The organism is Amycolatopsis sp. NPDC001319, from assembly GCF_042896185.1.
Classification (GTDB): Bacteria; Actinomycetota; Actinomycetes; order Mycobacteriales; family Pseudonocardiaceae; genus Amycolatopsis.
Map to the genome: position 1 here is coordinate 55,096 of NZ_JBIAWY010000011.1, position 111,788 is coordinate 166,883.

Annotated in this window: 112 protein-coding genes, 1 tRNA gene and 3 pseudogenes (2 of these 116 only partly in view); 57 read left to right on the plus strand and 59 right to left on the minus strand. The window is 69.9% G+C overall.

Annotated elements, in window-relative coordinates:
• On the minus strand, window positions 1-904 hold the 5' portion of the coding sequence (gene efeO / locus ACFY1H_RS35670; protein ID WP_386953865.1) for an iron uptake system protein EfeO. It extends 242 nt beyond the left edge of the window; 904 of the gene's 1,146 nt are visible here — the first part of the coding sequence; its start codon is at window positions 902-904; its stop codon lies off the left edge, out of view.
• A gap of 2 nt (window positions 905-906) precedes the next feature.
• Window positions 907-1,755: an iron uptake transporter permease EfeU gene (gene efeU, locus ACFY1H_RS35675; RefSeq protein ID WP_366585623.1), complete on the minus strand. Its 849-nt coding sequence runs from the start codon at window positions 1,753-1,755 to the stop codon at window positions 907-909.
• 409 nt (window positions 1,756-2,164) lie between these two features.
• On the opposite strand from efeU, the gene ACFY1H_RS35680 reads away from it, so the two are divergent.
• Window positions 2,165-2,878, plus strand: coding sequence for a murein transglycosylase (locus ACFY1H_RS35680; RefSeq protein WP_386954286.1), 714 nt, complete (start codon window positions 2,165-2,167; stop codon window positions 2,876-2,878).
• Between the two features lie 740 nt (window positions 2,879-3,618).
• On the opposite strand, the gene ACFY1H_RS35685 is transcribed toward ACFY1H_RS35680, so the two are convergent.
• On the minus strand, window positions 3,619-3,825 hold the full coding sequence (locus ACFY1H_RS35685) for a hypothetical protein (protein ID WP_366585625.1): 207 nt from the start codon (window positions 3,823-3,825) through the stop codon (window positions 3,619-3,621).
• A gap of 139 nt (window positions 3,826-3,964) precedes the next feature.
• A complete protein-coding gene (locus ACFY1H_RS35690) occupies window positions 3,965-4,366 on the minus strand; it encodes a tetratricopeptide repeat protein (RefSeq protein ID WP_366585627.1) in 402 nt (133 codons plus the stop codon).
• A gap of 72 nt (window positions 4,367-4,438) precedes the next feature.
• Here ACFY1H_RS35690 and ACFY1H_RS35695 point away from each other — a divergent pair, with 72 nt between their 5' ends.
• The 5 genes from ACFY1H_RS35695 to ACFY1H_RS35715 all read left to right on the plus strand — a co-directional run bounded on the left by ACFY1H_RS35695 (window position 4,439) and on the right by ACFY1H_RS35715 (window position 7,738).
• Window positions 4,439-4,909 carry a VOC family protein gene (locus ACFY1H_RS35695; protein WP_366585629.1) on the plus strand — a complete coding sequence of 157 codons (471 nt, stop codon included), beginning with the start codon at window positions 4,439-4,441 and terminating at the stop codon, window positions 4,907-4,909.
• A 99-nt stretch (window positions 4,910-5,008) separates the two neighbouring features.
• The gene (gene eno, locus ACFY1H_RS35700) at window positions 5,009-6,295 is read left to right on the plus strand and encodes a phosphopyruvate hydratase (RefSeq protein ID WP_220244276.1); all 1,287 of its coding nucleotides are present in this window, start codon (window positions 5,009-5,011) and stop codon (window positions 6,293-6,295) included.
• A 232-nt stretch (window positions 6,296-6,527) separates the two neighbouring features.
• Window positions 6,528-6,890, plus strand: a complete 363-nt coding sequence (locus tag ACFY1H_RS35705; RefSeq protein ID WP_220244275.1) for a septum formation initiator family protein — start codon at window positions 6,528-6,530, stop codon at window positions 6,888-6,890.
• Window positions 6,891-7,001: 111 nt separating this feature from the next.
• Entirely contained in the window at window positions 7,002-7,493 is a 492-nt protein-coding gene (locus ACFY1H_RS35710) for a DUF2975 domain-containing protein (protein ID WP_386953871.1), read from the plus strand.
• Window positions 7,493-7,738: a helix-turn-helix transcriptional regulator gene (locus tag ACFY1H_RS35715; protein WP_366585633.1), complete on the plus strand. Its 246-nt coding sequence runs from the start codon at window positions 7,493-7,495 to the stop codon at window positions 7,736-7,738. Before ACFY1H_RS35710 ends, ACFY1H_RS35715 begins: the two co-directional genes overlap by 1 nt.
• Here ACFY1H_RS35715 and ACFY1H_RS35720 read toward each other — a convergent pair.
• Window positions 7,735-7,965, minus strand: a complete 231-nt coding sequence (locus ACFY1H_RS35720; protein WP_386953874.1) for a hypothetical protein — start codon at window positions 7,963-7,965, stop codon at window positions 7,735-7,737. The genes ACFY1H_RS35715 and ACFY1H_RS35720 overlap by 4 nt on opposite strands.
• Window positions 7,966-8,632: 667 nt before the next feature.
• Here ACFY1H_RS35720 and ACFY1H_RS35725 point away from each other — a divergent pair.
• Entirely contained in the window at window positions 8,633-9,178 is a 546-nt protein-coding gene (locus ACFY1H_RS35725) for a DUF501 domain-containing protein (protein ID WP_386953877.1), read from the plus strand.
• A 99-nt stretch (window positions 9,179-9,277) separates the two neighbouring features.
• On the opposite strand, the gene ACFY1H_RS35730 is transcribed toward ACFY1H_RS35725, so the two are convergent.
• Together ACFY1H_RS35730 and ACFY1H_RS35735 are read right to left on the minus strand one after the other, a co-directional pair.
• Window positions 9,278-9,559 carry a hypothetical protein gene (locus ACFY1H_RS35730; RefSeq protein ID WP_386953880.1) on the minus strand — a complete coding sequence of 94 codons (282 nt, stop codon included), beginning with the start codon at window positions 9,557-9,559 and terminating at the stop codon, window positions 9,278-9,280.
• Between the two features lie 132 nt (window positions 9,560-9,691).
• The gene (locus ACFY1H_RS35735) at window positions 9,692-10,507 is read right to left on the minus strand and encodes a hypothetical protein (protein ID WP_386953883.1); all 816 of its coding nucleotides are present in this window, start codon (window positions 10,505-10,507) and stop codon (window positions 9,692-9,694) included.
• Between the two features lie 87 nt (window positions 10,508-10,594).
• Between ACFY1H_RS35735 and ACFY1H_RS35740 the strand changes: the two genes are divergently transcribed.
• The 11 genes from ACFY1H_RS35740 (at window position 10,595) to ACFY1H_RS35790 (ending at window position 22,685) form a co-directional block, all read left to right on the plus strand.
• On the plus strand, window positions 10,595-11,692 hold the full coding sequence (locus tag ACFY1H_RS35740) for a lytic transglycosylase domain-containing protein (protein ID WP_386953885.1): 1,098 nt from the start codon (window positions 10,595-10,597) through the stop codon (window positions 11,690-11,692).
• A gap of 24 nt (window positions 11,693-11,716) precedes the next feature.
• Window positions 11,717-12,670, plus strand: a complete 954-nt coding sequence (locus tag ACFY1H_RS35745; RefSeq protein WP_366585645.1) for a Ppx/GppA phosphatase family protein — start codon at window positions 11,717-11,719, stop codon at window positions 12,668-12,670.
• 166 nt (window positions 12,671-12,836) lie between these two features.
• Complete coding sequence (locus tag ACFY1H_RS35750; RefSeq protein ID WP_366585647.1) at window positions 12,837-14,459, plus strand: ABC transporter substrate-binding protein; 1,623 nt, start codon at window positions 12,837-12,839, stop codon at window positions 14,457-14,459.
• A 96-nt stretch (window positions 14,460-14,555) separates the two neighbouring features.
• Window positions 14,556-15,482, plus strand: a complete 927-nt coding sequence (locus tag ACFY1H_RS35755; RefSeq protein ID WP_366585649.1) for an ABC transporter permease — start codon at window positions 14,556-14,558, stop codon at window positions 15,480-15,482.
• A complete protein-coding gene (locus tag ACFY1H_RS35760; protein ID WP_366585651.1) occupies window positions 15,475-16,428 on the plus strand; it encodes an ABC transporter permease in 954 nt (317 codons plus the stop codon). Before ACFY1H_RS35755 ends, ACFY1H_RS35760 begins: the two co-directional genes overlap by 8 nt.
• A 7-nt stretch (window positions 16,429-16,435) precedes the next feature.
• Complete coding sequence (locus ACFY1H_RS35765) at window positions 16,436-17,437, plus strand: ABC transporter ATP-binding protein (RefSeq protein WP_386953889.1); 1,002 nt, start codon at window positions 16,436-16,438, stop codon at window positions 17,435-17,437.
• Complete coding sequence (locus ACFY1H_RS35770) at window positions 17,430-18,428, plus strand: dipeptide ABC transporter ATP-binding protein (protein WP_366585655.1); 999 nt, start codon at window positions 17,430-17,432, stop codon at window positions 18,426-18,428. Before ACFY1H_RS35765 ends, ACFY1H_RS35770 begins: the two co-directional genes overlap by 8 nt.
• Before the next feature lie 89 nt (window positions 18,429-18,517).
• On the plus strand, window positions 18,518-20,227 hold the full coding sequence (locus ACFY1H_RS35775) for a S8 family serine peptidase (RefSeq protein ID WP_386953892.1): 1,710 nt from the start codon (window positions 18,518-18,520) through the stop codon (window positions 20,225-20,227).
• A gap of 95 nt (window positions 20,228-20,322) precedes the next feature.
• Entirely contained in the window at window positions 20,323-20,697 is a 375-nt protein-coding gene (locus ACFY1H_RS35780; protein ID WP_386953895.1) for a hypothetical protein, read from the plus strand.
• A 148-nt stretch (window positions 20,698-20,845) separates the two neighbouring features.
• On the plus strand, window positions 20,846-21,778 hold the full coding sequence (locus ACFY1H_RS35785) for a hypothetical protein (protein ID WP_386953898.1): 933 nt from the start codon (window positions 20,846-20,848) through the stop codon (window positions 21,776-21,778).
• A 43-nt stretch (window positions 21,779-21,821) separates the two neighbouring features.
• Window positions 21,822-22,685, plus strand: a complete 864-nt coding sequence (locus tag ACFY1H_RS35790; RefSeq protein ID WP_386953901.1) for an LLM class flavin-dependent oxidoreductase — start codon at window positions 21,822-21,824, stop codon at window positions 22,683-22,685.
• Window positions 22,686-22,704: 19 nt separating this feature from the next.
• Here the strand turns inward: ACFY1H_RS35790 and ACFY1H_RS35795 are convergent, their stop codons facing one another.
• The gene (locus tag ACFY1H_RS35795) at window positions 22,705-24,189 is read right to left on the minus strand and encodes a S10 family peptidase (RefSeq protein WP_386953903.1); all 1,485 of its coding nucleotides are present in this window, start codon (window positions 24,187-24,189) and stop codon (window positions 22,705-22,707) included.
• A gap of 40 nt (window positions 24,190-24,229) precedes the next feature.
• Here ACFY1H_RS35795 and ACFY1H_RS35800 point away from each other — a divergent pair, with 40 nt between their 5' ends.
• The 3 genes and pseudogenes from ACFY1H_RS35800 to ACFY1H_RS35810 all read left to right on the plus strand — a co-directional run bounded on the left by ACFY1H_RS35800 (window position 24,230) and on the right by ACFY1H_RS35810 (window position 26,767).
• Window positions 24,230-24,886 (plus strand): endonuclease V, encoded by a 657-nt coding sequence (locus tag ACFY1H_RS35800; protein ID WP_386953906.1) that lies wholly within the window; start codon window positions 24,230-24,232, stop codon window positions 24,884-24,886.
• Window positions 24,886-25,357, plus strand: a pseudogene (locus ACFY1H_RS35805) (hypothetical protein). The gene ACFY1H_RS35800 and the pseudogene ACFY1H_RS35805 overlap by 1 nt, the downstream one beginning before the upstream one ends.
• Before the next feature lie 84 nt (window positions 25,358-25,441).
• On the plus strand, window positions 25,442-26,767 hold the full coding sequence (locus tag ACFY1H_RS35810; protein ID WP_366585671.1) for an NAD(P)/FAD-dependent oxidoreductase: 1,326 nt from the start codon (window positions 25,442-25,444) through the stop codon (window positions 26,765-26,767).
• A gap of 54 nt (window positions 26,768-26,821) precedes the next feature.
• On the opposite strand, the gene ACFY1H_RS35815 is transcribed toward ACFY1H_RS35810, so the two are convergent.
• Window positions 26,822-28,546 carry a multicopper oxidase family protein gene (locus tag ACFY1H_RS35815; RefSeq protein ID WP_386953910.1) on the minus strand — a complete coding sequence of 575 codons (1,725 nt, stop codon included), beginning with the start codon at window positions 28,544-28,546 and terminating at the stop codon, window positions 26,822-26,824.
• Window positions 28,547-28,596: 50 nt separating this feature from the next.
• Between ACFY1H_RS35815 and ACFY1H_RS35820 the strand changes: the two genes are divergently transcribed.
• Together ACFY1H_RS35820 and ACFY1H_RS35825 are read left to right on the plus strand one after the other, a co-directional pair.
• Complete coding sequence (locus tag ACFY1H_RS35820; protein WP_366585675.1) at window positions 28,597-29,208, plus strand: TetR family transcriptional regulator; 612 nt, start codon at window positions 28,597-28,599, stop codon at window positions 29,206-29,208.
• Window positions 29,209-29,239: 31 nt separating this feature from the next.
• Window positions 29,240-29,313, plus strand: a tRNA-Leu gene (locus ACFY1H_RS35825).
• 630 nt (window positions 29,314-29,943) lie between these two features.
• Here ACFY1H_RS35825 and ACFY1H_RS35830 read toward each other — a convergent pair.
• The 5 genes from ACFY1H_RS35830 to ACFY1H_RS35850 form a co-directional block, all read right to left on the minus strand.
• Window positions 29,944-30,402: a hypothetical protein gene (locus tag ACFY1H_RS35830; protein ID WP_386953913.1), complete on the minus strand. Its 459-nt coding sequence runs from the start codon at window positions 30,400-30,402 to the stop codon at window positions 29,944-29,946.
• A gap of 244 nt (window positions 30,403-30,646) precedes the next feature.
• Window positions 30,647-30,913, minus strand: coding sequence for a hypothetical protein (locus ACFY1H_RS35835; protein WP_386953916.1), 267 nt, complete (start codon window positions 30,911-30,913; stop codon window positions 30,647-30,649).
• A gap of 127 nt (window positions 30,914-31,040) precedes the next feature.
• Window positions 31,041-32,090 (minus strand): ABC transporter ATP-binding protein, encoded by a 1,050-nt coding sequence (locus tag ACFY1H_RS35840; RefSeq protein WP_386953919.1) that lies wholly within the window; start codon window positions 32,088-32,090, stop codon window positions 31,041-31,043.
• A gap of 3 nt (window positions 32,091-32,093) precedes the next feature.
• Entirely contained in the window at window positions 32,094-32,924 is an 831-nt protein-coding gene (locus ACFY1H_RS35845; RefSeq protein ID WP_366585683.1) for an ABC transporter permease, read from the minus strand.
• On the minus strand, window positions 32,925-33,932 hold the full coding sequence (locus tag ACFY1H_RS35850; RefSeq protein WP_386953924.1) for an extracellular solute-binding protein: 1,008 nt from the start codon (window positions 33,930-33,932) through the stop codon (window positions 32,925-32,927). It lies immediately after the preceding gene.
• 119 nt (window positions 33,933-34,051) lie between these two features.
• On the opposite strand from ACFY1H_RS35850, the gene ACFY1H_RS35855 reads away from it, so the two are divergent.
• Window positions 34,052-34,837 carry a sulfite exporter TauE/SafE family protein gene (locus ACFY1H_RS35855; protein ID WP_366585687.1) on the plus strand — a complete coding sequence of 262 codons (786 nt, stop codon included), beginning with the start codon at window positions 34,052-34,054 and terminating at the stop codon, window positions 34,835-34,837.
• A 38-nt stretch (window positions 34,838-34,875) separates the two neighbouring features.
• On the opposite strand, the gene ACFY1H_RS35860 is transcribed toward ACFY1H_RS35855, so the two are convergent.
• The 7 genes from ACFY1H_RS35860 to ACFY1H_RS35890 all read right to left on the minus strand — a co-directional run bounded on the left by ACFY1H_RS35860 (window position 34,876) and on the right by ACFY1H_RS35890 (window position 38,661).
• Window positions 34,876-35,274 carry a TOBE domain-containing protein gene (locus tag ACFY1H_RS35860; protein ID WP_366585689.1) on the minus strand — a complete coding sequence of 133 codons (399 nt, stop codon included), beginning with the start codon at window positions 35,272-35,274 and terminating at the stop codon, window positions 34,876-34,878.
• 144 nt (window positions 35,275-35,418) lie between these two features.
• Entirely contained in the window at window positions 35,419-35,859 is a 441-nt protein-coding gene (locus ACFY1H_RS35865) for a hypothetical protein (protein WP_386953928.1), read from the minus strand.
• Window positions 35,841-36,569 (minus strand): flotillin family protein, encoded by a 729-nt coding sequence (locus ACFY1H_RS35870; protein ID WP_386953931.1) that lies wholly within the window; start codon window positions 36,567-36,569, stop codon window positions 35,841-35,843. The genes ACFY1H_RS35865 and ACFY1H_RS35870 overlap by 19 nt, the downstream gene beginning before the upstream one ends.
• 10 nt (window positions 36,570-36,579) lie before the next feature.
• Window positions 36,580-36,807, minus strand: a complete 228-nt coding sequence (locus ACFY1H_RS35875) for a hypothetical protein (protein WP_366585693.1) — start codon at window positions 36,805-36,807, stop codon at window positions 36,580-36,582.
• A gap of 466 nt (window positions 36,808-37,273) precedes the next feature.
• Window positions 37,274-37,684, minus strand: a complete 411-nt coding sequence (locus tag ACFY1H_RS35880) for an Lsr2 family protein (RefSeq protein WP_360594053.1) — start codon at window positions 37,682-37,684, stop codon at window positions 37,274-37,276.
• A 150-nt stretch (window positions 37,685-37,834) separates the two neighbouring features.
• Window positions 37,835-38,227: a hypothetical protein gene (locus tag ACFY1H_RS35885; RefSeq protein ID WP_386953935.1), complete on the minus strand. Its 393-nt coding sequence runs from the start codon at window positions 38,225-38,227 to the stop codon at window positions 37,835-37,837.
• 50 nt (window positions 38,228-38,277) lie between these two features.
• Window positions 38,278-38,661: a DUF5134 domain-containing protein gene (locus ACFY1H_RS35890; RefSeq protein WP_386953937.1), complete on the minus strand. Its 384-nt coding sequence runs from the start codon at window positions 38,659-38,661 to the stop codon at window positions 38,278-38,280.
• 733 nt (window positions 38,662-39,394) lie between these two features.
• Between ACFY1H_RS35890 and ACFY1H_RS35895 the strand changes: the two genes are divergently transcribed.
• On the plus strand, window positions 39,395-41,317 hold the full coding sequence (locus tag ACFY1H_RS35895) for a LamG-like jellyroll fold domain-containing protein (RefSeq protein WP_386953940.1): 1,923 nt from the start codon (window positions 39,395-39,397) through the stop codon (window positions 41,315-41,317).
• Window positions 41,318-41,365: 48 nt separating this feature from the next.
• Here ACFY1H_RS35895 and ACFY1H_RS35900 read toward each other — a convergent pair whose 3' ends face one another.
• Window positions 41,366-41,959, minus strand: coding sequence for a phosphoribosylanthranilate isomerase (locus ACFY1H_RS35900; protein ID WP_366585701.1), 594 nt, complete (start codon window positions 41,957-41,959; stop codon window positions 41,366-41,368).
• 130 nt (window positions 41,960-42,089) lie between these two features.
• Between ACFY1H_RS35900 and ACFY1H_RS35905 the strand changes: the two genes are divergently transcribed.
• From ACFY1H_RS35905 to ACFY1H_RS35945, 9 genes are all read left to right on the plus strand, one after another.
• Entirely contained in the window at window positions 42,090-43,163 is a 1,074-nt protein-coding gene (locus ACFY1H_RS35905; RefSeq protein WP_386953942.1) for an SGNH/GDSL hydrolase family protein, read from the plus strand.
• Between the two features lie 145 nt (window positions 43,164-43,308).
• Window positions 43,309-44,286, plus strand: a complete 978-nt coding sequence (locus ACFY1H_RS35910; RefSeq protein ID WP_386953945.1) for a helix-turn-helix domain-containing protein — start codon at window positions 43,309-43,311, stop codon at window positions 44,284-44,286.
• A gap of 106 nt (window positions 44,287-44,392) precedes the next feature.
• Window positions 44,393-45,115 (plus strand): alpha/beta fold hydrolase, encoded by a 723-nt coding sequence (locus ACFY1H_RS35915; RefSeq protein WP_386953947.1) that lies wholly within the window; start codon window positions 44,393-44,395, stop codon window positions 45,113-45,115.
• Between the two features lie 19 nt (window positions 45,116-45,134).
• Complete coding sequence (locus ACFY1H_RS35920; protein WP_386953950.1) at window positions 45,135-45,800, plus strand: DUF2848 family protein; 666 nt, start codon at window positions 45,135-45,137, stop codon at window positions 45,798-45,800.
• Entirely contained in the window at window positions 45,800-47,236 is a 1,437-nt protein-coding gene (locus tag ACFY1H_RS35925) for a 4-hydroxyphenylacetate 3-hydroxylase N-terminal domain-containing protein (protein ID WP_366585711.1), read from the plus strand. Before ACFY1H_RS35920 ends, ACFY1H_RS35925 begins: the two co-directional genes overlap by 1 nt.
• A complete protein-coding gene (locus tag ACFY1H_RS35930; protein ID WP_386953953.1) occupies window positions 47,233-47,577 on the plus strand; it encodes a cupin domain-containing protein in 345 nt (114 codons plus the stop codon). The genes ACFY1H_RS35925 and ACFY1H_RS35930 overlap by 4 nt, the downstream gene beginning before the upstream one ends.
• 65 nt (window positions 47,578-47,642) lie before the next feature.
• The gene (locus tag ACFY1H_RS35935; RefSeq protein ID WP_386954289.1) at window positions 47,643-48,113 is read left to right on the plus strand and encodes a flavin reductase family protein; all 471 of its coding nucleotides are present in this window, start codon (window positions 47,643-47,645) and stop codon (window positions 48,111-48,113) included.
• A 202-nt stretch (window positions 48,114-48,315) separates the two neighbouring features.
• Window positions 48,316-49,521: an MFS transporter gene (locus tag ACFY1H_RS35940; protein ID WP_386953956.1), complete on the plus strand. Its 1,206-nt coding sequence runs from the start codon at window positions 48,316-48,318 to the stop codon at window positions 49,519-49,521.
• 372 nt (window positions 49,522-49,893) lie between these two features.
• On the plus strand, window positions 49,894-50,436 hold the full coding sequence (locus tag ACFY1H_RS35945; protein ID WP_366585719.1) for a flavin reductase family protein: 543 nt from the start codon (window positions 49,894-49,896) through the stop codon (window positions 50,434-50,436).
• Here ACFY1H_RS35945 and ACFY1H_RS35950 read toward each other — a convergent pair.
• Window positions 50,420-51,370: a LysR substrate-binding domain-containing protein gene (locus ACFY1H_RS35950; RefSeq protein ID WP_366585721.1), complete on the minus strand. Its 951-nt coding sequence runs from the start codon at window positions 51,368-51,370 to the stop codon at window positions 50,420-50,422. The two genes, ACFY1H_RS35945 and ACFY1H_RS35950, sit on opposite strands and share 17 nt — an antisense overlap.
• 111 nt (window positions 51,371-51,481) lie before the next feature.
• Between ACFY1H_RS35950 and ACFY1H_RS35955 the strand changes: the two genes are divergently transcribed.
• Genes ACFY1H_RS35955 through ACFY1H_RS36005 form a run of 11 tightly spaced genes read left to right on the plus strand, consistent with a single transcriptional unit; the run spans window position 51,482 to window position 61,176 of the window.
• Entirely contained in the window at window positions 51,482-52,936 is a 1,455-nt protein-coding gene (locus ACFY1H_RS35955; RefSeq protein WP_386953960.1) for a 2-hydroxymuconic semialdehyde dehydrogenase, read from the plus strand.
• Entirely contained in the window at window positions 52,933-53,748 is an 816-nt protein-coding gene (locus ACFY1H_RS35960) for a 2-keto-4-pentenoate hydratase (protein ID WP_386953962.1), read from the plus strand. Before ACFY1H_RS35955 ends, ACFY1H_RS35960 begins: the two co-directional genes overlap by 4 nt.
• Entirely contained in the window at window positions 53,745-54,680 is a 936-nt protein-coding gene (locus tag ACFY1H_RS35965) for an acetaldehyde dehydrogenase (acetylating) (RefSeq protein WP_386953965.1), read from the plus strand. The genes ACFY1H_RS35960 and ACFY1H_RS35965 overlap by 4 nt, the downstream gene beginning before the upstream one ends.
• A complete protein-coding gene (gene dmpG, locus ACFY1H_RS35970) occupies window positions 54,677-55,696 on the plus strand; it encodes a 4-hydroxy-2-oxovalerate aldolase (RefSeq protein WP_386953967.1) in 1,020 nt (339 codons plus the stop codon). The genes ACFY1H_RS35965 and dmpG overlap by 4 nt, the downstream gene beginning before the upstream one ends.
• On the plus strand, window positions 55,693-56,463 hold the full coding sequence (locus ACFY1H_RS35975; RefSeq protein WP_386953970.1) for a 2-keto-4-pentenoate hydratase: 771 nt from the start codon (window positions 55,693-55,695) through the stop codon (window positions 56,461-56,463). The genes dmpG and ACFY1H_RS35975 overlap by 4 nt, the downstream gene beginning before the upstream one ends.
• Window positions 56,460-56,891: a RidA family protein gene (locus tag ACFY1H_RS35980; protein WP_366588449.1), complete on the plus strand. Its 432-nt coding sequence runs from the start codon at window positions 56,460-56,462 to the stop codon at window positions 56,889-56,891. The genes ACFY1H_RS35975 and ACFY1H_RS35980 overlap by 4 nt, the downstream gene beginning before the upstream one ends.
• A 1-nt stretch (window position 56,892) precedes the next feature.
• A complete protein-coding gene (locus ACFY1H_RS35985; RefSeq protein ID WP_386953973.1) occupies window positions 56,893-57,423 on the plus strand; it encodes a 3-hydroxyanthranilate 3,4-dioxygenase in 531 nt (176 codons plus the stop codon).
• A complete protein-coding gene (locus tag ACFY1H_RS35990; RefSeq protein ID WP_386953976.1) occupies window positions 57,423-58,439 on the plus strand; it encodes an amidohydrolase family protein in 1,017 nt (338 codons plus the stop codon). The genes ACFY1H_RS35985 and ACFY1H_RS35990 overlap by 1 nt, the downstream gene beginning before the upstream one ends.
• The gene (locus ACFY1H_RS35995) at window positions 58,436-59,236 is read left to right on the plus strand and encodes a tryptophan 2,3-dioxygenase family protein (protein WP_386953979.1); all 801 of its coding nucleotides are present in this window, start codon (window positions 58,436-58,438) and stop codon (window positions 59,234-59,236) included. Before ACFY1H_RS35990 ends, ACFY1H_RS35995 begins: the two co-directional genes overlap by 4 nt.
• A gap of 13 nt (window positions 59,237-59,249) precedes the next feature.
• Window positions 59,250-59,828, plus strand: coding sequence for an NADPH-dependent FMN reductase (locus ACFY1H_RS36000; protein ID WP_386953981.1), 579 nt, complete (start codon window positions 59,250-59,252; stop codon window positions 59,826-59,828).
• 37 nt (window positions 59,829-59,865) lie between these two features.
• Window positions 59,866-61,176, plus strand: a complete 1,311-nt coding sequence (locus ACFY1H_RS36005) for an MFS transporter (protein ID WP_386953984.1) — start codon at window positions 59,866-59,868, stop codon at window positions 61,174-61,176.
• Between the two features lie 46 nt (window positions 61,177-61,222).
• On the opposite strand, the gene ACFY1H_RS36010 is transcribed toward ACFY1H_RS36005, so the two are convergent.
• From ACFY1H_RS36010 to ACFY1H_RS36055, 10 genes are read right to left on the minus strand one after another with little or no spacing between them, the layout of a single operon-like run.
• Window positions 61,223-62,347: a MaoC family dehydratase N-terminal domain-containing protein gene (locus ACFY1H_RS36010; protein WP_366588437.1), complete on the minus strand. Its 1,125-nt coding sequence runs from the start codon at window positions 62,345-62,347 to the stop codon at window positions 61,223-61,225.
• Window positions 62,328-62,729 carry a carboxymuconolactone decarboxylase family protein gene (locus ACFY1H_RS36015; RefSeq protein ID WP_386953987.1) on the minus strand — a complete coding sequence of 134 codons (402 nt, stop codon included), beginning with the start codon at window positions 62,727-62,729 and terminating at the stop codon, window positions 62,328-62,330. The genes ACFY1H_RS36010 and ACFY1H_RS36015 overlap by 20 nt, the downstream gene beginning before the upstream one ends.
• A 17-nt stretch (window positions 62,730-62,746) precedes the next feature.
• Window positions 62,747-64,825 (minus strand): acetate--CoA ligase family protein, encoded by a 2,079-nt coding sequence (locus ACFY1H_RS36020; RefSeq protein WP_386953990.1) that lies wholly within the window; start codon window positions 64,823-64,825, stop codon window positions 62,747-62,749.
• A complete protein-coding gene (locus ACFY1H_RS36025) occupies window positions 64,795-65,976 on the minus strand; it encodes an iron-containing alcohol dehydrogenase family protein (protein ID WP_386953993.1) in 1,182 nt (393 codons plus the stop codon). Before ACFY1H_RS36025 ends, ACFY1H_RS36020 begins: the two co-directional genes overlap by 31 nt.
• Window positions 65,977-65,981: 5 nt before the next feature.
• Window positions 65,982-67,103 carry a mandelate racemase/muconate lactonizing enzyme family protein gene (locus ACFY1H_RS36030; protein ID WP_386953996.1) on the minus strand — a complete coding sequence of 374 codons (1,122 nt, stop codon included), beginning with the start codon at window positions 67,101-67,103 and terminating at the stop codon, window positions 65,982-65,984.
• Between the two features lie 25 nt (window positions 67,104-67,128).
• Window positions 67,129-67,833, minus strand: a complete 705-nt coding sequence (locus tag ACFY1H_RS36035) for an ABC transporter ATP-binding protein (RefSeq protein ID WP_366588428.1) — start codon at window positions 67,831-67,833, stop codon at window positions 67,129-67,131.
• Complete coding sequence (locus tag ACFY1H_RS36040; protein ID WP_386953999.1) at window positions 67,830-68,633, minus strand: ABC transporter ATP-binding protein; 804 nt, start codon at window positions 68,631-68,633, stop codon at window positions 67,830-67,832. Before ACFY1H_RS36040 ends, ACFY1H_RS36035 begins: the two co-directional genes overlap by 4 nt.
• The gene (locus ACFY1H_RS36045) at window positions 68,626-69,663 is read right to left on the minus strand and encodes a branched-chain amino acid ABC transporter permease (protein WP_386954002.1); all 1,038 of its coding nucleotides are present in this window, start codon (window positions 69,661-69,663) and stop codon (window positions 68,626-68,628) included. The genes ACFY1H_RS36040 and ACFY1H_RS36045 overlap by 8 nt, the downstream gene beginning before the upstream one ends.
• Window positions 69,660-70,514 (minus strand): branched-chain amino acid ABC transporter permease, encoded by an 855-nt coding sequence (locus tag ACFY1H_RS36050; RefSeq protein WP_386954005.1) that lies wholly within the window; start codon window positions 70,512-70,514, stop codon window positions 69,660-69,662. The genes ACFY1H_RS36045 and ACFY1H_RS36050 overlap by 4 nt, the downstream gene beginning before the upstream one ends.
• Window positions 70,515-70,538: 24 nt before the next feature.
• On the minus strand, window positions 70,539-71,684 hold the full coding sequence (locus tag ACFY1H_RS36055) for an ABC transporter substrate-binding protein (RefSeq protein ID WP_386954008.1): 1,146 nt from the start codon (window positions 71,682-71,684) through the stop codon (window positions 70,539-70,541).
• 375 nt (window positions 71,685-72,059) lie between these two features.
• Here ACFY1H_RS36055 and ACFY1H_RS36060 point away from each other — a divergent pair, with 375 nt between their 5' ends.
• Window positions 72,060-72,665, plus strand: coding sequence for an XRE family transcriptional regulator (locus ACFY1H_RS36060; protein WP_366588418.1), 606 nt, complete (start codon window positions 72,060-72,062; stop codon window positions 72,663-72,665).
• A gap of 508 nt (window positions 72,666-73,173) precedes the next feature.
• Here the strand turns inward: ACFY1H_RS36060 and ACFY1H_RS36065 are convergent.
• Complete coding sequence (locus tag ACFY1H_RS36065; RefSeq protein ID WP_386954012.1) at window positions 73,174-73,563, minus strand: aldehyde dehydrogenase family protein; 390 nt, start codon at window positions 73,561-73,563, stop codon at window positions 73,174-73,176.
• A 501-nt stretch (window positions 73,564-74,064) separates the two neighbouring features.
• Between ACFY1H_RS36065 and ACFY1H_RS36070 the strand changes: the two genes are divergently transcribed.
• Window positions 74,065-74,886, plus strand: coding sequence for a helix-turn-helix transcriptional regulator (locus ACFY1H_RS36070; protein ID WP_386954015.1), 822 nt, complete (start codon window positions 74,065-74,067; stop codon window positions 74,884-74,886).
• Window positions 74,887-75,004: 118 nt separating this feature from the next.
• On the opposite strand, the gene argG is transcribed toward ACFY1H_RS36070, so the two are convergent.
• From argG to ACFY1H_RS36095, 5 genes are all read right to left on the minus strand, one after another.
• The gene (argG, locus tag ACFY1H_RS36075; RefSeq protein ID WP_366588410.1) at window positions 75,005-76,453 is read right to left on the minus strand and encodes an argininosuccinate synthase; all 1,449 of its coding nucleotides are present in this window, start codon (window positions 76,451-76,453) and stop codon (window positions 75,005-75,007) included.
• Window positions 76,454-76,966: 513 nt separating this feature from the next.
• Window positions 76,967-77,734 (minus strand): NPP1 family protein, encoded by a 768-nt coding sequence (locus ACFY1H_RS36080; protein WP_366588408.1) that lies wholly within the window; start codon window positions 77,732-77,734, stop codon window positions 76,967-76,969.
• Window positions 77,735-77,862: 128 nt separating this feature from the next.
• Window positions 77,863-80,133 (minus strand): FtsX-like permease family protein, encoded by a 2,271-nt coding sequence (locus tag ACFY1H_RS36085; RefSeq protein ID WP_386954018.1) that lies wholly within the window; start codon window positions 80,131-80,133, stop codon window positions 77,863-77,865.
• Complete coding sequence (locus ACFY1H_RS36090; protein ID WP_366588404.1) at window positions 80,130-80,810, minus strand: ABC transporter ATP-binding protein; 681 nt, start codon at window positions 80,808-80,810, stop codon at window positions 80,130-80,132. Before ACFY1H_RS36090 ends, ACFY1H_RS36085 begins: the two co-directional genes overlap by 4 nt.
• Window positions 80,807-81,331 (minus strand): PadR family transcriptional regulator, encoded by a 525-nt coding sequence (locus tag ACFY1H_RS36095; protein WP_366588402.1) that lies wholly within the window; start codon window positions 81,329-81,331, stop codon window positions 80,807-80,809. Before ACFY1H_RS36095 ends, ACFY1H_RS36090 begins: the two co-directional genes overlap by 4 nt.
• A 290-nt stretch (window positions 81,332-81,621) precedes the next feature.
• Here ACFY1H_RS36095 and ACFY1H_RS36100 point away from each other — a divergent pair, with 290 nt between their 5' ends.
• Entirely contained in the window at window positions 81,622-82,809 is a 1,188-nt protein-coding gene (locus ACFY1H_RS36100; protein WP_386954022.1) for a Cys-Gln thioester bond-forming surface protein, read from the plus strand.
• Between the two features lie 68 nt (window positions 82,810-82,877).
• Here the strand turns inward: ACFY1H_RS36100 and ACFY1H_RS36105 are convergent, their stop codons facing one another.
• The 12 genes and pseudogenes from ACFY1H_RS36105 to ACFY1H_RS36160 all read right to left on the minus strand — a co-directional run bounded on the left by ACFY1H_RS36105 (window position 82,878) and on the right by ACFY1H_RS36160 (window position 98,825).
• Complete coding sequence (locus ACFY1H_RS36105; RefSeq protein ID WP_366588454.1) at window positions 82,878-83,099, minus strand: hypothetical protein; 222 nt, start codon at window positions 83,097-83,099, stop codon at window positions 82,878-82,880.
• Between the two features lie 66 nt (window positions 83,100-83,165).
• A pseudogene (locus ACFY1H_RS36110) lies at window positions 83,166-83,654 on the minus strand (alpha/beta fold hydrolase); the annotation flags it as partial.
• 78 nt (window positions 83,655-83,732) lie between these two features.
• Window positions 83,733-86,381: an ATP-binding protein gene (locus ACFY1H_RS36115; protein WP_386954025.1), complete on the minus strand. Its 2,649-nt coding sequence runs from the start codon at window positions 86,379-86,381 to the stop codon at window positions 83,733-83,735.
• A gap of 1 nt (window position 86,382) precedes the next feature.
• On the minus strand, window positions 86,383-87,324 hold the full coding sequence (locus ACFY1H_RS36120) for an aldo/keto reductase (protein WP_366588396.1): 942 nt from the start codon (window positions 87,322-87,324) through the stop codon (window positions 86,383-86,385).
• Window positions 87,325-87,338: 14 nt separating this feature from the next.
• Complete coding sequence (locus ACFY1H_RS36125; protein WP_386954028.1) at window positions 87,339-87,656, minus strand: hypothetical protein; 318 nt, start codon at window positions 87,654-87,656, stop codon at window positions 87,339-87,341.
• 39 nt (window positions 87,657-87,695) lie between these two features.
• The gene (locus tag ACFY1H_RS36130; RefSeq protein ID WP_386954031.1) at window positions 87,696-88,634 is read right to left on the minus strand and encodes an epoxide hydrolase family protein; all 939 of its coding nucleotides are present in this window, start codon (window positions 88,632-88,634) and stop codon (window positions 87,696-87,698) included.
• A gap of 198 nt (window positions 88,635-88,832) precedes the next feature.
• A complete protein-coding gene (gene car, locus ACFY1H_RS36135; protein WP_386954034.1) occupies window positions 88,833-92,327 on the minus strand; it encodes a carboxylic acid reductase in 3,495 nt (1,164 codons plus the stop codon).
• A gap of 236 nt (window positions 92,328-92,563) precedes the next feature.
• The gene (locus ACFY1H_RS36140; protein ID WP_366588390.1) at window positions 92,564-93,418 is read right to left on the minus strand and encodes a class I SAM-dependent methyltransferase; all 855 of its coding nucleotides are present in this window, start codon (window positions 93,416-93,418) and stop codon (window positions 92,564-92,566) included.
• Between the two features lie 133 nt (window positions 93,419-93,551).
• Entirely contained in the window at window positions 93,552-95,033 is a 1,482-nt protein-coding gene (locus ACFY1H_RS36145; protein WP_366588388.1) for an LCP family protein, read from the minus strand.
• A gap of 257 nt (window positions 95,034-95,290) precedes the next feature.
• Entirely contained in the window at window positions 95,291-96,820 is a 1,530-nt protein-coding gene (locus tag ACFY1H_RS36150; RefSeq protein WP_386954037.1) for a long-chain fatty acid--CoA ligase, read from the minus strand.
• A gap of 16 nt (window positions 96,821-96,836) precedes the next feature.
• Window positions 96,837-97,958: a DUF5938 domain-containing protein gene (locus ACFY1H_RS36155; RefSeq protein WP_386954040.1), complete on the minus strand. Its 1,122-nt coding sequence runs from the start codon at window positions 97,956-97,958 to the stop codon at window positions 96,837-96,839.
• Window positions 97,959-98,015: 57 nt separating this feature from the next.
• A pseudogene (locus ACFY1H_RS36160) lies at window positions 98,016-98,825 on the minus strand (SDR family NAD(P)-dependent oxidoreductase).
• A 122-nt stretch (window positions 98,826-98,947) separates the two neighbouring features.
• On the opposite strand from ACFY1H_RS36160, the gene ACFY1H_RS36165 reads away from it, so the two are divergent.
• The 3 genes from ACFY1H_RS36165 (at window position 98,948) to ACFY1H_RS36175 (ending at window position 101,532) form a co-directional block, all read left to right on the plus strand.
• On the plus strand, window positions 98,948-99,571 hold the full coding sequence (locus tag ACFY1H_RS36165) for a TetR/AcrR family transcriptional regulator (RefSeq protein ID WP_386954043.1): 624 nt from the start codon (window positions 98,948-98,950) through the stop codon (window positions 99,569-99,571).
• 126 nt (window positions 99,572-99,697) lie between these two features.
• Window positions 99,698-100,738 (plus strand): Dyp-type peroxidase, encoded by a 1,041-nt coding sequence (locus ACFY1H_RS36170; protein ID WP_386954046.1) that lies wholly within the window; start codon window positions 99,698-99,700, stop codon window positions 100,736-100,738.
• On the plus strand, window positions 100,735-101,532 hold the full coding sequence (locus ACFY1H_RS36175; RefSeq protein WP_366588378.1) for a family 1 encapsulin nanocompartment shell protein: 798 nt from the start codon (window positions 100,735-100,737) through the stop codon (window positions 101,530-101,532). The genes ACFY1H_RS36170 and ACFY1H_RS36175 overlap by 4 nt, the downstream gene beginning before the upstream one ends.
• A gap of 58 nt (window positions 101,533-101,590) precedes the next feature.
• Here the strand turns inward: ACFY1H_RS36175 and ACFY1H_RS36180 are convergent, their stop codons facing one another.
• The 3 genes from ACFY1H_RS36180 to ACFY1H_RS36190 all read right to left on the minus strand — a co-directional run bounded on the left by ACFY1H_RS36180 (window position 101,591) and on the right by ACFY1H_RS36190 (window position 104,222).
• Window positions 101,591-102,508 (minus strand): trypsin-like serine peptidase, encoded by a 918-nt coding sequence (locus ACFY1H_RS36180; RefSeq protein WP_386954050.1) that lies wholly within the window; start codon window positions 102,506-102,508, stop codon window positions 101,591-101,593.
• A 65-nt stretch (window positions 102,509-102,573) separates the two neighbouring features.
• A complete protein-coding gene (locus tag ACFY1H_RS36185; protein ID WP_386954053.1) occupies window positions 102,574-103,035 on the minus strand; it encodes a MarR family winged helix-turn-helix transcriptional regulator in 462 nt (153 codons plus the stop codon).
• The gene (locus ACFY1H_RS36190) at window positions 103,032-104,222 is read right to left on the minus strand and encodes an MFS transporter (RefSeq protein WP_386954056.1); all 1,191 of its coding nucleotides are present in this window, start codon (window positions 104,220-104,222) and stop codon (window positions 103,032-103,034) included. The genes ACFY1H_RS36185 and ACFY1H_RS36190 overlap by 4 nt, the downstream gene beginning before the upstream one ends.
• A gap of 68 nt (window positions 104,223-104,290) precedes the next feature.
• Here ACFY1H_RS36190 and ACFY1H_RS36195 point away from each other — a divergent pair, with 68 nt between their 5' ends.
• Together ACFY1H_RS36195 and ACFY1H_RS36200 are read left to right on the plus strand one after the other, a co-directional pair.
• On the plus strand, window positions 104,291-105,280 hold the full coding sequence (locus ACFY1H_RS36195) for an ArsR family transcriptional regulator (RefSeq protein ID WP_386954059.1): 990 nt from the start codon (window positions 104,291-104,293) through the stop codon (window positions 105,278-105,280).
• Window positions 105,281-105,384: 104 nt separating this feature from the next.
• Window positions 105,385-105,945, plus strand: coding sequence for a M15 family metallopeptidase (locus ACFY1H_RS36200; protein WP_366588367.1), 561 nt, complete (start codon window positions 105,385-105,387; stop codon window positions 105,943-105,945).
• Here the strand turns inward: ACFY1H_RS36200 and ACFY1H_RS36205 are convergent.
• The gene (locus ACFY1H_RS36205; protein ID WP_366588365.1) at window positions 105,942-106,196 is read right to left on the minus strand and encodes a hypothetical protein; all 255 of its coding nucleotides are present in this window, start codon (window positions 106,194-106,196) and stop codon (window positions 105,942-105,944) included. The genes ACFY1H_RS36200 and ACFY1H_RS36205 overlap by 4 nt on opposite strands.
• Before the next feature lie 305 nt (window positions 106,197-106,501).
• Here ACFY1H_RS36205 and ACFY1H_RS36210 point away from each other — a divergent pair, with 305 nt between their 5' ends.
• The 3 genes from ACFY1H_RS36210 (at window position 106,502) to ACFY1H_RS36220 (ending at window position 108,371) form a co-directional block, all read left to right on the plus strand.
• Window positions 106,502-107,032, plus strand: a complete 531-nt coding sequence (locus tag ACFY1H_RS36210; protein ID WP_366588362.1) for a DUF4232 domain-containing protein — start codon at window positions 106,502-106,504, stop codon at window positions 107,030-107,032.
• A 78-nt stretch (window positions 107,033-107,110) separates the two neighbouring features.
• Complete coding sequence (locus ACFY1H_RS36215; protein ID WP_386954062.1) at window positions 107,111-107,980, plus strand: ion transporter; 870 nt, start codon at window positions 107,111-107,113, stop codon at window positions 107,978-107,980.
• Between the two features lie 163 nt (window positions 107,981-108,143).
• Window positions 108,144-108,371, plus strand: coding sequence for a hypothetical protein (locus ACFY1H_RS36220; protein ID WP_285972495.1), 228 nt, complete (start codon window positions 108,144-108,146; stop codon window positions 108,369-108,371).
• A gap of 160 nt (window positions 108,372-108,531) precedes the next feature.
• On the opposite strand, the gene ACFY1H_RS36225 is transcribed toward ACFY1H_RS36220, so the two are convergent.
• Both ACFY1H_RS36225 and ACFY1H_RS36230 read right to left on the minus strand, forming a co-directional pair.
• Window positions 108,532-108,960: a cupin domain-containing protein gene (locus ACFY1H_RS36225; RefSeq protein ID WP_366588357.1), complete on the minus strand. Its 429-nt coding sequence runs from the start codon at window positions 108,958-108,960 to the stop codon at window positions 108,532-108,534.
• Window positions 108,957-109,484 carry a molybdenum cofactor biosysynthesis protein gene (locus tag ACFY1H_RS36230; protein ID WP_386954066.1) on the minus strand — a complete coding sequence of 176 codons (528 nt, stop codon included), beginning with the start codon at window positions 109,482-109,484 and terminating at the stop codon, window positions 108,957-108,959. Before ACFY1H_RS36230 ends, ACFY1H_RS36225 begins: the two co-directional genes overlap by 4 nt.
• Before the next feature lie 113 nt (window positions 109,485-109,597).
• Here ACFY1H_RS36230 and ACFY1H_RS36235 point away from each other — a divergent pair, with 113 nt between their 5' ends.
• Complete coding sequence (locus tag ACFY1H_RS36235) at window positions 109,598-110,377, plus strand: hypothetical protein (RefSeq protein WP_386954069.1); 780 nt, start codon at window positions 109,598-109,600, stop codon at window positions 110,375-110,377.
• On the opposite strand, the gene ACFY1H_RS36240 is transcribed toward ACFY1H_RS36235, so the two are convergent.
• Complete coding sequence (locus ACFY1H_RS36240; protein ID WP_364172339.1) at window positions 110,343-110,570, minus strand: hypothetical protein; 228 nt, start codon at window positions 110,568-110,570, stop codon at window positions 110,343-110,345. The two genes, ACFY1H_RS36235 and ACFY1H_RS36240, sit on opposite strands and share 35 nt — an antisense overlap.
• Window positions 110,571-110,737: 167 nt before the next feature.
• Window positions 110,738-111,788, minus strand: the 3' portion of a protein-coding gene (locus ACFY1H_RS36245; protein WP_366588350.1) for a ricin-type beta-trefoil lectin domain protein. 299 nt of this gene lie beyond the right edge of the window; only the last 1,051 of its 1,350 coding nucleotides appear in the window; its start codon lies off the right edge, out of view; it ends in the stop codon at window positions 110,738-110,740.

The window sequence follows — 111,788 nt, forward strand, 5'->3', positions numbered from 1 at the left end:
CGTTGGACTGGAAGTCCCACAGGTCCGTGTGCGAGAACGTCTCTTCCTCGCCGGTGATCTTGCCGGTGGCGACCTCGTCGAGCAGGCCCTTGGCGCCGTTGGCGAGGTCGAGCGCGCTCAGCTGCAGCGTCTTGGTCTTGGCGACCAGGTCCTTGACGTCGGTGAGCAGCTTGTCGGCGATCTGCGGGCTGTCGGGCTGCAGGCCGGTGACCCACAGGTCCTTCTCGAGCCGGTGGAACCCGGTGAACTTCTGGCCCGACTCGAGGTCGGCCTCGCGCACGTCGATGGCCGGGTCGAGGTCGCCGAACTTCTCCGCGACGGGCTCGATGCGCTCGTAATACACGCGCGTGGTGGCGTATTCGGCCTTCGCCTCGTCGACCTTGCCGGCCTTCACGGCGTCGACGAACTTCTGCGTCTCCGTCTCGAGCGCGGCGGTGTTGTTGGCGACGTAGGTGGCGTAGCTCTTGGTGGCTTCGGCCTTCTGCGAGTCGGTGTCGGTCTGCTTCTGCGCGCCGCCGGTGACGGTGAAGTCGCCGCGGATGCCGTTGCCGACCATGCCGGGCTTGCACGCCGTCTGGTACTTGCCGGCCTCGGGGACCTCGACGATGAGCCGGCGGTTGAGGCCGGGGGCGATGTTCTCGACCTCGCCCATGATCCGGTCGCCCTCGGCGTAGAGGTAGAACTCGGTGACCTTGGTGCCCTTGTTGGTGATCTCGAACGTCACGTTGCCCGCGTTGGCGGTGTTCGCGGCGACGGCGCAGGTGCTGTCGGAAGCCTCGACCTTGATCGGGCCCGCGGCGCCGGAGCCGCTCGTCGCGGAGTCGGTGCTGTCACACGCGGACAGGGCCACGAGGGCGCCGACCCCGGCGAGCACGGCCAGTGGGGTTCTGGGAGAAAGGGGCACGGTCACTCCTTGACAGCGGCCGCAGCGGCTTCAGCCGTGACGGTTTTCTTCTTGGTGGGCTTGAGGAAGAGCGGGAGCACGATCACCACGTAGGCGACCCACGCGATCGCCTGCAACACGGTGGTCTGCTGCGAGTAGTTGAAGACCCCCTTGAGCAGCGCGCCGTACCAGGAGGTTTCCGGCAGCGTGCTCGACGCGTCGAACGCGAGGGTGGTCAGGCCGGGGATGAAGCCGGCTTCCTGCAGGTCGTGCAGGCCGTAGCCGAGCACGCCGGCGGCGACGAACACGAGCAGCACACCGGTGACGGTGAAGAACTTCGCGAGGTTGAACCGCACGGCACCGCGGTAGAGCAGGTACGCGATCACGATCGCGGCGGCGATGCCGACCACGAACCCGATGAGCGGCTGGATCGTGTCCGACTGCGCGGTCTGCACGGCGGAGTAGAAGAACACGGCCGTCTCGAGGCCTTCACGGCCGACGGCGAGGAACGACAGCAGCAGCACGGCGGCGGGGCCGACGTTGAGCGCGTCCTCCATCTTGCCGCGCAGCTCCGCGGCCATCTGCTTGGAGGCCTTGCGCATCCAGAAGATCATCGCCGTGACGAACGCGACCGCGACGATCGAGAGGCTGCCGCCCAGCAGCTCCTGGTGCTCGAAGCTCAGCTGCGCGGTGCTGTAGGTCAGGATCGCGCCGACGGCGACCGACAGCAGCACCGCCGCGCCCACACCCGGCCAGACGAACTTCAGCGCGTGGCGCCGGTCGGTCTTGACCAGGAACGCCACCAGGATGCTGACCACCAGGGCGGCCTCGAGCCCTTCGCGCAACCCGATGAGCGCGCTCGAAAACACCACTGCTCAGCCCTCCTCCGCATACCTGACCTGATGTTTTTAGGTAAGGCTTGCCTGTAAGTCCAGAGGAGCGTACGCCCGAGGCCCGGCGGGTGACCGGACAAATCGGACTACCCGGTCGGGTTAGGTTAGGGTAACCGCAGGTCAGCGACGTGGGCGGCGGATCCATAACGAATTGTGTGACGTGAGCTGCTGGGGCTGGGAGTTAACCGTCCGCTTGCCTTTGGTGGGGTGGGGCTATCTCGGGGAGTGGTCGATCGGCCTCTGACTGTGTCCGGTCGGGCGTTTCGTGATCACCCGATATGGCGTCACGCGAAGGTGGGAGAAGTAACCTGTCCGGGTGGCCGATACCACTCAGACGACGTCTCCGCCCCGTCGCTACGTCAGCCGGATCGCGTTGTCTCTGGGGCTGGTGCTCACGGGGATCGTGCTGGTGGTGACGATCGGGGTGCGCGACCCGGCTCCTTCGGCCGCTCCGGCTGTGGCTCCGGCTACGTCGTCGTTCTCGGTGCCACCGCAGCGTCCCCCATCGGGTGGTTCGGCTCCGCGTGCCGGCTTGGCCGCCCCGCCCGACCGCCCGACCGAATCGGACCAGGCCGAACTCGACGCGTGGGCCACGCGCGTGGCGGGCAAGACGCAGCTGTCCGCCCGGGTCCTCGCCGCCTACGGCCGCGCGGAAATGTGGATGCGCCGCCAGAAACCGGCTTGCCACCTGTCCTGGGCGACCCTCGCGGGTGTCGGCCACCTGGCCACGCCTTCCCTCGCGGTGTCTTCCTCCGGGGACGTGACCCCCTCCTTCGTCGGCGCTGCCGCGGGCGCGGACACCGACTCCGGCGCCCTGGACGGCGACCGCAAAGCCGACCACGAACTCGGCCCCCTGCACTTCACCCCGGCCACGTGGAAGAAATACGCCGAACGCGCCAACGGCGACGGCAAACCCGCCAACCCCCAGAACATCGACGACGCCGCCTTCACGGCCGCCCGCTACCTCTGCTCCGGCGGCGACGACCTCGCCACCCCCTCGGGCTGGTGGCGCGCGATGCTGTTCTACAACGCCTCGGTGGACTACGTGCAGTCCGTCTTCTCCGCCGCCGACTCCTACGCAGCGGCGAGTGTTGCTCCTTGACCACCGGCCGGCAAGACAGGCCGCCATCGTCGCGGGTATCGGGATCGGGCGTCGCCGCCGCGGATTCAGGACTCGTTCAGCGTGGCGTGTGTCTTGTTGCTGAGTGGTGCCTGCCGGGACTGGGGAAGTGGGATCAGCTGATCAGGCGGCGAAACGCTGGTGGGCCGAGGCCGCCGCGCGGGATGGCGAGCCGGTTGTGGTGGCGGCGATGTCGGTCCGGTTCCTGAGCCGGGCGGAGCAAATCGTTCTCGCAGGTCGGGTTCGTCTGTCCGGGGGCGCCGTCACGGGCGATCGCGTTGGAGCCGAGCCAGGCGGCGTTGACGGTCGCTCGCGAGCTGCGCTGCAACCAGCATCCGTGGTGAAGATCTCGACCTTGCCCGCGCAGCTGCAACGCTCGCGGGACTGGAATCAGGAATGCCGTCTACTTCTCTGATCCGCACGCGCCGCGGAAACGCGGCGAAATCAGTGGCACTGCTCCCCGGGGCACCGGCTTACCGGCCCACACCGCCCTCGACACCGCCGCCGACTCCTACGCGGCTGCGAGTGTTGCTCCCTGACCACCGGCCGGCAAGACAGGCCCCCGCCCTCCCGAGGGGGGCGTCCCCGAACCCAGTCTACCGAGGTCAGCGGCCTGGAAACCGGCTTCGCGGAATCTGTGGACAACCCCGCGCGCAGCGGACCGCGGTGTGGATAAGTCGCTCAGTTAGCCGGGCGGCGAGTCGGCCGTGTGCTAAGGCGCCTCAGGCGTGGGCGGTGATCCGCGTGCCCTTGAGGGCCTTGGCCGGACGCGGCGCGGCAGGCACGGCAGGCGAAGCAGAAGCGGCGGTGGCGCGCGAGCGGCGGCCCACCGGGAACCGGGCGTCCAACTCGACGATCACCGGCGACAGGGCCGCCAGCAGCAAAACGGCGAGGCCGGCGTAGACGGCGATGAAGGTGAAGACGTTCATCTCGAGCTCCTCGGGTCGTTCTCCGTGATGACTCAAGGTTCGCTCGCGAGGGGGGTCCGCCGGATCAGCCGACCGGCCGAGCCAATGCGCCGAAAGGTCACACCCGAAGAACCGCTGACCGACCGAAAGGCCGAGCCCGTCAGCGGTCCTGCAGCGTGATCCGCGCCGTCACTTCGGCGATCGCCTCCAGGTACTCCGGCACGGGGTTCATCGCCGAGGCCATCCGCAGTTGTGCCAGCGCCTCGGCCAACCGGCCGAGGCGCTGGAGGGTCCGCCCGAGGACGAAGCGGGCGTAGTGATCCGTCGGATCCAGCTCGAGGACCCGCGTGAACGCGCGCTCCGCCCGGCGCAGCTGCGCGGAATGGAAGTAGGCGCGGCCCGCGAGGAGCTGGACACTGGGTTTGTCCGTCTCGTCGAGCAGGGGTTCGAGCGCCTTGAGCGCGTCGAGCGGGCGGTGGCGATCGACCAGATCCTCGGCCTGGCGGAAGGCACGGAAACGGTCTTCGCCGGTGGGCTCTGGTGCTGCTGCGGCGTCCGTCATGGTCACTCCGACGATACCGCTCCGGAGGGCCTCGCACGAGGCGGCGGACGGGTCGTGGTGGACTGTCCTGCCATGAGCAGCGGACAGGAACCCGGCTACCTGGGCCTGGCGCCCTACCTCTACTACACCGACGCGACGGCGGCGCTGGAGTGGCTGACCAGGGTCTTCGGCTTCCGGGAGGAAGTGCGGTTCGAGGACGCGTCCGGGGAGGTCTTCCAGGCGACGCTCTGCGCGGGTACCGGAACGGTCCAGCTCGCGGGCGTGGGTCCCGAATACTGGGCGGCCAAGGGCGTCGAGGGACCGGTCGGGCAGCTCAACATCATCTACGTGACCGACGTCGACGCGCAGTACGAGCGCGTGCGGTCCGCGCTGGGCGAGGACGCCGAGCCGGGACCGCCGCAGGATCAGCCGTACGGCGCGCGCGTGTTCACGGTGGCCGACCCCGGGGGCAACAGCTGGACGTTCTGGCAGCAGACGTCGGAGACCGTCGAGCTGCCGTCCGGGTGGCGCGAAGTGCGCCCGGAGGGCTCGGAAGGACACTGACGGGCACTGAGCGGAATGGCCGTGCCTCCAACGGGTGAAAGCCGCGGACGGCTACTCTGGGCGGCGTCACCGCAGGCACGACCCACTGAGGAGCATGGCGTGGCTCTCATCGAGCAGGTAGGCGCGCGCGAGATTCTGGACTCGCGTGGCAACCCGACCGTCGAGGTGGAGGTGGCGCTCGACGACGGCACGCTGGCGCGGGCCGCTGTCCCGTCGGGTGCGTCCACTGGTGAGCACGAAGCAGTCGAGCTGCGTGACGGGGACACCGGCCGCTACAACGGCAAGGGCGTGGAGCGCGCGGTCGCCGCGGTGCTCGACGAGATCGGTCCGGACCTGGTGGGCGTCGACGCCGTGGACCAGCGGATCGTCGACCAGAAGCTCGTGGACCTCGACGGCACGCCCGCGAAGTCGCGCCTGGGCGCCAACGCGATCCTCGGCGTTTCGCTGGCCGTCGCGAAGGCCGCCGCCGAGTCGGCCGAGCTGGAGCTCTTCCGCTACCTGGGCGGGCCGAACGCGCACGTGCTGCCCGTGCCGATGCTCAACATCCTCAACGGTGGCGCCCACGCCGACACCGACGTGGACATCCAGGAGTTCATGATCGCGCCGATCGGCGCCGAGTCGTTCCGCGAGGCGCTGCGCTGGGGCACCGAGGTCTACCACGCGCTCAAGGGCGTGCTGAAGGGCCGCGGCCTGTCCACCGGCCTCGGCGACGAGGGCGGCTTCGCCCCGAGCCTTGGAAACAACCGCGAGGCGCTCGACCTGATCCTGCAGGCGATCGAGAAGGCCGGCTACGCGCCGGGCCGCGACGTCGCGCTCGCGCTCGACGTGGCCGCCACCGAGTTCTTCGCCGACGGGGCCTACACGTTCGAGGGCACCAAGCGCAGCGCCGAGCAGATGTCGGCCTACTACGCCGAACTCCTGCGCGACTACCCGCTCGTGTCCATCGAGGACCCGCTGAGCGAGGACGACTGGGACGGCTGGGTCCAGCTGACCGCCGAGGTCGGCGACAAGGTCCAGCTCGTGGGCGACGACCTGTTCGTCACCAACCCGGACCGTCTCGAGGAGGGCATCACCCGCCGCGCCGCCAACGCGCTGCTGGTGAAGGTCAACCAGATCGGCACCCTGTCGGAGACGCTGGACGCGGTGTCGCTGGCCACGTCGTACGGCTACAAGTCGATGATGAGCCACCGCTCCGGCGAGACCGAGGACACGTTCATCGCGGACCTCGCCGTCGCCACCGGCGTCGGCCAGATCAAGACGGGCGCCCCGGCGCGCGGCGAGCGGATCGCGAAGTACAACCAGCTCCTGCGCATCGAGGAGACGCTGGCGGACGCCGCGCGCTACGCCGGCGACCTCGCCTTCCCGCGGTTCACCGCGGAGGCCTGAGGGTTTCATGGCCGACCGGGGGAGGGCGCGCAGCCGTCGCGGCGCTACCGGCGCCGGGTCCTCGCGGACCCGGCGCGCCGAGGGAGGCGGGTCCACGCGGGCCCGTCGCCCCGCGTCGGCGCGGCGTCGCCCTGTTTCTTCGGGTGCTTCCGGCGCTTCGGAGACGACCAGGGCTCGGCTGCGCCGTGGCCTCGCGGCCAAACGCGCATCCGGCGCGGCCAAGGTGCTCGGTATGTCGACCACCCGGCGCGCGGCCGTGGTGGCGATCGTCGTGTGTGCGCTGGCGTTCACCGTCGCCGTGCCGCTGCGGACGTACCTGAGCCAGCGCTCGGAAGTGCGTGACCAGGAGGCGCAGCAAGCCCAGCTGCAGAAGGAAGTCGACGTCCTGCGCGACCGCAAGGCCCAGCTCAGCGACCCGGCGCAGATCGAGGCGGAGGCCCGCCGGCGGCTGCGGTACGTGAAGCCGGGGGAGACGCCGTACATCGTGCAGCTGCCGGAGGACCAGCCGTCCGCACCGCCGCCCGCGGCCAACCCCGCGGCGGTTCCGCAGGGGTCTTGGTACGAGAAGCTGTGGGACTCCGTGTCGGGCGGGTGAGTTCTCGGTGTTTGAGCGGCGGGGTGCCTTCGGGTGCCCCGCCGTTTTCTTATTGCTTCACCTATCGAATTTCGATAGATTCCCATCGTAACTCGATGGGAGGATGGCCCTGTGGGAAAGCTGGCAGTGAACGCACTGCGCACGGTGCTCGCGGTGGTGCTCACCGGAACCGTGCTGATCCAGGTGCTGATGGTGTGGGTGCTGATCACCGGGAGCGATCCGGAGGACGGAACGCTGCCGTTGACCGCGCTGCGCCTCGTCACGATCGTCGGCCTGGTCACGGTGCAGGTCGCCGTGGTCTGCGTGTGGCGGCTGGTGACGATGGTGCGCCGCGGCACGGTGTTCTCGCCCGCCGCCTTCCGCTACGTCGACATCGTCATCGGCGCGATCGTGGCGGCGGCCCTCGTGTGGTTCACGGTCACGGCCATCAACGCCCCCGGCCAGCGCGACCACCCCGGCGTCACCCTCATCATGGGCGGCATCGGCGTGGCCATCCTGGGCGTCGCGCTCATCGTGCTGGTGCTCCGCATGCTCCTGGCCCAGGCCGTCGCCCGCGACGTCGAGGCCACGCAGCTGCAGGCCGAGCTCGACGAGGTGATCTGATGCCCATCGCCGTCGACATCGACGTGATGCTGGCCCGGCGCAAGATGTCGGTCGGCGAGCTCGCGGAGCGCGTGGGAATCACGCCGGCGAACCTGGCGGTGCTGAAGAACGGCCGCGCCAAGGCCGTGCGCTTTGCGACGCTGGCGGCGCTTTGTGAGGTGCTGGAGTGTCAGCCGGGTGATCTGCTGCGGTGGGAGGCCGAGGTGGCTCAGGCGGGCGTGAAAACGCCTGGTGGCACGGGTTAGCGGTGCTGGCGTGCCCGGCCGGCGAAGTGGGCCGCGGCGGCGCCGATGCCCAGAAGCAGGCCCAGGGCGACGAGATAGGGCCCGAACGTCAGCGCGACGTCGGCGCCGATGTTCGCTCCGGTTCCGGAGTCGGCCTGGCAGCTGATGGATCCGGCGGACAGCACCACTGCTCCGGCCGTGATCACGACGATTGCGCCCAGGCCAAGGCCCTTCGTCGTGCCTGTCATGGAGTGTCCTCTGCCTGGGATCGCGGTTGTGCGCCCGACAGCCGAGGGCGAGCCACAACGGCGTCATGATCCTCCGCTGCGCCCGGCCTCGCTTGAGCACAAATCGCGCGCCGACGCCGGGACCGCAGGCCCCGCCCTCTGGCGGTTTCCAGGAGTGGTTGCAACACCGGAGTGGTCACGGGTTGTTCATGGCTTGAGGGTGTCGGGATCGAGCCGTGCTGGTGAGGGTTCGGGTTTCGTCTGAGTGCGGCAGGTGTCTGGCGGTGGAGTGGCCGCTTGCTTTGCGCTGGTGGATACAGGTGGGGTCGGGAAGCGGTTCGGTGGGTGGGGATCATTGATCGGACGGTGAAGCGGTGGTGGGCCAAGGCCGTGACAGCCGCCATAGTTGCTGATGGTGTCTGCCCGGTTTCTGAGCTTGGCCGAGCGGATCCTGATCGCTGGTCGGGTCCGCCGGCCGGGGGGTCGCTTGGGTTTGGGGAAAGCGACTTGGTCCTGGGTGCGTTCAACCGCTGCGCCCCGGTTCCATTCTATCGGCGGGGGCCGGCGAAAACGGTGGTCGAGGCCGTGAGGGGCCGAGTTGTCCACAGGGGAGCCGAGTTGTGGATAAGTCGGGGGTTCGGGCGGAGGCGGCGGAGGGGCCGGGCGTCGGCGGCACTAACCTGGGGACGTGAACAGCAGCAACAGCAGCACGGAAACCCCCCGCTTCGAGCCGGTCACCGATGCCGACCGGGAGATCATCAGGGAGCAGCTCGGGCGTCCGCCGCGTGCGTTGCGGGCCGTGGCGGCGCGGTGTCCGAGCGGGCACCCGTCGGTGGTGCAGACGAGCCCGCGGCTCGAGAACGGCACCCCGTTCCCCACGCTGTACTACTTGACGTGCCCGCGGCTGACGTCGCTCGTCGGCACGCTGGAGGCGTCCGGCGTGATGAAGGAGATGACCGCGCGGCTCGAGACCGACCCGGAGCTCGCCGCGGCGTACCTGCGCACCCACGAGACCTACCTCGCCGAGCGCGACGCCATCGAGTCCCTCGGCACGCAGGTCACCGCCGGCGGCATGCCGGGGCGCGTGAAGTGCCTCCACGTCCACCTCGCCCACACCCTCGCCGCCGGCCCGGGCGTCAACCCCTTCGGCGACGAGACCCTCGCCTGGCTCCACACCCAGGGCTGGCCGTCGGGCGAGTGCGCCGCTGCCGAATCCGCCGCCGACGAGGGGTAACGCTCCCGTCTCGTGTGCAGATAGTCCGGACAGGCGGGCAGTTACTGCATCTGTGGGTTCCCGTACGGGTGACCCGCCGCCAAGCTGAGTACGGAATCTTCACACGACGTAGGCAACCATCGGGCTCACCACCGGGTGACCCCGAGGAGGGTTCGAACCATGCGGGCGCCACGCGGACTCGGGCACATTGCCCGCAAGCTCCGCACTGGACCCCACGCCGACGCCACCCGCGCCCCGGCTCCGGCCGAAGCCGAGGCGAACGATGTGGACGGTCGCGGCCACGACCTCGGTGTGGACGCCGCGGATCTCCGTGAGCCCGAAGCGGACGTTGCCGAGGTCGAAGCAGACGGAGAACCCGAAGCCCAAGCTGAAGTAGTTCACCGTGGAGTGCCTGAAGACGCTGAAGAGACTGCAGCTGAATCATCCGAAGCATCGCGCGCTCAGGACTGCGAAGGCGCTCGTCGCGAGTCGGCTGAAGGCACCGCGGCTCGAGACGAACCGCTCGACGAAGCTTCAGCCGCGGCCGCAGGGATTGGAGCCGCGCGCGCCGAAGCGAGCGAAGCCGACGCGGCCCAGGCTGAGACGGGCGAAGCTGAGCATGCTCAGGGCGAAGTCGCCGAAGCCGAAGAAGACGGCGGAGCAGTCCAGACCCGAGCGGACAAGATCGGCAACGCTAGCGCCGAAGTAGCCGGCGAAACTGAGCCCGCGGCATCTGACAACGAGCCGGGCGCACACGGCGGCGAGGCTCAGGCTGAACCGGGCGAAGTCGGCGAAGTCGGTCCGGTCGGCGAAGCTCGTGCCGGGGTGGCCAGCGGAAACGATGTGGCTCCTGACGTTGAGCCCGAAGCGCAGGGTGGCGAGGCTCCGGCTGCGGCGGGCGGAGTCGCCGAAGGCGTCGAAGCCGCTGAAGTAGCTGGCGAAGCCGAGGTCGCGGCGGCTGGCGACGGGCCGCAAGCGCAGGCCGGTGGGGTTCGGCCTGAGGCGGGCGGAGTTGCAGAAGTGGGTGTGGTCGGCGAAGGTCGTGCCGAGGTGGTCGGCGAAACCGACCTGGCACGCGACGCCGGGACGGAAGCGCAGGGCCGTGAGGCACATGCCGAGGTGCGCGAAGTCGCCGAAGCGGGTGTGGTCGGCGGAACTGATGTGGCAGGCGACGCCGGGCCTGAAGCGCAGAGTCGCGAGGGCCGAGCCGAAGCGGGCGAAGGCGTCGAAGCCGGTGAAGACGGAGCTGCTGCCGAAGTAGGCGAAGCAGAAGCGGCTGAAGCGGGCGAAGCAGAAGCAGCGGAGGCAGAAACCCCAGACAGACCCCGCCGCTGGGCGAGGCCGAACCAAGCGCCGCGGGGGCCGAGAAGTCTCCGTATCGCCACGAGGAAAGCCCGGTATCGCGGCCGCAAGGTCACCGCTGAGCATCGGAACGTCGTGTCCGTCGCCGTGGGGGTGTTGGCGGTCGTGCCGGCGATTGCGTTGACGGTGGCCGTCGGTGCGTGGACGGCCGGGTTGCCGACGACCCACACCAAAAACGTGGCGCTCGAACAGGGTTACGACCCCCAGAACCCCCAGGTGGAAAAGGTCGCGGTCGACGGGAGCTTGCCCGATTCGCCCGTTCCGCTGCCGTTGCCGGCGTACGAGTTGCCCAACGGGCCCCTTGGGATTCCGACCACGGCGTTGGCCGCGTATCACAACGCGGCCGACATCCTGGCGCACGAGCAGCCGAACTGTCACATCGACTGGGCGCTGGTGGCCAGCATCGGGCGGATCGAGTCCAACCACGCGCGGGGTGGTTATGTCGACGCGGCGGGTACGGCGCTCGAACCGATCCTCGGGCCGGAGCTCAACGGGAGCGGGCCGTTCGCGGCGATTCCCGACACCGACGGGGGCGTGCTGGACCACGACACCGTCTGGGATCGCGCCGTCGGCCCGGCGCAGTTCATCCCCGCGACGTGGCGCGAGTACGCGTCCGACGGGAACGGCGACGGCGCGGCCGACCCGGAGAACCTGTTCGACGCCTCGCTGGCCACGGCGCGCTACCTGTGCTCCGGTGGGCTGGACGTCGCGAACCCGGACCAGCTGCGCACGGCGATCTACCGCTACAACAACTCCGACGTCTACGTGAACACCGTCATCCTCTGGGCCGAGGCCTACCGCAACGGCGTCGCGCCGTTGCCGGACAGCCAGATTCCCGTCGGGGCACCCAATGCGGGTGTGAATCCGCCGCCGCCCGCCGTGCCGCCGCCTCCGGTGTCGGGTGCGCCGTCGAGTGGGCCGCCGCCGGTGTCGTTGCCGCCGAGTGGGAGCCCGAGCAGCAGCACCACCACGTCGACAGAGACGACCACCAGCACCTCGCCGACCTGCGTCAGCAGCACCACAGCCGACAGCACGCCGGCGACCACACCCGAAAGCCCGAGCACGAGCCCGACGACTACCCCGAGCCTTCCGCCGTGTGGCCAGGAAAGCTCCGCTCCGCCGGACGGCAGCAGCGACTCACCGACCCCGACGAGCAACGCCCCAGAGTCCTGACCTCGACCCAGTAAAGTCGACGCCATGCCTCGTGTAGCCGCGATCGACTGTGGGACCAACTCCATCCGCCTGCTCGTCGCCGAGCTGACGCCGCGCCACGACGGCACGGTCGACTTGCGCGACCTGCACCGCGAGATGCGCATCGTGCGCCTCGGCCAAGGCGTCGACGCCACCGGCCGCCTCGCGCCGGAAGCGCTGGAGCGGACGCGGAAAGCCCTCGCCGACTACACGATCGCGGCGCGGCGCAAGGGCGTCGAAAAGGTCCGGATGGTCGCCACCTCCGCCACCCGGGACGCCAGCAACCGCGACGAGTTCTTCGCCATGACACGCGAGACGCTTGGCGTCGAGGCCGAAGTGATCAGCGGCGACGAGGAAGCGCGCCTGTCCTTCACCGGTGCCGTCGGGGAGCAGGACCCGGACGACGGGCCCTTCGTGGTCGTCGACGTCGGCGGCGGCTCGACCGAACTGGTCCTCGGCACCTGGGACGGCCGGCGCGCCGAGGTGCTCGCGGCCAAGTCCGTCGACATCGGCTGCGTCCGCATCACCGAGCGTGACCTCAAGGGCGACCCGCCCACCCCGGAAGAGATCACCCGGGCGAAAACCACCGCCGAGACCATCCTCCAAGAGGCCTTCGACGTCGTCGACGTGGCCAAGGCCCAGACGTGGATCGGGGTCGCCGGCACGGTGACCACGTTGTCAGCGGTCGCCCAGGAGCTGCCCGAGTACGACTCCGAGCGCACCCACCTGTCGAAGCTCTCCCACGCCCAGATCGACAGCCTCGCGACGAGCCTGCTGGCGGCCGACCGGGCCACCCGCGCGGCCAACCCCGTGATCCATCCGGGCCGGGTGGACGTGATCGGCGGGGGTGCGGTGATCGTGCAGGTACTGGCCGAGCAGCTCGCGAAACGCGGTGGTCCGGACCAGCTGGTTGTCAGCGAACACGACATCCTCGACGGAATCGCGCTGTCTCTCGCCTGAGCGGAGCAGCGCGGGCACACTCGGTGATCAACACGACGTTGGTCGTACTCTGGCCGGGTGAGCGACAAGGTTGTCACTCATTTGCAACCGAGCGATCTGGTTACAAACCGCCAATAGCCCGATAACCTCCATCTCACTTTTCGGGAACACGAGATGGAGGGGAAACATGCGGCGTTCACGCAGGCTCTGGGGAGCCGCCGCGGTGGTGACAACCTTGTCATTGGTCCTGGCCGCGTGCGGTGGTGGCTCCAGCAGTAGCGGGTCGTCCGGTGAGGTGGATCCCAACGGGACCTTCACCGTCTACGGCACCGAGCCGCAGAACACCCTGATCCCCACGAACACCAATGAGCTGGGTGGCTCGAAGGCCGTCGACGCGATGTTCGCCGAGCTGGTCGCGTTCAAGGGTGACAACGCACAGCCCTACAACCAGATGGCCGAGTCGATCACCACGACCGACTCCAAGGTCTTCGACATCAAGATCAAGCAGGGCTGGAAGTTCCACGACGGCACCGAGGTCAAGGCGAAGAACTTCGTCGACGCCTGGAACTACGGCGCCTACTCGCCCAACGGGCAGATCAACAGCACGTTCTTCGAGAACATCCAGGGCTACGACGACGTCCACCCGGCCGACGACAACGCCAAGCCGACCACGGACAAGATGTCCGGCCTGGTCGTGAAGGGCGACTACGAGTTCCAGGTGACGCTGAAGGCGCCGTTCTCGGTCTTCGCCACCAAGATCGGCTACACGGCCTTCGCGCCGCTGCCCGACGTGTTCTTCAAGGACCCCAAGGCCTTCGCGCAGCACCCGATCGGCAACGGCCCGATGAAGTTCGTCAGCCGCACGCCGAACGTCGACATCAAGCTGACGCGCAACGACGACTACAAGGGCCAGGACAAGGTCAAGTTCAAGGACCTGGACATCAAGATCTACGCGAGCCAGGAAACCGCGTACCAGGACCTGCTGAGCAACAAGCTCGACTTCATCGAGACGCTCCCGCCCAGTGCCCTGGCCGGCAGCAAGTACAAGACCGACCTCAAGGACAACCTGGTCACCGGCCACCTGCTCGGCATCAGCACCATCGCCGTGCCGTACTACGTGCCCGGCTACGACAACCTCGACCTGCGCAAGGCCATCTCCATGGCGATCGACCGCGCGCAGATCACCAAGACCGTCATGAACGACACGTACGTGCCGGCCGACGGTTACGTCTCGCAGGGCATCGAGGGCTACCGCCCGGCGGTGTGCGAGTTCTGCAAGTTCGACCCGACGGCGGCCAAGGCGGCGTTCGCGAAGTCCGGCTTCAAGGGCAAGCTCACCATCGCCTCCAACGCCGACGGTGGCCGCAAGGAGCCGCTGGTGGCCGCGTGCAACAGCATCAAGAACGTGCTCGGCGTCGAGTGCGACTTCGTGCCGGCCACGGACTTCGGCCAGTGGCGCAGCATCGTGACGGGCCACAAGCTGACCGGCATGGGCCGTTCGGACTGGTCGGCCGACTACCCGTCGATCGAGGACTTCCTGAACCCGATCTACCGCACGGGCGCCTCGTCGAACGACTCGGTCTACTCCAACCCGGCCGTGGACCAGCTCCTGGAGCAGGCCGACTCCACGCCGGACAAGGACGCCGCGATCAAGATCTACCAGCAGGCCGAGGACGCCATCGCCAAGGACCTGCCGTCGATCCCGGTCTGGGACGAGAAGGGTGTGGCCGCGAAGTCCAAGCACACCAAGACCGTGACGCTCGACTTCCGCCGCCGCGCCGACTACTCGTCGGTCGAGGTCACCAAGTGACGCGCTGAGAAAGACGTCCCACCACCAAGGCAGCCGCGGACCGTCTCACCAGGACGGTCCGCGGCTCGCCCGGCGCGCACTCCTAGGAACTGACGCATGATTCGCTACGTCCTGCGACGCCTGCTCCAGCTGATCCCGGTGTTCTTCGGAACGACCTTCCTGATCTACGTGCTGGTGTGGGCCGTCCCGGGTGATCCCTTCTCCGGCAAGTGCGGTCAGACGGCCTGCCCCCAGGCCTACGTCGACCTGATGACCGAGAAGTTCCACCTGAACGACAACCTGATCCTCCAGTACCTCAAGTACCTCGGCAGCCTGTTCACGGGCGACTGGGGCGAGACCTTCAACGGCACCTCCGTCGGCGAGCTGATCGCCACCTCCTACCCGATCACGCTGCGCCTGGCGCTCATCGCGGTGCTCATCGAGGCCGTGATCGGCCTGACCGCGGGTGTCCTGACCGGCCTGCGCGGCAAGGGTTTCCTCGACAACCTGGTGCTGGTCTCGACCACCTTCCTGATCTCGCTCCCGGTGTTCGTCACGGCGATCGTGCTGCAGCTGGTGCTCGGCACCGAGCTCGGCATCATCGACACGAGCGTGTCGGACAACCCCGGCTTCGGCGAGCTGATCGTGCCCGGCATCGCGCTGGGCAGCCTCTCGATGGCCTACGTCGCGCGGCTCACGAGAACGTCGATCGCGGAGAACCGCCACGCCGACTACATCCGCACGGCCATCGCGAAGGGCCAGCCCAACAGCCGCGTCGTCGGCGTGCACCTGCTGCGCAACTCGGTGATCCCGGTGCTGACGTTCCTCGGCACCGACCTGGGTGCGCTGATGGGCGGCGCGATCGTGACCGAGGGCGTGTTCAACATCAACGGCCTGGGCGGGCTCATCTTCCGCGGCATCCAGAACCGCGAGAGCGCCACCGTCGTGGGCGTCGTGGTGCTGCTCGTGCTCGTGTACCTGCTGATGAGCCTGATCGTGGACCTGCTCTACGCCGTTCTCGACCCGAGGATCCGCTATGACTGACCCCAACCTCGTCGGAGGCACGGCTGTCGACGCAGCGGAGCTGTCGCGCATCGACGACTCCGCGACCGAGACGAAGAAGCCCCGCAGCCTGTGGGGTGACGCCTGGCGCCAGCTGCGCCGCAAGCCGGCGTTCGTGATCTCCGCGGTGATCATCCTGTTCATCGTGCTCATCGCGATCGCGCCGGGCCTGTTCGCGCACGGTGACCCCGGGCTGGGCGACCTGACGAAGGCCAACCAGGGCCCGTCGTCCGAGGCGTGGTTCGGCTATGACAACCAGGGTTACAACGTCTACACCCGCACGATCTACGGCGCCCGCGCGTCGCTGCTGGTCGGCGTGTTCGCGACGATCCTGACGGTGGTGTTCGGCTCGCTGGTCGGCATCCTCGCCGGCTACTACGGCCGCCTGATCGACAGCCTGCTCTCGCGGCTGGGCGACATCTTCGCCGGCCTGCCGTTCGTGCTCGGCGCGATCGTCATCCTCACGACGTTCAACGCGCCCGGCTCCAACCCCGGCGCGGTGACGATCATCGTGCAGGTGGTCTGCTCCATCGCCGTGCTGACCTGGCCGGTCGCCATGCGCATCATGCGTTCGGCGACGCTGGTCGCGAAGCAGCTCGACTACGTGAAGGCCGCCCGGGCGCTGGGCGCCAGCACGCCGCGCATCGTGTTCCGGCACCTGCTGCCCAACACGCTCGCGCCGGTGCTGGTCTACGCCACCATCGCGCTCGGCGCGGCCATCGGTGCCGAGGCGACGCTCGCGTACCTCGGCATCGGCGTGCGGCCGCCGGTGATCTCGTGGGGCGTGATGATCAGCGACTCGCGCGACTACTTCCGGGCCGACCCGCACATGCTCTTGTTCCCCGGTGCGTTCGTCACCATCACCGTGCTCGCGTTCGTGATGCTCGGTGACGGGATCCGCGACGCGCTCGACCCGAAGTCGAGGTAACCCGCCGATGTCCGAACCAACGAACGAGCTGCTGCTCGAGGTCGAAGACCTCCAGGTGGAGTTCCGCACGGCCGACGGCGTCGCCAACGTGCTCAACGGCGTGAGCTACTCCGTGCACGCCGGCGAAACCCTTGCCGTGCTGGGTGAATCCGGCTCCGGCAAGAGCGTGACCGCGCAGACCATCATGGGCATCCTCGACATGCCGCCGGGGGTGATCACCGGAGGTTCGATCCGCTACCGCGGCGAGGACCTGCTCACGGCCACGCCCGAGCGGCGGCGCGAGCTGCGCGGCACCGAGATCGCGATGATCTTCCAGGACGCGCTCTCGGCCCTGAACCCCGTGTTCACCGTCGGGTTCCAGATCGAGGAACAGCTGCGCGTGCGCCAGGGGATGTCCAAACAGGACGCCCGCAAACGCGCGATCGAGCTGCTGGACCTGGTGCGCATCCCGGCCGCCGCGCGGCGGGTGAAGGACTACCCGCACCAGTTCTCGGGCGGCATGCGCCAGCGCGCGATGATCGCGATGTCGCTGGCGCTCGACCCCGTGCTGCTGATCGCGGACGAGCCGACCACGGCACTCGACGTGACCGTGCAGGCCCAGATCATGGACCTGCTCGGCGAGATCCAGCGCGAACGGCAGATGGGGCTCGTCCTCATCACCCACGACCTGGGTGTGGTCGCGGAGGTCGCCGACCGGATCGCCGTGATGTACGCGGGCCGGATCGTGGAGCAGGCCGACGTGCACGAGCTGTTCAAGTCGCCGGGCCACCCGTACACGGGGGCGCTGATGGACTCGCTGCCGCGGCTGGACCTCAAGGGGCAGACACTGGAGACCATCAAGGGCCTGCCGCCGAGCCTGCTCGACATCCCTTCGGGTTGTCCGTTCCACCCGCGGTGCAAACGGGCGGAGCAACGCTGTTCGGAGGAACGACCGTCGTTGCACAGCCTCGGTTTCGGCCGGGTCAGTGCGTGTCACTTCGCCGAAGAGGTGGTGGGAAGCCGTGGCTGAGCCGATTCTCAGGGTGCAGGAGCTGGTGAAGCACTTCCCGGTGCGCCAGGGCGTGCTGTTCAAGCGCACCATCGGGCACGTCAAGGCCGTCGACGGCGTCTCGTTCGACCTGGCGCCGGGCGAGACGCTCGGCGTGGTGGGCGAGTCGGGCTGCGGCAAGTCGACGCTCGCGCAGGTGCTGATGCGCCTGGAGGAGCCGACCGCGGGCGGGGCGACGTTCGAGGGCCGCGACATCTTCAAGCTGCGCGGCGGCGAGCTGCGCCGGCTGCGGCGCGAGATCCAGATCGTGCTGCAGGACCCGTACACGTCGCTGAACCCGCGGATGACCGTCGGCGACATCGTCGGCGAGCCGTTCGAGATCCACACCGAGGTGGCGCCGAAGGGTTCGCGCGCGCAGAAGGTGCGTGAGCTGCTGGAGGTGGTGGGGCTCAACCCCGAGCACCTCAACCGCTACCCGCACCAGTTCTCGGGCGGGCAGCGCCAGCGCATCGGCATCGCGCGGGCGCTCGCGCTGCGGCCGAAGGTGATCATCTGCGACGAGCCGGTGTCCGCTTTGGACGTCTCCATCCAGGCGCAGGTGATGAACCTGCTCGGCGACCTGCAGACGGAGTTCGGGCTGTCGTACGTGTTCATCGCGCACGACCTGTCCGTGGTGCGCCACCTCGCCACGCGCGTGGCCGTGATGTACCTGGGCAAGATCGTGGAGATCGGCACCGAGGACGAGATCTACGAGCGGCCCTCGCACCCGTACACGCAGGCGCTGCTCTCGGCTGTGCCCGTGGCCGACCCGGAGGTGCGCGGGCAGCGGCAGATCATCCGGCTCGAAGGTGACCCGCCGAGCCCGCTCGACCCGCCGTCGGGCTGTCGGTTCCGCACGCGGTGCTGGAAGGCGCAGGACATCTGCGCCACCGAGGACCCCGAGCTGTCGCCGCGCACCGACGGTCACCTCTCGGCGTGCCACTTCGCGGAAGCCCGGTCCGTGGTGCCCTGACTTTAGTCGGGTTCCTCCGCTTGGCGATTGCTGCAACGTGTGTCCGGTATGTACGTTGCATTGTCGGTTTTCGCGTTGGAGGAGGACCCGTGAAGAGACCCAGACTGCTTCTCGCCGTGTTGGCGGTACCCCTGCTCGGTGCGACTGCTTTCGTGCCGGTCGCGTCGGCAGGGGTGTCCGGCCCGGTCACGGAGTTCACGGTGCTGGCGCGTTCGGACGTCGGCGCCGCCGTGGCCGCGGTCGAGGCCGCCGGCGGGACGGTGGTGGCCCGCAACGACGCCGTCGGCCTGATCACGGCTTCGGCGCCGGCTTCGGGCTTCGTGGCGCGGGTGTCGTCCAGCAGCGCGGTGTTCGGCGCGGCCCGGTCGAAGGCGATCGGGTCGGCGCCGCGCGACGGCAAGAAGGTGAAGCACGACGCGGTCGAGAAGGAGGGCCGGGCTTCGGGTTCTTCGGGTTCTTCGGGTGCCAAGCGCGGCGCTTCCGGTACAGACCCGCTCGACGACCAGCTCTGGGGCCTGAAGTCCACCCGGTCGGACCTCGCACGCACCAAGCAGCCCGGCGACAAGCGCGTGAAGGTCGGCATCATCGACACCGGCGTCGACGCGAGTCACCCGGACATCGCGCCGAACTTCGACCGCGCCGACTCGCGGAACTTCACGCGCGACATCGTGGCGGACGTCAACGGCGCCGTGGTGGACGGCCCGTGTGAGTACCGCGGCTGCGTCGACCCCGCGGACCACGACGACAACGGCCACGGCACCCACGTCGCCGGCACGATCGGCGCGGCGGTGAACGGCTTCGGCGTCTCGGGCGTCGCCCCGGGCGTCTCGCTGGTGAACATCCGCGCCGGCCAGGACTCGGGCTTCTTCTTCCTGCAGCCGACCGTCGACGCGCTGACCTACGCCGGCGACGCGGGCATCGACGTGGTCAACATGAGCTTCTACACCGACCCGTGGCTCTACAATTGCCGCGCCAACCCGGCCGACTCCGCCGAGGAACAGGCCGAGCAGCGCACCGTCATCGAGGCCACCACGCGCGCGCTGAACTACGCGCACCGCAAGGGCGTTTCGATGGTCGTCGCGCTGGGCAACGAGCACACGGACCTCGGCGCGCCCCTGCCGGACGCCACGAGCCCGGACTACCCGAGCACGGCCGCGCACCCGCGGCAGATCGACAACGCGTCCTGCCTGTCGATGCCCACGGAAGGCCCGCACACGATCGGTGTCGCCGCTTTCGGTCCGTCGCAGGCGAAGGCGGACTACTCCAATTACGGGACCGAGCAGATCTCGGTTTCCGCGCCGGGCGGGTATTACCGGGACGGCTTCGGGACGCCTTGGTTCCAGAAGGTGGAGAACGAGATCCTGTCAGCCTATCCGCGCAACGTGGCCGTGGCCGAGGGGAACGTCGACGCGGCCGGGAACGTGACTCCGGCCGGGGTTGCCGCGGGCGTGCAGAAGGCCGTCGCCCGTGACGGCCGGGTCGGGTACTACCAGTGGCTGCAGGGGACTTCGATGGCCACGCCGCACGCCGCGGGCGTGGCGGCGCTGATCGTTTCGGAGTACGGGAAGAAGTCGGGTTCCGGTTTCGGGATGGACCCGGACGCCGTTCAGCGGGTGTTGGAGGGAACGGCTTCGCCGATCGCCTGCCCGGTGCCACGGACGGTGGACTACCTGGACGAGGGCCGGGACGAGTCGTTCACGGCTACTTGCAACGGGAATGCTGCGTTCAACGGGTTTTACGGTCATGGCGCGGTGGATGCTTACGCGGCTGTGACGCGCGGGGCGAAGTACGTGAAGTAGTCGGTCTTGGTGGGTTGACGGCCCCGTGTCGAGGTTTTCTCTGCCTTGGCGCGGGGCCGTTCTGTTTGCCGGGATATTGCGGTGAGAATGGGCTGGTGAAAGTCGAGATCGTCCGAGTCGTGGACGCGGCGCGAGGCTTGGTGCGGTTCAGGTCGGCGGCCGGTAGTGCTTCGGGTTTCTGGAAAGGATCAGGGCCGGCGGTGCTCGGGGAGGTGCACGTCGAGCTCGACTTGCCGGCTGAGGTATCGGAGTGGGAAGTCGTTCCCGGGCTCGGGTTCGCGCTCGAGGGCGGTCTTCGCGAGGATGCCCAGGCATCGCTGACCGGAGAGGTGCTGGCTGTCGATGACGTCGTCACCCTGCGGGTCGGCGGCGACGTGGTGCTGGTGGAGTTTTCCGGGCCGGTGCCTCGGGTCGGGCAGAGGGTTCGGGTTGCGGCCGCGGAGGTGCACCTCTACCCGTACCGCCTCTGAACTGCAGCCGGAGTGATTCGAGCGTCCCCACCGGTGAATCGGCAGTCGGGGCATTGACACCACAAACCGGCGCACCCAACGATGGAGCCGGCGCGTCGAGTGCCGCGCCTGGGGGGTGGGGGCTGTGCGTTGTGGTGGGTGGGCCAAGGTGGCCGTGGTCGGGATGGTCGTGGCGGGGCTGATGGCCGGGGCCGGGGCGGCGAGCGCCGCGACCACCGTGCCGATCTCGGCGCCCGGGGGCTACGCGAGTGATCCGTCCGGTACGCCGGCCGCGGGGAAGCACACGCGGGCGCTCGGGGCGGCGGTCACGGTACCGGCCGGGGAGACGCGGTACGTCAGCAGCAAGCTGAACGTCACCGGCGCCGCGCAGGTCACGGAGGTGTCGCACCTCGTGTACTGCCGGCGGCCGGGGCAGACGGTGAACGCGGCGCAGCTGGTGAGCGGGCAGAACGTGCTCGCGAACACCGCGACGACGTTGCTCACCCGCGGGTTCGTGACGGCGCCGGTGGACAGTGCGCTGACGTGCGCGGTGTATGCGCAGTTCGTGAACCACGCGGCGAACGTGAGTGGCCACATCTCGGTGCTGGCGTCGTCGTACCTGCAGGACGTCGACGGGCCCATTGCCGCGGTGAAGCAGACGTTCAACGGCAAGGTGCTGGTGAACTCCTCAGCGACTGCGAACTCCGTCTCATTCACCGCGCCCGCCGGGGCGACGGCGGTGCAGGCGATCGGGGACGTGAACATCACCGTCTGCTACAACGCGGACAACGGGCTCTGCCAACGTTCGGCCGGCGCGCGCATGGACGGCGCGAACTCGCTGGTCGGCACGCAGCTCGTGGTGAACCAGCTCGACGCGAACGGCAACGTCTGCAACACCACCACCAACGGTCCCCTCGCCGGGGTGACCGTGACGAACACCGTCCACCACTTCAAGATCAACACCTGGGTGACGAATGCCCCGATCGTCGCGGCGTGTTCGCGCGATTTCGTGGTGTACACCAGGGTTACGGCCAACGCGGCGCACAACTCGTTCCTGATCGAGGCCAACAACCAGAGCGTCGGCGCGGCTTTCGTGCCCTGAGCCGAGTGCTGCGGTGGGCGGCCGGGGGTTGCACACTGGCGGCATGCGGATCGGTATCGGAATTCCCAACACGGTGCCCGGCACGAGTGGGCCGGTGGTGCTCGAGTGGGCGCGCCGGGCGGAGCGGCGTGGGTTTGTGTTCGTGTCGACGATCGGGCGGGTGGCGTATCCGTCGCTGGACTCGTTGACGGCGCTGGCGGGTGTGGCGGGGGCGACGAGCACCATCGGGCTGGTCACCAACGCGGTGCTGGGGCCGACGTATCCGGACGCGGTGCTGGCGAAGGTGGCCGGGACCGTGGCTTCGTTGGCGGAAGGGCGGCTGACGCTCGGGCTCGGTGTGGGGGCGCGGGAGTCGGATTACCTGCCGGTGGACCGGGATTTCGCCGGGCGGGGCGCGGCGTTCGATCGCCAGTTGAGCTACCTGAAGCGGGCGTGGCGCGGTGAAGCGGTGGCCGAAGGGGATTTCCCGGGCGAGAGCAGGGCCGTGGTGCCGGAGCCGCCGGGGATACCGATCCTGATCGGTGGGCACAGCAAGCGGGCGGTGCGGCGGACGGTCGAGCACGCGGCCGGCTGGACGGGCGCCGGTGGTGGGCCGGCGCGAGCGGAGCCGACGGTGAAGGAGATCCGGCAAGCGTGGGCGGAAGCCGGCCGCGGAGGCGAACCGCGGTTGCTGGGGTTGGCGTATTTCTCGACGTCGCGGCCCGAGAGCGGCGACGAGTACCTGCGCTCCTACTACGCGTACGCCGGAGATCACGCCGACACGATCGCCGACGGAGCGGTGCGGACGCCGGAGAAGATCAGGGCCATCGTGCGGGACTTCGAAGCGGCGGGGCTGAACGAGCTCACGTTCACGCCGACCGTGGCGGATCCGGACGAGGTCGACCGGCTGGCCGACCTCGTCCTCTAGACCGAAACGCCCGAAACGATCACCGGTTCGAAGCCGACTTCACGAACTTCCCCAGATCCTTCGACTGCTGGATCCGCGTCGGTTCGTGCACGTACATCATGTGCCCGGCCGGGTAGTACGCCGTCTCGATGTTCTCGCGCAGTTCGTCCGGGATCTGCAGGTGGGCGAGCACGTGCTCGGACGCGAAGTACGCCGTGGCGCCGTCGTAGTGACCGAACGCGACGTGGACCTTCAGGTGCGGGTTCGCGCGCATGGCGGCGCTCACGGAGTCCACAACGGACACGAACCGGCCCTCGAAGTCCTTGTACGACCACGCCTTGAAGACATCGCCGGACAGGATCTCGTACGGCAGGTCGTTCTGGTAGCCGAGCTCGGCGCGGATGTAGTGGTTGAAGCCCGCCGAGTAGGCGCCGATGATGCGCGAGATGGACGCGTCGTCGCTCATGTGCTCGCGGCCGCCGTCGACCTCCCACGTGGTGAAGCGGCCATCCATGCGGCCGACGAGCAGGCCGCGGTCGCGCAGCAGCTCCGTGAAGAAGCGGACGTGCTCGATCCGCAGGTTCACCCGGTCCACATAGGACTCCGAAAGCCCCGTCAGTGAAGCGAGCGTAGCCACGGCCTCCGCCCGGTCCTGAGTGGACAGCCGTGCACCACGAGCCAGGGCCCACGGCAGTTCCTTCGACGCGAAGTCCTCGGCGTCGGCGAGCACGTCGTCGAGGGGCCGCTCGCCGTGGAAGCCGTGGTAGTGCGCGATGGCCGCGTAGGTGGGCACGTAGAGCGAGTACGGCAGGTCGTTGCCGTCTTGGAAGCGCAGCGTGCCCATGTCGAGCACGGACGAGATGAGCAGCAGCCCGTTGAGGTACAGGCCGTAGCGGTCCTGCAGGTGCCCGGCCAGCGCGGCCGCGCGCAGCGTGCCGTATGACTCGCCGGCCAGGAACTTCGGCGACAGCCAGCGCTCGTCGCGCGAGACCCACAGCCGGATGATCTCGGCGACCGACTCGATGTCGCCCTGGAACCCGGTGTAGTCCTTCGACTCGCCGCCCTCGGTCACGCGCGAGTAGCCCGTGGAGACCGGGTCGATGAACACCAGGTCGCTGTGCTGGAGGAGCGTCTCGGTGTTGTCCTCGAGCCCGTATGGCGGCGGCACCAGGTCGTCGACGTCACCCGAGAGCACCCGCCGCGGGCCCAGCAGGCCCATGTGCAGCCAGATGCTGGACGAGCCGGGGCCGCCGTTGAACGCGAACGTGACCGGGCGCGTGCCCGGGTCGGCGTCGTCGAGCGTGTACGCGGTGAGGAAGACCTCGGCCTTGGGCTTGTGGCCCTCCGACTTCCCGTCCTTCTGCACCTCCTGGCGCAGCACCACGCGACCGGCCTGCGCGGTGTAGGCCAGTTTGCGGCGTTTGACCGTGAGCGTGTGGTGCGTGGTCACGAGGTCGTCGACGGGCTCCGGCGGCTTCTCCGCGGTGGCCGGCTTTTCAGGGGTCTCTTCGGTGGTGTCCGACATGGACCCAACTTAGCCAACCTCGCTGTGGAAAGCTGACGGAATGCGCTGGCCCGCCACGATTCCCGAAGCCCGTGAGGCCCAGGACGCGCTCCGCCGCCGCGTGGACCTCACCGACGCCCGCCCGGCGCCGGCGACGGTGACCGGCCTCGACGTCGCGTACGACCCCGCCGGCACGCGCATCGCCGCCGCCGCGGTCACGCTCGCCCTCGACGACCTGCGCGTGGTCGAGGAACGCGTGGTCACGGGCGAGGTCACCTTCCCGTACGAGCCGGGCCTGTTCGCCTTCCGCGAGCTGCCGCCGCTGCTCGACGCCGTCGCCGCGCTCACCCACCCGCCCGAGGTGTTCGCCTGCGACGGCCACGGCCTCGCCCACCCGCGGCGCTTCGGGCTCGCGTGCCACCTCGGGGTGCTCACGGGAACCCCGGCGTTCGGCGTCGGCAAGACCCGGCTCGTCGGCACCCACGCGGAGCCCGGCCCGCAACCCGGCGACACCGCCCCGCTGCTGGACGGCGACGAGCAGGTCGACGCCGTCGTGCGCACGCGGCCCGGCGTGAAGCCGGTGTACGTCTCCGCGGGCCACCTGATCAACCTCGACCACGCCGTCCGGCTCACGCTCGCGTTGAGCCCGCGCTACCGCCTTCCCGAGACGACGCGCGCCGCCGACCACCTCTGCCGCGCGGCCCTGGCCGGCCGCTGATGGACACCCTCGCGGACCTCGACGCCGCGGTCATCGAGTGCCGCGCGTGCCCGCGGCTGGTGGCGTGGCGCGAGAACGTGGCGGCCACGAAGCGCGCCGCCTACCTCGAAGACGAGTAGTGGGCCACGCTCGTGCGCGGCTTCGGCCCGGCGAACGCCGCGCTGGCCGTGCGGACTCATCCTCCGCGCCACCCGTCTCGTCTCGCCCGTCCGCTGCGCGCCACCCGAGAACAAGCCGACGCCGGCCGAGCGCGACACCTGCCGCCACTGGCTCGCCGACGTGGGGTGGCCGGTCCCGTCGCCGAGGCTGTCGGTCACCAAGCCCGGCCACGGGACCGTCGTCGGGCTTGGTGACCGACAGCTGCACGGCTGCTACCACGTGTCACCCCGTAATGTCCAGACGGGCCGTGTGACTCACGCGATGGTGTGTGACGTGTTCGCCTCCGCGGCCAGGGCCGCAGGCCTCTTCTGAATCGTTACCGCCTGCATGGCGATGCTGGTCACAGCGGGGCGGGGTACCCGAGCGATACGGCTCGGCAAGTGCGACTATGGAGTCATGGCTGTTAAGTCGGAACCGACTCGGATCCTGATCCTCGGTGGTGGATACGTCGGCCTGTACACCGCGTACGGGCTCCAGAAGATGCTGCGCGCCAACGAGGCCTCCGTGACCGTCGTTGACCCTCAGCCGCACATGACCTACGCGCCGTTCCTGCCCGAGGCGGCGGCCGGCGCGATCGAACCCCGTCACGTGGTGGTGCCGCTGCGCCGCGTGCTCAAGCGCTGCCACGTGCTCACCGCGCGCGTGACGAAGATCGAGAACGAGCGCAAGGCCGTCACGGTCGAGGCCGCCGACGGCCACATCGAGACGCTGAACTACGACGTGCTCGTGGTCGCGCTCGGCGCCGTCGCCCGCATCCTCCCGATCCCGGGCCTGGCGGAGCAGGGCATCGCCTTCAAGACCATCGGCGAGGCCATCTACCTGCGCAACCACATCATGACCAAGCTCGACGAGGCGGCCAGCACCCTCGACCCCGAGCTGCGCAAGCGCCTGCTGACCTTCACGGTCGTCGGCGGCGGCTTCGCCGGCATCGAGGCGCTGGCCGAGCTCGAGGACATGACCCGGTTCGCGGTGGAGAACTACTACCCGAACATCAAGCCCGCCGACATCCGCTGGGTGCTCGTCGAGGCCGCCGGGCGGATCCTGCCCGAGGTGCGCGAGACGCTCGGCGTGTACACGGTGCAGCAGCTGGAGAAGCGCGGCATCGAGGTCTACCTGTCGACGGCGGCGAAGTCGTTCGAAAACGGTCACGTCGTGCTGTCGGACGGAACCGAGTTCGACACCGACACGCTCATCTGGACGGCCGGTGTGAAGGCCAACCCGGTGCTCGCCGACTCCGACCTGCCGCTCGACAAGCGCGGCCGCGTCGAGGCCACCGCCGCGATGCAGGTCGTCGGCCACCCCGAGGTGTGGACGGCGGGCGACAACGCCGCCATCCCCGACCTCTCGCGCACCGAGCAGGACCCGACGGCGACGTGCCCGCCCAACGCGCAGCACGCCGTGCGCCAGGCCACGCTGCTGGCCAAGAACATCATCAAGGTCCTGCGCGGCGGCCAGCCGAAGGACTACTTCCACAAGAACCTCGGTGCGGTCGCCAGCCTCGGCCTGCACAAGGGTGTCGCCGACGCGCTGAACCTGAAGATCAAGGGCTTCCCGGCCTGGCTCTTCCACCGCGCGTACCACCTCAAGGCGATGCCGACGTGGAACCGCAAGACCCGCATCCTGTTCGACTGGATGCTCGGCGGCCTGTTCCGCCGTGAGGTGATCTCGCTCGGGCAGATCAACAATCCGAAGGAAGAGTTCGCCCGGGTTTCGAAGGGCTGAGTGTTCCCACGCCGAAGCCGGACCTCCTCGACGGGAGGTCCGGCTTCGGTCGTTTTACGGCTCGACCAGGCGGTAGCGGGCCATCATGCAGTCGTCCTCGTGGTCGAGGATGTGGCAGTGCCAGACGTAGCCCTGCAGGTCCATGTTCATGCCGGGCATCGCTGTGGCGGCCGGGGTGAACGTCGCGTCCGGGTCGAAGCCGAGCTCGTCGGCCGTCGGGAAGTGCACGAGGAAGCGCGTGACGGTGTTCTGCGGACAGTTCACGGTGTCCTTCGGCCCCGCTTCCCACGGCGCGGGCGGCTGCGGCGGGCCGATGAGGAAGTCGTCCGGCGGCGGCGCCCATTCCGTGTGCAGGGGCGGGCGCGGGTTCGCCAGTGAGTAGGCGACCGGGTCGAACATCTGGCGGTTGAGCAGGTGCAGGTTCACCAGGTGCAGGTGCACGGGGTGGTCCTCGATGGTGAGGTTCACGACCTCCCACAGCTCCGTGGTGCCCTGGCGCGGCATCGCGATCGGGTCGTCCTCGAAGCACAGGTTGTTGAGCGACATGCCGATCGGCGGCCAGCGCGTGAGCTTGAGGTCCTGGGTGAGCGTGACGACGCGGCGGCGATCGGGCGCCGACGGCTTTTTCGTGACACGCAAGCGAGTCGGCAGTGCTTGCTGGTGACCTTTCGCGCCCGTGCTGGTGAACCGCACGACTTCGGGCAGTGGCTGCGCGCCGGTGACGAGGGCGATGAGCGCGGCTTCGGTCTGGTCGTTGATCAGGTCGACGTGCTCGCCCTTTTCGAGGTCCGAGAAGTCGACCACGAGGTCGGCGCGCTCGCCGGGCGTGAGGCGGATGTCGGTGGTGACGACGGGGGCGTCGAGCAGGCCGGCGTCGTTGCCGATCACGTGGAACGGGCGCCGGTCGCGCAAGAACAGGTGGTACGCGCGGAAGTTCGACGCGTTGAGCACCCGGAACCGGTACTGGCCGCGGGCGACCGCCGCGTACGGCGAGACCTTGCCGTTGACGGTCATGCGATCGCCGATCTGGCCGCCGTCCCAGTGGCCCTGCGGCACGAGGGTGAGGGTGCGGTAGTTGAGCGAGCCGTCGGCGTGGAAGCGGCGGTCGGCCAGGATCAGCGGGAGCTCGAACTCGCCGCTGGGCAGCCGCCACGCGTTGGTGCGGTCGCCGGTGTCGCCTTCGTCGCGCAGGAGGTACATGCCGGCGAGTCCCGCGTGGACGTTCAGGCGCGTGAGGCCCATGCCGTGGTCGTGGTACCAGAGACCGGCGGCGGGCTGGCGGTTTTCGTGGCGGTAGGTGCGGCTTTCGCCGGGGTGGAAGACGTCCATGGGGTGGCCGTCCATCTCGGGCGGCGTGACGGCGCCGTGCAGGTGGACCGAACTGTGGGGCCTGGTGCGGCTTTCTTCGGACGCGCCGTCGAGCGTGGGGTCGACGTCTGCGGCGAAGAGGTGCTTGCCCAGGTTGTTGTCGAAGGTCAGCTCGAGGCGCTGGTTCGCGCGGGCCTCGATGGTGGGACCGAGGTACTCGGCGCCGCCGTAGGACCAGGTGGGCGCGGGGGCGAGGTCGCGGTGGAAACGGTGGGTGGACTCGGCCATGGCGAGGCGCTGGTCGCCGCGGATCGTCTGCGGGATCGGGAGCTCGTCGACGTAGGGCGCGAGGTCGGGCGAGGGGAAGGTGCGGAGGTCCACGTCGGTTCGCGGTCTGGCCGGGATCGCGGCGGTGGCCGCGGTGGCCGCGGTGGCTTTGAACAGCCGTCGACGGGAAATGCCTTCTGCCATGGGAGGTTCCTGTCCAAGTGATAGTGAGCTATCAGTTGGTAGTGTAGGGCATGCCCCCGCAGCCGCTGCGTGCTGACGCCGCCCGCAACGCCCGCCGCATCGTCGACGCCGCCTACTCGGTCTTCACCGCCGGCGGCGTCACCGTGCCGATGGAGGAGATCGCCGCGGCGGCCGGCGTCGGCGTCGCGACGCTGTACCGGCGATTCCCCCACAAGCAGGACCTGGTGCGCGCGGTGCTGGAGGCGCGGTTCGACGAGGCGATCGCGCCCGTGCTGTCCCGAGCCGCCTCCCTCGACGATCCGCGGGAGGGCGTTTACGTCGCACTGGAGGCGGCCGTCGGTCTGGCGGCCGCCGAGCAACCCCTGTTCGCCGCGGCCAACAACGTGGGCGCGCTGACGATGGACCTGGCCTGGCGCTTCTTCTCGCCGGTGGCCGCCCTGGTGACCGCCGGGCAGGCCTCGGGGGCGTTCCGCCCGGACCTCGTGCCCGACGACGTCCCGCGCCTGGTGCTGATGCTGCTGGGCACGTTGCCGTCATTCCCCGCGGGCGCCTCGGAGGGCTGGCGGCGGTACCTGGACCTGCTGATGGACGCGCTCGGCCCGGTCGGCGCCTCGGAGCTCGCGCCGGCATCCGCTGTGGCGGATCACACGCCGCACATCTGACGTCCCGCGGCGGCCCCGCTAAGGTGTCGGTGCCCCCGTAGCCCAACTGGCAGAGGCAGTCGACTTAAAATCGACCCAGTGCGGGTTCGAACCCCGTCGGGGGCACTGCCGGCGCAGGTCAGGGCGTTTCCCCTGGCTCTTCGCCAAGATCAACCCCCGGTTTATCCCCGGAATTGGCTGAGCCCCGTCGATCCACATGCTTTCCATCGCGATCGCGTTGTCACGAGAGACGACCGTGCGGCCCATGTAGACGTCCTGGGTGATCGATGGCCGGGCGTGCCCGAGCTGGTCGGCGATCTGGCGTGAGCTGAGCTTCGCGTCGTCAAGGCGGCCCCTCCGGGGCGGCTGAGCACCGTGTTTAACCCGCGGGCAAGCGACCATCCACCGGCGGGGCCGTCAACAGGTCTATTGATCAAGAGATGTCCTCGCCGGACGGGCAGGTCTCCAGGATGGTCGAGCCGAGCACGCCAGTTGCGTCCGTGTGTGCCTGTCGTCCATCCCGACCTCCCGCGGGCTATCAAGCCTGTCAAGGGCGCAGTCCCGAGGTATGCCGGCGGCAGGCAAGCCGGTGCGCCGTTGACAGGCTCGATCGGGCTGGCGCCAGTCGGCGGCATGGACGAAGAGGCCCTGCTTGTAGTTAATCTCGGAACTGGGTGCGTGCTGGCATGATCAGTACAACTAGCCCCGGCAGTGATGGACCAGCCGATGAGGACTTGGCTGTGCTGTCGTGTCGGATCAGAGCTGGTCGTTGTCCGAGTCGCGTGCCCATTGGTTTTTCGGCCGCAGACGCGAGAGGATCCTGGGGGCCTCGTCGCGGACCCCGTCGTCGTCATCGGCAGCGAGCTCGTGCAGTTGCTGGATCAGCCGATCCGCGCCTGCGGTCGTCATCCGCTCCGGGTTGCAGTCCAGACCGGCCACGAGCTCATCTCTGGTCGAGAACTCGACGGCTCGGCTGCTCCCCAGCAGCACGCAGCGCAGGCCAGCCGTGTCCTTGCGTGTGAGCAGGGCCTCCGCGGTCTCCTGGGTGACCGCGGAGTCTCGGAGATCCAAGAGGAGACGGTGGAGGACGTCCGTGATTCCGTCGATCTTGTCCGATGCCGCGAGCCGCCGACCGGCCGATGCGCGGACGGACCAGTCTGGGGAGTCGGCGTCCTGAGCGGCGGCGGTCAGTTCTTGATCGTCGGGAGACGCCATGCCCCCAGCCTTCCAGGGACGTCGTTGATCTTCACTCGATTTCCTAGGCCCTCACTGAGTAGGTGACCGGTGAGTCGCTGGATTGCCAGTCAACTGCCAGAAATCAATGCCAGAAGTCGACAACGGTTGGCGCACAGCGGCAGAGGTAGGAACCAGACCAGAACGTCAGGGGTTCGAATCTCTAGGCCCGTACCGACACAGTCCTGCCTCACAGTGCCGCACTGCTGCCCGCGAAAGCCGCAAGTCACCGGGCACGTCGACTCCTTAGCTCGACAAGCCAGTCCCGCACCTGGCTGTCGTCATGCAGGTAATCCTCGCCAGGCCCATGACGCAGATCGATTCCGAAGAGAAGTTGCAAGGCCCACAGGCTCAGCTCATCCCACGAGAGACCGTCATCAGTCAGCCACCGACCAGCCCACCGGTCGGCAGCGTCACGGCTCATTCGCCCGTCAAGAAGCGCGACGAAATGCGCCTCGATCTCGTCCAAGTCCGGCTGCTCACCAGCGATCACGCATCGACCGTACCCGCCGTCGTGGCTGGTGAGCGCCAACAACGCTCGACGACACTTGGCAGTCGCCGATGTGGACCGAAAATCGACCCGGCGCAGGTCAGAGCCGCGACAAGGGGCGCAAGCAAGATCAAGTCCCCCTCGGGGGCGAAGGTGTTGCGGGTCCGATGATGCGCAGCGCGTGGCGGGGCACGGTGACTTCCACTTCGCCGTTGAGCTCGTCGAGGTCGCGGTGCAGCACGAGCGCGGTGAGCGGCGGGGTGGTGGCTAGCAGGACCCGGGCGAGCGGAATGGTCCGGACCACCTCGAGGACGCGGGCCCGTGCTCGCAGCGCCGGGGACGGGCGCGGGCCTGGGCTGCCGAGGACGACTTCTTCCGGCCGGTAGTACACCGTTCCCCGCGTCGCGCCGTTGCCGGGGGCCGTGGGGTTGATCGGCAGGTCGCCGACGTGCAGGCCGTTGGTGTCGTGGCGTGCGGGGCCGAGGGCGGTCCAGCCGAGCAGGCGTGCGGTGACCGCGTCGGTGGGGTGGCGGGTCAGTTCGGCTGTGGGGCCGGTCTGGCGGAGGGTGCCGGCGTCGAGGATGGCCAGGTCGTCGGCGAGGCGGAGTGCTTCGTCGCGGTCGTGCGTAACGTGGATGGCGGGCACGGCCAGGTCGCGCAGCGTCGCGCGCAGTACCTCGCGCAGCTCCTCCCGGACGGGCTGGTCGAGTGCCGAGAGCGGTTCGTCCAGCAGGAGGGCGGCCGGTCGGGCGGCGAGGGCGCGGGCCAGCGCGACCCGTTGCCGTTCCCCGCCGCTGAGTGAGCGAGGCGCGCGGCGGGCGAGGTGGGCGATGCCGAACCGCGCGAGCAGTTCCCCCACTTCCGGGGTGCCCCGGTGGCCGCGCAACGCGGGGGCGAAGCCGACGTTGTCGCGAACGGACAGATGGGGAAACAGGGCGGCGTCCTGGAACACCACGCCGATGCGGCGAAGGTCGGCGGGCAGGCCGGTGATGTCCTCGCCGTCGAGGCGCACCCGCCCGCGCCGCGGCGTGCGGAAGCCGGCGATGGTGTCGAGCAACATGCTCTTGCCCGCGCCCGAGGGGCCGAGCACGACCAGGACGCGGCCGGCGGGCACGGTGAGGTCCAGCGGCCCGAGCCGGAAAGAGCCCGCTCGGGTGAGCAGGTCGGTGACGGTGAGCACGCGTCACCGCCGGGGCCGGGTGCTGCCGACGAGCCACCCGGAGGCGAGCGTGCGCAGCACGAGGAACGTGGCCAGGGCGACGAGCAGGAGCAGCACCGCCGCCGACGCGGACTCGGCGAGCCCCGAGGACAGGAACAGGTTGTAGATCGCCACCGGGGCGGTGGCCGGGTAGTAGGCGAGGATGACGACTGCGCCGAACTCGCTGATCGAGCGGGCGTACACGAGCACCGCGCCGGTCAGGACTCCGCGCCAGGCCAGCGGGAGGCTGACCCGCCGGAACGTCTGGCCCGGCGAGGCGCCGAGGCTTCGGGCGGCACGTTCCACGTTCGGGTCAAGGGCTTCGAACGCGACCCGCGCGCTGTTGACGGCGAACGGCGCGCTGACGAACAGCATCGCCACGATGATCCCGGCTTGCGTGCCGTAGAACGACAATCCGATGGCCTGCGACGGGGCGCCGAGCCAGCCCGTGCGGCCGAACACGAACAGCAGGGCGATCCCGGCGACCGTGTGCGGAACCGCCAGCGGCAGGTCCACGATCGCCTGCACCAGCGCGTGTCCAGGGAACCGCCGCCGGGCCAGCAGGTAGGCGAGCGGGACACCCAGCACCGTCGCGACCACGGCGGTGATCGCGGCGTCCTGAACGCTCAGCACCAGCGCGTCGAGGATCTCGTCGTCGGCCGCGGCGTCCCGGAGACTTCCGGGCGAGGTGGCAGTGACGAGGCCGAGTACGGGCAGCAGGATGAACCCCAGCAGCAGCCCGCTCGCGACCCACAGCCCTGCCGAGAACAACCCGTGCACCCGCCGCGGCGCCGCGCGGCCGACCGTCTCGTTCATTCAGCCCCCGGGCAGCGTGGCCGGCACCGTCTGCGGCCGCACCGACGCGGGCACTTGCGCGCCGTCGGCGACCCCGGCGACCGCCGGGTTGACCACGGTGAACCCGTTGTCGGACATGATCTTCTGACCCGCCGGCGAGAGGACGAACTCGACGAACCTCAGGCCCGCCGTCGCGTTGGGCGCGTTGGTCGGCACGGTCAGCGCGTACACGATCGGCTTGCCCGTCCGTGGCCCTGAGGACGTCGGCACGCTGACCGTCGCGTACGCCGCGGCTTGCGCCGGGTCGGACAGGTCGATCTGGCTGGGCAAGTCCAGGAACCGCAAGTGGTGCTGCAACGCGTCGGACCGGTAGATCCCGAGGTAGTCGATCTGCCCGGTGGAAACCGCCGGTAGCAGCTGCGTTTCGGTGCCGACCATCGTCTCGGGCGGGGAGTTCGCCAGCACCGCGGCCGACAGATTCGGCTGGTGGTAATGGTTCTGTGCCAGCGCGAGCATCTGCAACGTCTGATACCCCGACGGATCGGTGTCCGGATTGGACCGTCCAATCCGGACTCCCGGCTGCGCCAGCACCTGGAACCAGTTGTCCGCCGTCAGGCCGGCGGCACCTTTGCTCTGGTCGGTGTAGGCGAAGGTGATGCGGTTCGAGGCGAACCCGACGTACCAGTTCGCGAACTGCGTGCCGTACATCTTCGACGGGATCAGCGAGTAGTCCGCCACACCCAGCACGTCGACCGGGTTGTGCAGCTCGGTGATGCCCCGCACCACCTCGACGCTCCCGGCGAAGCGCGACTGCACCGTCACACCGGGGTTCTCTGCCTTGAACGCCGCGATCATGGCCGTGAACGGCTTGGCCAACGTGCCCGCCCCGTTCACGATCAACGTGCCGGTGACCGGCACGGCGGAACCACCCGCCGGAGCCGACGGTGCCGGCGGCGGCGACCCACACGCCGCCACCACAGCGGCCACCGCACCGATTGCCAGGAACCTGAGCCCGAAGCCACGTCGCATCGTGCGCCCTCCTGCCGCGTCGCAGAGTGAGCAAGGCTACCGACCGTGAGGTCCGGACGACAGCGCCGAACAGTCCACACTTCACAGTCAGGACACACGCAAGGACGGGAAGGACGGCAGTGAGCTGGTCGACGGAGGTGCTCGCGTTCGTCGCGGGCTTGATCATCTCGACGGTGACCGCTCCCGTCGGCGTGTCCGGCGCCGTCTTCCTCCTGCCCGTGCAGGTCAGCGTCCTGGGCGTCCCGAGCCCGGCGGTCACCCCGACGAACCTGCTGTTCAACGTCGTCGCCGGCCCGGGCGCGCTCATCCGGCACCGCCGCAACGTCCACCTCCGCGGCCCGCTGACCCGGCTGCTGCTGGCCGGTACCGTTCCCGGCGTCGTGATCGGAGCCGTCATCCGCGTGTTCGCGGTGCCCGGCCCCGGCGTGTTCCGGCTCCTGGTCGCGGCCTTCCTGGTTCCCCTCGGCCTGTCGCTTTGCGTTCGCGCGCTGCGTCCGGCCGAGCACCACGCCGATACGCCGCCGTCGCCGCGCGCGACCGTCGCGCTGGCCCTGGTGGTCGGCATCGTGGGCGGGATCTACGGGATCGGTGGCGGCTCGCTCCTCAGCCCGATCCTCGTCAGCCGCGGAGTGCCCGTCGCCACCGCCGCCCCGGCCGCACTCGCCTCCACCTTCGTCACATCACTCGTCGGCGCCACGTCGTTCGCGCTGCTCGCGATGACCTCGACCGGCGACATCGCTCCCGACTGGTTTGTCGGCCTCGCCTGCGGCCTCGGCGGCTTGTTCGGTGGCTACCTCGGCACCCGCTTGCAGCCCCGGCTCCCCGAAACCGGCCTCCGCCTCCTGCTCGGCATCCTCGCCCTGGGCATCGGCGCGCTCTACGTCGTCCAAGCCACGCTCGGCTGAATCCTGGCGCGACCGGAATCCGTCCGGTGCCTGGCCGATCAGGTGTTCGGAGTTTCGACGACCACGGTGGTCGCCTTGATCACCGCGACAGCCACCGAACCCGGCTCGAGGCGAAGTTCCCGCACCGCCTCGGTGCTCATCAAGGAAACCACGCGGTCCCGGCCGCACTGGATCTCGACTTGCGCCATGACGTTGTCGGCGACGATCGAGGTGACCAGCCCGACCAGCCGGTTGCGCGCCGAACTCCCCACGGCAGTCGGGTCGGGAGCGGAGTCGCCCTGGCTGCGAGCGAACTTCGCCAGCTCCCCACCGTCGATCACGGACCGCTTGCCCCGATCCTTGGTCGCGGTGAGCGCCCCGGCGTCGATGTGGCGCCGGATCGTGTCGTCACTCACGCCCAGCAGCCTCGCTGCCTCGGAAATCCGGTACTGCGGCATCCGGGAAGCATAGACGCGAGGCGGCCGGTGGGCATTCGGCACGGAGCCGGGTGACGCGGACTTGGGCGTGAGGGGCGTTTCGCGGCCTGGCTCTTCGAGAATCGGGACCAGGCTACGAAAATTGTCAGAACGCGTGCTCGTGCGTCAGCTCGTGACAGCGTGGTTGTTGTCGCGTTCCGCGGGGCCGTTGTCCGGTGCCGGCTGGGGCGTGCCGGAGTCGGTGACGGTCTTCTTCACGGAATCGAGGATGGCCAGGCCCTGGCCGACGAGGCCGGCCGCGACCTGGCCGAGGCCGTCGGCTCCATTGAGGACGGTGACGTTCGCGCCGCTGAGGCCCGCGGCGGCTTCCTTCACGATCTGGGGCAGCTGCTCGATGAGGAGCCGGTCGAGGGCGACGCGGTTGTGGGACGCGGCGGCCGCGGCCGTGACCTCCGTGGCCTCGGCGTCGGCGCGGGCCATGATGCGGACCTGTTCGGCGCGGGCCTCGGCGGGTTTGACGACCTCGGCAACCAGTTGTTGCTGGCGCAGCAGGGCTTCCCGTTGTGCCAGCTCGGTCCTGGCGTCGATCACCTCGCGTTGGGCCATGGCCTGGGCCAGCGGACCGGCCTGCGCGGCTTCGGCCTGAGCTTTATCGACTTCGGCCTTGTACTGTGCCTGCACGACGGAGGTCTGCCGCGCGTACTCCGCCTGCCGCCGTTGCGATTCCTGCTCCGCCTCGGCCGCGGCCTGGTCCGCGCGGGCCTGGGCGATCTGGGCCTCGCGCTGGATGGCCGCGTTGTGCGGTGCGGCATGGCGGCGATGTAGCCGAGTTTCATGTCGTCGATCGACTGGATCTGCAGGGAATCGATGGTCAGGCCGATTTTCGCCATTTCCGCGGCCGATCCGTCGAGGACCTCGGTCGCGAGTTTCTGGCGCTCGGTGACGATCTCCTCCACGGTCATCGAGCCGACGATCGAACGCAGGTGACCGGCGAAGATACGGCCGGTCAGGACCGACATCTGCTGCTGGTCGGACAGGAACCGCTGGCCGGCGTTGACGATGCTCTCGGTGTCGTTGCCGACCTTGAACGCGATGACCGCGCGGACGTTGAGCGCGATGGCCTGCTTGGTCACGCAGGTTTCGGACACCTCGGCTTCGGACATGCTGAGCGTCAGGAACCGCACTTTCCGGAAGAACGGCATGACGAACGCGCCGTGCCCGGTGACCACCCGGAACGGCGTCTCTCCCGTGCCGCTGCTCTTGCCACCGGAAATGAGCATCGCCTCGTCGGGTGCAGGCACGCGATAACCGAACATCGTCGTTCTCCTAGCTGCTGGTGAAGGGATCCGTCCAGGCGATGACCTCGACGGCACGATGGGGGAGGGATTCGACGACGAGCACGGTCGTGCCCTTCGCGAGCGGCACCTCGGAGTAGGCTCGGTAGGTCTCGGTGCCGCCGCGGATCCGGACCAGGACCTCACCGGGGCCTTCCGGCCCGCGGGTGCCGATGAGCAGCACGCCGGTCCGCCCCTGCGGCGACCGATCGGCGTGCATTACCCGACACCTCCGGACAACTCGGGCGTGGTGTCCCACCTGCTTGGGTCCAGAGCCGGCGGCACCGGTGCGGCACCATGGGAACGATCGGTGAAGTGTCCCACGGCGGCACACCCGCCACCAGGGCACAACTGCGCCACGTCGGCGTCGGAGTTGTTGCGATTCGCGGGGCGCGGGGGGATCGGGGGCTGTGCAAACGTCGGCGGAAGGGGCACGCCGGACACGTTCGGCCAGCTGGCGATGGCGTGGCGCGGGGCTGGTTCCGGTGGGTGGAACGTCGTCGCGCTTGATCGACGGGCTGAGGTGGAACTGTGCGAGTTCGGATCTTGTTTACGCGATCGGTACCGGTTCGGCGGAAACCGTCGCGGGGGTGGCGATCCACTGTGGACCGACTGGCGCCGGCTCGTTGACGAACGGGGGGGTCCGTTGTCAACGAGCCGGTACCTCGGTCAGCGGGCTCGCCGTACTACTTCTTGGCGGCGGCGACCTTCTTGCGCGCCGGGCGCTTGCGGGCCGGCGCCGAGGGCTTGGCGGCTTCGAGCTCGGCCTGCTCGTAGGCACTCACGACGTCGGACGGGATGCGGCCGCGCTCGGAGATCTGGTAGCCGTTTTCGTTGGCCCACGCGCGGATCGTGCGCGAGCGCTCGCGGTCGGCCGGGGTGGCCGCCGTCGGCTGCCCCGCGGCGACGCGCACCTTGCGGCCACCGGTCTTGCGGGCCGCACCGATGTAGCGCGCGAGCTCATCGCGCAGCGCGGCGGCGTTGTCGTCGGACAGGTCGATCTCGTAGCTGACACCGTCGAGTCCGAAGGGGACTGTCTGGGTGGCCGGGCTGCCGTCGATGTCGTCCAGCATTTCGACGAGAACCTTCTGGGCCATGAGTGCTCCTTTGAAATTGGCGTGCATGCTGACCGTGACCAGGCGCACGAATGTGGCGATCGTTTGTGATCGTAGCATCGAATGGTCGGGGAAATGCAGGCACCGAAACTGTCGGGGAAACTCCCGGTGCGGTTGAGGCGGTGTCGCGGGTCAGGAAACGTCGACGGAAGGTGACCAAAAGGTCTCGAACTGCTCCGTCACGCCGTGGTACTGGCCGGCCCGGCGTTGCGCTTCGAGGTCCGCGGAGCTGTCCATTGTGTGATCGGGTTCCGCGTAGCGGGCCGGGTCGAGCTTCTTCCGGTTCTTGCGCGCGAGGTGGCGCGGGGTGCCTTCATGGACGAAAACCGCAGCGATCGCGAGGGCTTTGGCGGCCATCATGCCTCCGCCGGACGGAGTGGGCGGTCCGAGGTAGATCAGCCAGTCGGCCACGTCGCAGACGCGGATGAATTCTTCCTCGGTGCAGTGTGCGGCCCAGTCTGCTGCGGCGTCCTCGCCGTACTGGGCGGTCCACTGCGCGGTCAGCCGTCGAGTTGTGGAGAGCACGAGTGCTCACATTACGGGCACAGGAACAGGTTTACGCCGAGATCGCCGTCTCAGCCGGACGCGACGAGCGCGCAAGCCATTCCGAGGCTCATGCCCGCGCGGGACAACGCGTGGGTTGGGTTCGTGCGCCACGCGGGGACCGTGTGGGCGGCTTCGAGGAGGAACCACGCGGCCGCGGCGAAGGTGATGGGGGTCCACCAGCCGTGGCCCATGGTGGGCATGGTGAGCCACGGGCCGTGGTCGTGTGCGGGATGTGGCATGGCGGTGAGCATGAACAGCATCGCCGTGATGGGGGCGAGGTGGTGGAGGCGGCGGGTCGTGAGGGACCAGCCCAGAGTGAGCAGAAGCACGGCCTGCCAGCCGGCGGCGGGGATGGGGGCGCCGACGGGACAGGTCATGGCGATCATCGCGGAGCAGAGGACGAGTTCGGCCACAGAGTCGGAGCGGGTCGGCCGCCGGAGCGACGACGAGGCGTTGGCGGGCAACGGCGGGTCCGCGGCCGTGGCGGGCGACGGCGGCCCCCGGCGTTGGCGGGCAACGGCGAGCCGCCGGCGTTGGCGGGCAGCGGCGAGCCGCCGGCGTTGGCGGGCAACGGCGGGTCCGCGGCGATGGCGGGCGACGGCGAGCCGCTGGCGTTGGCAGGCAAAGACGAGCCCTCAGCGTCGGCGGGCAACGACGGCCCCACAGTGTTGGCGGGCAACGATGAACCCACGCCACACGACAACGCCTGACCACCGTGGACATCCACTGGAGACTCGCGCCGCCCAGTGACCTCCGCCGGAGCAGCAGGAACCCCACGCCAGAGCTCCGCCAGTGGCACCCACGCCAGCGCGGCGAACGTGGCCGTCAGCAGCCAGGACAGGGACGCCGGCACGAGAGGGACCCCCTTCCACCGGAGGTGATCGAAACGAGTACCCGGTAGACCACGCACAGTCGCGATTCGTGACAACCGGCGGGAAATGCCCCCGGACGAGACAGGAATTGTCGAAAACGAAAGGGCAGACCCGTTGCCCGCCAGGCCCACCGGCCGTGACCTGCGTCTCAAGGGCGCGCGACGTAAGGGAGCCGACGTGAACAGGCCACCTGGTGTTCGTGTTGGCTCAAACAGCCGTGAATAGCGTCCGGGGCGCTGAAGAATTCTCCCTGGAAACCTGAATGGGGTAGACCATGCGCGAAAACCAGGTGGGCCCGAACCGACGGTCCTTCCTGCGCAACGCGGGACTCGCCGGCGTCGGCGCCACGGCGCTGGGTGCGCTCGGCGTCGCACCGGCCCAGGCCGACACCGCGAACACCGCCAACAGAGGCACCGGCAGATGGAACCCGGACGGCGACAGCCTCCAGTTCACCGTCGCCGTGATGCCGGACACCCAGTACCTCTACTGGGGCAGCCAGAACAGCATCAACCCGGAGCCGCAGGAAGCCTCGTTCCGGTACGTGATCGAGAACAGCGGCACGCCGAACAACAACATCGTGTTCATGGCGCACCTCGGTGACGTCACGCAGGACGCCGACGTCACGTCTTTCCAGGCCGTGGACAAGACGTTCAAGATCCTCGACAAGGCGAACGTCGCCTACAGCGTGCTCGCCGGCAACCACGACGTTTCCGGGGACGACACCCGCGGCAACACGCCGTACCTGCAGGCGATGGGCCCGCAGCGCTTCAAGGGCCAGAAGTCGTTCGTCGGCTCGGACGCCAGCGGCTACAACACCGCGCACACGTTCCACGCGGCCGGGCGTGACTGGCTGCTGCTGGCCATGGACTGGCGGACGTCGGCCGCCGGGTTCGCGTGGGCGAACCAGGTCATCAAGGCGCACCCGAAGATGCCGGTGATCCTGACCTGCCACGAGATCGTCGCGCCGACCTACGGCGACGAGGTGTACCCGTACGAGTCGGGCGACCCCGAGAACAACGCCGAGATCACCGACTACGGCCAGACGGTGTGGAACTCGCTGATCAAGGACAACGACCAGATCTTCCTCACGCTCAACGGCCACTACTGGCCCTCGGGCCGCATCACGAAGAAGAACACGGCCGGCAACGACGTGCACCTGCACATCACGAACTACCAGAACCGCTACATGAGCGGTGGCGGCATGCTGCGCCTGTACCACTTCGACCTCGAGCGCAACACCATCGACGTCGAGACGATCTCGCCGTGGATCCTGGAGAAGGACCCGGCCAAGCGCAACCGCCTCGAGGTCATGGAGTCGCGGCTGACCACCGCCGTCGACCGGTTCTCGATGCCGTTCGACTTCGAGCAGCGCTTCTCCGGCTTCATCCCGGTGAAGACGCGCGCGGCTCGCGGGGCCAACAAGGTCCTGCTGCCCGGCACGCTCGCGTATTGGCGCTTCGACGGCAACCACGCCGCCGCCGGCAGCCCGGTCACCACGACCCAGAAGGTCAAGGACCTGTCCGGCAACGGCAACGACCTCACGCTGGCCTCGGTGCCCGGCACCGTTCCCGGCGCGCTGACCTGGTCCGACGACCACCACCCCGACCAGCCGGGCCACGCCAGCCTGCGCTTCGTCGGCGGCAAGAACCCGCTGCACGGCGCGTACCTCACCACCGCGGCGAAGGCGGCGCTGAACACCGAGACGTTCAAGCAGGGCTACACGATCGAGACGTTCGTGAAGATCCCGCGCGACTGGGACGGCGGTAACAACGGCAACATGCCGGTGCTGGTCCGCCGCGGCGCGGCCGGCGACGCGGGCAAGCACGGCAAGAACACCGACCCCAAGGAGCCGGTGGCCCAGCTCATGACCACGAACAACGGTCGTGAACTGCAGTTCAACTGCTACCCGCTCAGCCAGACCTACCCGACCACCAACTGGAGCCACGGCATGCCCGAGGATCAGTGGTGGCACCTCGCGGTGGTCAACGACGGTCACCACACCAAGGCGTACATCGAAAGCTCGCTGGTGGCCGACAACCCGTTCACCGACTCGGTCGGCATCGCCTCGCTCGGCCTCACCTGGCTGCTCGGCGGCCACGAGTACGGCGGCGCGATCGACAACGTGTTCCACGGCTGGATCGGTGACGTCCGCATCGTCAACCGGGCGCTGCGCCTGGACGAGTTCATGACCCACTGATCCGCCGGCAGCGGGTGGTCATCGGCGCCCACCCGCTGTCGTCCGCGGTCAGGAACTCCTTGCGGCGCTGAGGAAAGCTCGAATCAGCGCCTGGTCCTTGACGCCGCGGGAGGACTCGACGCCGCTGGAGACGTCCACTCCCCACGGGCGGACGGTGGCGACGGCGTCGGCCACGTTGTCCGGGGTGAGGCCGCCGGCCAGCAGCCAGTCGCCGTCGGGCGTCTTGGCCGACCAGTCCCACGTCTCGCCGGAGCCGGCGTTGGGGGAGTCGAGCAGGAGCAGGTCTTCGCCGTATTCGCCGACGGCCGGGATCTCTCCGGAGCGCAGTGCCGCGGCCCGGATCAGCCGCACGGGCAGATCGCGCAACGCCGCGAAGTCGGCCGGTGAGTACCCGGAGCCGTGCAGCTGGACGGCCCGGATCCCGGTCTCGGCCACGGCGTCGCGGATCTCCCGCACGGCCACACCCTTGAACACCCCGACCGTGAGCACCTCGCCGGGCACACCGGCCGCGAGCTGCGCCGCCTCGGCGCGGGTGACCTGCCGCGGGCTCTCGCACAGCAGGAACCCCACGGCGTCGGCTCCCGCTTCGACCGCGCACGTCACGTCGGCCGCCGTCTTCAGGCCGCAGATCTTCACGAACACGCCCCGACCCTAACGGTGACGGGCGGGCATCACGCGCGCACTCGCATCACCAACGTGACGGATCGGACACCCGCGTGGCGGCGCGGATGTGATTATGGGTCGACTTCCGCCCGACGAAGGAGCTCGCACGATGGTCACGGCGCACCCCGGTGGATCCGACGACGGCCGGCAGCTGTCCGGGATGACTGCGGCCTCGATCCGGCGCTGGCGCTGGAAGCGGGCGGCCGCCGTCGCCGGAACCGGTTCGGCCAGGTACGCGAAGATCGGCGACTCCATCAGCGCCGGTCAGGGACTCCAGCCCGCCACGCAGTCGCCGCCGGTGGTGATGGGCGGCATGCTGGCGGCCCGGGGCTTCCCGGTGCGGGGCGCCTCGGTGATCCTGAACCCGCGCACCATGACGGCCGATTCCCGGCTGACGTTCACCGGGTCCTGGTCCGAGTTCGCGCCCGGCGCGCTGACCACGTTCGCCTCGTCCGCGACGAGCGGCGGCGCCGTCTCGCTCACCGCTTTCGTCGCGGAGGCCGGCGACTACCTCGCCCGCGTCATCACCACGCTGGACTCGCGCGAGTGCACGATCGCGCTCGACGATGGCGAGCCCGGCCCGATCCGGGTCAGCGGTGCGGCCGGCCTGGCGACGCACCTCGTCGCGCTTCCCAAGCTGGCCGCCGGACGCCACACCGTCACGGTCACCGTGGCCGGCGAGGCCGGTGAGCTGCGCGTCGGCAGCATCGGGCTCGAAGCAGCCGACGGCATCACGATCAGCGACTTCGGCATCTCGATGTCGACCACCGAGGACTGGGTTGCCGGTGGCGCGGCGTATTCGGCGCTGAACCACGTGGTGGCGTGGGCGCCGGACCTCGCCCTGATCGCGTTGATGACGAACGACGCCAACGAGCAGACGTTCATCGCGCCGGACCGGTACGCGGCCAACCTCGACACGATGGTGTCCGCATTGGAGAACATCTGCGACGTCGTCCTCGAGGCCCAGATCCCCGGCGACCCGGACTGGGTCGACCTGTCGCCGTACCGCGACGCCGTGTACGCCGTGGCCAATGCCCACGGCGTCCCGGTGCTCGATCTCTTCGACCGCTGGGGCAGCTACGCCGCCGCCGCGGACGCGGGCCTGATGAACGACGCGTTCCACCCCAACGCGGCCGGTGCGGCCGACATCGCCGCGGCGGAGCTCGAGGTCGTTTCGGCTTGAGTGACGCGGGTGCGCCGGTGCCGTCCGGCCACTCGGTCCGGCCGCACTGATTCGTGACGGTGGCATCGCCGCGCCCGCTTCTCGGGTCCGCTGGACAACGGCGAGCCGGGATGTTGTCCTGAGGGACAACGCACCGGGAGGCGGCATGACAGCAGCGCAGCTCGCGGCCGGCCTGGCCGACGTGTCGCAGCAGGTGCTCGCGTCCAGCGGTGATCCCGACGAGGTCACGCAGGCCTGTACACAGGCGTTGCGGCCGCATCGGCTCGTGGTGCATTCGCGCCGGGCGCGGCTGGCGACCCGGTTGGAGCACCTCTCGGCGGGCCCGATCTCGCTCAACCGCCTGCGCTACGGGGCCGACGTGACGGTCGCGCCCGCCGTGCCCGAAGAGGACAACTTCCTGCTGACGCTGCCCGTCGCCGGGTCCGCGAAGTTCACCTACGGGCGCGACACCGCGGAGCTCGCGCCGGGGCGGCCCGCGATCGTGGGGCCGTACCGGGAGTTCAAGCTGGACATCGACAGCGCGTTCGACCAGCTGATCGTGCGGATGGACCGGCGCTGGGTCGAGAGCACGGCCCGCCGGATCCGCGGGGTCGCGACGGTCGGGCCGGTGGATCTCTCGCTGTCGCTGCCGGAGCAGCCCGCGTTCCTGTACCGGCTGCTGGAGAGCGTGGTCAGCCTGCCGACGCTGGGGCCCAGCGTCGCGCGGCCGGAGGTCGGGCAGCAGCTGGGCGAGCTGGTGATCGAGTCGTTCCTGCTCACGCAGCTGCGCGAGGAGGAAGCCGAACCCGCGCGGGTGCCGTCGGCGCAGGTGCGGCGGGCGATGGAGTACCTGCTCGACCACCTCGCCGAGCCGATCAGCCTGTCGGAGGTCGCGCGGCAGAGCGGGACGAGCCTGCGCAGCCTGCAGGCCGGGTTCCGCCGGGACCTCGACACGACGCCCGGCCAGTGGCTGCGGGGGCAGCGGCTCGACCGGGCCCGCCGGCTGCTGGCGGCGGGTGAGCCGGGGACCACGACCGTGACGGGCGTCGCGGCGGAATGCGGCTACTTCCACCTGGGCGAGTTCGCCACGCAGTTCAAGGCGCGCTTCGGGGTCACGCCGTCGGCCGTGCTGGGCCGCCGCTGACGGTTTGCGCGAATCCGATGCTCGCGCGTCGCTTCGCCGATAGTCCTTCCCGCTCGCCGACAGCAGCATGTGCCGTACGCACTCATCGGCGAGAACGGAGCGGCGGATGCGATTCGTACTGGTGCACGGGGCGTGGCACTTCGGGGAACTGTGGGACCCCGTCCGCAAGCACTTGGAGGACGCGGGCCACGAGGTCCACACCCCGACGGCCGGCGGCCTCGGCGAGAACGACGACAAGCACGTCGACCTGCGCGGCGCCGCGCAGCCGATCGTCGACTACATCCGGGAGCACGACCTGACCGACGTCGTGCTGGTCGGGCACAGCTGGGGCGGGTACGTGATCTCCCGCGTGGCGATCGAGCTGCCCAAACGGATGCGGCGGCTGGTCTACTTCGCCGCCTTCGTGCCGGCGCACGGCCGGGCGCTCGTCGACGAGATCCCGCCGCACCTCGTCGCCGCGCTGCAGGCGAGCTACGACGAACGCACCGACGGTGGCGTGGTGCTGCCGTTCCCCGTGTGGCGCGACGCGTTCTACGGCGATGCCTCGGCGGAGGAGGCGAAGCGCGTGTACGACGTGTTACGCCCGCAGCCGTGGAGCGCCTTCACCGACCCAGCGGACATGACGGGCTGGGACAAGGTGCCGCAGGCGTTCAGCTACTTGGCGCCGTCCGAGGACAACGACATCACGCAGGGCGAATGGGGGCGGCACCCGCGGCTGTCCAACCGGCTCGTGATGTTCCGGCTCGTCGGCATGGAGGGCAGCCACGAGGTGCTGCTGGCGAACCCCGAGCTGACAGCGCGCAAGTTCATCGAGGCGGGGCGGGACTGACCGTCCTTTGAGGAGTGAAGTGACGATCGAATTGACGGTGGTCGGCTCCGGCGCGACGTTCGTGATCGCGCCGGAGCGGATCGTGGTGGCGGGCTACACCGCGAAGGACGAGGCCGCGGTGGAGCACCACATCGCCGAGCTCGCGGCGATCGGCGTGCCGCGGCCGGCGAGTGTGCCGGCGTATTACGTGCTCTCGCCCGGACTGTTGACCACTTCACCGTTGGTAGAGGTGGGTTCGGCGACGACGTCGGGGGAGGTCGAGCCCGTGGTGATCCGTCACGACGGGCGGTACTACCTCGGCGTCGGCTCCGATCACACCGACCGGGAGCTCGAACGTGTCGACATCGCGCAGAGCAAGGCCGCATGCCCGAAGCCGCTGGGCTCGCGGGTGGTGGAGATCGGGCCCGACCTGTCCGTTGTGGACTGGGATGGCCTGGTCGTGGAGTCCGGTGTGGACTCTGCGGCTTATCAGAGCGGCAGTGTCGCGACGCTGCGCCACCCCTCGGACACGCTCGGCCGGATGCCGGCCGGGCTGGACGACGGCGGTGACCTCGTGCTGTTCTGCGGCACGCTTTCCTTGCTCGGCGGGAAGTTCGTCTTTGGTTCGCGCTGGCGCGTCGACCTGCGGCTGCCCGGCGGCGAAACCCTGACCCATGTGTACGAAACCCAGCGAAGGAAGGCTTGATGCGCACCGGATCGCAGTACCTGAGCGCCCTCGACGACGGACGGCGCGTCTACCTCGACGGCAAGCGCGTGGACGGTGTGGCGCGGCACCCGGCGTTCGCGCCGATCGCGAAGACCGTGTCGGAGCTGTTCGACCTCGCCGCCGACCCCGCGTCCGGCATGACGCGGCCGGGCCCGGACGGCGACGTGGTGAACCGGCTGTTCACCGCGCCGCGCAGCCGCGAGGACCTCACGGCGTTCCGCGAGGCCGCCACCACCTGGGCGCGCCACACCCACGGCTGGGTGGGCCGCAGTCCTGACCACGTCGGCGCGTTCCTCGCCGCGTTCGCGTCGCACCCGGACGTGTTCGGCGACTACGCGGCGAACGTGACGGCGTTCCAGAAGCGTGTCGTCGAGGAGGATCTGTACCTGTCGTACGCGATCATCCCGCCGCAGGTTTCGCGCGCCACCACGGCGAGCGCGTGGGACGGCGATCTGGTGCAGGTCGGCGTCGCCGAGGAGCGCGCCGACGGCATCGTGGTGCGGGGTGCGCAGATGCTGGCCACGGGCGGTCCGGTCGCCGACGAGATCCTCGTGTCGTGCATCAAGCCGCTGACGCCGGAGGACACGGATTTCGCGCTCAGCTTCGTGCTGCCCGTGGACACCGAGGGCCTCAAGCTCTACTGCCGCCGCCCGTACGCGCCCGCCGCGACGAGCCACTACGACTACCCGCTCACGACGCGCTTCGACGAGACCGACGCGTTGCTGATCTTCGACGACGTGTTCGTGCCGTGGGACCGCGTGTTCGTCTACCGCGACGTCGCCGGCGTCCGCAACCAGTTCTTCGCGACGGGCGCGCACGTGCTGGGCAACTGGCAGGCGCAGATCCGGTTCTCGGTGAAGCTGCAGTTCCTGGCCGGCCTGGCGCGCAAGGTCGCGGCGGTCAACGGTGTCGACAAGTTCCCCGGTGTCGTGGAGAAACTCGGCGAGCTGGCCAGCCTGGTGTCCCTTGTGGAGTCTGCCGTGCTGGCCGCCGAGTACACGGCATCGCCGGACTCGGCCGGCCTCTGGCGCCCGGGCAGCCGCGCGCTGTACGGTGCCATGGGCCTGCAGTCGGAGCTGTACCCCCGCGTGCTGGCCATCCTCCGCGACCTCGTCGGCGGCGGCGTGCTGCAGGTCCCCTCCAGCGTCGCCGACATGACCACCCCGGAAACCCGCGCGGACATCGACCGCTACATCTACAGCCCCGGCACCCCGGCCGCCGACCGCGTCAAGCTCTTCAAACTCGCGTGGGACGCCGTCGGCAGCGAATTCGCCGGCCGCCACCACCAGTACGAACTCTTCTACGCCGGCGCGCCCTTCGTGGTGAAGGGCTACTCCTTCCGCAACTACGGCTTCGACGGCCCGCTGTCCGAAGTGGACCGTTTCCTGGCCGGCTACTCCGAGGACAGCCAATGAGCAAACCCGAACGCGAGTTCTTCCCCGTGACCGACGTGGACTTCACCATCTGCAAGGGCGACGACCCGCGCATCACCGAACGCGTGCTGTCCACGGACCCGGCCTCCGGTGTCGCCACCCGCATCCTCCGCTACGCCCCGGGCGCCGACTCCTCCCCGATGGGCGTCCAGTCCCACGACTTCTGGGAGGAGGTCTACATCCTCGAGGGCTCGTTCACCGACCTCACCCTCGGGCAGACCTTCACCGCCGGCATGTACGCCTGCCGCCCCCCGGGCATGCCCCACGGCCCCTGGCACACCGAGGAGGGTGTGCTCACGTTCGAGGTCCGTTACCGCGCATGACCACCATGCCTCCCGACTGCACTCCCGGATCCGGCCCCGTTGACGCGTTGGCCATGCGGACGACGATGGGCCGGTTTGCCACTGGAGTCGCGGTGGTGACCACCGTATTCGACGGGGTTCCCCATGGAATGACGGTGAATTCGCTTACTTCGGTGTCCCTGTCTCCGCCTTTGGTGCTGGTGTGCTTGACGACTGGTGCTCGCACTACCGAGGCGGTGGTCTCGGCGGGCCGTTTCGCGCTGAATGTGCTGTCGACTCGGCAGGAGCAACTCGCCCTTCGCTTCGCTCGTCGCGGCGAGGACCATTTCTCGGGCCTGCCGGTGAAGACGGGGGCACATGCGGTGCCGGTGATTCCGGATGCCCTGGTGCACTTGGAGTGCTCGGTCCACCGGTTGTTGACGGCTGGGGATCACGAGGTGGTGATCGGCGAGGTGCTGAAGGTGTGCTCACGGGACGGAGAGCCGCTGGGGTTCCTCGGCGGGCGGTTCAGTGACGTGGTAGATCGGGGTCATGAGCCGGTGCCGTGGTTCTTCTGAGGCCGGACGACCCTGGCTGGTGGTGCGGACGGAACTGATCTACCGTCGCTGGGTGGAGCCGTTTCCGTATCGCACGTTCACGACCTGTGGGCTGAGTGAACCGCACCGGTTTGCGTTGTGGGAGCAGCACAACGCGCCGGAGTCCTGAGGTTTTTCGCGGGGGTTTTCGGTCGCCAGGGGGGCCTGGTCGTTCGGAGGCATTGTGCGGTTCAGAGCTCTGGTCCTGTCCTTCTTCGCGGTTCTCGTCGACGGTTTCGACACGGCCGCGCTGTCGTTTTCCATCCCTTCACTGGCACACGAGTGGCACTCGACGGCCGCGGCGTTCACCCTGGCGATCGTGGCCACGAACGTCGGCACGGTCGTCGGTTACCTCGCCGCGGGGCGGCTGTGCGCGCGCTTCGGCCGCCGGCCGGTGCTGTTGACGGGCGTCGGGGTGTTCGCCGTCGGCACGGTGCTAACGGCGATGGTGTTGCCGGCGCACTCCATGGCGTTGCTGGCCGTGATGCGCCTGGTGTCGGGCCTCGGTCTCGGCGCGGTGTTGCCTGCTGCGGTGTCGTTTGCGGTCGAACATTTCGCTCCGGTGTACCGCTCGCGGGTGTCTGTGTCGGTCACGCTGGGTCTTGCGGCTGGCGCGACCCTCGGCGGCTTCTTCGGTGGCAAGCTGATCACCGGACTGGGGCCGACGGGTGTCTTCTGGCTCGCCGGCGGCGCGACGGTTCTGGTGTTCGCGGCGATGCTCGTGGGGTTGCCGCCTGCGGTCGCGGTCGCTGTTTCTCCGCGTGGGGCTTCGGTTTTGCGGCTGTTCGGAACGGAGTTGCGGGCGAATACCGGGCTGTTGTGGGCGTACTCGTTTCTGGTGTTCGCCTCGTCGTACACGCTGATCTCATGGGCGCCGACTCTGCTGACGAGCTATGGGTTCACCCGCACGCAAGCGCCGCTGGGGCTCGCGTTCGTCAGCTTGGGAGGGATCATCGGCGGGCTGGTGCTGATTCCGGTGGCTGCTCGGATCGGGATCATGCGTGCACTGGTGGTGCTTCCAGCGCTGGGCGTGGTTTTCATGATCGTTGCCGGGCTGGCGCGATTGTCTGGTGTGGCGCTGTTGCTTGTGCTTACGGTTGCCGGGGTTGGGATCATCGCGGGGCACATCGGGCAGACGGCGCTTGCTGTTGCGTTGTATGACGTTGATGCTCGTACCACCGGTGTCGGCTGGTCTGCTGCGCTGGGTCGGCTCGGGTCTGTCGTGGGTCCGGCGGGGGCTGGGTTGCTGCTGGCGCTGGCTTTGTCGGCCGGGTCGATTTTGCTGCTGGCCGCGGTTCCGGCTGTCGTGGCGATCGGGTGTGCTGTTGTGCTGTGGAGGAGGAATCGGGATTCTCGGGTGGTGGGGGTGGTGGTGGAATCTGGGGTTTGACTCTTGGTCCGGAGTGAACTCGACAGCCTGAGGAAGAGTCGCGTGCCGACGGACAATCTCCGGGAACGGCACGGCAAAGAAACAAACCGACACCAGCCCACCGTGGTCCGAGACCAAATCCCGCAGCATCTCCCCGAAGCGCGCGAACGGGGAAGATCCCCTCCAAGACCACGGCGTAACCGGTGCCGAGCATCCGACAGGCCGCGCAGGATCAGCAAACGCGCCACAGCCACCGACGCTGACTCAAAGCGAGTATGACCGTTCAGACATGCCCGACGCCCGGATCGGCATTGGACGGGTATGGCTCCGCCAGCGACGATGGATGCACCAATCACCGCTGGTCAGAAGCGGCTTACGTCGAGGAGGACGTCCGTGGGAACACCGCGCAGCACCTACGCCCCCACCGATCCGCACGCGTTGAAGTTTCGGCGGGCGTTGCGGCACTTCCCGAGTGGTGTGTCGGTGGTGACCGTTGTGGATGGGGACGGTGGGGTGCACGGGATGACGGCGAGTTCGTTCGCGTCGGTGTCGCTGGATCCGCCGTTGTGTGCGGTGAGTGTGAACAAGCCGGGGCGGATGCATCAGTTGCTGCAGGGCACGGATGGGCACTTCGGGCTGAGCATCCTGGGGAACGACCAGGGGGCGATCGCCGATTTCTACGCGCGCCAGCCGTGGAGTGTGGCGGTGGACGTGGAGATGGACGTGTACCACGGGTGTCCCACGGTGGGCGGTGCGCTGGCGTGGTTCGTGTGCCGGAAATGGGCCGCGTACGACGGCGGGGACCACACGATTTTCGTGGGCGAGTCGTTGGACTACGGGTCGACGTCGCGGGAGGACCTGCAGCCGCTGGTGTGGCACAAGTCGGCCTATCACGACCTGGGCGAGCAGCGTCCGCGGGTCACGAAGCAGGGCTGAAGCGGCGGGTCACCTGGACGGCCTCGGCCACGAGCTTGTCGATGAGCGCGCTCGCCGACGGAGTGGGCGTGCCGGCGGCGGGCATGGTGATGCCGACGCTGTGGCCGATCGGTTCGAGCGACAGCGGCAGGCGCGCGATCCCGGGGTCCTCCTCGGTGATCAGGCGCGGCAGCGCGGCCACGACGTCGGTGTCGCGCAACAGCTGGCGCACGGTGAGGAACGAGGTCGCCTCGACGCGGTTGGCGGGCAGGAGCACGTCGTTGTTGTGGAACAGCTCCTCCAGCTCACGCCGCAACGCCGTCTCCGGACCGGGCAGGATCCACGGGTACTCGGCTACCGTCGCGAGGTCCACGGTCTTCGCACCGGCCAGCGGGTGCGCGGCGCGGACCACGAGGACCACGGACTCGTCGTAGAGCTTGCGGCGCAGGAAGCCCTCGTCGGAGATCTGCGTGAGCCGTCCGACGATCAGGTCGAGCCGGCCCGCGCTCAGCTCCACCAGCAGCGACTCGGGCGTCCCGTCGCGCACGGCCACGGTGAGGTTCGGCCGCTCCGCCTTCAACGCCGCGATGGCCCTCGGGAGCAGCACGTTCGAGCCGAACAGGTGCGTCCCCACCACCACGGTGCCGCGTTCGGCGCCCGCCAGCTCCACCACGTGGCGGGCGGCCTGGCGGGCCTGGGCGAGGATCGCGCGCGCGTGCTCGGTGAAGGCCTCGCCGTACACGGTCGGCGTGAGGCCGCGCGGGCCGCGCTGGAACAGCTCGACCTCCAGGATCTCCTCCAGCTCCCGTAGCCCGCGCGTCGCCACGGGCTGGGTCACGTGCAGCTCGGCGGCCGCGCCGACGATCGTGCCGCGCCGCGCGATGGCGTCGAGCAGCACCAGGTGGCGGAACTTCATCCGGCCGTCGAGCAGTCGCGGCAGCTCACGAGGGGTCATATCGAGCGACTATAGCCATATGCACATATCAACTTAAGGCTTTGGCATTTGTCAGGCATAGCTGGAGGTCGCGACGATGAGCAGGGATCACAGCCACACGGGAAGGCGGACATGACGGTGCTCAAGAGCTTCGTGGACGGGCGGTTCACCGACAGCGGTGGTGACCTGTTCGACAAGGTCAGCCCGGTCGACGGGACCCTCGTCACCCAGGTCGAGGAAGCCGGCCAGGCGGTGGTCGACCGCGCGGTGCGCGCCGCCCGGGCCGCGCTCGACGGCGCGTGGGGCCGCACCTCCGACGCCGAGCGCGCGCGGGTGCTCAGGAAGATCGCCGACCGGATCGACGAGCGGTTCGACGACCTGCTCGCGGCCGAGGTCGCCGACACCGGCAAACCGCTCGACCTGGCCCGCCGCCTCGACGTCTCGCGCGCCGCGGCCAACTTCCGGGCCGCGGCCGACACGATCGCGTCGGCCGGGCTCGACTCGTTCCTCACCGAAGGCCCGGCCGGGCGCGCGCTGAACTACGCGCTGCGCAAGCCGCTCGGCGTGGTCGCGGTGATCGTGCCGTGGAACCTGCCGCTGTTGCTGCTGACCTGGAAGGTCGCGCCGGCGCTGGCCGCGGGCAACGCCGTGGTGGTGAAGCCGTCGGAGGAAACGCCCTCGAGCGCGACGCTGCTGGCCGAGCTCATCACCGAGGCCGGCGCGCCCGACGGCGTGTTCAACGTCGTCCACGGCTTCGGCCCCGGCTCGGCCGGCGAGTTCCTCACGAGCCACCCGGGCATCGACGGCGTCACGTTCACCGGCGAATCCCGCACGGGCTCGGCGATCATGCAGGCGGTGGCGCCGCGCGTGCTGCCGGTGTCGTTCGAGCTCGGCGGCAAGAACGCGGCCGTGGTGTTCGACGACGCGGACCTCGGCAAGACCGTCGACGGCCTCGCCCGCTCGACGTTCACCAACACCGGCCAGATCTGCCTGTGCACCGAGCGGATCTACGTGCAGCGCGGCATCTTCGACGAGGTCGCCGCCGGCCTCGCCGAACGCGCCGAGGCCCTGCGCTTCGGCCGCCCCGACGATCCGGGCACCACCACGGGACCGCTGATCTCCCGCCAGCACCGCGAAAAAGTCCTCTCCTACTACGAGCTCGCCGAGCAGGAAGGCGCGAAGCTCCTGGCCGGCGGCGGGATCCCGGACCTCGGCCCCGATCTCGACGGCGGCGCCTGGGTGCGCCCCGCGCTGTGGACCGGGCTCGACAACACCCACCGCGTGCTGCGCGAGGAGATCTTCGGCCCCGTCGCGGCGCTCGTGCCGTTCGACACCGAGGACGAGGCGATCCGCCTGGCCAACGACAGCGACTACGGTCTCGCCGCGGCCGTGTGGACCACGAATCTCGAACGCGCCCACCGCGTCGCGGGCACCATGCGCGTCGGCATGTCGTGGGTCAACACCTGGTACCTGCGCGACCTGCGCTCGCCCTTCGGCGGCAACGGGCTTTCGGGCATCGGCCGCGAGGGTGGTGTGCACTCGCTGCACTTCTACACCCAGCCGACCAACGTGTGCGTGGCGCTGTGAACGCCCGGGTCGCAGCGGCGATCGACACCGCCGTCGCCCGCCTCCAGCGGGCCGAACGGGACCGGACGCCCGTGCAGCCGGTGCGCGAGTTCCTCGGTGAGGACGACATCGACGCCGCCTACGAGGTGCAGCGCCGGATCATCTCGGACAAGATCGCGAGCGGCCGTCGGATGGTCGGCCGCAAGATCGGGCTGACGTCGGAGGCCGTGCAGCGCCAGCTCGGCGTGGACCGGCCGGACTTCGGGGTGCTGCTCGACGACATGGTGTTCGGCGACCGCGCCGAGATCCCGCTCGAGCGCTTCTGCCAGCCGCGCGTCGAAGGCGAAGTCGCGTTCGTGCTCGGTGCGGACCTGTCCGACGGCGCCACGGTCGTCGACGTCCTGCGCGCCACGGAGTTCGTGCTGCCGGCGATCGAGATCGTCGACTCGCGCGTGGCCGGCTGGGACATCCGGATCACCGACACCGTCGCGGACAACGCGTCGAGCGGCGCTCTGGTGCTGGGCACGCGGCCGGTGAAGCTGTCCGAAGTGGACCTCGCCGGGCTCGGCATGGTGCTGGAGCACGGCGGCGAGCCGATCTCGACCGGCGTCGGCGCGGCCTGCCTCGGCTCACCGGCCGTCGCCGTCGCGTGGCTGGCGCAGGAGGTCGCGCGCCGCGGAGAGCCGCTGCGGGCGGGGGAAGTGGTGCTGGCCGGCGCGTGGGGACCGATGGTGGCCGTGCCGGCGCCCGGGAGCTACGTGGCCCGGTTCGAAGACATCGGAGAGGTCCGCGTCGGGTTCACCGCCGGGCCGGACGGAGGGAAACGCGCATGAGCACCCCGGTGGCGATCATCGGGTCGGGCAACATCGGCACCGACCTGATGTTCAAGGTGAAACGGCTTTCGACCGAGCTCGAAGTCGCGGCGATGGTCGGCATCGACGCCGCCTCCGACGGGCTCGCGCGGGCGCGCCGGCTCGGGGTCGCGACGTCGCACGAAGGCGTGGCCGGGCTCGTCGCCCTGCCCGAGTTCGCCGACATCCGGCTGGTCTTCGACGCGACGTCGGCCGGCGCGCACCGGCACAACAACGAGGTCCTCAGCGCCCACGGCAAGCAGCTGGTGGACCTCACGCCCGCGGCCATCGGGCCGTACGTGGTGCCGACCGTGAACCTCGACGAGCACCTCGGCGCGCCCAACGTCAACATGGTCACCTGCGGCGGCCAGGCGACGACCCCGGTCGTGGCCGCCGTTTCCGCGGTGGCGCCGGTGGCCTACGCGGAGATCGTGGCGACGATCGCCGCCAAGTCCGCCGGTCCCGGCACCCGCGCGAACATCGACGAGTTCACCGAGACCACGGCGCGCGCACTGGAAACCGTCGGCGGCGCCGGGCGCGGCAAGGCGATCATCGTGCTCAACCCGGCCGACCCGCCCATCACCATGCGGGACACGGTGTTCTGCCTCGTGGAAGAGTCCGAAGTGGACGAAGCCGCCGTCAGTGCGTCCGTCGAAGCCATGGTCGCGCAGGTGCAGGACTACGTGCCGGGCTACCGGCTCAAGCAGCGCGTGCAGTTCGACCGGGTGGACGAGCCGTTCCTGCCCGCGCTCGGGCGCGCGTTCCGCGGCGTGAAGGTGGCGGTGTTCCTGGAGGTCTCCGGCGCCGGGCACTACCTGCCGGAATACGCCGGCAACCTCGACATCATGACCTCGGCCGCCCTGCGGACCGCGGAACGGCTCGTGCAGGTCGCCGCGGAAGGAGCCCTTCGATGAAACTCTACGTGCAGGACGTGACGCTGCGCGACGGCATGCACGCCATCTCCCACCGCTACAGCGTCGAGCAGGTGCGCACGATCGCCGCCGCGCTGGACGCTTCGGGCGTCGCGGCCATCGAGGTCGCGCACGGCGACGGGCTGGCCGGGTCCAGCGTGAACTACGGCCACGGCGCGGCCACCGACGCGGGCTGGATCGCCGCGGCCGCCGAAGTGGTGAAGAACGCCAAGCTCACCACGCTGCTGCTCCCGGGCGTCGGGACGATCGAAGACCTGCGGGCCGCACGCGACCTCGGCGTCGCCAGCGTCCGCATCGCCACGCACTGCACCGAGGCCGACATCGCGATCCAGCACATCGGCTGGGCGCGCGACAACGGCATGGACGTCGCCGGGTTCCTCATGCTGAGCCACATGAACCCGCCCGAAGACCTGGCGAAGCAGGCGAAGATCATGGAAGACGCGGGCGCGCACTGCGTCTACGTCACCGACTCCGGCGGTCGCCTGACCATGCGGGACGTCGCCGCGCGGATCGACGCGTACCGCGAAGTCCTCGACGCGGAAACGCAGATCGGCATCCACGCCCACGAAAACCTGTCGCTGTCGGTGGCCAACAGTGTCACCGCCGTCGAGCATGGTGCCTACCGGGTGGACGCTTCGCTGGCCGGCCAGGGCGCCGGCGCGGGGAACACGCCGATCGAGGCGTTCATCGCCGTCGCCGATCTGCTCGGCTGGAACCACGGCTGCGACCTGTTCGGCCTGCAGGACGCGGCCGAGGACCTCGTCCGTCCACTTCAGACCCGCCCGGTCCGGGTGGACCGCGAGACCCTGACCCTGGGCTACGCCGGCGTCTACTCCAGCTTCCTCCTCCACGCCGAACGCGTCGCCGGCCGCTACGACCTCGACGTCCGCGCGATCCTGCTCGAAGCCGGCAAGCGCGGCCTCGTCGGCGGCCAGGAAGACATGCTGGTCGACGTCGCGCTCGACCTCGTGGCCACGCGAGAGGCGGCCCCGGCGTGATCGAGGCGTTCGCGACGCGGCTCGACGAAGCCGCCACCACCCGCAAGCCGTGTGCGCAGCTGTCCACGGACCACGAGCTGTCGCTGGACGACGCCTACGCCGTGCAGCGCGAGCTGGTCGAACGCCGCCTCGCCCGAGGCGAGCGCCACTTCGGGGTCAAGCTCGGCTTCACCAGCAAGGCCAAGGCCGCGCAGATGGGGGTCGACGACGTCATCATCGGCCGCCTCACCTCGGGCATGGTCCTGGCCGACGGCGACGAGCTCGACCTGAACACCCTCATCCACCCGCGTGCCGAGCCGGAGGTCGCGTTCCGGATCGGCCGCGACGTCGAGCCCGGCGAGGTGCCCGGCCCGGACCTCGTGGACGCGGTCGCCCCGGCGATCGAGGTGATCGACTCCCGCTACCGCGACTTCAAGTTCTCGCTGGCCGACGTGGTCGCCGACAACACCTCGGCCGCCGCCGTCGTCCTCGGGCAGTGGCAGCCGCTCGCAGCCGGGCTCGACAACCGCGGTGTGGTGTTCGAAGTGGACGGACGCATCGCCGGCGCCGGCTCGACCGCCGCCATCCTCGGCGACCCGCTGCGCGCGATCCCCGCCGCCGTCCGCATGGCCCAGCGCTACGGCCTCCCGCTCGCCGCGGGCACCGTCCTGCTGGCCGGCGCGGCCACCCCCGCGGTGGCGCTCGAAGCCGGCACCCACGTCAGCGCCACCGTCTCCGGCCTCGGCCGGGCCCGCTTCTCCGTCGCACCGCAGGGAGCACCCCGATGACCGAAGCCAAAACGCTCGCGGACAAGGCCAAACCCCGCGGCCGCTTCCCGCACCTGAAACGCGCCGGCGACCTCGTGTTCGTCTCGGGCACGAGCAGCCGCCTGCCGGACAACACGTTCGCCGGGGCCGAGGCCGACGAGTTCGGCACCACGACGCTCGACATCCGCGTGCAGACCGCCGCCGTGCTGGACAACATCGACGACATCCTCGGTTCCGTCGGCGCGAGCCTCGACGACGTCGTGCAGGTGACCAGCTACCTGGTCAGTATGAACGACTTCGGTGGCTACAACGAGGTCTACGGCCGCTACTTCGACGAGAACGGCCCGACACGCACCACGGTCGCCGTGCACCAGCTGCCGCACCCGCACCTGCTCATCGAGATCCAGGCCGTCGCCCACGTGCCGCGCGAATCCAGTGGAGGGAACTGAAATGACCGACATCAACCCCGTTTTCAACTTCGCCGCGTGGGTCGAAGAACACCAGCACCTGCTCAAGCCGCCGGTCAACAACAAGCAGATGTGGGAACGCACCGGCGATTTCATCGTGCAGGTCGTCGGCGGGCCCAATCAGCGCACCGACTTCCACGTGGACCCGTACGAGGAGTGGTTCTACCAGGTCAAGGGCAACATGCACGTGAACGTGATGACCGACGAGGGACAGCAGACCGTCCACGTGCGCGAGGGTGACATGTGGCTGCTGCCCGGCAACGTGCCCCATTCGCCGCAGCGCCCCGAGGCCGGCTCGATCGGTGTCGTGATCGAGCGCGTCCGCGAAGAGGGCACGCTGGAGAAGTTCCACTGGTACTGCCTCAACTGCGAACACCTCGTGCACGAGGTCGAACTGCAGGTGCGTGACATCGTCGAGGACCTGCCGCCGGTGTTCGAGCAGTTCTACGAAGACGAGTCCCTGCGCAAGTGCGCCAACTGCGGCACGGTGCACCCCGGAAGGTCCGCGCTCTGATGCCCCAGGTGATCGACGTCCACACACACTTCGTCCCGCGCGGCTGGCCGGCGCTGGGCGACGGCCCGGTCGAGGAGAGCACGCTGCCGTGGCTGCGCGTCGAGAACGAGCGCGAGGCGACCATCATGGTCGGCTCGCGCGAGTTCCGGCGCGTCCTCGCCAACTGCTGGGACGCGGGCGAGCGGCTGCGTGAGATGGGCGAAGACCAGGTCGACGTGCAGGTCGTGTCGCCGACGCCGGTGTTCTTCTCCTACGACCGCCCGCCCGCCGAGGCCGTGCGGATCGCGAAGGTCTTCAACGACCTCGCGCTGGAGATCTGCGAACCGGCGTCCGGACGGCTGCTGCCGTTCTGCCAGGTTCCGTTGCAGGACCCGGATCTCGCGTGCGAGGAGCTCGACCGGTGCCTCGCCGCCGGCCACCGCGGCGTCGAGATCGGCAACCACGTGGGCGACCGCGACCTCGACGACGCCGGCATCGTCACGTTCCTGCAGCACTGCGCGGCCAAGGGCGTGCCGGTGTTCGTGCACCCGTGGGACATGCCGAGCTCGCCGCGGCTGAGCCGCTGGATGTCGCAGTGGCTCACGGGGATGCCGGCGGAGACGCACCTTTCGCTGCTGGCCATGATCCTCGGCGGCGTGTTCGACCAGGTGCCCGAGACGCTCAAGATCTGCTTCGCCCACGGCGGCGGCTCGTTCGCGTTCTGGCTCGGCCGGCTCGAAAACGCCTGGCACGAGCGCCACGACGTGATCGGCGGCTCCGCCAACCCGCCGTCGAGCTACCTCGGCCGGTTCTCCGTGGACAGCGTGGTGTTCGACCCGTCGGCGCTGCGGCTGCTGGTCGACGTCGTCGGCGTGGAGAACATCCTGCTCGGCAGCGACTACCCGTACCCGCTGGGCGAACGGCCGGTGGGCCAGGTGGTGCGCAAAGCACAGTTCCTGTCCGAAGCCGAACGCGGCCTGTTGCTCGGTGGCAACGCCGCGCGGTTCCTCTCCCTGCCCGAGGAGATCACGACATGACCGCGTACAACTCCTACCTCAAGGCCGACGTCCTGCACACCCTGCAGGAGCCGGTGACCGACCTGGAGGGCGAGCGGTCGTTCCTCGTGGTGTGCCAGGTGCAGGAGCTGTACTTCGGCCTGATCACCACGGAGCTGCGCTTCGCCGCGCAGCACTTCCGGGACGGCGAGACCCCGTCGGCCGCGGCGGCCCTGCGCCGGGCGGCGGACCACTTCGCGGGCCTGAACGCGTCGTGGAAGTCGCTGGAGTGGATGACCGTCGGCGACTTCCTGCCGATCAAGAACGGCCTCGGGTCCGTGCACGGCAAGTCTTCGTCGCTGCAGTCGTGGAAGTACCGCGAGCTGGTGTTCCTGCTGGGCATCCGCCCGCACGCGCTGGCCGACCCCGTGTCGTCGATGCCGGACGAGCACTCGTCGCTGCTGACGACCCTGCGCGAGCCGAGCGTCTACGACGAGGCGCTGGCGCTGCTGAGCCGGCGTGGACTGTCCATTCCGGACGCGATAGTGAAGCGTGACCCGCAGGAGGAACACGAGTCGCACCCCGACGTGGTGCGCGCGTGGACCACGGTCTTCTACGGCGGCGACCCCGCGCTCGTGGACCTGCGGTTCTGCGGCGAGGCCCTGATGAAGATCGCGGAGGGCTACGCCGAGTACAAGCACCTGCACCTCGTGGCCACGCGCCGCACGTTCGGCCACCGGCCCGGCTACTACGGCTCCAGCGGCCTCGACTGGCTGGTGCAGACGGTGGTCGAGGTGCCGTTCCCCGAGCTGTGGTCGATGGACCCGGAAGAATCGTGACGGGAGAAAACCCTTGTCGGACTTGACGATCCTCGCGCTGTCCGGAAGCCTGCGCAAGGATTCCCTGAACACGCGCCTGCTCATGGCGGTCACGCAGCTCGCGCCGCCCGAGCTCTCCTTCGACGTCTTCGGTGAGCTGGCGGCGATCCCGCCGTTCAACGAGGACGAAGAGCACCCGGCCCCACCGGCCGTCGCGCAGCTGCGCCACCGGATCCGCACGGCCGACGGGGTGCTCATCGCCACCCCGGAGTACAACGCGGCCATGCCCGGCGTGCTGAAGAACGCGCTGGACTGGCTTTCCCGCCCCGTCGACGAAGGTCCGGCGCTGGGCCGCAAGCCCGTCGCGATCATCGGGGCTTCGCAGGGGCCGCTGGGCACCATTCGCGCGCAGCTGAACCTGCGTTCGGTGCTGCACAAGATGAACGCCGACGTGGTCGGCCAGCCCGAGTTCGTGCTGCCCCACGCCCACCAGGCCCTCGCCGACGGCGAGCTGCCGGAGGGTTCGCCGTCGTCGGCGATCCTCACCGCCGTGGTCGACGGCCTGGTCGACCTGATCGAACACCGGCGCGCTCTGGCCTCGCTTGGCCGGTGAAGCGCTTTCCCCGTCCCCTGAACAACGGAGTTCCCCCATGACACAGGTGTCCCCGCCGCCGCGGCAGATGAGAAAGAACATCCTCGTCAGCGTCGCCGGTTCGGCCATCGAGTGGTACGACTTCTTCATCTACGCGTCGGCTTCGGCGCTGGTACTGAACAAGCTGTTCTTCCCGTCAGTCGATTCCGTCGCGGGCACGTTGCTCGCGTTCAGCACGTTCGCCGTCGGCTTCCTGATCCGGCCCGTGGGGGCGGCCGTGTTCGGGCACTTCGGTGACAAGTTCGGCCGCAAACCGGCGCTGGTCACGGCCATGATGATCATGGGCGTGGCCACGACGGCGATCGGCCTGCTGCCCTCCTACGCCACCCTCGGCGTGGCCGCGCCGATCCTGTTGGTGGTGCTGCGCCTGGTCCAGGGCCTGGCGCTCGGCGGCCAGTGGGGCGGCGCGGTGCTGCTGGTCACGGAGTGCGCGCCCGAGGGCAAGCGCGGGTTCTACGGCAGCTTCGCGCAGCTCGGTGTGCCGATCGCGTTGATCTTCTCCAACGTGATGTTCCTGATCCTCTCGGCCGCGCTCTCGCAGAACGCGTTCCTGGCGTGGGGCTGGCGGATTCCGTTCCTGCTCAGCATTCTGCTCATCGCAGTCGGGCTCTACGCCCAGTCGCGCGCGTCGGAAACCCAAGCGACGCCTTCGGAGGAGCCGGCCCGGCGGCGCGCGCCGCTGCTCGAACTGCTGCGCTCGCACCCGAAGCAGATCCTGCTCGCCGCCGGCGCGACCGTGATCAACGGCGGCGCGTACTACCTGCTCACCGTCTACATCCTGTCCTACGCCACGCAGGCCCTGGGCGTGCCGCGCGGCACGATCCTGGTGGCCGTGCTGATCTCCGCGGTCGCCTCGGGTCTCACGATCCCGGCCGCCGCCGCGTTGTCCGACCGCATCGGCCGGCGCAAGGTGTTCCTCAGCGGGGCCGCGGGGCTGGCGGTGTGGGGCTTCCCGATGTTCTGGCTCGTGAACACGGGCTCGCCGGTGCTGATCACCGTGGCGCTCGTCATCGCGCAGGTCATCTTCAGCCTCACCTACGGCCCGTGCCCGGCGTTGTTCTCGGAGATGTTTGGCGCCAGCGTCCGCTACTCGGGTGTCTCGGTGGGCTACCAGATCGGCGCGGTCGCCGGCGGTGCTCTCGCGCCCATCATCGCGACGTCGTTGTTCGCCGAGTTCCGGACGGCCAACGCGATCGCACTGTACCTCGCGGTGATGGCCGCGGTGTCGTTCCTGGCGGTGTTCCTGGTGACGGAGTCCGTCCGTCGCAAGAGGACAGTCCCTGCCCCGCTCGCGGCGCCGGTGGACTGACGAGGTGCCGGCGGGCGGCGCGCACACCCGCGCCGCCCGCCGGGCCTCAGCCCAAGCGCACCAGGGCGCTGCCCTCGGCGGTCTGCTCGCCGAGCTGGTTGCGCGCGGACAAGGCGATCAGCACCTCGCCGTTGTCCCGCACCTCGGTCACCTCGCCGCCGCACCAGACGGTGTCGCCGAAGATGTCCGGCCGGCGCAGGCGCACGGAGAACTCGCGCAGTGAACCGGCGTCACCCATCCAGTTCAGCACGGGGTGCGCCATCCACCCGCATTTCTGCGGGCCGTTGTTGTACGCGCCGGGCATGCCGATCTCCTTGGCCACCTCGGGGTCCTGGTGCCCGAGGCTGGGTAGCACGCGCTCGCTGAAGTACGTGGGGTCGTAGTTGTTCGGCAGCCGCTCCGGCTCCTCGACGGCCCACGTGCGGTACAGCCACGAGATCTCGCCCGCCTTGTAGCCGGGCGAACCGATGCAGCCGGCGTAGTAGGCCGTCATGGTGATCTGGTCGATCGGTCCCTTCACCACCTCGGGGACCACGTCGCCGACCTGCACTTCGGCCGGGTTGCGCGGAGTGGTACCGCGCCGTGCCTCGGTCGTCGCCCAGCGGCGGATCTCCTCGAGCTCCTCGTCGCGGTAGACGTGCTTGTCGCGGGCCTTGTACGACAACCCGCCGGACGCCGATGCGCGCGGCACGCGGAACGTGCTGGCCAGCGCCTCGGCCAGCAGCGCTCCGTCGCTCTCGCGGCGGTACTCGGTGTGCACGCGCTGGATGGCGAACCGGTCGGAGTGGCGGCCACTGTGGACGGTCACCTTCCCCAGCCGCGCCTTCGGCAGGATGCGGTCGCCGCGGTGGATCGTCTCGTGGAACACCCACTCCGTGCCGGCGTAGATCGGCTGCACCCCGGGAAAACCGAGGCCGACGGCACCGTCGTAGCTGGAGTACAGGAACGTGGGCGGGGCGATCACGCCACCGTGCGGGCTCGCCGCCGCGTACTGCTCGTCGTGGAACAGCGGGTTGTGGTCGCCGAGGCCCCAGGCGTAGTGGCGGATGGTGTCCAGTGTCGCCTCGTTGTTCCACGGTTCGACGCGGATCTCCTGGCCTTCGAGCGCTGCCGCCTCCGACAGCATCTCGTCGGTGATCTCGGTGCTGAACTCAAGACGCGTGGTGGCCATTGGTGCTCGCCCCCTCTTCCTCGAAGTCGTTCTCCCAGGCCGCCCACAGCTTGTAGCCGACCTTGCCCCAGCCCGACACGCCCAGCACGAGGAACGCGATCTGCAGCGACTCGCGCAGCTGCTCGGCGGCCAGCCCGGCGCGCTTGGCCGCGCGCAGGTGGTTGATCGCGCCGCCGGCGTTGCTCACGGCCAGGTCGAACATGACCAGCAGCAGCTCCTTCATCGCGAGGGAGAGCCCGTCGGCGTGCTGGGTGTAGATCCGCTCGCGGATGTCGGTGTAGTCGCCGGCGAAGCCCTCGTCCATCGCGAACATCGTCGAGATGGCGGGCGGGATGTTGCCCAGCGACTCCTGGTAGTGCTGCAACCTGTCTTGTGCGGTCATGCTCTTCCCTTCACCCTTCATTTCCGCCCGATCGCGTCGATCGCACGGACCCCGTCCGCCAGCACGAGCACGGGGTTGAGCTCCACAAAGGACACCGGCTGGTCGGCCAGCGCCGTGAACAAGGTGGTGATCGCGGCGTTGAGCGCCTCGACGTCACTCGCCGCCTGGCCGCGGTAGCCGGACAGGAGCACGCCGAGCCGGGACTCCCGCAGCGTCGCCAGCCGTTGCTCGGGCGGCCAGCCGTGCCAGAGCACGACCTGGTCGTCGAGCAGCTCGGCGTTCACGCCACCCGGGCGGAGCACGGCGGACAGGCCGTACTCCGGGTCGCGCACGACGGCCACCAGCACTTCCTGCCCCGAGCCGACGCCCTGCTGCACCACGACGTCGTCACCGTGCTCGGCGCACACCTTCGCGACCCGCTCGTACGCCGCCGTGAGGTCGTCCTCGCCGCGCACCACCGCGACGGCGCCGAGCTCGGACCGGTGCGCGATCGTCCGTCCGGCCGCCTTGACCGCCACGGGGTAGCCCCACCGGCTCGCCGCCTCCGCCGCGGCCGCCCGGTCGCGTGCGGAAACCCAAGGCGCCCAGGGGAAGTCCGTGGGCAGCAGGGTGGCGATGTCCGGCAGGCCGAGGTACCCGGTCAGGTCTTCGGCGGGGTCGGCCGTGGCTTCAGCACCCGCGTCGCCCGCCAGGAGGCCCAGCGCCTGCACCGCGCGTTCCGGCGTCGGGACCACGGCCACCCGTGCCGCGGCGAGCCGCGCGAGGAGGTTTTCCGGGATCGGGTCGTCCTCGCTGAGGTGGCTCAGCACGACGGGACTCGCAGCGGGGGATCGCGCGGTGAGGATCTCGGTCAGCACCTCACGGTCGTGCGCGAGGCTCGACTCGACGGCCACGACGACGTCCGATTCCGGCGCTTCGGACAACGTTGCCACCGTGCGCGCGAACGTCTCGGTCTCGCCGAGGAACGGCACGTCCATGGGGTTGTGCAGTTCGACCCGGTCCGCCAGCACCTCCCGCAACCGGACGCGAGTGGAAGAACCCAGCTCCGGCAGCGACAACGCCGGCGCCTGCTGCACGCGGTCGGCCAGCACCACCGCCCCCGCCCCCGACACCGACGCGGCGGCGATCCGCGGCCGCGCGGGCAGCTCGCCGACCACCTGCGCGGTCACCAGGCAGTCGGCCAGCTCCGCGATGCCCGGCACCCGCACGAACCCGGCCTGCTTCAGCACCGCGTGGGAGATGTCGCTCGACCCGACCACCCGCCCGGTGTGCCCGCCGGCGGCGAGCTGCCCGAGGTCGCTGTCGGCGATCTTGACCAGGAACACCCGTTTCCCGGTGCGCGCGATGGCTTCGGTGGCCGCAGGCAGCCAGTCGAGGTCGGTGATGGCTTCGAGGAACAGCCCGACCGTGCGCACGTCGTCGCGCGCCAGCACGCCGACGAGCAGTTCGAGCGCGCCGACGTCGAACTCGTCTCCCGTGCTGAACCAGTGCGCGATGCCGCCGCCGCGGCGCAGGATCGACATGAGCAGCCCGTTGCCGCTCGCGCCGCTCTGCGTGATCATCGCGACCGAACCGGCGCGCGCCGGGCCGCGGCCGAGCACGCTCGAGAAGTTCAGGTGGGCACCGGAAACCACGCTCATCGTGCCGACGCAGTTGGGTCCGATCACCCGCAGCCGCCGGTCGGGCGAGGCCAGGAACCGGTTGAGCTCCTGGCGCGGGGCGCTGTCGGGGCGCTCGAAGCCGCTGCCGATCACGACCGCGGCCCGCGCACCGCGGCTGTCGAGGTCGTGCAACGCACTCGGCACCTGGTCGGCGGGCAGGTTGACGATGGCGGCCTCGGCCGCGTCGACGGGGAGGTCGAGCACGGCCGGCACCGCCGGGTAGCCGCCGACGACGGAGTGGCGGGGGTTGACGACGAACACGTCACCCGTGAACCCGTAACGGCTGAGGTAGGCCAGCGGCCGGCCCGCGGGCTTGGCCGGGTCGGCCGACGCGCCGACGACGACCACGCTGCGGGGCGCGGTGACGAGGTCGACGAGCGCGCTCCCGGTGGCGAGCTCCGCCATCACGCGGCCCCGGTCACGGTGCCGGTCCACGCGCGCCGCAGCACGCCCAGCACCGCACCGGCGTCGGGAACTCGCTTGGGGTTGAAGAACAACCCGCGGTCCTGCATGACTTCCTCGGCCACCCGCGCCAGGTCGGACTCGGCGAGGCCGGTGTCCGCCAGCGTCCTCGGCACGCCCGCACGCCGCTGCACGGTTGCCGCCAGCACCGCCGCGCGGCCCGTCTCCCCGAGCCCTTCGCCGAGCGCGCGGGCCAGGATCGCCTGCTTGGCCTCGGTGTGGTCGTGGTTGTACTCCAGGACGTACGGCAGCATCACGGAGTTCGCCACCCCGTGCGGCACGCCGTACGCGGCGCCGAGCACGTGGCAGACAGCGTGGTGCAGGCCGACCCGCGCGTTGCTGATGACGAGACCGCCGATGGCCGCGGCGGTGAGCGCGTCCTCCAGCAGGTCGACGGGCAGCGGCCCGGTGGCACCGCCGATCCGCGGCAGCGTTTCCGCGAACCGCCGGGCGCCTTCCGCCGCCAGCGCGTCCGTGAACGGCGACGCGGACTTGGAGTACAGGGCTTCGGCGCAGTGGGCGAGCCCGTTCATGCCGGTGGTCAGGAGCAGCTCGGCCGGGACGTCGGTGAACAGCTCGGGGTCGTACACCACCACGCGCGAGGCGACCTTCTGGTCCCAGAACACGCGTTTGATACCACGCGCGTCCGTCGCGCCGCCGCCGGGCGTGACCTCCGCGCCCGACAACGTCGTCGGGATCGTGAGCACAGGGATCTTCGGCTGGTCGAGCTGCACGTGCTTCAGCACATCGGGCGGGGTGAACGTGCTGCACTTGGCCTCGAGCGGAAATCCTTCGGCCAGCAGGATGGAAAGCGCTTTCGCGGTGTCGCTCACACTGCCGCCGCCGACGGCCACCAGTGCGTCGGGCGGGTCGTCGCGCAGCTGCCGCGCCATCGCCTCGGTGTCGGTGATCGGCGCGTGCGGCGCGATCTTGCCGAACTCGTGCCGGACGTCGAAGCCGCGCAACGCTTCGCGCGTCGCCTGCCCGGCGGCCGACGCGAGCGAGCGCGGGCTGCCGACGAGGCACACCGAACGGGCGGACAGAGCGGTGAGCTCGTCCGGCACCGTCGCGATCGTGCCGGCCCCCACGGTGAGCACCTGCCTTGCCTGGTCGTAACGGAACACGCGGTTCAGCTCCTTTCCCCGGGCCGGTCGGTCCGGAAACGCGCCAGTGCGGCTTCGTCGATCTCGAACCCGAAGCCGGGTTCGGCGGGCACCCGCAGCACGCCGTCCCGGATTTCGGGCGGGCGGACCACGAGGTCGCCGTCGAGGTTGAGCAGGTAGGCCAGCTCGGCCGGGTGCTGCGCCGTCACGGGGCTGGCGGCGGCGAACGCGGCGCTGGTGTACGTGCCGATCGCCGAGTCGCCCTGGCTGCCCACGATCGCCTGCGCGCCGACGGCCGCGCAGAACTCGCGGATCCGCGTCGACGCGCGGATCCCCGTGCGGGCCAGCTTGATGCTGATCATCGTGCAGCGCCGGGCCAGGATCTCGGTGGCGACCTCCCGCGGCGTCGTGCAGCTCTCGTCGCCGAGCACGGGCACGGTCGACTTGGCGACCACGTCGGCGCGCCCGAGCACGTCCTCGGCCGGGCACGGCTCCTCGATCCACGCGAGCCGGTAGTCCTTTGTGGATTCCAGGAACGTCATCGCGTCGGCCGCGGAGTAACCGTGGTTGGCATCGACGTAGATCAACGCGTCGGGGTGCTCTTGCCGCAGCTGCGCGACCAGCCGCACGTCGCGGTCGAGGTCCAGGCCGACCTTGACCTTGTAGCTGGTGATGCCGTGCTCCGCGCGCAGCGCCGCGGTCTCGGCCACGACCTCGTCGATCGTGCCCGCGCCGAGGATCGCCGTGCAGCGGACCTCCGGCGCGTACCCACCGAGCAGGTCGTGGCAGGAGACGCCGAGCGTTTTGCCCAAGGCGTCGAACATCGCCAGCTCCACGGCGCCGCGGGCGGTCGGGTTGCCGGCGAGGTGGCGCAGCCGGTGGCCGAGCTCTTCGGTGCCGAGCAGGTCGAGCGACTGCGCGGCGGGGGCGATCATCGTGTCGATCACGTGCGCGATCGACACGGTGGTCTCGCCGTAGATCATCGGCCGGGGGATGGCCTCGGCCAGGCCGACCACACCGTCGGCCGTGCGCACGCGCACGAGCAGGTGCTCGGCGTGGGTCAGCCGGCCCGTCGCGAACTTCACCTCGTGTTTCAGGGGAATCCGGAACGGGATGACGTCGATCGAGGAGATCTTGCTGGTTGTCACCTGTCGCACACCTCCGGGGGAGTTTTCACAGGAACGCGTTCTCGATGACCGAGCGGGTCAGCACCGCGGCGGCCGGGCCCCGCTCGACCTCGCGGCCGAGGTTGAGCACCAGCACGTCGTCGCACAGCTCCCGCACGACGGTGAGGCTCTGCTCGGCGATGACCACGGCCATGTCCGTGGTGCGCGCGAGCCGGGTCAGCGACTCGACGAGCCCGCTGACCGCGATCGGGGACAGGCCGAGGGAGGGTTCGTCGAGCAGCAGCACCCTCGGCTGGGACACCACCGCCCGCGCGACGGCCAGCGACTGCTGCTGGCCACCGGAAAGGCGACCGGCCGCGCGGCGGCGCAAATCGCGCAGCACGGGGAAGAGCTCGTACGCGAACTCCGTCCGCTCTGCGCGCTTCGCCCGGCCGCGCACCCGCAGGCACCCCGCGTGCAGGTGTTCTTCCACGGTCAGCTCGCCGAAGAGCTCCCGCGACTCGGGCACGAACGCCAGCCCGCGGCGAGCGCGGTCCCACGCCGGCACGCCGGTGAGGTCCTCGTCGCCGAGCCGGATGGTCCCGGCGTGCGGAGCGACCACGCCGGACAGAGCTTTGAGCAGCGTGCTCTTGCCCGCGCCGTTGGCGCCGACGATGCCGAGGTAGCCGCCCGCGGCGACCTCGAAGCCGAGGTCGTGCACGACCGGGATCCGCCCGTACCCGGCGTGGATCCCCTGCGCGGAGAACGTCATCGCAGTGCTCCTTCGGCTCCGGGGCCGATGTAGGCCGCGAGCACGTCCGGGCGCCGCAGCACCTCTTCCGGGCCGCCGTCGGCGAGGATCTCGCCCTCGGCGAGCACCACCGTGCGGTCGGCGACGCGCCGGACGAAGCCCATGTCGTGCTCGACGAAGATCACCGTGGCGCCGGCGGAGCGGACGTAGTCGAGCACGCGGTCGGCCACCATTTCCTTGTCCTCCACAGGCATTCCGGCGCTGATCTCGTCGAGCAGCAGGAGCTCCGGCCGGCTCATCAGCGCGCGGCCGAGGTCCACGAGCCGTCGTTCGGGCGCCGACAGGAGGTCGACGTTCACCGCGGCCTGGTGCTCGATCTTCAGCTGCGCCAGCACTTCGTGGGCCCGGTCGACAAGTCGTCTCTCGTCGGCGAGGAAGCCACCACCGCGCAACACCGCGCCGAGGAACCGGCTGCGTTTTTGCTGACCGACGAACGCGCCCGTGGCCAGCTGGTCGAGCACGGGCAGTCCGGCGACGAGCCGCGAGTCCTGGAACGTGCGCCCGATGCCGAGCCCGGCGCGGCGCCACGCACCCACACGCGTCAGGTCGGCGGAGCCCCGCGTGGTCCGCAAGGTGATCGAGCCGCCGGTCACCGGCACGAGGCCGCTGATCGCGTTGAACAGCGTGGTCTTGCCGGCGCCGTTGGGGCCGACCAGGCCGGTGACCGAGCCGCGCGCCACGGAGAAGCTCACGCCGCCCACCGCGACCAGGCCGCCGAAGCGGACGAGCACGGAGTCGAGGTCGAGGATCGCGTCAGCCACGGCTGCCACCCGACGAACGCAGGTTCACCAGCGACCGCAGCCCACCGGGCCGCAGCACCAGGATCACGAACAGCAGGGCCGCGTTGAGGTAGCTGCCGAAGCTCCCGCTGCTGGGCAGGAACTGCTGCACCACCACCATGATCAGCACGCCGGTGACCGTGCCCCACACGCTGCCGACGCCACCGATCACGATCATCGTGAGCAGCAGCAACGTCAGCTCGAGCGTGAAGTTCGTCGGCGTGATGAACGTGAGCACCGCGCCCAGCAGCACCCCGCCGAGCCCGCCGAGCAGGCTGCTGAAGGCGAACGCCAGCATCCGCGTCAGCGGTACGTTCACGCCCATCGTCGCGGCCGCTTTCTCGTCGGTGCGCACGAGGGCGAACGCGCGGCCGATCTTCGAGCGCGTCATGCGTTGCACCACGATCAGCGCGACCGCCGCGAACACCACAGCGACGAGGTAGGCCTGATCACCGCCGAAGTCGACGAGGATCCCGTTGTCGCCCTGCGTGGGTGGCCACAGCTGGATCGCCAGCAGCGCGGCCTGGGAGAACGCGAGCGTGAGCAGCGCCAGGTACAGGTCGCGGGTGCGGATGATGGCGACGCCGATGATCGTGCCCGCCACGGTGGCCGCGACCGCGCCGACGATCAGCCCGCCCACCGGACCGAAGCGCGGTTCGGACACCGCGTACCCGTAGGCGCCGAGGGCCATGAAAGCGTTCTGGCAGAAAGCGAACTGGCCGGCCTGCCCGAGCACGACCGTGTAGCCGAGCGCGGACACCAGGTACGCGGCGAACAGCCCCACCACGGTCTGGATGTACGCGCCGCCGACGTCGGCCCACACGGCGACGATCACCGCGGCCAGCACCACCCCGGCCGTGGTCCACAGCGAACCGAGGTAGCGCTTCTCTCCGGCCGGCGACGTCACCGTGGTGGGCGTCGGCACGCGCAGCCGGCCGAGCCACTTCTCCACCGGCAGCGCGGAATCGCGGACGGCGGCCCGCACGCGGCGGGGGACGTTGACAGTGGTCATGCGCGTGCTCCGAACAGTCCGGTCGGCCGCGTCAGCAGGATCACGAGCATCACGCCGAGCGAGACGAACGCGCTGTAGCTCGCCCCGATCGCGCCCGACACGACCGACTGCACGACCCCGATCAGCACCCCGCCGACGGCGGCGCCCGGCAGGCTGCCGAACCCGCCGAGGACCACCGCGGCGAAGCTGTCGAACGTGTACTGCTGCCCGAGGTCCGGGGACAGCAGGTAGGTCGGGAAGATCAGCGCGCCGCTCAGCGCCGCGAGACCGCCGCCGACGCACCACGCCAGGGTGGAGACCCGCGCCGGGTTCACGCCGACGACCGTGGCGCCGAGGCGGTTGCTCGCGACCAGCCGCATCCGCAGGCCGGCCGACGTGCCGCGCAGCACCAGCGTGAGCCCGGCGACGAGCACGAGGCTCACCGCCATGAGCACCAGGTCGCTCGCCGACCAGCCGAGCCCCGGCACGATCGGCGAGCGGCCCGCGTACGGCGTCATCGTCTTGGCCTCGGCCCCGAACGACGACAGGAACAACCCGCCGGCGACCTCGGTGACCGCGATCAGCACGATGATCTGGGCGAGCAGGCTCGCGCCGCGCAAGGGACGCAACGCGATCTGGTCCACGACCACACCCGACGCGACACCCGCGGCGACGGCGCCGAGCATGACCACCCACGCGGGGAACCCGTGCGAGCCGAGCTCCCACGCGACGTAGCCGCCGAGCACCATCTGGCTGCCGTTGGCGAAGTTGACCACACCGGTGGCGCGGTAGACGAGCGTGAAACCGAGTGAGACGAGGGCTAGGGCGAATCCGTTGACGATTCCGGTGCCGAAAGTGGCGGTGGTGACCATCGATCAGTCCTCACTGGGGCAAGGTCAGTTCGCGGTGAGCTGGTTCTGGGTCGTGTCGCTGCCGAAGAACGAGACCTTGCCGCCGGCGATGCCGTAGAAGTTGGTGCAGGAGTTGCCCTTGTGCGAGCTCGGGGAGAACGCGATGGGGCACGGCAGCTCGGGCGTCGAGAACGGCTTCATCGTCTCCAGGCCGGTGACCAGCCCGTCGGGCGTGGTGTCCTTGGCGTTGCGCAGCCCGGCGATGAACGCCTTGGCCGCCGCGTAGGCCTGCACGGTCCACACGATCGGCTCGGTGCCCGGGTGCTCGGCCTTCCACGCCTTCATGATGTCGGCCGTGCACGGGTCCCCGACGGGACAAGCGAGCGGGGTCAGCGCGTAGTAGCGCACCTTCGGGTCCGACTTCGCGAGCTGGTCGAGTGAGGTGTTCGACCCGGCGAACGTGACCAGCGGCAGGTAGGTGGCCTGGTGGATCTCGGCGTTGATCACCGCGGCCATCGGCGGCGCGGTGATGCCGAGCAGCACCGCGTCGACGCCGGCGTCCTTCAGGCCCTGCACCTGGCTGGTCGCGTCGGTGGCGTTGGCGGCGATCTTCTCGGTGGCGTCGACGTTGAGGCCGTACTTCGCGAGCGCGGCCTTGGCACCGGACAGCGCGGCGTCGCCGTACGCGTCGGATTCCACCATCATGCCGACCTTCTTGGCGCCCATGGAGTGCACGAGCTTCGCGATGCCGACGGCGACGTCGTCGGAGGAGAACGCCGGCGCGAACGTGTACTTGTTGAGCGGTTTCGTCAGCTGCGGGTTGATGCTGCCCGGCGTGTAGAACGGGGTTTTCGTGCTGCTCGCGACCTGCATGGTCGACAACGCGGTGGGCGTGAAGGCGGGCCCGTAGAGCACGGAGACCTTGTCCTGCGTGATGTACTTGCGCGCCACCGTGACGGCGGTCGCCGGGTCGCTCGCGTCGTCGGCGTAGAGCAGTTCGACGGAGTGGCCGTTGACGCCGTTCTTGGTCAGGTCGGCGAAGGCGAGCTTGGCGGAATCCTGGTAGACCGCGTCGAACGCGGCGTCGGCGCCGGTGAGGCCGAACTGCACGCCGATCTTGATGCTGTCGCTGCTCGATCCGCTCGAGCCGCACGCGGTGAGGACCGCGGCGGCGGCAGCGACGGCGGCCACCAGCGCGAGTTTTCGCGGCCGCCTTGCAAAAGTCATCATCATTCCTCCGCGTCATTGGTTCGGATGATTCGAGACGACGACGCCGGCGGCGGCGGGGACCAGATCCGCAGGAGGCGCACTGTGAGTGCAGATTTTTACTGTCAACTCAGTCCAGTGTCAAGGCTCCGGTTGTTGATCTTTACGCTGGTCGTCGGCATACCTCCTGGTCACGTGGGATGCAACGGTCGTTGCGAAATCGACATCGACGCCCATTTCGATCTTGGTTTGGCCGGTTAAGGTTTTACTGGTTGAACTGAGGGTAAAACTTGTAGAGTGGCGGTTCACCGTCCGATCGAGTTCCGCCAACCCCGACCCCCGCCGGCGCAGGAGCGACACATGGCCTCACCCCCCGAGCAGTCCGACGAGCCGCGCAGCACTTCGGAGGGCGTGCACATCGGCGCGAAGCTGCGCGAATGGCGGCACGAGAGCCGGACCACGCTCACGGAGGTGTCCGAGGCGGTCGGGCTTTCCGTCGGGTACATCAGCCAGCTGGAGCGCGGGCGCGCGAACCCGTCGCTGGAGGCGTTGAAGCGGCTGGCCGACGTGCTCGGCCACACCGTCGGCGAGTTGTTCAGCAACGAGGCGCCGCCGCCGAACCCGTTGCGGTACTCGGTTTCCAAGAGCGGGCAACGCAAACGCATCCAGTACCCGGGCTCCGGGATCATGAACGAGCTGCTCAGCCCCGACCTGCAGCACCAGATGGAAGTGGTGTGGGTCGAGGCCCCCGTGGGCGCCACCAGCGGCGGGCACCCGCACTCGCACGTCGGCGAGGAGTGCGGCATCGTCCTGGCCGGCGTGATGATCTTCTGGATCGGCGACGACGAGGTCAAACTCGAAGCGGGCGACGCGATCTACCTCGACTCGACGGTGCCGCACCGTTGGCACGTCGGGGAAGGGGAACCGCTGAAGGCGGTTTGGCTGATCACGCCGCCCACGTTCTGAGTTCGGTCTACTGTGGACTCACTGCTGGATTGACTCGACGTTCATCGCGGGGTTGCGGCTTGGTTGACATGGCCTTCGCAATCTACGTGGCGGGGCGGCCTGAAATCGCTGCCGTTGAGGGGCTGCGGGTAACTGCCCAAGGTGAGTGGTAGCGCCAGTTGTCCACAACTCGGGTCTGCTGTGGACAACATGGTCGATCGCCAGGTTTTGTCGGTGCGCGCCGGTAGAATGGATCTTGGGCAGCCCCCGGGAGGGTGGGACTTTGCCGCCGCGGGGGTTGCGCGCGCGAAGACGAGGCAGGCTGGAAGGTGCCTTCGTTCGCGCCGGCGCGGCTGGCAGGCAGACTATGGGCCTCGGCGAACGCTCGGGCGGGTTCCCGGAACACGGCGCTGCGCTGATGAGGCCGTGGCCCTTTGCCGGGATGGCCACGGCCTTGTTCTCGGCGGAGTAGGCGAGCGAGCGTGCACGGTCGCAGGCTTTGTCCTCCACGCCGCGCCGGTCGCTTTCGTCAGCAGGCCCGGGATTTCGTCGCGGGGACGAGCACGCGGGACCGACCTGACCGCAGTTGGTCCATGAGGTGGTGAGCGTGCGGTCGACGACGAGCTGCGGGCCAGAGTCGTCGACGACCACGCCGGCCGATGTGCCGCCGAGACCGAGCGCGACCTTTGGCAGTTCCGGCTTCCGGCACCGAAATCAGCGTTCCGGCGGCGGTGGAGCCGGTGAAGCTGACCATGTCGAGGCGGCGGTGTTTCGTGATGGCTTCGCCGACGATCGGGTCGGTGCCGTAGACGAGGTTGACGACGCCGTCGGGGATTCCGGCGGCGTTGAGGGTCGCCGCGAGGAGCGGCCTCGACGTCGCAACGGGCTTGGCGACGATCGCGTTGCCGGCCGGCAGCACAGGGGCGAGCTGTCATGAGCTGCTGGAACGGGAAGCTCCACGGGGTGATCACGCCGACGAGCTCGGTGTCGTCCGGCGAGGGAATTGCACAGGGTTTCGGTCCAGGCGAAGCCGGCAGTGAGGTCCGTGGTCGAGTTGGCGACGAGCTGCGGCAGGCCGGCCAAGGCGTGGCCGATCGGGGCGCTGATCTCCGCGGAGACGGCTTGGGCGAGGTCGTCGTTGCGTTCGCGGAGCTCGGGTGAGGCCTTGAGCGTTTGGGCGCGTTCTTTTCGATGCGGTGACGGCCCATGCGGGAAGGCTTTGTTCGCTGCGGCCACGGCGCCGGTCCGCGCCTTCCAGGGCGCCGAGCGGCATGTGGGCGACTGTTTGGCCGGGGTCGAGATCGTCGAGCATGGTTGCACCGTTGATTCAGGGCTCACAGTCTCGACGAGTGCCGGCAGTCGCGGAGCGTTAGCCATGATCGGGGCGTCTATGGCTGAGCGTGGTGTTCGAACGGCGGGCATGGACCGGCCCGAACTGGCGAAATTCCTGCGCGCGCGGCGAGAGGCGCTGCAGCCCGAGGACGTCGGCCCGCGCCGCCGCACCAGCGGCCTGCGGCGGGAGGAAGTGGCCGCGTTGAGCGGCGTCTCCAGCGACTACTACAGCCGCATCGAACAGCAGCGCGGCCCGGTGCCGTCGGAGCAGATCCTGGCCGCGATCGCGCACGGCCTGCACCTCACGCTGGCGGAACGTGACCACCTGTTCCGCCTCGCGGGCCACGGCGCGCCCCAGCGCGCCGTCCGGGGCGACCACATCAACGCCGCCCTGATGCGTGTGTTCGACCGTCTGCAGGACACGCCGGCGCAGATCGAGAACGTGCTGGGGGAGACCCTGCGCCAGACGCCGCTCGCGGTGGCGTTGCTGGGTGACGAGCCTTCGTACACCGGGCTTTCGCGCGCTCGGGTGTTCCGCTGGTTCACGTCGGCTTCGGCCCGTGAGCGGTTGCCGGTCGAGGATCATCCCCACCACAGCCGCACCCTGGTCGCGCGCTTGGCCGAGGTGTTCGCCGAGACGGGCCGCTCCTCCCCGGCGGGTGTTTTGGTCGCCGAGTTGACTGCGCGCAGCCCGGAGTTCGCGGCTTTGTGGGCTGAGCACCCCGTGCTCGGCCCGTACTGCGAGCCGAAGCGGCTGCTGCACCCGGAGGTCGGCGCCATCGAGGTCCACGGCCAGACCCTGCTGGACCCCGATCAGTACCAGGCTTTGCTGATCTTCACGGCCCTGCCGGGCACGGAAAGCCACGAGAAGCTGCGGCTGCTTTCGGTGATCGGGGCGCAGCAGCTTTGACGGGTCGCCGGCCGCTGGGTGGGCGAAGCGCCGTGCCGGTGGCGGCTCGAACATGAACGCGCCCCGGCCGCTTGTGGGCGGTCGGGGCGCGTTCGCGGTGCCGGAGGTGTCGGCCGGGTCAGTCCGTGCCCGACTCCATGGCCGCGTTGTCCAGGAGCGAGACGTCGTCGGTCTTGCCGCGGGAGGCGATGGCTTCGGCGCCGCCCTCGGGCATGGCGCCGATGAGGCCGGTGGAGGCGGCCTGGGCGGCGCCGATCAGGGCCGGGTGGGAGCCGCTGCCGACCATGCCGAGGCCGGCGTACTGCTCGAGCTTCGCGCGGGAGTCGGCGATGTCGAGGTTGCGCATGGTCAGCTGGCCGATGCGGTCGACCGGGCCGAACGCACTGTCCTCGGTGCGTTCCATCGACAGCTTGTCCGGGTGGTAGCTGAAGGCCGGCCCGGACGTGTCGAGGATCGAGTAGTCCTCGCCGCGGCGCAGGCGGAGCGTGACCTCGCCCGTGATGGCCGTGCCGACCCAGCGCTGCAGCGACTCGCGCAGCATCATGGCCTGCGGGTCGAGCCAGCGGCCCTCGTACATGAGCCGGCCGAGGCGGCGGCCCTCGTTGTGGTAGCTGGCGACGGTGTCCTCGTTGTGGACCGCGTTGACGAGCCGCTCGTACGCCGCGTGCAGCAGCGCCATGCCCGGCGCCTCGTAGATGCCGCGGCTCTTGGCCTCGATGATGCGGTTCTCGATCTGGTCGGACATCCCGAGCCCGTGCCGGCCGCCGATCGCGTTGGCCTCCAGCACGAGGTCGACGGACGTCGCGAACTGCTTGCCGTTGATCGACACCGGACGGCCCAGCTCGAAGCCGATGGTGACGTCTTCCGGCTCGATCTCGACGCTCGCGTCCCAGAACCGCACGCCCATGATCGGCTCGACGATCTCGATGCCGGTGTCGAGGTGCTCCAGCGACTTGGCCTCGTGGGTGGCGCCCCAGATGTTGGCGTCGGTCGAGTAGGCCTTCTCGGTGCTGTCGCGGTAGGGCAGCCCGTGCGCCACCAGCCACTCGGACATCTCCTTGCGGCCGCCGAGCTCCGTCACGAAGTCCGCGTCGAGCCACGGCTTGTAGATGCGCAGGGCGGGGTTGGCCAGCAGGCCGTAGCGGTAGAACCGCTCGATGTCGTTGCCCTTGTAGGTGGAGCCGTCGCCCCAGATCTGGACGTCGTCTTCGAGCATCGCGCGCACCAGCAGCGTGCCGGTGACCGCCCGGCCGAGCGGCGTGGTGTTGAAGTAGCTGCGGCCGCCGGAGCGGATGTGGAACGCGCCGCACGTCAGCGCCGCGAGCCCCTCCTCGACCAGCGCCTCCTTGCAGTCGACCAGCCGCCCGAGCTCCGCGCCGTACGTCGTCGCCCGCCCCGGCACCGACTCGATGTCGGGCTCGTCGTACTGCCCGATGTCGGCCGTGTAGGTGCACGGCACGGCGCCTTTGTCACGCATCCACGCCACCGCAACGGACGTGTCGAGGCCACCGGAGAACGCGATGCCGACCCGCTCGCCGACGGGAAGGGAAGTGAGCACCTTGGACATGGGTATGATTATGCATCAGGATGTATGACTGTGCATAGCCGGGGCGGCAAGTCGTGACGCAGATCGCTCCGGCCGGCCGCGCGGACCAGGCCCGACACGCGAAGACGGGTGCCATCCCCATGAAGAGGATGACACCCGCGGTCACGACAAACTCGCAGACGTCACGTCTGCGGATCGCCCAGGGTGGTAAGCGCTCCGCCGAGTGGACTGATCGGCAAGTCGACTCCCGTCGGGGTTGTGCCGGGCCTGCGGGACCGCCAGAAGGCATTTGAGGTCGGGTGCGGGCACGACGACGACCCGGCCGCGTACGACGACTCGCCAGTCCTTGTGTTCCGAACTCGGACGGGTGCCATTCCTCGAGCCGGGAGGTGACCTCCATCAGGGTGGACCGACACGTCGGCTCCCGCGTCTGAACTGCCGCTCATTCGAGGTTTGGTGTCGACCATGAGAACGAAGGCGGGTGCCATCCCCACGAAGAGGATGACACCCGTCGTCAACGTGAAGCCGCAGACGTCAGCCTCGCGGGTCGAACGGGATGCCGGCAGGCAGGGAGGCCGCCAGGAGGTCGTTGTAGCGCGCGTCGTTGATCTTGATGGTGGCCGCGCCGAAGTCGGCGGACATCAGCTTGTCGCGCAGGGCGGTGGAGGGGTAGCCGTCGTAGCCGACGAGCGGGGGGTAGCGCCAGTTGTGGTAGTGGTTCTCCGGCGGCTCGTCGTTGTTGTTGGCCAGGCGGAAGAAGTGCGTGCCCAGGCCGTCCTTGTGGTAGACGACCTTCGGGTGGCTGCCGTCGAACCGCACTTGCGAGCGGGGGTACGTGACCTGGCTGCTGTGCTGCGTGGTGGTCACGAACTCGACCTGGTTGCTCGCCTGGTTGATCCAGGAGATCACGTGCTCCCAGTCGTGGCGGTGGCCGCCGAGGCCGCTGCCGGCGACGGCCTGGTCCTTCTCGAAGTAGCTGGCGTAGACCACTGCGCACCAGCCGTTGTTGCACTTCGAGCGGGAGTAGGTCTGGGAGTTGTCGAGGTCGGACTGGTCGCGGCAGCTGCCGTTGACCGCGCCGGTGGTGTTGAGTCCGGGGGCGAGGGTGCCGTCCGGGCCGATGGCGGGGGTGGCGTAGCAGCCGTCGCCGTCGTAGTCGTACGCGGGCGAGAACGACTGGTCGTAGCCGCCGGCGTTCTGGGGGAGGTTGTGCGGGGGATCGGCGTACGCCGCGGCCGCCGGGATCACCAGCGCCAGCACGGTTGCGCCGAGCACCGCACCTAGCCGTTTGAAGGTTCGCATAAAGGTCGACCTTCCGAATGGGGACAGGGCGTTGATCATGCTGGCGTACCCGGCCCCCGCGGAGAAGGAGTTGGACCCGAAAAGCCCGCGACGAAGGTGGGTCGCGGGCCTTTCGAGCCGGTGAACTCTCACTCCGCGCGCAGAGATTCCACCTTTGTGACCTGGCGCAGCAGCGGAATCGTGCATGCGGTCACGACGAACACCGCCGCGACGGCCGCGCCCGCCATGCTCGCGATCAGCCCGCCGTCGAGCTTCAACGGGATGTCCGCCGCGCGCAGGATCGGCAACGTCAGCCCGGTCCCGGTGAGAACCGCCAGCACCACCCCGATCACCACGGGCAGCGCGGTCTGCGCAAACGAGCTGCGCGCCAGCACGCCCAGCGGAACACCCGAAGCGGCCAGCGCGGCCAACGCCCGGCGCCGCTCGGTGATCTGCTCGACGGCCAGCATCAGCAGGCTCAGCGCCGCCACCGCGAGCACGAACAGCGACGCCGTGAGCAGCACCGCCCGGATCGTGCCCAGCACCCCGATCGGCGCGCTCGTGGGCTCGTCGGTGTCCACCTCGACGTGCCAGGTCAGGTTCGCGACGGTGGCCGCCACGCGGTCGGCCAGTGCCGCGGTGTTCCCGGGGCCCTTGACGTACACCGTGGGCGCCCGCACCGGCACCTGGACGCCGGCGAGCGCGCCGTCGGTCACGAGCAGCATGCCCTCCAGGTTGCGCGCGGCCGAGCTCACCGGCAGCCGCACCACCCCGGCCGGGACAGTCCACATCGGACCGCCAGCGTCCGAACCGGACGAGGTGAGCCGCACCGCCCCCGTCGGCACCGTCGCGTCACCCACCGCGAACACCGAACCGTCCACACAGGACGGCAGATCGGCCCGCAGGGCCAACGCGGCGCACGACCCGATCTCCAGCGCGGCGTACTGGTCACCGGCGACGGCGGACGTTTGCCGGAGCGTGCCCACCTGCAGCCCGGCCAGGCCGGACACGCGCCGCTGCACCTCGGCGGCCGTCGCCTGGTCCGCGTTCACGCTCACGTGCGCCGCGCCCGCCCACGAGTGGTCCGCCTTGGCCTCCGCCGCGTCCGCCGCGAGCAGGGAGTTGAGCACGACCTGCAGCAGGATGCTGCCGGCCACCACCACGACCAGCCCCGAAACGACCCGGCTCGGCGTGCCGCTGTCGAGCTGCAGCCGCCGCACCGCGAGCTGCCACGCGGGCGACCCGCCGCGCAGCCGGCCCGCGATCCCCTCGACGATCCACGGCAGCAATACGGTCACGCCCACCAGCAGGAACGCGCAACCCCCGGTGAGCGCGATCAACACGCTGTCGCTGCCCTGGCCCGGCTCGGTCGCGTACGCCGTGCCGACGAGCAGCACGCCCACGCCGGTGATCAGCCAGCGCCACCACATCCGCCGTCGCACGGGCTTGCCCTGGCGCACCACGCCGAGCGGCTCCACGATCGTCCGCCGCAGCCCGAACAGTGCCGCGCCGACGGCCAGCGCCGGCACGAGCACGACCACCAGCACCGCGAGCGGCCACGACGGCACGAAGTCCTCGCCGAACACGCGGTAGCCGAACAGGTCGAGCGACCCGAGCGTCGGGCGCACCGCCAGGAACAGCGCCACGCCGAGCAGCAGGCCGATCGTCGCGCCCAGCAACGATTCCCCGGCCGCGACCCAGCGGATCTGCCGCGCGTCCACGCCCAGCAGCCGCAGCGCAGCCAGCCGCTGGTCGCGCTGCGCCGCCCCCATGCGCGACGCCGTCGTCACGAAGATCAGCAACGGCAGCAGCAGCGCGATCACCACCGGCAGCACCGCGACGAGCAGCGACGTCGCCACGGCCAGCCGCGGCGGTTGCCCGCCGCCGAAGCCGTAGACCGTCCGCACGTCCGGATTCGCCTTCGCGTCGGCGACCGTGGTGCCGTACCAGGCCGTGATCTCGCCGGCGTCGACGAGCCCGGGCTTGCTGATCGTGCCCGCCGGCGCCGCGGGGAGGCGGGCCCGCAGTCCGGCGCCGTCCGGCCCGGCGAGCAGGCGCGCGAGCTCGGGCGACACGATGAGCTCACCCGGTTTCGGCACCGCGCTCAGCCCGGGCGGCACCGGCGCCTGCGGTCCGCCGGCCGCGACTGAGCGCAGGTCCACGAACTGGTTGCCCCGGATCGCCGACCACTCGACCACGTACAGCGGGTCGACGCCCGGCTTCGGCTGCGTGATCTCCGCGGTCGCGGCCGCGCGGTCCTCCCGCGCGCCGACGACCGAGCTCACCGAAGCCGCCGGCAGCAGCACGGCCACCACGAGCCCGATGCCCACCGTCGTCATCGTGAGGCGCAGCAGCGCCTGTCCCGACATCCGGCCGCCCCCGACGGCCAGCCGGAGGCCGAGAAGAAGGTTCGCGATCACTGCGCGAACTCCGGATCCGCCACGCGCCCGTCGCGCACCACGATCTCGTGGTCCGAGTACGCGGCGACGCGCGCTTCGTGCGTCACAAGCACGACGGCCGCGTTGGTCTGCCGCGCGGCCTCGGTGAACATGCGCATGACCTTCTCGCCGTTGAGCGAGTCGAGCGCGCCCGTCGGCTCGTCGGCGAACACCACCTTCGGCCGGGTCACGAGCGCGCGGGCCACGGCGATGCGCTGGCCCTGTCCGCCCGAGACGTCGCCCGGGCGCTTGTCCGCGACGTCGGACACCTGCAGCCGCTCCAGCCACTCGCGCGCGACGCCCTCGGCCTTGCGCCGCCCGACCTTTGCCAGGCGCAGTGGCAGCGCGACGTTCTCCAGGCACGTCAGCTCCGGCACGAGCTGCCCGAACTGGAACACGAAGCCGAACTCCGTGCGCCGCAACGCACTGCGCTCGCGGTCGCTCATGGCGACGAGGTCGCGGCCGCCGTAGGTGATGGTGCCGGCGTCGGGGCGGACGATGCCGGCGAGGCAGTGCAGCAGCGTCGACTTGCCCGAGCCCGACGGGCCCATGATCGCGAGCACCTCGCCGGCCGCGACGGACACGCCGGCGCCGCGCAGCGCCTGCGTCGGGCCGAACGCCTTCTCCACACCGTCGGCGACGAGCAGGGGTTCCGTCATGACCGCACCTCGCTCGCCAGCTCGTCGAGGCGCGCGGCCGTGAGCTCGAGCCAGCGCAGGTCGGCTTCGAGGTGGAACAGCGCGTGGTCGCAGATCAGCTGCGTCGCGAGGTCGCCGTCGCGCTTGCGGCGGGTGAGCTCGCGCATCACGTCGAGGTGCTTGGCGCGCTGCGCGTCGAGCACGGTCGTGGCGCTGCGTCCGGACAGCAGCGCGAGCACGACCTTGGTGTAGAGCGTGTTCTGCAGGTACGGCTCGGGGTTCTCCGGCGTCGCGAGCCAGTGCTCGACGTCGGTGATGCCGGCGTCGGTGATCGTGTAGCGCTTGCGCTCCGGCCCGTCGCCGGCTTCGACGCCCGCGACCTCCACGAGGCCGTTCTTGAGCAGTCGCGAGAGCGTGGCGTAGACCTGCCCGTAGGCGAGCGGCCGGTCCTGGCCGAACTGTTCGTCATACGCGCGTTTCAGGTCGTACCCGTGCCGCGGTCCTGGCTCGAGCAAGGCGAGCAGGGTGGTCCCCACTGACATGTCTGGTCCCCTTCGGACGATCGCTATACATCGAGAATATACATCGCGTGTATACGCAGGTGATCGGGGTGTGTCCGATTTGCTCAGTGGCGGTGCGTGAACGGCTTGGTGACGCCCAGGTGGACGACCTTCGTGGTGGTGGGGACCACCGTGAGTGGCCATGTGAGCTGTGTGTATGCTTCCGCATCGCTTGACTGGGTGGATTCTCACCTGATTGGTGGCCGTCGTGATCGGGGTGTGTTTTCTCACGCGGCTCCGACTTTCTGGTTCGGGCTTGGATGGGAGAACAGATGCAGGTCAGGTCAGGTCTGGTGCGAGGCGGGATCGCGGCTGCCGCCGCGGCCGTCGCGCTGATGGCGGCCGCTCAGGGCGCCACCGCGGACACCGGCGCGAAGGCTGAAGACGGCGCGGCCCGCGGGCGCCTCGTCCCCGGCGCGTTCACCAACGGTTTCGGTGTCAACCTGAACGAAAACGGCAAGGACCACTACTACGACACGGTCCTGTTCGGCCTCAAGCTCTCCGACGGCAGCACGCTGAAGCTGTACTGCGTCGAGATCGAGACGAACATCGACGAGCAGCAGGACATGCTCGAGACGCCGTGGGACAAGTACCCGAACCCGGACTCGCCGTTCAACCAGAACAACGCGAAGATCAACTGGGTCCTGCACCACGGCTTCCCGACCGAGGACCTCAAGGGCATCGAGGCCGAGCTGAAGGGCGTCACGCTGCACGACGGCCTTTCGCAGGCCGAGGCGATCGCCGCTACGCAGGCCGCCGTCTGGCACTTCAGCGACGGCAAGGAGCTGGACCGCGACAAGCCCGTCCAGTACGGCAACGCGGACAACGGCGCCGACGTGCTCGCCCTGTACGACTACCTCACGGGCAGCGACAACGTCGGCATCGGCCAGCAGCCGAAGCCGACGCTGAGCATCACCCCGGCCTCGGCCAAGGGCGAAGCCGGCACGAAGATCGGCCCGTTCACCATCGCCACCACCGGTGACATCACCGACCTCACCACGCAGCTGCCCGACGGCGTCAAGCTCACCGACGCCGACGGCAAGGCCGTGACGGAGGGCGAGGTCAAGGACGGCACCAAGCTGTACCTGGACGTGCCCAAGGACGCGAAGGCCGGCACCGCCGAGCTGGCGCTCAAGGCCGTCGGCCACCTCGACACCGGCCGCCTGTTCGTGGGCGAGAACTACGCCAAGCACCCGGCGCAGTCGCTGATCGTCGCGGAGTCGCAGAAGACCACGGTCGACACCTCGGCCACCGCCACCTGGGCCGAAGCCGGCGTCACCCCGCCGACCACCCCGGCGGCCCCGGGCACCCCGGCCACCCCGGCGGCCCCGGCCGGCGGCTCGGCGCCCCTGGCCAACACCGGCGTGGACGCCTCCCTGCCCATCGGCATCGGCGCGGCCCTCGTCCTGGCCGGCGGCGCGATGCTGGTGCTGGTGCGCCGTCGTCGTAGCAACGCCTGATTGTTGTAGCTGACCGAAGAAGCGGGGCTGGTCCATTGTGGACCGGCCCCGCTTTCGTTTTGCCTGGATCAGCCGACGACCACGCCGGTGATCACGCCTTCCTCGGCCACCAGGCGCACGCGGCGGTGAATCTTGATCGCGGCGCGGTCGTGGGGAGTGGGGGTGTCGATGACGTAGCCGTGGCGGGTCAGCTCGATCACGGCTTTGCGGATCGGCGTCCCGACCACGTCTTCGGGGCGGAACGCCGGATCGCGCGGTGGTCCGCCGTCGCGGATGCCCTTGTGGCCCATGGAGCCACGGTACTCAGAGGTGGTCCGCGTCCACGATCGCTTTTGTGAAGTCCGCAGGCGCTTCCTGCGGGACGCTGTGGCCGATGCCGGGCAGGACGCGGTGGGCGTAGGGGCCCGTGAACTGCTTGCGGTAGGCCGAGCCGCGGGCGGCGGTGCCGTCGAAGTCGCCCGCGAGGGTGATGGTGGGCAGGGCGATGGCGGGGCTCTGCTGGAGCTTCGCCTCTGCGTCTTCAAGTTGGTGATGAGGTACCCGCTCACGAGCACCGGCGCCTTGCACCGCCGCGGCCACAGCGCAGCCACCGCGCCGGCCGTGCGCGAGCCCCAGTCGAAGCCGCCGATCACGGCGCGGGCGATCTCCAGCGCGTCCATCAGCGCGATGACGTCGGCGGCGACAGCGGACTGCTGGGCATTGCGGAACGTCGGACCCGAGCGGAACGTCGTGGTCCCGTAGCCGCGCAGGTACGGCACGATCACGCGGTAACCCCGAGCCGCCAGCGAGGGCGCGACGTCGACGTAGCTGCGGATGTCGTACGGCCACCCGTGCAGCAGGAGCACGACCGGTCCGTTCGTGGGGCCGACGGTAGGCAGTGGCGGAGTGGCTTCGCGCCCGTCAGGTGACGCCGTGCATGTACGTCATCCCTCGCGGCGCAGCGCGGCACCCAGCTCGCCGCGGGCGCTGATGCCGAGCTTCGGGAAGATCCGGTGCAGGTGCGTGCTCACGGTCCGGTGCGACAGGTACAGCCGCTGCCCGATCTCCCGGTTCGTCAGGCCCTCCGCGGCCAGCTGCGCGATGTTCAGCTCGTGCGCCGTGAGGTCGCCCAGCGCGTCCGGCTCGCGGTCCGGCGTCGCTTCGCCCGCGGCGCGCAGCTCGCGAGCGGCCCGTTCGCTCCACCCGGTGACGCCGAGTGCGTCGAACGTTTCCCGCGCCGCCCGCAGCACCGGTCGCGACTCCGCCGCCCGGCGGCGCCGGCGCAGCCACTCCCCGAACGCGAGCTGCAGCCGTCCGCGTTCGAGCGGCCAGCCCGTGAGGTCGGCTTGCAGGGCCACGCGGAACAGGTCCTCGGCTTCTTCATCGGAGGCGAGGACGGCGCGGGCGTAGCGCAGGCCGTGGTGCAGCGCGGGGGACGTCGTCGGGGCTTGGCCGAGCGCGGTGATCAGGCACCGCACCGCGTCGGCGCGATCGCAGTGGACGGCCGCGTCCGTCAGCTCCGGCAGGACGTAACAGCGCAGCGCCAGCTGGTACGCGGGGTCGGCCGGGTCGAAGACGCGCAGGAGTGCGGCCACGGCGTCGGCGTGCCGGCCGGCGCCGAGAGCGGCGAGACCTCGGGCGAGCTGCACCGTTGCGAGCACGGGCCGGGCGCCCGCCGCGAGGCCCACGCGCTCCGCCTCGGCGGCCAGTTTCTCCGCCAGTGAGTGGTCCCCGCGCAACGCTGCGATCTCCGCCTGCACGGCCCGGGCCAGGCCGACCATGTACGGCTGGCGCGTCTCGTGGGCCAGCCGGCCGGCCTCTTCCGCCGCGGGCAACGCGGCCGCCAGATCGCCGAGGCGGGCGTGGCTCCAGGCCTGCACGGCCAGCGCGCGGCTCAGCAGGCCGAGGCGGCCTTCGGCGCGGAGACCCGGCTGCGCCGCCAGGGCGAACCGGGCCGCGAGGTCGAACGCCCCCACCTGCAGCGCCGCGCTGCCGAGGAACCGGATCACGGTCGGGTCGGTGGTTCGGTCCGCCAGCTCCCGCAACGCCGCCACCACCTCGGCCCCGCGCGCCAGCGGCGTCACGTAGGCCGCGATCGCCACCATCCGCGGGTCGGCCGGGTCGACGGGGAGCTCGCCGGCGATCGCGGTGATGCGTTCGCGCGCCGCGGCGCCGGGTTCGACCCAGAAGCACCGCATGGCCGTGCTCCAGAAGATCCGCATGGCGAGGTCGAGACCGCTGTCGCGCGCCACGGCGCCCGCGAGCGCCGCCAGCTCGGACGCACCGGCGGCGCCTTCGCGAACCCCGTCGTCGAACCCGGTCGGCAGCCAGGTCACGAGGGCCCGTTGCCGCGGGGTGAGGTCCATTGTGGACGCTTCCGCCAGCAGCCGGTCGACCACGTCACGCCGGCCGGATTCGACGGCGAGGTCGGCGGCTCGGAGCAGCCGATCGGCGCGCCGCGCGTCGGTCTCGCTGAGGCGGGCGGCCTCCTCCAGCGCCGAGATCGCGGCCGCGACGCCACCCCGGCGCCGGGCGTCACCCGCCGCCGCTTCCAGCTCGGCCGCGACGGTCTCGTCCGTCCCGGTCGCCGCCGCCGCACGGTGCCAGGCTCGCCGTCCAGGCTCGGTCAACGTCGCGGCCAACGCGTGGTGCGCGGCGCGACGAGCGGCGGGTGTCGCCGAGCGGACGATGGCGGCGCGGGTCAGCGCGTGCCGGAACGTGATGGTCGTCGCGGCCACCTCGACCAGCCCAGCGGCCGGCCCGAGCGCGTCGGCGCCGGTGGCCTTGAGGGTCTCGGCGAGGGAGGTGCTGTCGTTGAGGGCGGCGACGAGGAGGCTCGTGCGCGTCGCCTCCGGCAGCTCGGCGACGCGGGCGGCGAAGGCATGGTCCAGCGGGCCGGTCCGGGCGGCGGGCAGTTCGGTGAGCGCGAGGGGTTTGCCGGCGGCTTCCCGGAGAATCCGTGCGCGGGCGTCCGGGGCGAGGTCCGGGGCGACGTGGTCGAGGAGCTCCTCGGCGTCGTCCGGCGGCAAGGGGCGCAGTGTGAGGGAGGGAAGGTCGTCGAGGCGGGTGGGTTCGTCGTCGCGGGCCGTCGCGATCAGGACGACGGGCTCGGACTCGACCCGGCGGGCGACGAAGGCGAGCACGTCCTGGGTCGCGCGGTCGAGCCAGTGGACGTCGTCCAGCAGCAGGACCAACGGGGTGGCGGCGGCTGCTTCGCTGAGCAGGTTGAGCACGGCGAGGCCGACCAGGTAGCTCTCCGGCGCAGCGCCGTCGACGAGGCCGAGGGCGGTGCGCAGAGCTGCGCGCTGGGTGGCGGGCAGCTCGGTGGTGGCGTCGCGGAGGGGGTAGAGGAGCTGGTTGAGGCCCGCGTAGGGGAGGTGCTGCTCGGGCTCGGCGCCGGTCGCGGTCAGGATCGTCGTGCGCGAGGGGCCGAGCTGCCGGCGGACGGTAGCGACCAGAGCCGACTTGCCGACGCCCGGTTCGCCCCGCACCAGCAACGCCCCGCCGCGCTCGCCGACGCCGTCGACCAGCTCCGCCAGGCGTTTCTGCTCCAGCTCCCGTCCGAACAGGACTGAACTCCTCTCCTCGGCCACGTCAGGGCAACGGCTCGTCGCGGGCGGTGATCCACAGGCGGTACCACTCTTCGTGCGTGAGCGCCGGTTCGCGGTTCACCGCGTCACCGCAGGCGCGGATGCGTTCGGGCCGGGTACTGCCGAGCACCGGGGCGATCCGCGCCGGGTGTCGCATCAGCCACCAGAGGACGATGGTCTCCGGCGTGGTGTCGTGGTGGGCAGCCAGTTCCTTCACCAGCTGGGCCGTCGCCTCCTCGACCGGAGTGGCCTGGCGTCCCGTGTAGACACCCTGAGCCAGGGAACCCCAGGACTGGAGCTGGATCCCGTGCTCCACGCAGTATTCGAGGGTGCCGTGGGGAAAGCCGTTGGCAGCGGCCGCCGAGGTGTTCACGAGCACACCCGACTCGACCCAATCCCGGCGTGCGAGGCTCATCTCCAGCTGGTTGGCCACCAAGGGAAAGTCCACCCGCGACCGCAACGCGGCGATCTGCGCGGCGCTCATGTTGGACACGCCGAAGTGCCGGACCAGCCCGTCCTCACGCAGGCGGTGCAACGCCTCGGCGACCTCGCCGAGATCCGCCAGCGGGTCGGGCCGGTGCAGGAGCAGCACGTCGACGTATTCGGTGCGCAGCCGTTCGAGGCTCTGCTCCAGGCGGGCGACGATGCCGGCGCCGCGCAGGTCGTAGAAGCCGCCGTCGAGCCGGATCCCGCACTTGGTCTGGAGCACGATCCGCTCCCGCAGCCCCGGCGTGCGCGCGAGCACCTCCCCGAACACGGCCTCCGCCTTGCCGTGGCGGTAGATGTCCGCGTGGTCGAAGGCGGTCACGCCGATGTCCAGCGCGGCGGTGATCGCCGCCTCGGCGGCATCGACGTCGGCGGGCGCGTACGGCGCCGGGTCCCAGCTGCCGCCGAGACCCATGCAGCCGTACCACGCCGGGGGCGCGGGGGCGGTGATCGTGTCCACCCGCGCGAGTGTAATCAGCGGAGGAACCGGAACGCCGCCCGAAGTTCTTTCGAGAACAGCTCCGGCTGCTCCCACGCGGCGAAGTGGCCGCCGTTGTCGACCTGGTTGTAGTAGCGCAGGTCGTGGTAGGCGCGCTCGGCCCAGCTGCGCGGCGCGCGGTAGAGCTCGCCGGGGAACACGGTGATCGCGGCCGGGATCGAGACGTCGACGGCGTTGAAGTTGTTCGCGTTGTTCTCCCAGTAGAGCTGCGCCGACGACACGGCGGTGTTGGTGACCCAGTAGAGGGTGATGTCGTCGAGCATCTCGTCGCGGGTGAGCACCTTCTCGGGCACATCAGCACTGTACGTCCAGGCGGCGAACTTGTCGTACATCTACGCGGCGAGGCCCGCGGGCGAGTCGGCCAGTCCGAAGCCCACGGTCTCCGGGCGCGTGACCATCATCGCGGAGTAGCCGGAGCCGCGCGTGTAGAGGGCGTTGAGGGAGTCGAACGCGGCATGCTCCTCAGTGGACAGACCCGCCGGCGCGGGGCCACCGTCGGTGAGGATCTTCGCGATCTCGGGCGGCACGGTCGCCGGCATGTTCACGTGGATGCCGAGCAGCCCGGCGGGCTTCTGCGCCGCGAGCACGTCGGAGACGACCGAACCCCAGTCGCCGCCTTGCGAGACGTACTCGTGGTAGCCCAGGCGTTTCATCAGGACATCCCACGCCCGTGCGATCCGTGCCGGGCCCCAGCCGGTGGCGGTCGGCTTGCCCGAGAAACCGTAGCCAGGCATCGAGGGGATGACGACGTGGAACGCGTCGGCCGCACTGCAGCCGTGGCGCGTCGGGTCGGTGAGAGGCCCGATGACCTTGAGCATTTCGAGGACCGAGCCCGGCCAGCCGTGGGTGATGACGATGGGCAGCGCGTTCTCGTGCTTCGAGCGGATGTGCAGGAAGTGGATGTCGAGGCCGTCGATTTCCGTGATGAACTGGGGGAGTGAATTGAGCTTCGCCTCGACCTTGCGCCAATCGTAACGGGTGGTCCAGTACTTCACGAGATCCTGGACGCGTTGGAGCTGCAAGCCCTGCGAATCGTCGGCGACAGTCTCCCGTGTCGGCCATCGCGTGGCGTGCAGCCGGTTGCGGAGATCGGTGAGGTCGCGTTGCGGCACGTTGATGCGGAAGCGGCGGATGGCGCTGGGCGCAGCGGTGGTGGTCACCGCGTTCGCGGGCGCGGACAGCAGCGTCGACGCACTGGCCGCGACGGCCAGCGCCCCCGCCGACGTGGCGAGGAACCGACGCCGCGAATGCTCGGACGTGTTCTCGGACATCACTGTTTCTCCTCGACGGGAAAGAATGCGGCCCGGACGGCCGTTTCCGACGCTAGCCGTTCTTGATCATCGCGGCCAGCGCCCGCATCCCGCCGAGGAAAGATGGCGAGTTCCGTTGTTTTTCTGGCGTTATCCGTGGGTGGATATTACGGAGTTCTTGCCCGGCACCGAGTCTCCCCGGCGCCGGGCAAGAGAATCTCAGATCAGGCCGAGCTGCGCCAGATCCGCCGCGTACTTCCGGATCAGCTCCGCCGTCACGTGCGGGATGTCCTTGTCCGCGCCGATGCCGGCGTCCTGCACCGCCGAGCGGAAGCGCTCGGTCGGGATGCCGGCGCCGTCGACCGGTTCGGCCGCAGCGGAGAACGCGTGCAGCAGCGGCAGCAACGAGTGCTGCTTCTGCTTTTCCGGCAACCCGCGGATGGCCGTCTCGAAGCGGGCGAACCATTCGGCGTAGTCGTCGATGCGCTTGATCGGATACCCGGCCGCCACGAGCCAGTCGACATACGTGTCGAGCGAAACGCCGTCCTCGTGGGGGTTGAGGACGTTGTAGGTGCGGTAGCCCTCGGTCGCCTGGGTGCCGAGGGTGGTGATGGCCTCGGCGGTGAAGTCGGCGGGCAGGCCGTCGTAGTGGGCGGGTGCCGGCGAAGAGTAGAAGGAACCCGGCGCGATGCCCGTGACGATGAGGCTGAGCAGCAGCCGCGTGAACATGTCCGGCACGTTGAGCTGGCCGGAGTACCGGCTGTGCGCGAGGATCATGTCGGAGCGGAACGTGGCGACGGGCAGGCCGAAGGCGTCGTTGGCCTCGCGCAGCAGCACCTCACCGGCCCACTTGCTGGTGGCGTAGCCGTTGGCGTAACCGTCGTCGAGCACGCGCACGGGGCTCGTCTCGCGGATGTCCGACACCTCGTCGGCCGAGGACGCCTGGTCGGAGATCACGGCCACTGTGGACAGATACGTGATCGGCTTCATCCGCGCCGTCAACGCCATCCGGATCAGCTCCGCGGTGCCCACCACGTTGGGGCCGAACAGCTGGTCGTAGGGCAGCACGTGGTTCACCAGCGCGGCCGGGTGCACGATGAGGTCGACGGTGTCGGCCAGCCGCCGCCAGGTCGTCTCGTCGAGGCCGAGGTCCGGCTCACCGATGTCGCCCGCCAGCACCTCCAGGTGGTCGGCGGCCAGGTCGCGGAAGTGGCGCAGCAGCTTGATGTCGCCGCTGTCGAACGCGTCCTCGAGCCGCTTGCGCGCCGCTTCGGCGGAGCGGCCGCGGACGATGCAGACGAGCCGGCCGCCCGATTCGGCCAGGCGTTCCAGCCACTCCAGGCACAGGAACCGGCCGAGGTAACCGTTGGCGCCGGTCAGCAGCACCGTGCCGACGGTGCCGGTGGGGCGCGCCAGCGTCGACGCGCCCTCGAGCGTGGCCGCGTCGAGGAACTTGTCGAGCGTGAGCGCGTCGGCGCGGGCCTCGGTGCTGCCCGCGCCGTGCACGTTGGCGAAGGTGGGCCGCTTGGCACCCGACGCGCGCGCGTCCTCGATGTACGAAGCGAGCTTGCGCAGGTCCGTCGCCGGGCTGATCACGACCCCGACCGGCACCTCGACGTCGAAGATCTCCCGCAGCAGGTTGGAGAACGTAAGCGCCGACAGTGAGTCGCCGCCCAGCTCCACGAAGTGTGCCTCAGGCCTCAACTCGCCCGAAGACGCGCCGAGCAGCGCCTGCGCCGCCCGCACGACCGTGTCGAACACCGGCTGCGAACGCCCGGCCTGCCGCAGTTCGCGCAGCTCGCTCGACTCGCGCTCGGCGATCTCGCGGTAGAGCCGTTCGAGCCGCTCGCCGTAGTGCTCCTTGAGCTTCGGCCGCGACAGCTTGCGGATTCCGGTGAGCAGCCCGTTTTCGGGACTGAACGGCTCGGTCTCCACGAGGAAGTCCCGCGGGATCTCGTACGAGTTGAGGTCGGACTCCTTCGCGATGCTCTGCAGCGATTCGCTCAGCTGCACCTTGAGCTTTTCCTCGTCGCCAAACGCTTCCAGCGCCTCCGCCGTCGGCACGATCACCGCGAGCAGGTACGCGCGCTCGCTGCTGCCGTAGAGGTAGATCTGGCGGATCGCCGGCGCGGCCGCGAATTCGGCCTCCAAACGCGACACGGCCACGAACTCGCCCTGCGACAGCTTCAGCACGTTCTTGCGCCGGTCGATGTAGAACAGCGTTTCCGGGGCGGTCTCGACCATGATGTCGCCTGTGCGGTAGTAGCCGTCCTCGTCGAACACCTCCGCCGTGGCGTCGGGGCGCTTGTAGTAGCCGGGCACCAGGCTCGTCGCCTTGACCAGCAGTTCCCCGCGCGGGTGCGGGGAGTCCGTGGAGAAGTAACCGAGCTCCGGCACGTCGTCGAGCTTGTAGTCGAGCACCGCCGGGCGGGTCGGCTTGTGGTCGAACAGCACGATGCCGGTCTCGGTCGATCCGTAACCGTCGTGCAGTTCGAGGCCGAGCACCGACTCGATGAAGGCCTGCATCTCGGCCGACAGCGGCGCGGAACCGGAGCCGGCCCACACCATCCGCCCGCCCAGGAAGCTCGTGCGCAGGTCGAGCTTGACCTCGGCTTCCAGCTCGGCCGAGTAGCCGGCGCCCAGCGCGCGGCGGTCGAGCTCACTCTGGTAGTGGTGGAAGATCATGTCGCAGATGCGCGGCACCATCACCGTCTGGGTGGGGCGCGTCAGCGCGATGTCCTCGAACAACGTGGACAGGTCACTCTTCGCGGCAAAGTGGACCGTACCGCCCTTGGCCAGGATATCCACCAGCAAGGCGCGGCCCATCACGTGGCTGAGCGGCATGAAGTTGAGGTCCACCAACGGGAACGAAGGCCGTTCGCGGAAGAGCCCGTGCCACAGGTTGGCGATGAGCCGGTCGGTGTACATCGCCCCCTTGGGCGTGCCGGTGCTGCCCGAGGTGTAGATGAGCAGCGACAGGCGATCCGGGTCCGCGTCCAACGCCGGCGGCGCGGCGGCGCCGCGTTCGAGCACCGCACTCAGCGGCTCGATGACGATCGGGCTGTCGGCCGAGGCGAGCCGTGCCTGGGCGGCCTCGAACTTCTCGCGCTCGGCGTCGACGTCGGAGTGGTAGTCGAACACCACCAGGCGGCGCACGGTCGCGCTGTCGAGCACGAGGTCGACGGCGGTCTCGAGGTTGTCCACGTTGGACGCCAGGAGCTTCGGCCCGGTCTCGGCGAGGATCGGCTTGAGCGTGCCCGCCGTCGCGCCGGCCTGCAGCGGCACCGACACCACGCCGGCGCGGACGCAGGCGAGGTCGATGATCGCGTACTCGGTGCTCGTGAAGCCGAGCGTGGCCACGAAGTCGCCGATGGCCACAGGGATTTCGGCGTGCTGGGCCCACTCGCCCGCGACGGCGCCCGCGCGCTGCCAGGCTTCGCGATAGGTCACGGTGTCGAACCGCGGCAGCAGCCGGCGGGTGGTGCGGCCGGTCGCCGGGTCGGTCACCGCCTCCGTGGCCCGTTCGGCGAAGGCGGCGCGCTCGGCGTACCCCGTCATCACCGTTTCGATCAGCTCGACCAGCGACAGCCCCGGTCGTCGGATCGCCTCGTCGACCCGGGTGTCGGGGGCGGCGCCCCGCAGCTGCGGCTCAGCGGCCAGTAGTTCCTCGACGCGGTGCTCGGTACTGGTGATCTCGGTCGGCGGGGTCGCCAATGCTCAGCCCTCCCTGGGTCGGCGTTCGTCCAGCGGGAGGCGCCGTCGGCTCCTTTTGGGCTAGTTGTTTGCGTACCCTAAGTTTACTGATCGTGGTCGGCCGAGCAGTGGCTTGTGATGGTGATCATGAACGCGTTGTGCTGCTTCGATCACTCCTGGTACGGAAACGGTCAATGGGCAACAGCAGTAACACGTACCCCGAGATTCTCTGACGCGGCTGAACCTCGCAAACGGGATCAGGAAGGGCTTCCGTTGCGCAGGAAGAAGTACGCGTAGCGCTCGTCCAGCTCGTTCTTCGGGACGAGGTGGACGGCGAGCGGCTGCAGGCCGCAGCGGGTGGCGGTCTGCCAGAACGCGTCGATGCCGTACGTGGTCATCTCGGCCAGCCCCGTGCGGTAGGCGCGGCGCCGGGGCCCGGTGCGCCACGAACCGGGGTCGTACTTGATCTGGATCATCGCCAGGCCGTCGGGAGCCAGCAGCTGCCGGGCGATGCGCAGCAGGCGTTCGCCGTACTCTGGGGTGGGGATGAGCTCGAAGACGTAGCAGGAGAAGAAGACGTCGACCGATCCGCCGACGGCATCGAGTGCTTCTTCGGGATTCGCGACGTCGATCGCGACCGGCAAAAACGGCGTGTCACAAGCGGCTTTCACTTGGCGTTCGCATTCCTGCAACGTTTCCGCCGCGATGTCGACGCCGATGAATTCTTCCGCGCGGGGAGCGAAGTGGATCGCGTTCGCGCCACCACCGCAGCCCCATTCCAGAACGCGGTGCCACGGGCCGGTGAAGCCCGCCATCCGGGCGCCCGCGTCGAACAGGTCGAGGTGCTCGCGGCCGAGGCGCGACCACAGGTCGCTGCCCTGGAACACGGACGCGTCGCGCCAATGTGCGTTGGCCTGCCAGCGATCCCCGCTCGGCCGGCGCCAATACGTCTGCGAGTCGGCGGAGATCCGCGACTCCGGCTGGCGGGCGCCGACGGTCGCGAGCACACGCTGTGCGAGCTCTTCGGCACTCGCGGCCACCCGTTTCGCGTTGGCCACGGAAACGTGGTTCAGCAGGTTCCGGAAGTTGGCCGGTTTCTGTCTCTCGGACATGGCGGGAAACCCTTTTCGCCGTCGTTTCGGTTCACTCGCTCAGTCCGAAACCGCCCGGTGAGCGTTACCGAAGTGCCCGAAATCAAAACGAATTCCCAGAATGCCCAAAAACGATTTACGGGACGAAAGGGACTCAGTTCACGCAGGGGACGCCGTCGCCGGTGATCGGCGGCGGGGTCTGCGCGGGCGCGGGGCTCACGTACGCCGCCGGGTGCACCTGCGGCGCGCCACCGGTGCTCGACGAGCCGCTGGAGTCCTCGTAGTCCTTGCCCAGGAACACGCGGAAGTGGTCCTTGTCCAGCGAGGAGTCGGGGCTCACGGCGATGCCGCCGAGCGTCTTCGCGATCTGCGTCGCCTCGGTCTTCTGGCTGTGGCCGTAGAAGACGATCGACATCTTTCGCGTGGTCGCGTTGGCCACCGTGCCCTTGGTGTACCCGGCGGCGGTGAGCTTGTCGGCCACGCTCGCGGCCAGGCCGCTGGTGTCCGACGCGTTGCGCACGTCCACGGTGTACTGGCTCAGGCTCGAGTCACCCGGCGCGGCGGGCGCGTTCGACGAAGGGGTCGCCGGCGTGCCCAGCTGCTGGCGCACGAACTGCTGCACCTGCTGCGGGTCCACCTCCACCGCGTCGCCGTCCGACGGCGTCTTGAGCGAGATGTTCACGACCGGCACGGTGACGAACTTCAGCGCGCCCGCACTCATGCCGTGCAGCTGCTGCGCGAAGCCGACGATGTCCCAGCCGGAGTCGACCACCACGGCCTTCTTCACGGCCGTGATCAGGTTGTCCAGCTTGCCCGGGTCGGCGAGCGTGCCGGCCGACAGGATCGTCTTGGCCATGCTCGCCATGAACACCTGCTGGCGCTTGATGCGGTCGAGGTCGCCGTTGGGCAGCCCGTGCCGCTGGCGCACGAACTGCAGCGCCTTCGCCCCGCCGACGCTCTGCGGGCCGGCCGCGAAGTTCGCACCCGAGTACGAGTCGTGCACGGCCTTGCTCAGGCACACCGGCACGCCGCCGACGGCCTCGCTCAGGTAGTAGAAGCCCGCGAGGTTCACCGCCGCGTAGTGCGTGATGGTGAGGCCGGTGAACTGCTGCACGGTGTCGATCGCCGTCTTGGCGCCGGCCTGTGCGGAGTCCGTCTCCAGCTGTGCCCCGGAGACACCCTGCGCGACCAGCTTGTTCTTCTCCGCGACGAGCCCGTAGGTGTACGCGGAGTTGATCTTGTGCTTGCCGTAGTCGCCGGCGATCTTCACGTAGGAGTCACGCGGGATGGAGATCGCGGTCGCCTGGCCGCCACCCGCGGGGATGTGGATGACGATCATGGTGTCGGTCGTGTCGCCACCGTCGTCGGCGCCGCCCGCGTGCAGCTGTGAGAGCACGTCGGCGGGCAGCGGATTGCCCTGCGCGTCGGTGCGCGTGTCGAGGCCGACCATGAGGATGTTCTGCTCGCCCAGCGGCGGCTGGTCTGTGCCGGTGATCACATCGGCCCTGGTCAGGCCGTCGGTGAGCGACTGCAGGGTCGAATACGCGTAACCGGTGCCGCCCAGCACGAGCAGGGACACGATCACGACCACGACTTGGGCCGCGCGCAGCGGACCGGAGGCCTTGGTGCGACGCATCAGGGCTCCTCTTCTGCAGGTTCTCCGGCATACCGGGGCCCGACGCCATCCGGTGCTCGAAATGCCAACGGTAGCGGCCCCGTTTCCGGCTTCGGCCGGGGGGCGTTTTCGATGTCGTAACGGCAGTGGACAAGACCGGACAAAGGTCTGTACCGGTGATTATTCGGGGTTGGCGCAGAGTGCTCACGCGGACACGCGAAATCGCCGCCGCGGGGACGCTGGGTCCGGCGCGGCGGCGATTGTCCGAAGGGTTCCGCTCAGCGGAGCAACTGGGCCTTGACGTCCGTCTTCAGCACTTTGCCCACCTTCGACCGCGGAAGGTCGGGCCAGATCTGCACGACCTTCGGGGTTTTGACGCTGCCGAGGAGCTCCTTCACGACGGCGCGCAGTTCGTCCTCGGACACCGACCGTCCACTGTGGAGCTGGACGACCGCGGTGACCTGTTCGCCCCACTTCTCGTGCGGCAGGCCCACCACGGCGCAGTCCTGCACGGCCGGGTGTGTCATCAGGGCCTGCTCGACCTCCGCGGAGTACACGTTGAACCCGCCCGTGATGATCATGTCCTTGGCGCGGTCGACGATGTGGAGGTACCCCTCGTCGTCGAGGTAGCCGATGTCGCCGGTGTGGTGCCAGCCGTAGCGGCTGACGTCCTCGGTCGCGGCGGGGTTCTTGTAGTAGCCCGGCATCACGAGCGGCCCGCGCACCACGATCTCGCCGCGCGCGCCGGGCGGCAGCAGGGATCCGTTGTCGGACATGATGGCCACGCGCGTGAGCGGCGTGGGCCGGCCCGCCGAGGTGAAGCGTTCGCGGGCGAGGGAACCGTCGGCGTGGAAGTGCTCGGCCGGCGCCAGGGTCGAGATCATCATGGGTGCCTCGCTCTGGCCGAAGAGCTGGCCCAGGACCGGGCCGATGCGCGTGATCGCCTCTTCGAGCCGCGCCGCCGACATCGGAGCCGCGCCGTACCACAGGCATTCCAGCGAACCGAAGTCCGTTGTGGACAGATCGGGGTGGTCCAGGAGCAAGTAGATCAACGTCGGCGGCAGGAACGTGTGCGTGATGCGATGGCGTTGCACCAGGGCCAGGAACTCGCCCAGGTCGGGTTTCGGCATCACGACGATCTCGCCGCCCAGCGTCAGCACCGGGAAGCACAGCACGCCCGCCGCGTGCGTCAGCGGCGCCAGCGCGAGGTACCGGGGCCGCGGCGAGAACGGGTAGCTCATGAGCGTCAACGCCGACATCGTCTCGACGTTGTGCCCGGTCAGCACCACGCCCTTCGGCCGGCCGGTGGTGCCGCCCGTGCCGACGAGCATGGCCACGTCGTCGGGCGGCGGCACGTCGAACGGGGTTGCCTCGAGCCCGTCGAGCCATTCCGGCAACGACACCGCGCCGGCAATCGACCCGTCGAGGCACACCACCGTTTTCACGGCCGGCAGGTCCGGCAGGATGCGGGAGACGAGCGGTGCGAACGAAGACTGCACCAGCAAGCACGTGCAGTCGAACAGGTCCAGCAGCTCCCTGTTCTCGGCCGCCTCGTTGCGCGGGTTGACCGGGCACCAGACCGCCCCTGCGCGGCTGATGCCGAAGACGCAACCGAACGAAACCGGATCGTTCCCCGAGAGGATCGCGACCTTGTCGCCCGGCCGCACGCCCGAGCGCGCCAGCGCCCGCGCGACCCGCCAGGACAGTTCCTGGACCTCGCCGTAGCTCAGTGAGACGCCGTTCTTCGTCAAGCACGGCGCCGAAACGCCCAGCGAGGCGCCCTTGTCGAGGTAGTCGATCAACCGCACCGCTCGTCTCCCCGGCTCACGCGTGCACGGTCAGCATGGGGTTGGACACGAGCCCGAACGACCGCAGCACCCCGAGCAGCTCCCGGTGCCCGAACGCCTGGCACGCCGACGCGAACCCGGCGCGCCGCGGCGGCTGCTGCAACAGCGAGTACGCGGCATACGCCTGCAACAGGCCCGTCTGCTTGTAGTTGCAGGTCCCGTGGATCACGCAGTGGGCGCGGCCCAGCGGACCGGACGCGTGCACCGAGTCCAGCGACGTGTTCAGCCGCTGGTTCTCCCGCGGCGGCATCTCGTCGCGCACGGCGGCGGCCTGCTCGTGCAGCACCTTCAGCTTCTCCGCCTCCGGCAGGTCCTTCACCTGCTCCAGCACGGCGGCCACGATCATCGGCACGCCCTGCATCAGCGCGCGGTCGAACACGCCGCCGATGGCCTTCACGTTGGCCACGCGCGGGTCGCGCTTGAACCACACCGGGTGCGAGGTCCCGCCCCACGGCAGCGCGAGGCCGGTTTCGTGGTGACCGGGCACGACGACGTCGTGCAGCCCACCGTCGGCCGGCCACTCCTGGTACTCGTTCTGCTCCAGGTAGTACGCCGACGAGAGCGCCGCGTTGACGAGGATCGTGCGGGTCGACGCGACGGTCGGGTAGCCCTTCCAGAACACCAGGATGTCGAGGGTGTCCGGGCCCGGCGTCTCCAGGCAGATGTTCGCGGCGATCTCGCCGGTCGTGTACATCTGCGCGATGCCCGGCGACAGCAGCAGCCCTTGGGCCGCCATGTCGGCGCCGTAGCGTTCCTCGGCCGAGATCAGCCAGTCCTGCTCACCGGTCGTGTCGAGGTAGTGCGCCCCCGACGCGAGACAGGCCTGCACGACCTCGTGGCCGTACTCGCTGAACGGGCCGACGGTGTTGCACACCACCGACGCGCCCGCGAACAGCTCGGTGAGCGGGCCGACCTCGTGGGCCACCTCCACCACCTCGTGGTCGACGGTGTCGAGGCCGGGGATGTGGTCGAGCGACTCCTGAAGCCGCGCCTTGTCGCGCCCCGCGGCGACGAAGGGCACGTTGTACTCGCGCAGGTATTCGCAGATCAGGCGTCCGGTGTAGCCGGAAGCGCCGTAGACGACGACGGGCTTGCTCACGACGGTTGTCCTTTCGCAGAGGTCGCTGAAGTCAGTGGGGTCGGCTCGGATTTCCGGTCACATGCCCATGCCGCCGTCGACCGGCAGCCCCGCGCCGGTGATGAAGCGGGCGGCGTCGGAGGCGAGGAACACCACGGCGTCGGCCATGTCGGCCACCTCGCCGAGCCGTCCCGCGGGCGTCTGCGAGACCACGGCGCCGATCGCTTCCTCGACGCTCGGGAACAACCCCACGTCGACGACGTCGTTGGCCAGCTGGTTGCCCATCTGCGTGGGCACGAGGCCCGGGTACACGCAGTTCACGCGCACGCCGTAACCGAGCTTCCCGGCCTCCATCGCGGCCACCCGCGTGAGCCGGTCGACGGCCGACTTCGTGGCGGAGTAGCCCGCGATCCCGGGGAACGCGATGGTGGCGGCCACCGAGGAGATGTTCACGACCGCCCCGCCGTTGCCGGCCGCGCCGCCGGGACGCATCGCGCGGAACGCGTGCTTCACGCCGAGCGCGGTGCCCAGCACGTTGACCTCGAGCATCTTGCGCACGTGGGCGGGGTCGAGGTCGGCGACGAGGCCGGTGATCTCCACGCCGGCGTTGTTCACCAGCACGTCGAGGCCGCCGTATTCGCCGACGACCGCGCTCACGGCCTGCTACCAGCCCGCGTCGTCGGTCACGTCCAGGCGGACGAACCCGGCCGTGGCGCCGGTCTGCTTGATGGAGTCGGCCGTCGCGCGGCCCAGTTCCTCCTGCACGTCGGCGATGACCACGGTGGCCCCGGCCTTCGCGAGCGCCCCGGCCATCCCGGCCCCCAGGCCCTGTGCCCCACCCGTCACCAGCGCGGTTCGCCCGCTGAGGTCGTACGAAACCATCGACATCTCCTCCTTGAGACATGCGGCGTAGGTCACACCGTAGCCAACTCTGGACAGTCGTCAAGATTTTCTTGGACAGTCGTCAAGAGATTTCCGCGCCGAGAGCCGGGCCGCGCTAGACTCCCGGCGTGACGCAGGCAAAGGAGCGCATCTCGCGCCGGGGCGTGGACAAGTTCGCCCAGCGGCGCGAGCAGCTGGCGGAATCCGCGCTGCAGGCGCTCGCCGAGCTGGGCTACGCCCGCACGAGCCTGCGCGAGATCGCCCAGAAGTCCGATTTCTCCCACGGCGTGCTGCACTACTACTTCGCCGACAAGGTCGAGCTGCTCACCTACGCGGTGCGCAAGTTCGAAGAGGTCTGCGTGACGCGCTACGACGACGTCGTGGCTGAGGCGAACACCGCCGAGGAGCTCGAACGCGGCTTCGGCGCGGCCATGGCGGCCACGCTGCGCACCGACGCCGTGATGCACCGCCTCTGGTACGACCTGCGCAACCAGAGCCTGTTCGAGGAGTCCTTCCGCGCCGACGTGCTGGAGATCGACGACCGCAGGCAGGCCATGATCTGGCGCGTCGTCGAGCGCTACGCCGATCTGGCCGGCGCCGTGCCGCAGGTGTCCGAGGCGGTCGCGTATGCCACGTTCGACGGCCTCTTCCAGCAGTTCCTGCTCCGGCACCTGGCCGGGCGGGAGACGGCGGCCGCCGAGCTGGGCGAAGCCGTGCCGCGGGTGGTCAAGCAACTGTTCTGCACGGCCTGACGTCGTGTGCTGCCCGGCCGTGTGAGTGTGCCGGGCGATTCCACAGCATCAGGTTAGGATTCCGACGTTCGGTCGGCAGGCAGGAGGGCCAGTGGTCGAGAAAGCGCGCTGCGCAGGGGGCGCTCGGTGACGGCGTCCTCGGCTGAGTTGCCTCCGGAGCCCCAGGAAGTGGTCGGCCCGCTCACGCGCGCGGCGATCTTCCTCGTCGTCCGCGTGAACCCCGGCGGGGAGTCCGCGGCGAGGGATCTGCTGGCCGATCTGGCCGGGCTGCAGCGTTCCGTCGGGTTCCGGTCGCTGGATGGCGGGCTCACGTGCGTGGCCGGCATCAGCTCGTCGGCGTGGGACCGGATCTACGGCTCGCCGAAGCCGGCCGAGCTGCACGATCTGCCCGTGTTCGCGGGCGACAAGCACACGAGCGTGGCGACGAAGGCCGACCTGCTGTTCCACCTGCGGGCCGAGCGCATGGACCTGTGCTTCGAGCTCGAGTCGCTGATCATGGCGCGGCTCGAGGGCGTGGTCACGGTCGTCGACGAGGTGCAGGGCTTCCGCTACTTCGACGCGCGTGACGTGCTCGGGTTCGTCGACGGCACCGAGAACCCGACCGGCCGCGGCGCCGTCGAGGCCGTGCTGGTCGACGACGACGAGGCGTTCAACGGCGGCAGCTACGTGGTCGTGCAGAAATACCTGCACGACATGGCGGCGTGGAACAAGCTCACCACCGAGCAGCAGGAGCTGGTGATCGGCCGGCGCAAACTGTCCGATGTGGAGCTCTCGGACGACGAGAAGCCCGCCGACTCGCACATCGCGCTCAACGTGATCGAAGACGAAGACGGCAACGAGCTCGAGATCCTGCGCGACAACATGCCCTTCGGGCGCCCCGCGTACGGCGAGTTCGGCACGTACTTCATCGGCTACGCCAAGACGCCGTCGATCATCGAGACGATGCTGGAGAACATGTTCGTCGGCTCGCCGCCGGGCAACACCGACCGCATCCTCGACTTTTCGACGCCGCTGACGGGTGCGTTGTTCTACGTGCCCGTGGCGGAGTTTCTGGAAGACCCGACCGTCGCGAGCGAAGCGTCGGACGAGCCCGAGCCCCAGCCCCCGTCACTCAAGCCCGGTACCTCGCTGGGCATCGGCAGCCTGCGAAGGAGTCCCCGGTCATGAACAACCTGCATCGCGAACTCGCCCCGATCTCCGACGTCGCCTGGTCGGACCTCGAGGACGAGGCCCGGCGCACGTTCGCCGAGTTCGCGTCGGCGCGCAAGGTGGTCGACGTGGTCGTGGCCGACGACGCGACGCTCTCGGCCGTGGGCACCGGGCACGTCGAGGGTGTCGAGAGCCCGCTGGCCGGCGTGACCACGCGGCTTCGCACGGCGCAGCGGATCGTGGACCTGAAGGTGCCCTTCACGGTCTCGCGCGAGGCCGTCGACTCCGTGGAGTGGGGCGCGAAGGACCCGGACTGGCAGCCGGTGAAGGACGCCGCGCAGGCCATCGCGTACGCCGAGGACCGCATCGTGTTCGACGGCTTCGCCGGCGCCGGCATCGCGGGCATCCGGCCCGCGTCCTCGCTGAGCCCGGTCGCGCTGCCCGGTGAGGCGAGCGCGTACCCGAAGGCGATCGGCGACGCGCTGGCGAAGCTGCGTTCGGCCGGCGTCGCGGGGCCGTACTCGGTGCTGCTGAGCAACGCCGCCTACACCGCCGCGATCGAGGCGGCCGACCACGGTTATCCCGTGCTGGAGCACCTGAAGCAGATCGTGGACGGCGACCTGATCCTGACGCCGGCGATCGAGGGCGCGTGCGTGCTCACGACCCGCGGCGGCGACTACGAGCTGCACTTCGGGCAGGACCTGTCGATCGGCTACACGAGCCACGACGCCGACAGCGTGCAGCTGTACTTCCGCGAGACGCTGACGTTCCTGGTCAACACGGCCGAAGCCGCGGTCGGCCTGACTGCTTGAGTTCGACCGGGGAAGCCGCCTTGTCCGGGCGGCTTCTCCGGTTGCTCCAAAGCTTGGTTCAGAGCTTTTCGGCCGCTTCGTACAGGTTCTTCGCGTCCGCGCCGAGCGGGGCGCCTTCGAGGCTGAGGGTCTTGGATTCGCCGGTGGTCTCGTCGTAGTCGAGCTCGCCGCGGCTGGTGACCGAGAAGATCTCGCCGCTGCCGGTCCAGCGGTTGAAGCCGTCGAGCCACGGGCCGCCGCTGGAACCGCCGGCCATGTCGCACGTGGACATCCAGTGGTCGAACTCGGCCGGGTCCTGGTGCGTGGGCAGGTCGCACCACATCAGCGCTTCCCCGAAGTACGCCTTCGAACCGGGGTAGCCGACGATCGCGGCCTGCGTGGTTCCCTGGTGGTCGAAGGAAATCCGCTGCGTGCCCGCGACCTGGGCGACGTGCCGCCCCTGCTGCCGGTCGAGCACGACCATGGCGACGTCGGGTTCGCTGCCGGTGGTGTACGAGTGGCGGAAGGCGAGCGCGCGCGTCGCGAACACTCCGTGCGGGCGGCGGCCCTGGTCGTAGCCGGGCACGAACACGGAGTTCTTGATCGGGATCACCTGGTCTTCGCGGTTCAGCCCGGCGTACGCGCAGTGCCCGGCCGTCACGAGGACGTCGCCGCTCGTGCTCGGCACGGCGGTGGCGGTGCACCAGCTGTCCTGCGGCGCCTCGCCGGGCGGGACCTCGGTGAAGAACAGCCGTCCGACGCCCTGCGGCCCCGGCCCGGACCAGCGCTTCGCCACCTGTTCCACACGATCGATCGTGTCGGCCCCGGCGGCCTTCATCTTCTCGGGCGTCCAGTACGCGAGCGCGGCCGCTCGATCGGCGGGGCTGAAGGCGGTCACGTCGTTCTCACCGGCGGCCGAGGCGGCGGTGGTCGCTGTGGCGGACGCGGCCACCACGGCCGCGAGGGTCACCAGGGCGCGGCGGATCGTCAAGATCATCATGACCAGGAGACGGCCGGGGGCGCGGGCGGTTCCGACCCGGTCCGGTGAATTGCCCGGTCGTACTAGCCCGGGGTGCCGTCGAGGGCGTCGAGGACCTTCTCGCACGTCGCGGTGAAGCGGGCGGCTTCGGTGGGCGAGACGACGTCGAAGAAAAGCTTGCGGACCTGCGCCACATGGGCGGGGGCGGCGTCGACGATGGCCTGGTGCCCCGCGGGCGTGAGGCAGAACTCGGGGGAGCGCGCGTTGTCCGTCGCCTCGCGGCAGACGAGGCCGCGACGCTCCATGCGCTTGAGGTGGTGGGAGAGCCGGCTTTTCTCCCATTCGGTGGACTCGACGAGCTCGTACGCGCGCATCCGCTCGTCCGGGGCTTCCGACAGGGTGACCAGGATCGTGTAGTCGGCGCCGGAGAGGCCGAACTCGTCCTGCAGGTGGCGGGTGAGCGCGTGGTCGAGGCGCCGGCTCATCTCGAGGAAAGCGCGCCAGGCACGCTGCTCGCCGTCGCCGAGCCAGCGCGGTTCTGTCATGAGGGGCGATCGTACCGGGGCCGGTTTCGCGTCAGCGCGGGCAACGCGGCCAGCAATGCGAGGCCGCGCACCACGCCGGCGACGGGGTAGGGGGCGCGCAGCCCGAAGGTCGCGGCGAGGAAACCGCCGGTCAGCGTGCCGAGCGGGATGAGGCCCCAGCCGAGGAGTTTGTAGACGCTGGTGACGCGCCCGAGCAGCGGCGCCGGCACGAGGTCCTGGCGCAGGCTGACGGTGACGACGTTCCAGAGCGTGGTGACGAAACCGTTGAGGGCCAGGAAACCGCCGAGGACCACGGCGTTCGGGCTGAGGCCGATGGCGCCGAAGACCGCGGCGTTCGCGGCGAGGCTGGTGATGAGGGCGCGGTGCGGGCCGATTTTCGCGACGACCCGGGCGTTGACCAGGCCACCGGCGACGCTCCCGACGGCCGCGGCCGCGAGCAGCACGCCGTAGCCGCCGGGGCTGACGTGGAGGGTTTCGGTGGCGAGCAGGACGAGGGTCGCCGTGGCGAGCTGGCCGCAGAAGGTGTTGACGCCCAGGAGGATCGCGAGCGTCCGCAGCAGCCGGTGGTGCGCGAGCCAACGAAGGCCTTCGACGATCGGGGCTTTCCGCGTGGCTTGGTGCGTGCGGCGAGGCAGCTTCGCGACGAGCGCGGCGGACGCGGCGAAGGACACCGCGTCGAGCCCGAACGGGAGCGCGGCCGCGACGGCGAACAACGCGCTGCCCAGCGGCGGACCGGCGAACTGGACGCCCACCGTCTTCACGACCTGGAGGGAACCGTTGGCCTTGTGCAGCAACGGTTTCGGGACGACGTCGGGCAGGAAGGCCTGTGCAGCCGTGCCGAACACGACGTCGCCGGCGCCGAGGGCGACGGCCGTGACGACCAGCAGCGCGACCGTCGCCTGGTGGCCGGCGACGAGCAGCGCGACGGCACCCGCGACCGCGGCCTGCGCGAGCTGGGCGCGCGTCATGAGCCGGACGCGGTCGTGCCGGTCGGCCCAGGCACCCGCGGGCAACGTGAGCAGCAACCACGGCACGTACTCGGCGGCGGCCACGAGCGAAACCAGCTGCGGATCACGCGTGACGCTGACGGCCACCAGGGGCATGGCCGTGACGAAGGCGCCGTTGCCGACGTTGTCGATCCCGTTGGCCCACCACAGCTTCCGGTACCCCGGCGGCAGTTTCGTCACGACCGGGATCCTGGCGGCTTTGCCGCCGGTGGCGACATGATTTAGCCGAGTGCTACATACTCGGTGACGTGGCGGATCTCGTCGAGGTGGGCGTCGCCGAGCTGGCGGCGACGCGGTTCGCCGTGTCGCCGTTGTCGGAGACCGTGGCGGCGTTGCTGCAGGTCATGGGACGCACCCGGGCGCCGCTGAACCAGCCGTGGTTGCGGTGGGTCGCCGACGAGCTCGCGCGCGAGCCGCTCGACGTGCCGCTGGCCTGGGCCTTGCTGACCGCCAAGGGGCTGGGCTGGCCGAACTTCCTCGTCCCCGCCCCGGCGAACGCGGCCAGCACGATCGACGACGATCTCGCCCTGCTCCGGCGCACCACGGCGCGGCAGGTGCGGGCGAGCATCTCGCGCGTTTTCGGAGACGATCCGCCACCGGTCGTCGCGGAGCTCGCGGCGCGTCCGGCGGCGGGGTTGCGGGTGCTCGCGGACGAGCTGCGTGTGGCGTTCGAACGGCTGGTGGCGCCGTTCTGGCCGCGGATCCGGGCCGTGCTGGACGCCGACGTCGCCCACCGGGCGCGGCAGCTGACCGCCGGTGGCGCGGAACGGCTGTTCGCCGATCTGCATCCCGAGCTGAGCTGGTCGGCCGGGTGGTTGCGCCTGTCCGGGACGGGCCGCGACGTGGTCGTCAACCGGGGGCCCGGTGGCCTGGTGCTGATGCCGGTCGTGCTCGGTTCGCCCGACGTGCTGATCAAGCGCAACACCGCCACGCAGACCACCGTGCGGTATCCGGCGCGCGGCGTCGGTGCACTGTGGACGGTCGGCGCCGCGCCGGCCGGCGACGCCCTGGTCCGCCTGCTGGGCCGGGCGCGGGCCGAGCTGCTGGAGGCCTTGCGGTCGCCGGCGACGACCACGGACCTGGCGTCGTCGCTCGGGGTATCGCCGAGCGCGGTGTCGCAGCACCTGCGCGTGCTGCGGGAGAACGGCCTGGTCGCGGGGCAACGGTCCGGGCGTTCGGTGCTGTACCTGACGACCCCGCTCGGCGAGGCGCTGCTCGGCCGGCGCGCTGTTACGTGATCCTGCGCAGCTGTTACGCGGCGCGGACATTCGCCTGACGGTCCGGGGACACGCGCGTCGCACCGTGGTGCGGGTGATCGTCGTGGGGTCGTCCGGGAGTGGGAATGCCTGAAATCCGTGCCAAGTTCGTGCTGTTGCTGCTGCCCGCGGTGCTCGTCGCGGGGTGTTCGACGGCGGCGGCGGAGTGGCCGACGGGCGTCGCCTCGGGCTCTTCCGACCCCGACACCGATCCGGCGCAGGGCGGGATTCCGTCGGGCAAGGAGCTCACGCCGTTCGACACGAGCTACCCGGCCGTGTCGAAGCTGGATCCTCGGCTGCTGAAGGCGGTGCAGCAGGCGGCTACGGACGCGCGGGGGCGGGGGATCGAGTTCAAGGTGACTTCGGGCTGGCGGAGCAAGGCGTACCAGCAGCGGCTGCTCGAAGAGGGGATCCAGAAGTACGGGAGCCTCGAAAGCGCGCGTCAATACGTGAACACGCCGGAGAAATCGACGCACGTTTCCGGCAAGGCCGTGGACATCGGCCCGACCGACGCCGACGACTGGCTCATCCGCCACGGCGACGACTACGGCCTCTGCCAGGCGTATTCCAACGAGCTGTGGCATTTCGAGCTGCTCACGACGCCGGGTGGCACGTGCCCGGCGCCGTTGCCGAATGCGGCGGGTTAGCGTTCCCGGGTGCGGTTTTCGCCGGTGTGGTTTTCGCCGGTGCGGCGGCGAAACGTGTCGATCAGGAAGCACGCGACCGGGTCGCCGCCGCGTTCCGGGGTGCCGAAGCCGGGTCCTGGTGGGGTGACGACGCGGCCGTTCTGGGTGGTGAAGCCCGTGCCGGTGGCCGACGCCGTGGCCGGCACCGCCTCGAACGCCAGCGATCCGCCGATCACGGCCAGTGCCGCGACCCCCTTGCCGATGGTCCTCATCCGCTTCCTCCTCCGGTTCGTGACACCGAGCTTGGCACGCGAATTCGTCACCGGTCAAACAGGTTACGCATGGGGTAATACTTCGGTCAGGTCTTCGGCGCGCAGTCGCCCTCCCGCGACGTTCACTACCTGGTGGACGCCTGCGATCACTCAAGGTTGCTTTCGTGGGGTCAATCCCACTTCGGGCGGTAATCCGTCCGTGGCGTGGGCATATTTCGAGTGAGCAGGCCAGACCGGTGAATGAATCACCGGCGGCCGCGCTCCGCGGCGGATCGTCCGCTCGCGGACAGGGAGGGAGCCACTCCATGACCAGCACTCTTCGCCGGGCCGCCGCCGTCACCGCGCTGGCCGGCGCGGCCGCCGCGTCCGTCGCGTTCCTCGGTGCGGGTACGGCCTCGGCCATGCCCACCGACTTCCGCTGCACCGCGGCTCAGGTCGACACCACGATCGTCGCCGGCGACCCGGGTGCCGGGCAGCGCTACGCGAACGTCGTGTTCACCGCGAAGCCCGGCGAGTCCTGCAACTTCCAGGGCGCGCTGCCGGTCTCTTTCACCGGCGCCGACGGCGTCACCGTCACCCCCGAGGCCGGCTCGTCGGACGCGCCGCTGGTGACGATCGCGAACGGGCAGCAGGCCACCATGCTCCTGCACTGGAGCGGCATCGAGGCGCCCGAACACCAGGTCCAGCCCACCGCCGTCACCATCACGGCCCCCGGCACCACGACTCCACGCGGCGACTCCAGTGACCCGCGGATCACGCTGCCGTGGGACCAGTCGCCGCTGGACGCGTCCGCCGAGGCCCACAACGTCACGGTGGGACCGGTCGTCGCCGCCTGACGCCGGGGCTCGTCGCGCGGCCCGAGGGGTGCTGACGTGCCATGATCGGGCCACGCGGCGTCGACTCCTGGAGATGGCATGACCACCACCGGCCGGCGGGAGGCCGAGCTCAACAGCGGGATCCTCCCCGGCAACGTGCACGTGGACGACTGGGTGATGTTCCTGCTCGCGGTCGTCTCCGTCGGGGGCCTGGGCTACCTGCTGCTCGGGCCCCCGCCTCCGGCGGACCTCGACGCGTGGTTCTTCACCGTCGACTGCGTCGTCTGCGGCATCTTCCTGCTCCACTTCCTCTGGCGGTGGCGCAAGGTCGCCTGGCGCATGGCCTTCCGGACGCGCAACTGGTACGAGGTCTTCGCGATGATCCCGGTCGCGTACCCGCCGTTCGTCGCGCAGCACCACGTGATCACCGGCCTGCTGCTCCTCATCCGCATCGGCCGCGCGGCCGACCGCGCGGTCGGCGAGCAGTTCTTCTACCGCCTGGTGGAGAAACTTTCCGACCCGATCGTCCGCGCCATCAAGAAACCCGTGACGATCGCCGTGCTGGACGAGGTCGTCAAGGTCCTCGAGACGGGCAACTACCCGGAGAACCTCGCGAAGTCCCTCAGCGAGAACAAGGTGGAACTCCGGGCCATCATCACGGAAAAACTCGCCGCCGACCCCCAGCTCGGCCGCCTCCGCCGCCTCCCCTTCCACGACGAGATCGTCCGCGCCGCCGTCGACGCGTCCTTCCGCGTCCTGCTGGAGGTCCTCCTGGACCCCCGCATCGACGACTTCTTCTCCGCCGTGGTGAGGGAAAACCGCGAACAGATCCGCCGCGCGGTTTCCCTCGGTCTGAACGAGGTGGACGACTCCCCGGACGAAGGCCTGCTCCGCACCCGTCCCCAGCGCACTGCGGCACGGGAGTACGATCTCAGCCATCCCCGCGGCGACGGTGCCGTCAACCGCTGAACGAGTGCTGCACGCCCGGGCCCGGTGGGCGGACGGGCGGGAGTACGCTGGAGTCCTTCGTTGTCGTTGCTGCACAAGGGTTGTGTTGGCGCGCACACGGGGTGTTCCGATCGTTTCCGAGGCAAGCTGGGAAGCGTCGGGAGCCGAGTCGCGGGTTGGAGACGTGAACGTGGTGGATAGCGGGCAGCAGGTGCAGCCGTGCCGACGGCAGGAGTGCTCGGAGGACTCGCTGTGGCGCGGGCTGTGCGCCGCGCACTGGAGCCGGTGGCAGCGTGGCCTGGACGCCCTCGAACTCCCCGACGACGACGTGCCGCCGCCGCCCGCGCAGGTGTGGTGGCCGCCGGAACGGCAGGCGTTGCCGTTGAGCAGCCGGGTGCTGCCGGGGTCCTGACCTCGGCCGGGGATCACCGGAGACCTCGGCAGGGGAACAGCCCTGGCGAGCGGGGATCTTCACCTCGGCCGGGGATCACAGGAGACCGCGGCAGAGGAACAGCCCTTGCAGTCGGGGATCTCCACCTCAGCCAGGGATCAGCAGGAATCTCGACGGCGGATCAGTCGCCGGGGATCTCCACCTCGGCCCACAGGCTGGGCAGGTTCACGACGATCCCCTCCTGGCTGCTGCGTGCGATGATCACCACGGCGTCCTCGCCCGTGGGGTTTTCCTCGCGGTGCGGCACGTAGGGCGGGACGAACACGTAGTCGCCCGGTGAGGTTTCCAGGCGGATCTCCGAGGGGCCGTCCGCGAAGACGAACACCGGGTGGCCCGACTGCACGTAGATGGCGGTCTCGGCCTCGCCGTGGTGGTGGTCGCCGGAGTTGGTGTGGGGCGTGACGTGCGTTTCGCCCATCCAGACCTTCTGCGAGCCCACCGTCTTGCCCGAGATGGCCTCGAGCCGGCGCATCCCGGTGGTCTGGTTGGTGTCGCCGGTCAACGAGCCGCCGCGGATGTGGCGCAGCGGTTGGTGCCACTGGTCGGTCATCGGGCCTCCACAGCAAGTTCCATCACGACAAGACGAGCCGGCCCCACCCGCAGCACGCCGTCGTCCAGCGGGACGCAGCGCACGCCGCCGCGGCCGCGCAGGCCGCGGAAGGCGCCGGGTGCCACGGCGACGTTCATCCAGGCGCACGGGTTCGCCGGGCGGCGGGCCTGAAACCGGACGGGACCGTCGCCGCTGTCGAGGCTGAACACGGCTCCCGGACGGGCGCGCGTGGCGGCGAGGTCGTCGACGCGGAAGCCGCGCAGCACGATGTTGCGGCGGGTCAGCAGCGGGTCCACCGGGCCGAACGGTTCGAGCGCCGCCACGTCGAACACCGTCACCGCGGCGTCGCGGTGCGCGGCGTGGTTGAAGTAGCGGTCGCCGACCAAGCCCAAGCCCGCGCGCACCTCCACGCACGAGCGCGACACCGGCCCGGGGTCGGGCCGCGGGCCGTCGGCCGGGCGCCCCTCGAACGCGTGCACCGGCGAGGTCAGCAGCGAAACGATCTCCACCGGCGTGCTTTCCACACCTCGACCCTACCCGCGCCAGGATCACACGCCCTCCGAGCGCATCAGGGAAAAGGACAACCGGGATCAAACGGTGGTAGCGTCTTCCGCCACCAAACACGGGGGAGACTGCCGTGAACTGGTACGACCGCGTTTTCGTCGACACCGGCCGCACCGCCGCGATGTGGGCGGTGGTCGGGTTCCTCGTCACGTTCGTCGTCGTCCGCGGCATCACGCGCCGGATCCGCGCGAAACACCGCAAGCCGAAGGCGAAACGCGGGATGCTCGGAGACATCCACATCGGCGGCGTCCACGTGCACCACCAGGTGTGGGGCATCCTGCTCGTGCTGGTCGTCGGCGCGCTCGAGTTCCGGTTCTCACCCGACGCGCCGTGGCGTGAGGTCCTGGCCGCGCTGTTCGGGGTGGGCGCCGCCCTCGTGCTCGACGAGTTCGCGCTCTGGTTCTACCTAGACGACGTCTACTGGGCCGAAAACGGCCGCAAGTCGATCGACGCCGTGCTCATCGGCGGTTCGCTGGGCGTCCTGTTGCTGCTCGAAGCGTCGCCGATCGGCGAGACGCGCGGGGAGTCGGCGATGTGGTCGTACCTGCTGGGCATCGCCGTGCACCTGGTCACGGCACTGATCTGCCTGGTCAAGGGCAAGCTCGCCACGGGTGTGCTGGGCGTCGTCGTGCCGCTGATCGCGCTGGTCGGCGCGCTGCGGCTGGCGAAACCCGACTCGGCGTGGGCCCGGCGCCGCTACAGCGGGCGCAAGCTCGACCGGTCGCGCCGGCGGTTCGGCGCCCGCTACACCGCGCGCCACAACCGCCTGCTGGACCTCTTCGGCGGAACACCGACCCCGGACCTGGAGGAGAAACCCGTCAGCGGGAACGCGGAATCCGGCCGTCCGCACTGAGCATCCGCTGCAGCCGCGCGCGAGCCATGCGGTGCAGCATCTCGCCGAGCTCCTCCGTCGCGATGCGGCCTTCGAGGTCCCGCCGCGTCGCGCGCACCACGTCCGCCACGGTCGTGGCGGGCACTCGTCCCGAAAACTCGCCGGTCAACCAGACGCCGACCTCTTCGACTGCGTCGTGGCACTGAACGGTCATCGTTTTGCCTCGCTTCTGCTCGTGGGCTGGCCCCGACGTGGATCCGACGACCGGCCCGGCGAGCCATGACGGCAAAACACGAGAAGTTCTTCGGAACAAGAAAAACCGGTGGGGAGCAAGGAAAACGCTCCCCACCGGCCGTGTCAGGCAGACGGAAAATCACCGACTCAGAGCGACCATGACTGGTTCGCGGCTCCCGTGCAGCTCCAGATCTGCAGCTGCGTGCCGTCGGCCGAGCTGGGCCCGGTCGCGTCGAGGCACTTGCCGGAGCCGGTGTTCACGAGCTGGTTGCCCGAATGCGTCCACTGCTGCGCGGCGGTGCCGTTGCAGTCGTAGAGCTGCACCTTCGCGCCGTTGGTGGTGCCGGCCGAGGCGACGTCCATGCACTTGCCCAGCGCCTGCAGCGTGCCGCCGGTGGAGGTCCACTGCTGCGCGTTGGTGCCGTTGCAGGTGTAGAGGTCGACCTTGGTGCCGTTGGCGGAGTTGGCGCCCGCGACGTCCACGCACTTGCCGCCGTAGCCCGTGATCTGCTTGCCGCCGGTCGGCGGCGGAGTGGTGCCGCCACCGCCGGTGATGGCGTTGAAGATCCGCGAGTACGCGTACCCGGTCGCCCGGTCGTAGTCCTGGACCTCCCAGAACGACAGCTCCTGCACGCCGTTCTGCGCCGCGAACGTCTCCAGCTGCTGCGCGTCCGACTGGCTGAACTGCGCGCCGTCGTCGTTGCGGCCGGCGATCGGCGTGAGGCCCATCTTGGCGTAGGCCGCCGACGTCGAGATGCCGTACAGGCTCGCGAGCTGGCTCGCGGCCGCGCGCGCCGACGCGAGCGCGTCGCCCAGCACCGGCTGGCCGTCGTAGAAGTCCATCACCATCAGGTTCACGACGCTGACGTTGAGGCCCTTGTTCTTGGCGTCGCGCAGGATGTCCATCTGCGTGGAGCCGAGGCCGCTCGGGTCGACGGCGAGGGTGTAGTCCACCTGCACGCTCGGGTTCTGCTGCTGCAGCGCCGCGAGCGCGGAGTTGCGGCGCGCGTTGGCCGCGGTGTCCTTGATGGTGTCTTCTTCGATGTCGAAGTCCAGGCGGGGCGTGCCGTAGGTGTTGACCACGTTGGCGTAGGCCGCCGTGAGGCTCGAGGTGTTCGTGCAGGTCTGCGCGATCTCACCGCCGGCGGCGCCGCCGAACGACGGGATCACGTTGCCGCCCGCGGCCTGCAGCGAGCTG

What these genes read in the sequence shown, in the direction of transcription:
- ACFY1H_RS36015 (WP_386953987.1), bottom strand. Translation starts at nt 62,729, where the DNA reads ATGACCGCACAAGACAGGTTGCAGCACTACCAGGAGTCGCTGGGCAAC.
- ACFY1H_RS36240 (WP_364172339.1), bottom strand. Translation starts at nt 110,570, where the DNA reads ATGACCGTTCAGTGCCACGACGCAGTCGAAGAGGTCGGCGTCTGGTTG.
- ACFY1H_RS36035 (WP_366588428.1), bottom strand. Translation starts at nt 67,833, where the DNA reads ATGACGTTCTCCGCGCAGGGGATCCACGCCGGGTACGGGCGGATCCCG.
- ACFY1H_RS36095 (WP_366588402.1), bottom strand. Translation starts at nt 81,331, where the DNA reads ATGTCAGTGGGGACCACCCTGCTCGCCTTGCTCGAGCCAGGACCGCGG.
- ACFY1H_RS35870 (WP_386953931.1), bottom strand. Translation starts at nt 36,569, where the DNA reads ATGTTCGGTTATCGCGTGCCTGCACCCGACGAGGCGATGCTCATTTCC.
- ACFY1H_RS36140 (WP_366588390.1), bottom strand. Translation starts at nt 93,418, where the DNA reads ATGTCCGAGAGACAGAAACCGGCCAACTTCCGGAACCTGCTGAACCAC.
- ACFY1H_RS36090 (WP_366588404.1), bottom strand. Translation starts at nt 80,810, where the DNA reads ATGACGGAACCCCTGCTCGTCGCCGACGGTGTGGAGAAGGCGTTCGGC.
- ACFY1H_RS36100 (WP_386954022.1), top strand. Translation starts at nt 81,622, where the DNA reads ATGCAGGTCAGGTCAGGTCTGGTGCGAGGCGGGATCGCGGCTGCCGCC.
- ACFY1H_RS36205 (WP_366588365.1), bottom strand. Translation starts at nt 106,196, where the DNA reads ATGAGGACCATCGGCAAGGGGGTCGCGGCACTGGCCGTGATCGGCGGA.
- ACFY1H_RS35745 (WP_366585645.1), top strand. Translation starts at nt 11,717, where the DNA reads ATGCCTCGTGTAGCCGCGATCGACTGTGGGACCAACTCCATCCGCCTG.
- ACFY1H_RS36080 (WP_366588408.1), bottom strand. Translation starts at nt 77,734, where the DNA reads ATGCGAACCTTCAAACGGCTAGGTGCGGTGCTCGGCGCAACCGTGCTG.
- ACFY1H_RS36185 (WP_386954053.1), bottom strand. Translation starts at nt 103,035, where the DNA reads ATGACAGAACCGCGCTGGCTCGGCGACGGCGAGCAGCGTGCCTGGCGC.
- ACFY1H_RS36105 (WP_366588454.1), bottom strand. Translation starts at nt 83,099, where the DNA reads ATGGGCCACAAGGGCATCCGCGACGGCGGACCACCGCGCGATCCGGCG.
- ACFY1H_RS35810 (WP_366585671.1), top strand. Translation starts at nt 25,442, where the DNA reads ATGGCTGTTAAGTCGGAACCGACTCGGATCCTGATCCTCGGTGGTGGA.
- ACFY1H_RS35850 (WP_386953924.1), bottom strand. Translation starts at nt 33,932, where the DNA reads ATGCGACGTGGCTTCGGGCTCAGGTTCCTGGCAATCGGTGCGGTGGCC.
- ACFY1H_RS35985 (WP_386953973.1), top strand. Translation starts at nt 56,893, where the DNA reads ATGACCGACATCAACCCCGTTTTCAACTTCGCCGCGTGGGTCGAAGAA.
- ACFY1H_RS36045 (WP_386954002.1), bottom strand. Translation starts at nt 69,663, where the DNA reads ATGACCACTGTCAACGTCCCCCGCCGCGTGCGGGCCGCCGTCCGCGAT.
- ACFY1H_RS35895 (WP_386953940.1), top strand. Translation starts at nt 39,395, where the DNA reads ATGCGCGAAAACCAGGTGGGCCCGAACCGACGGTCCTTCCTGCGCAAC.
- ACFY1H_RS36175 (WP_366588378.1), top strand. Translation starts at nt 100,735, where the DNA reads ATGAACAACCTGCATCGCGAACTCGCCCCGATCTCCGACGTCGCCTGG.
- dmpG (WP_386953967.1), top strand. Translation starts at nt 54,677, where the DNA reads ATGAAACTCTACGTGCAGGACGTGACGCTGCGCGACGGCATGCACGCC.
- ACFY1H_RS35690 (WP_366585627.1), bottom strand. Translation starts at nt 4,366, where the DNA reads ATGACGGACGCCGCAGCAGCACCAGAGCCCACCGGCGAAGACCGTTTC.
- ACFY1H_RS35720 (WP_386953874.1), bottom strand. Translation starts at nt 7,965, where the DNA reads ATGACAGGCACGACGAAGGGCCTTGGCCTGGGCGCAATCGTCGTGATC.
- ACFY1H_RS36180 (WP_386954050.1), bottom strand. Translation starts at nt 102,508, where the DNA reads ATGATCTTGACGATCCGCCGCGCCCTGGTGACCCTCGCGGCCGTGGTG.
- ACFY1H_RS35910 (WP_386953945.1), top strand. Translation starts at nt 43,309, where the DNA reads ATGACAGCAGCGCAGCTCGCGGCCGGCCTGGCCGACGTGTCGCAGCAG.
- ACFY1H_RS35860 (WP_366585689.1), bottom strand. Translation starts at nt 35,274, where the DNA reads ATGCCGCAGTACCGGATTTCCGAGGCAGCGAGGCTGCTGGGCGTGAGT.
- ACFY1H_RS35925 (WP_366585711.1), top strand. Translation starts at nt 45,800, where the DNA reads ATGCGCACCGGATCGCAGTACCTGAGCGCCCTCGACGACGGACGGCGC.
- ACFY1H_RS36070 (WP_386954015.1), top strand. Translation starts at nt 74,065, where the DNA reads ATGGACCGGCCCGAACTGGCGAAATTCCTGCGCGCGCGGCGAGAGGCG.
- ACFY1H_RS35905 (WP_386953942.1), top strand. Translation starts at nt 42,090, where the DNA reads ATGGTCACGGCGCACCCCGGTGGATCCGACGACGGCCGGCAGCTGTCC.
- ACFY1H_RS35965 (WP_386953965.1), top strand. Translation starts at nt 53,745, where the DNA reads ATGAGCACCCCGGTGGCGATCATCGGGTCGGGCAACATCGGCACCGAC.
- ACFY1H_RS35865 (WP_386953928.1), bottom strand. Translation starts at nt 35,859, where the DNA reads ATGGCCCAACGCGAGGTGATCGACGCCAGGACCGAGCTGGCACAACGG.
- ACFY1H_RS35880 (WP_360594053.1), bottom strand. Translation starts at nt 37,684, where the DNA reads ATGGCCCAGAAGGTTCTCGTCGAAATGCTGGACGACATCGACGGCAGC.
- ACFY1H_RS36050 (WP_386954005.1), bottom strand. Translation starts at nt 70,514, where the DNA reads ATGGTCACCACCGCCACTTTCGGCACCGGAATCGTCAACGGATTCGCC.
- ACFY1H_RS36060 (WP_366588418.1), top strand. Translation starts at nt 72,060, where the DNA reads ATGGCCTCACCCCCCGAGCAGTCCGACGAGCCGCGCAGCACTTCGGAG.
- ACFY1H_RS35760 (WP_366585651.1), top strand. Translation starts at nt 15,475, where the DNA reads ATGACTGACCCCAACCTCGTCGGAGGCACGGCTGTCGACGCAGCGGAG.
- ACFY1H_RS35875 (WP_366585693.1), bottom strand. Translation starts at nt 36,807, where the DNA reads ATGCACGCCGATCGGTCGCCGCAGGGGCGGACCGGCGTGCTGCTCATC.
- ACFY1H_RS36010 (WP_366588437.1), bottom strand. Translation starts at nt 62,347, where the DNA reads ATGGCCACCACGCGTCTTGAGTTCAGCACCGAGATCACCGACGAGATG.
- ACFY1H_RS36210 (WP_366588362.1), top strand. Translation starts at nt 106,502, where the DNA reads ATGACCAGCACTCTTCGCCGGGCCGCCGCCGTCACCGCGCTGGCCGGC.
- ACFY1H_RS35765 (WP_386953889.1), top strand. Translation starts at nt 16,436, where the DNA reads ATGTCCGAACCAACGAACGAGCTGCTGCTCGAGGTCGAAGACCTCCAG.
- ACFY1H_RS36215 (WP_386954062.1), top strand. Translation starts at nt 107,111, where the DNA reads ATGACCACCACCGGCCGGCGGGAGGCCGAGCTCAACAGCGGGATCCTC.
- ACFY1H_RS35950 (WP_366585721.1), bottom strand. Translation starts at nt 51,370, where the DNA reads ATGACCCCTCGTGAGCTGCCGCGACTGCTCGACGGCCGGATGAAGTTC.
- ACFY1H_RS36225 (WP_366588357.1), bottom strand. Translation starts at nt 108,960, where the DNA reads ATGACCGACCAGTGGCACCAACCGCTGCGCCACATCCGCGGCGGCTCG.
- ACFY1H_RS35800 (WP_386953906.1), top strand. Translation starts at nt 24,230, where the DNA reads ATGCGCTGGCCCGCCACGATTCCCGAAGCCCGTGAGGCCCAGGACGCG.
- ACFY1H_RS36200 (WP_366588367.1), top strand. Translation starts at nt 105,385, where the DNA reads ATGCCTGAAATCCGTGCCAAGTTCGTGCTGTTGCTGCTGCCCGCGGTG.
- ACFY1H_RS35755 (WP_366585649.1), top strand. Translation starts at nt 14,556, where the DNA reads ATGATTCGCTACGTCCTGCGACGCCTGCTCCAGCTGATCCCGGTGTTC.
- ACFY1H_RS35990 (WP_386953976.1), top strand. Translation starts at nt 57,423, where the DNA reads ATGCCCCAGGTGATCGACGTCCACACACACTTCGTCCCGCGCGGCTGG.
- argG (WP_366588410.1), bottom strand. Translation starts at nt 76,453, where the DNA reads ATGTCCAAGGTGCTCACTTCCCTTCCCGTCGGCGAGCGGGTCGGCATC.
- ACFY1H_RS35750 (WP_366585647.1), top strand. Translation starts at nt 12,837, where the DNA reads ATGCGGCGTTCACGCAGGCTCTGGGGAGCCGCCGCGGTGGTGACAACC.
- ACFY1H_RS35955 (WP_386953960.1), top strand. Translation starts at nt 51,482, where the DNA reads ATGACGGTGCTCAAGAGCTTCGTGGACGGGCGGTTCACCGACAGCGGT.
- ACFY1H_RS35790 (WP_386953901.1), top strand. Translation starts at nt 21,822, where the DNA reads ATGCGGATCGGTATCGGAATTCCCAACACGGTGCCCGGCACGAGTGGG.
- ACFY1H_RS35845 (WP_366585683.1), bottom strand. Translation starts at nt 32,924, where the DNA reads ATGAACGAGACGGTCGGCCGCGCGGCGCCGCGGCGGGTGCACGGGTTG.
- ACFY1H_RS35715 (WP_366585633.1), top strand. Translation starts at nt 7,493, where the DNA reads ATGCCCATCGCCGTCGACATCGACGTGATGCTGGCCCGGCGCAAGATG.
- ACFY1H_RS36145 (WP_366588388.1), bottom strand. Translation starts at nt 95,033, where the DNA reads ATGCGTCGCACCAAGGCCTCCGGTCCGCTGCGCGCGGCCCAAGTCGTG.
- ACFY1H_RS35995 (WP_386953979.1), top strand. Translation starts at nt 58,436, where the DNA reads ATGACCGCGTACAACTCCTACCTCAAGGCCGACGTCCTGCACACCCTG.
- ACFY1H_RS35935 (WP_386954289.1), top strand. Translation starts at nt 47,643, where the DNA reads ATGGGCCGGTTTGCCACTGGAGTCGCGGTGGTGACCACCGTATTCGAC.
- ACFY1H_RS35830 (WP_386953913.1), bottom strand. Translation starts at nt 30,402, where the DNA reads ATGGCGTCTCCCGACGATCAAGAACTGACCGCCGCCGCTCAGGACGCC.
- ACFY1H_RS35705 (WP_220244275.1), top strand. Translation starts at nt 6,528, where the DNA reads ATGTCGACCACCCGGCGCGCGGCCGTGGTGGCGATCGTCGTGTGTGCG.
- ACFY1H_RS35695 (WP_366585629.1), top strand. Translation starts at nt 4,439, where the DNA reads ATGAGCAGCGGACAGGAACCCGGCTACCTGGGCCTGGCGCCCTACCTC.
- ACFY1H_RS36130 (WP_386954031.1), bottom strand. Translation starts at nt 88,634, where the DNA reads ATGTCCGAGAACACGTCCGAGCATTCGCGGCGTCGGTTCCTCGCCACG.
- ACFY1H_RS35980 (WP_366588449.1), top strand. Translation starts at nt 56,460, where the DNA reads ATGACCGAAGCCAAAACGCTCGCGGACAAGGCCAAACCCCGCGGCCGC.
- ACFY1H_RS35685 (WP_366585625.1), bottom strand. Translation starts at nt 3,825, where the DNA reads ATGAACGTCTTCACCTTCATCGCCGTCTACGCCGGCCTCGCCGTTTTG.
- ACFY1H_RS35915 (WP_386953947.1), top strand. Translation starts at nt 44,393, where the DNA reads ATGCGATTCGTACTGGTGCACGGGGCGTGGCACTTCGGGGAACTGTGG.
- ACFY1H_RS35815 (WP_386953910.1), bottom strand. Translation starts at nt 28,546, where the DNA reads ATGGCAGAAGGCATTTCCCGTCGACGGCTGTTCAAAGCCACCGCGGCC.
- ACFY1H_RS35820 (WP_366585675.1), top strand. Translation starts at nt 28,597, where the DNA reads ATGCCCCCGCAGCCGCTGCGTGCTGACGCCGCCCGCAACGCCCGCCGC.
- ACFY1H_RS35795 (WP_386953903.1), bottom strand. Translation starts at nt 24,189, where the DNA reads ATGTCGGACACCACCGAAGAGACCCCTGAAAAGCCGGCCACCGCGGAG.
- ACFY1H_RS35930 (WP_386953953.1), top strand. Translation starts at nt 47,233, where the DNA reads ATGAGCAAACCCGAACGCGAGTTCTTCCCCGTGACCGACGTGGACTTC.
- ACFY1H_RS36005 (WP_386953984.1), top strand. Translation starts at nt 59,866, where the DNA reads ATGACACAGGTGTCCCCGCCGCCGCGGCAGATGAGAAAGAACATCCTC.